Annotated in this window: 104 protein-coding genes, 2 tRNA genes and 2 pseudogenes (1 of these 108 cut by a window edge); 71 read left to right on the forward strand and 37 right to left on the reverse strand. The window is 70.8% G+C overall.

Annotation, left to right across the window (positions count from 1 at the left end; all coding sequences use genetic code 11):
- The 5 genes from ABZ845_RS16980 to ABZ845_RS17000 form a co-directional block, all read left to right on the forward strand.
- On the forward strand, positions 1–3649 hold a 3649-nt coding region (locus ABZ845_RS16980; RefSeq protein ID WP_360979581.1), incomplete at its 5' end, for an Rne/Rng family ribonuclease.
- Between the two features lie 240 nt (positions 3650–3889).
- Complete coding sequence (rplU, locus tag ABZ845_RS16985) at positions 3890–4210, forward strand: 50S ribosomal protein L21 (protein WP_004931419.1); 321 nt, start codon at positions 3890–3892, stop codon at positions 4208–4210.
- A gap of 14 nt (positions 4211–4224) precedes the next feature.
- A complete protein-coding gene (gene rpmA, locus ABZ845_RS16990) occupies positions 4225–4479 on the forward strand; it encodes a 50S ribosomal protein L27 (RefSeq protein ID WP_360979588.1) in 255 nt (84 codons plus the stop codon).
- 161 nt (positions 4480–4640) lie between these two features.
- Positions 4641–6086, forward strand: coding sequence for a GTPase ObgE (gene obgE / locus ABZ845_RS16995; protein WP_360979591.1), 1446 nt, complete (start codon positions 4641–4643; stop codon positions 6084–6086).
- Positions 6087–6329: 243 nt separating this feature from the next.
- Positions 6330–7208, forward strand: coding sequence for an MBL fold metallo-hydrolase (locus ABZ845_RS17000; protein ID WP_360979594.1), 879 nt, complete (start codon positions 6330–6332; stop codon positions 7206–7208).
- A 99-nt stretch (positions 7209–7307) separates the two neighbouring features.
- On the opposite strand, the gene ABZ845_RS17005 is transcribed toward ABZ845_RS17000, so the two are convergent.
- Complete coding sequence (locus ABZ845_RS17005; RefSeq protein ID WP_360979597.1) at positions 7308–9539, reverse strand: CDP-glycerol glycerophosphotransferase family protein; 2232 nt, start codon at positions 9537–9539, stop codon at positions 7308–7310.
- Positions 9540–9866: 327 nt separating this feature from the next.
- Between ABZ845_RS17005 and galE the strand changes: the two genes are divergently transcribed.
- The 6 genes from galE to ABZ845_RS17035 all read left to right on the forward strand — a co-directional run bounded on the left by galE (position 9867) and on the right by ABZ845_RS17035 (position 16316).
- Positions 9867–10838, forward strand: coding sequence for a UDP-glucose 4-epimerase GalE (gene galE / locus ABZ845_RS17010; protein WP_360979890.1), 972 nt, complete (start codon positions 9867–9869; stop codon positions 10836–10838).
- Positions 10839–10973: 135 nt separating this feature from the next.
- Positions 10974–12101, forward strand: coding sequence for a glutamate 5-kinase (gene proB, locus ABZ845_RS17015; protein WP_360979600.1), 1128 nt, complete (start codon positions 10974–10976; stop codon positions 12099–12101).
- A 307-nt stretch (positions 12102–12408) separates the two neighbouring features.
- Entirely contained in the window at positions 12409–12897 is a 489-nt protein-coding gene (locus ABZ845_RS17020) for a hypothetical protein (protein ID WP_360979603.1), read from the forward strand.
- Between the two features lie 110 nt (positions 12898–13007).
- Positions 13008–14294: a glutamate-5-semialdehyde dehydrogenase gene (locus tag ABZ845_RS17025; RefSeq protein ID WP_360979606.1), complete on the forward strand. Its 1287-nt coding sequence runs from the start codon at positions 13008–13010 to the stop codon at positions 14292–14294.
- A gap of 190 nt (positions 14295–14484) precedes the next feature.
- Entirely contained in the window at positions 14485–15132 is a 648-nt protein-coding gene (locus ABZ845_RS17030) for a hypothetical protein (protein ID WP_360979609.1), read from the forward strand.
- 122 nt (positions 15133–15254) lie between these two features.
- Positions 15255–16316, forward strand: a complete 1062-nt coding sequence (locus ABZ845_RS17035) for a hypothetical protein (RefSeq protein ID WP_360979612.1) — start codon at positions 15255–15257, stop codon at positions 16314–16316.
- 347 nt (positions 16317–16663) lie between these two features.
- Here ABZ845_RS17035 and ABZ845_RS17040 read toward each other — a convergent pair whose 3' ends face one another.
- From ABZ845_RS17040 to ABZ845_RS17050, 3 genes are read right to left on the reverse strand one after another with little or no spacing between them, the layout of a single operon-like run.
- Entirely contained in the window at positions 16664–16951 is a 288-nt protein-coding gene (locus tag ABZ845_RS17040) for a S24/S26 family peptidase (protein WP_360979615.1), read from the reverse strand.
- Positions 16948–17379, reverse strand: coding sequence for an ATP-binding cassette domain-containing protein (locus ABZ845_RS17045; RefSeq protein ID WP_360979893.1), 432 nt, complete (start codon positions 17377–17379; stop codon positions 16948–16950). Before ABZ845_RS17045 ends, ABZ845_RS17040 begins: the two co-directional genes overlap by 4 nt.
- Positions 17328–18449 (reverse strand): ATP-binding cassette domain-containing protein, encoded by a 1122-nt coding sequence (locus ABZ845_RS17050; RefSeq protein ID WP_360979617.1) that lies wholly within the window; start codon positions 18447–18449, stop codon positions 17328–17330. Before ABZ845_RS17050 ends, ABZ845_RS17045 begins: the two co-directional genes overlap by 52 nt.
- Here ABZ845_RS17050 and ABZ845_RS17055 point away from each other — a divergent pair.
- Complete coding sequence (locus ABZ845_RS17055) at positions 18448–18768, forward strand: hypothetical protein (protein ID WP_360979620.1); 321 nt, start codon at positions 18448–18450, stop codon at positions 18766–18768. The two genes, ABZ845_RS17050 and ABZ845_RS17055, sit on opposite strands and share 2 nt — an antisense overlap.
- A gap of 329 nt (positions 18769–19097) precedes the next feature.
- On the opposite strand, the gene ABZ845_RS17060 is transcribed toward ABZ845_RS17055, so the two are convergent.
- Positions 19098–20240 carry a M48 family metallopeptidase gene (locus ABZ845_RS17060; protein WP_360979623.1) on the reverse strand — a complete coding sequence of 381 codons (1143 nt, stop codon included), beginning with the start codon at positions 20238–20240 and terminating at the stop codon, positions 19098–19100.
- A 107-nt stretch (positions 20241–20347) separates the two neighbouring features.
- Between ABZ845_RS17060 and ABZ845_RS17065 the strand changes: the two genes are divergently transcribed.
- The 7 genes from ABZ845_RS17065 to ABZ845_RS17095 all read left to right on the forward strand — a co-directional run bounded on the left by ABZ845_RS17065 (position 20348) and on the right by ABZ845_RS17095 (position 24748).
- Positions 20348–20506, forward strand: coding sequence for a hypothetical protein (locus tag ABZ845_RS17065; protein ID WP_360979626.1), 159 nt, complete (start codon positions 20348–20350; stop codon positions 20504–20506).
- 136 nt (positions 20507–20642) lie between these two features.
- A complete protein-coding gene (locus ABZ845_RS17070) occupies positions 20643–20798 on the forward strand; it encodes a hypothetical protein (RefSeq protein WP_360979629.1) in 156 nt (51 codons plus the stop codon).
- A gap of 82 nt (positions 20799–20880) precedes the next feature.
- A complete protein-coding gene (nadD, locus tag ABZ845_RS17075) occupies positions 20881–21531 on the forward strand; it encodes a nicotinate-nucleotide adenylyltransferase (RefSeq protein ID WP_360979632.1) in 651 nt (216 codons plus the stop codon).
- A gap of 16 nt (positions 21532–21547) precedes the next feature.
- Positions 21548–23278, forward strand: a complete 1731-nt coding sequence (locus tag ABZ845_RS17080; RefSeq protein ID WP_360979635.1) for an LCP family protein — start codon at positions 21548–21550, stop codon at positions 23276–23278.
- Between the two features lie 151 nt (positions 23279–23429).
- Positions 23430–23888, forward strand: coding sequence for a ribosome silencing factor (gene rsfS, locus ABZ845_RS17085; protein ID WP_360979637.1), 459 nt, complete (start codon positions 23430–23432; stop codon positions 23886–23888).
- Positions 23885–24553: a histidine phosphatase family protein gene (locus ABZ845_RS17090; protein ID WP_360979640.1), complete on the forward strand. Its 669-nt coding sequence runs from the start codon at positions 23885–23887 to the stop codon at positions 24551–24553. Before rsfS ends, ABZ845_RS17090 begins: the two co-directional genes overlap by 4 nt.
- Positions 24554–24675: 122 nt before the next feature.
- Positions 24676–24748: transfer RNA gene (locus ABZ845_RS17095), tRNA-Ala, on the forward strand.
- A 77-nt stretch (positions 24749–24825) separates the two neighbouring features.
- Here the strand turns inward: ABZ845_RS17095 and ABZ845_RS17100 are convergent.
- Positions 24826–25722 (reverse strand): helix-turn-helix transcriptional regulator, encoded by an 897-nt coding sequence (locus tag ABZ845_RS17100; RefSeq protein ID WP_360979642.1) that lies wholly within the window; start codon positions 25720–25722, stop codon positions 24826–24828.
- A 212-nt stretch (positions 25723–25934) separates the two neighbouring features.
- On the opposite strand from ABZ845_RS17100, the gene ABZ845_RS17105 reads away from it, so the two are divergent.
- The 4 genes from ABZ845_RS17105 (at position 25935) to ABZ845_RS17120 (ending at position 28019) form a co-directional block, all read left to right on the forward strand.
- Entirely contained in the window at positions 25935–27311 is a 1377-nt protein-coding gene (locus ABZ845_RS17105; RefSeq protein ID WP_360979896.1) for an MFS transporter, read from the forward strand.
- Between the two features lie 69 nt (positions 27312–27380).
- Positions 27381–27554, forward strand: a complete 174-nt coding sequence (locus ABZ845_RS17110; protein WP_360979645.1) for a hypothetical protein — start codon at positions 27381–27383, stop codon at positions 27552–27554.
- A gap of 3 nt (positions 27555–27557) precedes the next feature.
- Positions 27558–27791 (forward strand): hypothetical protein, encoded by a 234-nt coding sequence (locus ABZ845_RS17115; protein ID WP_016643127.1) that lies wholly within the window; start codon positions 27558–27560, stop codon positions 27789–27791.
- A gap of 155 nt (positions 27792–27946) precedes the next feature.
- A tRNA-Ala gene (locus ABZ845_RS17120) sits at positions 27947–28019 on the forward strand.
- A gap of 122 nt (positions 28020–28141) precedes the next feature.
- Here ABZ845_RS17120 and ABZ845_RS17125 read toward each other — a convergent pair.
- Positions 28142–29755 (reverse strand): NADH-ubiquinone oxidoreductase-F iron-sulfur binding region domain-containing protein, encoded by a 1614-nt coding sequence (locus ABZ845_RS17125; RefSeq protein ID WP_360979649.1) that lies wholly within the window; start codon positions 29753–29755, stop codon positions 28142–28144.
- Entirely contained in the window at positions 29755–31134 is a 1380-nt protein-coding gene (locus ABZ845_RS17130; RefSeq protein ID WP_360979652.1) for a cytochrome b/b6 domain-containing protein, read from the reverse strand. Before ABZ845_RS17130 ends, ABZ845_RS17125 begins: the two co-directional genes overlap by 1 nt.
- Positions 31135–31623: 489 nt before the next feature.
- Between ABZ845_RS17130 and leuS the strand changes: the two genes are divergently transcribed.
- The 8 genes from leuS to holA all read left to right on the forward strand — a co-directional run bounded on the left by leuS (position 31624) and on the right by holA (position 42616).
- Positions 31624–34503, forward strand: a complete 2880-nt coding sequence (gene leuS, locus ABZ845_RS17135) for a leucine--tRNA ligase (RefSeq protein ID WP_360979655.1) — start codon at positions 31624–31626, stop codon at positions 34501–34503.
- Between the two features lie 206 nt (positions 34504–34709).
- Positions 34710–35453 carry a hypothetical protein gene (locus tag ABZ845_RS17140; RefSeq protein ID WP_360979658.1) on the forward strand — a complete coding sequence of 248 codons (744 nt, stop codon included), beginning with the start codon at positions 34710–34712 and terminating at the stop codon, positions 35451–35453.
- Between the two features lie 72 nt (positions 35454–35525).
- Positions 35526–36371, forward strand: coding sequence for a DegV family protein (locus ABZ845_RS17145; protein ID WP_360979661.1), 846 nt, complete (start codon positions 35526–35528; stop codon positions 36369–36371).
- A 178-nt stretch (positions 36372–36549) separates the two neighbouring features.
- Positions 36550–37794 (forward strand): ComEA family DNA-binding protein, encoded by a 1245-nt coding sequence (locus ABZ845_RS17150; RefSeq protein ID WP_360979664.1) that lies wholly within the window; start codon positions 36550–36552, stop codon positions 37792–37794.
- Positions 37795–37967: 173 nt separating this feature from the next.
- Positions 37968–40430, forward strand: a complete 2463-nt coding sequence (locus ABZ845_RS17155) for a ComEC/Rec2 family competence protein (RefSeq protein ID WP_360979667.1) — start codon at positions 37968–37970, stop codon at positions 40428–40430.
- Positions 40431–40434: 4 nt separating this feature from the next.
- Positions 40435–41274: an arylamine N-acetyltransferase gene (locus tag ABZ845_RS17160; protein ID WP_360979670.1), complete on the forward strand. Its 840-nt coding sequence runs from the start codon at positions 40435–40437 to the stop codon at positions 41272–41274.
- A 36-nt stretch (positions 41275–41310) separates the two neighbouring features.
- Positions 41311–41556: a hypothetical protein gene (locus ABZ845_RS17165; protein WP_360979673.1), complete on the forward strand. Its 246-nt coding sequence runs from the start codon at positions 41311–41313 to the stop codon at positions 41554–41556.
- Positions 41557–41626: 70 nt separating this feature from the next.
- Positions 41627–42616 carry a DNA polymerase III subunit delta gene (gene holA, locus ABZ845_RS17170; protein WP_360979676.1) on the forward strand — a complete coding sequence of 330 codons (990 nt, stop codon included), beginning with the start codon at positions 41627–41629 and terminating at the stop codon, positions 42614–42616.
- 206 nt (positions 42617–42822) lie between these two features.
- Here holA and rpsT read toward each other — a convergent pair whose 3' ends face one another.
- Positions 42823–43089, reverse strand: a complete 267-nt coding sequence (gene rpsT / locus ABZ845_RS17175) for a 30S ribosomal protein S20 (RefSeq protein ID WP_055515178.1) — start codon at positions 43087–43089, stop codon at positions 42823–42825.
- Between the two features lie 235 nt (positions 43090–43324).
- On the opposite strand from rpsT, the gene lepA reads away from it, so the two are divergent.
- The 5 genes from lepA to ABZ845_RS17200 all read left to right on the forward strand — a co-directional run bounded on the left by lepA (position 43325) and on the right by ABZ845_RS17200 (position 51496).
- Complete coding sequence (lepA, locus tag ABZ845_RS17180) at positions 43325–45193, forward strand: translation elongation factor 4 (protein WP_360979681.1); 1869 nt, start codon at positions 43325–43327, stop codon at positions 45191–45193.
- A gap of 459 nt (positions 45194–45652) precedes the next feature.
- The gene (locus tag ABZ845_RS17185) at positions 45653–47533 is read left to right on the forward strand and encodes an AMP-dependent synthetase/ligase (protein WP_360979684.1); all 1881 of its coding nucleotides are present in this window, start codon (positions 45653–45655) and stop codon (positions 47531–47533) included.
- A gap of 304 nt (positions 47534–47837) precedes the next feature.
- Positions 47838–49871, forward strand: a complete 2034-nt coding sequence (locus ABZ845_RS17190) for a SpoIIE family protein phosphatase (protein ID WP_360979687.1) — start codon at positions 47838–47840, stop codon at positions 49869–49871.
- 58 nt (positions 49872–49929) lie between these two features.
- Complete coding sequence (gene hemW, locus ABZ845_RS17195) at positions 49930–51162, forward strand: radical SAM family heme chaperone HemW (protein ID WP_360979690.1); 1233 nt, start codon at positions 49930–49932, stop codon at positions 51160–51162.
- Positions 51163–51268: 106 nt separating this feature from the next.
- Entirely contained in the window at positions 51269–51496 is a 228-nt protein-coding gene (locus tag ABZ845_RS17200; protein WP_360979692.1) for a hypothetical protein, read from the forward strand.
- Here the strand turns inward: ABZ845_RS17200 and ABZ845_RS17205 are convergent.
- Together ABZ845_RS17205 and ABZ845_RS17210 are read right to left on the reverse strand one after the other, a co-directional pair.
- On the reverse strand, positions 51474–52283 hold the full coding sequence (locus ABZ845_RS17205) for a DUF3097 domain-containing protein (RefSeq protein WP_360979695.1): 810 nt from the start codon (positions 52281–52283) through the stop codon (positions 51474–51476). The two genes, ABZ845_RS17200 and ABZ845_RS17205, sit on opposite strands and share 23 nt — an antisense overlap.
- A 34-nt stretch (positions 52284–52317) precedes the next feature.
- The gene (locus tag ABZ845_RS17210) at positions 52318–53061 is read right to left on the reverse strand and encodes an MBL fold metallo-hydrolase (RefSeq protein ID WP_360979698.1); all 744 of its coding nucleotides are present in this window, start codon (positions 53059–53061) and stop codon (positions 52318–52320) included.
- 204 nt (positions 53062–53265) lie between these two features.
- Here ABZ845_RS17210 and hrcA point away from each other — a divergent pair, with 204 nt between their 5' ends.
- The 10 genes from hrcA (at position 53266) to ABZ845_RS17260 (ending at position 64362) form a co-directional block, all read left to right on the forward strand.
- Positions 53266–54285 (forward strand): heat-inducible transcriptional repressor HrcA, encoded by a 1020-nt coding sequence (gene hrcA, locus ABZ845_RS17215; protein WP_360979701.1) that lies wholly within the window; start codon positions 53266–53268, stop codon positions 54283–54285.
- The gene (gene dnaJ / locus ABZ845_RS17220; protein ID WP_360979704.1) at positions 54286–55419 is read left to right on the forward strand and encodes a molecular chaperone DnaJ; all 1134 of its coding nucleotides are present in this window, start codon (positions 54286–54288) and stop codon (positions 55417–55419) included.
- Between the two features lie 213 nt (positions 55420–55632).
- Complete coding sequence (locus ABZ845_RS17225; RefSeq protein ID WP_360979707.1) at positions 55633–56709, forward strand: nitronate monooxygenase; 1077 nt, start codon at positions 55633–55635, stop codon at positions 56707–56709.
- Positions 56706–57446, forward strand: a complete 741-nt coding sequence (locus tag ABZ845_RS17230; protein ID WP_360979710.1) for a 16S rRNA (uracil(1498)-N(3))-methyltransferase — start codon at positions 56706–56708, stop codon at positions 57444–57446. Before ABZ845_RS17225 ends, ABZ845_RS17230 begins: the two co-directional genes overlap by 4 nt.
- 24 nt (positions 57447–57470) lie before the next feature.
- Positions 57471–57863, forward strand: a complete 393-nt coding sequence (locus ABZ845_RS17235; protein ID WP_360979713.1) for a VOC family protein — start codon at positions 57471–57473, stop codon at positions 57861–57863.
- Between the two features lie 115 nt (positions 57864–57978).
- Positions 57979–58539: a hypothetical protein gene (locus tag ABZ845_RS17240; RefSeq protein ID WP_360979716.1), complete on the forward strand. Its 561-nt coding sequence runs from the start codon at positions 57979–57981 to the stop codon at positions 58537–58539.
- Between the two features lie 71 nt (positions 58540–58610).
- A complete protein-coding gene (locus ABZ845_RS17245) occupies positions 58611–61847 on the forward strand; it encodes a S41 family peptidase (RefSeq protein WP_360979719.1) in 3237 nt (1078 codons plus the stop codon).
- 174 nt (positions 61848–62021) lie between these two features.
- Entirely contained in the window at positions 62022–62375 is a 354-nt protein-coding gene (locus ABZ845_RS17250; RefSeq protein ID WP_360979722.1) for a histidine triad nucleotide-binding protein, read from the forward strand.
- A 6-nt stretch (positions 62376–62381) separates the two neighbouring features.
- Complete coding sequence (locus ABZ845_RS17255; RefSeq protein ID WP_360979725.1) at positions 62382–63314, forward strand: ribonuclease Z; 933 nt, start codon at positions 62382–62384, stop codon at positions 63312–63314.
- A gap of 46 nt (positions 63315–63360) precedes the next feature.
- On the forward strand, positions 63361–64362 hold the full coding sequence (locus ABZ845_RS17260) for an adenosine deaminase (protein ID WP_360979727.1): 1002 nt from the start codon (positions 63361–63363) through the stop codon (positions 64360–64362).
- Positions 64363–64443: 81 nt separating this feature from the next.
- Here the strand turns inward: ABZ845_RS17260 and ABZ845_RS17265 are convergent, their stop codons facing one another.
- Positions 64444–65736, reverse strand: coding sequence for an MFS transporter (locus ABZ845_RS17265; RefSeq protein ID WP_360979730.1), 1293 nt, complete (start codon positions 65734–65736; stop codon positions 64444–64446).
- Positions 65737–66032: 296 nt separating this feature from the next.
- Between ABZ845_RS17265 and ABZ845_RS17270 the strand changes: the two genes are divergently transcribed.
- Complete coding sequence (locus ABZ845_RS17270) at positions 66033–67148, forward strand: PfkB family carbohydrate kinase (protein ID WP_360979733.1); 1116 nt, start codon at positions 66033–66035, stop codon at positions 67146–67148.
- A gap of 13 nt (positions 67149–67161) precedes the next feature.
- Here the strand turns inward: ABZ845_RS17270 and era are convergent, their stop codons facing one another.
- Positions 67162–68121, reverse strand: a complete 960-nt coding sequence (era, locus tag ABZ845_RS17275; protein ID WP_360979736.1) for a GTPase Era — start codon at positions 68119–68121, stop codon at positions 67162–67164.
- Between the two features lie 167 nt (positions 68122–68288).
- On the opposite strand from era, the gene ABZ845_RS17280 reads away from it, so the two are divergent.
- Together ABZ845_RS17280 and ABZ845_RS17285 are read left to right on the forward strand one after the other, a co-directional pair.
- Entirely contained in the window at positions 68289–69626 is a 1338-nt protein-coding gene (locus tag ABZ845_RS17280) for an ammonium transporter (RefSeq protein ID WP_360979739.1), read from the forward strand.
- Positions 69623–69961 (forward strand): P-II family nitrogen regulator, encoded by a 339-nt coding sequence (locus ABZ845_RS17285; protein WP_360979742.1) that lies wholly within the window; start codon positions 69623–69625, stop codon positions 69959–69961. Before ABZ845_RS17280 ends, ABZ845_RS17285 begins: the two co-directional genes overlap by 4 nt.
- Here the strand turns inward: ABZ845_RS17285 and ABZ845_RS17290 are convergent.
- The 11 genes and pseudogenes from ABZ845_RS17290 to ABZ845_RS17340 form a co-directional block, all read right to left on the reverse strand.
- Positions 69858–70880: pseudogene (locus tag ABZ845_RS17290) on the reverse strand (DUF916 domain-containing protein); the annotation flags it as partial. The gene ABZ845_RS17285 and the pseudogene ABZ845_RS17290 overlap by 104 nt on opposite strands.
- 102 nt (positions 70881–70982) lie before the next feature.
- Positions 70983–72302, reverse strand: coding sequence for a beta-xylosidase (locus ABZ845_RS17295; protein ID WP_360979745.1), 1320 nt, complete (start codon positions 72300–72302; stop codon positions 70983–70985).
- A 162-nt stretch (positions 72303–72464) separates the two neighbouring features.
- Complete coding sequence (locus ABZ845_RS17300; protein ID WP_360979748.1) at positions 72465–72818, reverse strand: cytidine deaminase; 354 nt, start codon at positions 72816–72818, stop codon at positions 72465–72467.
- 225 nt (positions 72819–73043) lie between these two features.
- Positions 73044–73403 (reverse strand): MmcQ/YjbR family DNA-binding protein, encoded by a 360-nt coding sequence (locus ABZ845_RS17305; RefSeq protein ID WP_360979751.1) that lies wholly within the window; start codon positions 73401–73403, stop codon positions 73044–73046.
- Positions 73400–74704 (reverse strand): hemolysin family protein, encoded by a 1305-nt coding sequence (locus ABZ845_RS17310; RefSeq protein ID WP_360979754.1) that lies wholly within the window; start codon positions 74702–74704, stop codon positions 73400–73402. The genes ABZ845_RS17305 and ABZ845_RS17310 overlap by 4 nt, the downstream gene beginning before the upstream one ends.
- Entirely contained in the window at positions 74701–75198 is a 498-nt protein-coding gene (gene ybeY, locus ABZ845_RS17315) for an rRNA maturation RNase YbeY (protein WP_360979757.1), read from the reverse strand. Before ybeY ends, ABZ845_RS17310 begins: the two co-directional genes overlap by 4 nt.
- 12 nt (positions 75199–75210) lie before the next feature.
- Positions 75211–76284, reverse strand: coding sequence for a PhoH family protein (locus ABZ845_RS17320; protein ID WP_360979760.1), 1074 nt, complete (start codon positions 76282–76284; stop codon positions 75211–75213).
- Positions 76285–76465: 181 nt separating this feature from the next.
- Positions 76466–77723 (reverse strand): annotated as a pseudogene (locus ABZ845_RS17325) (MFS transporter).
- Positions 77720–79039, reverse strand: a complete 1320-nt coding sequence (locus ABZ845_RS17330) for a GH1 family beta-glucosidase (protein ID WP_360979763.1) — start codon at positions 79037–79039, stop codon at positions 77720–77722. The pseudogene ABZ845_RS17325 and the gene ABZ845_RS17330 overlap by 4 nt, the downstream one beginning before the upstream one ends.
- A gap of 78 nt (positions 79040–79117) precedes the next feature.
- Positions 79118–79384 (reverse strand): protealysin inhibitor emfourin, encoded by a 267-nt coding sequence (locus ABZ845_RS17335; protein WP_360979766.1) that lies wholly within the window; start codon positions 79382–79384, stop codon positions 79118–79120.
- Positions 79385–79433: 49 nt separating this feature from the next.
- A complete protein-coding gene (locus ABZ845_RS17340; protein ID WP_360979769.1) occupies positions 79434–80501 on the reverse strand; it encodes a M4 family metallopeptidase in 1068 nt (355 codons plus the stop codon).
- Between the two features lie 347 nt (positions 80502–80848).
- Between ABZ845_RS17340 and leuA the strand changes: the two genes are divergently transcribed.
- From leuA to ABZ845_RS17355, 3 genes are all read left to right on the forward strand, one after another.
- Positions 80849–82570 carry a 2-isopropylmalate synthase gene (gene leuA, locus ABZ845_RS17345; protein ID WP_360979772.1) on the forward strand — a complete coding sequence of 574 codons (1722 nt, stop codon included), beginning with the start codon at positions 80849–80851 and terminating at the stop codon, positions 82568–82570.
- Positions 82571–82759: 189 nt separating this feature from the next.
- Entirely contained in the window at positions 82760–83464 is a 705-nt protein-coding gene (locus ABZ845_RS17350; RefSeq protein WP_360979775.1) for a TerB family tellurite resistance protein, read from the forward strand.
- A gap of 197 nt (positions 83465–83661) precedes the next feature.
- Complete coding sequence (locus ABZ845_RS17355) at positions 83662–84846, forward strand: sialidase family protein (RefSeq protein ID WP_360979778.1); 1185 nt, start codon at positions 83662–83664, stop codon at positions 84844–84846.
- Positions 84847–84849: 3 nt separating this feature from the next.
- On the opposite strand, the gene ABZ845_RS17360 is transcribed toward ABZ845_RS17355, so the two are convergent.
- Genes ABZ845_RS17360 through ABZ845_RS17380 form a run of 5 tightly spaced genes read right to left on the reverse strand, consistent with a single transcriptional unit; the run spans position 84850 to position 91436 of the window.
- Positions 84850–85785 (reverse strand): dihydrodipicolinate synthase family protein, encoded by a 936-nt coding sequence (locus ABZ845_RS17360; RefSeq protein WP_360979782.1) that lies wholly within the window; start codon positions 85783–85785, stop codon positions 84850–84852.
- Entirely contained in the window at positions 85785–86855 is a 1071-nt protein-coding gene (locus tag ABZ845_RS17365) for an ABC transporter ATP-binding protein (protein ID WP_360979785.1), read from the reverse strand. Before ABZ845_RS17365 ends, ABZ845_RS17360 begins: the two co-directional genes overlap by 1 nt.
- Positions 86852–88834 (reverse strand): dipeptide/oligopeptide/nickel ABC transporter permease/ATP-binding protein, encoded by a 1983-nt coding sequence (locus ABZ845_RS17370; protein WP_360979788.1) that lies wholly within the window; start codon positions 88832–88834, stop codon positions 86852–86854. The genes ABZ845_RS17365 and ABZ845_RS17370 overlap by 4 nt, the downstream gene beginning before the upstream one ends.
- A complete protein-coding gene (locus ABZ845_RS17375; RefSeq protein WP_360979791.1) occupies positions 88831–89793 on the reverse strand; it encodes an ABC transporter permease in 963 nt (320 codons plus the stop codon). Before ABZ845_RS17375 ends, ABZ845_RS17370 begins: the two co-directional genes overlap by 4 nt.
- On the reverse strand, positions 89790–91436 hold the full coding sequence (locus ABZ845_RS17380) for an ABC transporter substrate-binding protein (protein WP_360979794.1): 1647 nt from the start codon (positions 91434–91436) through the stop codon (positions 89790–89792). Before ABZ845_RS17380 ends, ABZ845_RS17375 begins: the two co-directional genes overlap by 4 nt.
- A 250-nt stretch (positions 91437–91686) precedes the next feature.
- On the opposite strand from ABZ845_RS17380, the gene ABZ845_RS17385 reads away from it, so the two are divergent.
- The 13 genes from ABZ845_RS17385 (at position 91687) to ABZ845_RS17445 (ending at position 102064) form a co-directional block, all read left to right on the forward strand.
- Positions 91687–92430 (forward strand): FadR/GntR family transcriptional regulator, encoded by a 744-nt coding sequence (locus tag ABZ845_RS17385; protein ID WP_360979797.1) that lies wholly within the window; start codon positions 91687–91689, stop codon positions 92428–92430.
- Positions 92427–92858, forward strand: a complete 432-nt coding sequence (locus tag ABZ845_RS17390; RefSeq protein WP_360979800.1) for a protein phosphatase — start codon at positions 92427–92429, stop codon at positions 92856–92858. Before ABZ845_RS17385 ends, ABZ845_RS17390 begins: the two co-directional genes overlap by 4 nt.
- A 371-nt stretch (positions 92859–93229) precedes the next feature.
- Complete coding sequence (locus tag ABZ845_RS17395; RefSeq protein WP_360979803.1) at positions 93230–93766, forward strand: GTP cyclohydrolase I; 537 nt, start codon at positions 93230–93232, stop codon at positions 93764–93766.
- Between the two features lie 113 nt (positions 93767–93879).
- The gene (locus tag ABZ845_RS17400) at positions 93880–94509 is read left to right on the forward strand and encodes an NUDIX hydrolase (protein WP_360979806.1); all 630 of its coding nucleotides are present in this window, start codon (positions 93880–93882) and stop codon (positions 94507–94509) included.
- 4 nt (positions 94510–94513) lie between these two features.
- Positions 94514–96145, forward strand: coding sequence for an MFS transporter (locus ABZ845_RS17405; protein WP_360979809.1), 1632 nt, complete (start codon positions 94514–94516; stop codon positions 96143–96145).
- 231 nt (positions 96146–96376) lie between these two features.
- Entirely contained in the window at positions 96377–97585 is a 1209-nt protein-coding gene (locus ABZ845_RS17410) for a sensor histidine kinase (RefSeq protein WP_360979812.1), read from the forward strand.
- Entirely contained in the window at positions 97582–98241 is a 660-nt protein-coding gene (locus tag ABZ845_RS17415) for a response regulator transcription factor (RefSeq protein WP_360979815.1), read from the forward strand. Before ABZ845_RS17410 ends, ABZ845_RS17415 begins: the two co-directional genes overlap by 4 nt.
- Before the next feature lie 97 nt (positions 98242–98338).
- Positions 98339–98788 carry an SRPBCC family protein gene (locus ABZ845_RS17420; protein WP_360979818.1) on the forward strand — a complete coding sequence of 150 codons (450 nt, stop codon included), beginning with the start codon at positions 98339–98341 and terminating at the stop codon, positions 98786–98788.
- The gene (locus ABZ845_RS17425; RefSeq protein WP_360979821.1) at positions 98785–99294 is read left to right on the forward strand and encodes a MarR family transcriptional regulator; all 510 of its coding nucleotides are present in this window, start codon (positions 98785–98787) and stop codon (positions 99292–99294) included. The genes ABZ845_RS17420 and ABZ845_RS17425 overlap by 4 nt, the downstream gene beginning before the upstream one ends.
- Positions 99295–99574: 280 nt before the next feature.
- A complete protein-coding gene (locus ABZ845_RS17430; protein WP_360979824.1) occupies positions 99575–99793 on the forward strand; it encodes a hypothetical protein in 219 nt (72 codons plus the stop codon).
- A gap of 45 nt (positions 99794–99838) precedes the next feature.
- Complete coding sequence (recO, locus tag ABZ845_RS17435) at positions 99839–100585, forward strand: DNA repair protein RecO (RefSeq protein ID WP_360979827.1); 747 nt, start codon at positions 99839–99841, stop codon at positions 100583–100585.
- A 48-nt stretch (positions 100586–100633) separates the two neighbouring features.
- The gene (locus tag ABZ845_RS17440; protein WP_360979830.1) at positions 100634–101491 is read left to right on the forward strand and encodes an isoprenyl transferase; all 858 of its coding nucleotides are present in this window, start codon (positions 100634–100636) and stop codon (positions 101489–101491) included.
- Positions 101492–101515: 24 nt separating this feature from the next.
- Positions 101516–102064 carry a YcxB family protein gene (locus ABZ845_RS17445; RefSeq protein WP_360979833.1) on the forward strand — a complete coding sequence of 183 codons (549 nt, stop codon included), beginning with the start codon at positions 101516–101518 and terminating at the stop codon, positions 102062–102064.
- A 4-nt stretch (positions 102065–102068) separates the two neighbouring features.
- On the opposite strand, the gene ABZ845_RS17450 is transcribed toward ABZ845_RS17445, so the two are convergent.
- The 4 genes from ABZ845_RS17450 to ABZ845_RS17465 all read right to left on the reverse strand — a co-directional run bounded on the left by ABZ845_RS17450 (position 102069) and on the right by ABZ845_RS17465 (position 105230).
- Positions 102069–102491 carry a transcriptional repressor gene (locus tag ABZ845_RS17450; protein ID WP_360979836.1) on the reverse strand — a complete coding sequence of 141 codons (423 nt, stop codon included), beginning with the start codon at positions 102489–102491 and terminating at the stop codon, positions 102069–102071.
- 95 nt (positions 102492–102586) lie between these two features.
- On the reverse strand, positions 102587–103501 hold the full coding sequence (locus tag ABZ845_RS17455) for a metal ABC transporter permease (RefSeq protein WP_360979839.1): 915 nt from the start codon (positions 103499–103501) through the stop codon (positions 102587–102589).
- Positions 103501–104259 (reverse strand): metal ABC transporter ATP-binding protein, encoded by a 759-nt coding sequence (locus tag ABZ845_RS17460; protein WP_360979842.1) that lies wholly within the window; start codon positions 104257–104259, stop codon positions 103501–103503. The genes ABZ845_RS17455 and ABZ845_RS17460 overlap by 1 nt, the downstream gene beginning before the upstream one ends.
- Positions 104256–105230 (reverse strand): metal ABC transporter substrate-binding protein, encoded by a 975-nt coding sequence (locus ABZ845_RS17465; RefSeq protein ID WP_360979845.1) that lies wholly within the window; start codon positions 105228–105230, stop codon positions 104256–104258. Before ABZ845_RS17465 ends, ABZ845_RS17460 begins: the two co-directional genes overlap by 4 nt.
- 298 nt (positions 105231–105528) lie before the next feature.
- On the opposite strand from ABZ845_RS17465, the gene ABZ845_RS17470 reads away from it, so the two are divergent.
- The 3 genes from ABZ845_RS17470 to ABZ845_RS17480 all read left to right on the forward strand — a co-directional run bounded on the left by ABZ845_RS17470 (position 105529) and on the right by ABZ845_RS17480 (position 108710).
- Entirely contained in the window at positions 105529–106911 is a 1383-nt protein-coding gene (locus ABZ845_RS17470) for a glycine--tRNA ligase (protein WP_360979848.1), read from the forward strand.
- Positions 106912–107080: 169 nt separating this feature from the next.
- Positions 107081–108085: an aldo/keto reductase gene (locus ABZ845_RS17475; protein WP_360979851.1), complete on the forward strand. Its 1005-nt coding sequence runs from the start codon at positions 107081–107083 to the stop codon at positions 108083–108085.
- Between the two features lie 25 nt (positions 108086–108110).
- Positions 108111–108710, forward strand: coding sequence for a TetR family transcriptional regulator (locus ABZ845_RS17480; RefSeq protein ID WP_360979854.1), 600 nt, complete (start codon positions 108111–108113; stop codon positions 108708–108710).
- Between the two features lie 40 nt (positions 108711–108750).
- Here the strand turns inward: ABZ845_RS17480 and ABZ845_RS17485 are convergent, their stop codons facing one another.
- On the reverse strand, positions 108751–109350 hold the full coding sequence (locus ABZ845_RS17485; protein WP_360979857.1) for a TetR/AcrR family transcriptional regulator: 600 nt from the start codon (positions 109348–109350) through the stop codon (positions 108751–108753).
- A gap of 204 nt (positions 109351–109554) precedes the next feature.
- Here ABZ845_RS17485 and ABZ845_RS17490 point away from each other — a divergent pair, with 204 nt between their 5' ends.
- On the forward strand, positions 109555–110574 hold the full coding sequence (locus ABZ845_RS17490; protein WP_360979860.1) for an aldo/keto reductase: 1020 nt from the start codon (positions 109555–109557) through the stop codon (positions 110572–110574).
- Between the two features lie 48 nt (positions 110575–110622).
- Here the strand turns inward: ABZ845_RS17490 and ABZ845_RS17495 are convergent, their stop codons facing one another.
- The gene (locus ABZ845_RS17495) at positions 110623–110853 is read right to left on the reverse strand and encodes a hypothetical protein (RefSeq protein WP_360979863.1); all 231 of its coding nucleotides are present in this window, start codon (positions 110851–110853) and stop codon (positions 110623–110625) included.
- Positions 110854–111023: 170 nt separating this feature from the next.
- Positions 111024–112451: an MFS transporter gene (locus tag ABZ845_RS17500; protein WP_360979866.1), complete on the reverse strand. Its 1428-nt coding sequence runs from the start codon at positions 112449–112451 to the stop codon at positions 111024–111026.
- Positions 112452–112552: 101 nt separating this feature from the next.
- Between ABZ845_RS17500 and ABZ845_RS17505 the strand changes: the two genes are divergently transcribed.
- A complete protein-coding gene (locus ABZ845_RS17505; RefSeq protein ID WP_360979869.1) occupies positions 112553–113497 on the forward strand; it encodes a helix-turn-helix transcriptional regulator in 945 nt (314 codons plus the stop codon).
- A 15-nt stretch (positions 113498–113512) separates the two neighbouring features.
- Here ABZ845_RS17505 and ABZ845_RS17510 read toward each other — a convergent pair whose 3' ends face one another.
- Positions 113513–114964, reverse strand: coding sequence for an MFS transporter (locus ABZ845_RS17510; RefSeq protein WP_360979872.1), 1452 nt, complete (start codon positions 114962–114964; stop codon positions 113513–113515).
- Between the two features lie 98 nt (positions 114965–115062).
- Between ABZ845_RS17510 and dusB the strand changes: the two genes are divergently transcribed.
- A protein-coding gene (gene dusB, locus ABZ845_RS17515; protein WP_360979875.1) for a tRNA dihydrouridine synthase DusB crosses the window boundary here: on the forward strand, positions 115063–115343 show its beginning. It continues 868 nt past the right edge of the window; only the first 281 of its 1149 coding nucleotides appear in the window; it begins with the start codon at positions 115063–115065; the stop codon falls past the right edge of the window.

The following is a 115343-nucleotide window of genomic DNA, read 5'->3' on the forward strand; positions in this document are numbered from 1 at the left end:
GGTGGCCGAGCCGGTTGCCGAGGAGGTCGCGCCGAAGGGTCGTACGCGGCGTCGTGCCACCCGTCGGGTGACCTCGCCCTCCGGTGCGCCCGAGGCTGTGGCGGAGGCTGCCGAGGTCGTGGTCCCGGTCGCTTCCGGTGAGCCGGAGGCCGGGCCCGAGGCGCCGGTGGCCGAGCCGGTTGCCGAGGAGGTCGCGCCGAAGGGTCGTACGCGGCGTCGTGCCACCCGTCGGGTGACCTCGCCCTCCGGTGCGCCCGAGGCCGCCGAGGCCCCGTCTGCCGCCACGCCCGCCGAGAGCCCGGTGAGCGCCGAGGCCGAGCCTGCCGCCGCCGAGCCCGCCGAGCCCGCCGAGCCCGCCGAGCCCGCCGAGCCCGCCGAGCCCGCCGAGGCCGGGCCTGCCGCGGCCGAGGAGGCGTCCGCCCCCCGCCGCTCCCGCCGCCGCGCCACCCGCCAGGTGACCGCGCCCGCCGCCGAGGCCGTGGCGGAGGAGCCCGTGGCCGCCGCCCCTCAGGCCGAGGAAGCCCCGGCACCGGACGCCCCGGCCGAGGAGCCGGTCGCCGAGGACTCCGGCGCACGCCGCACCCGCCGCCGCGCCGCCCGCAAGGCCGCCGTCGGCTTCTCCGAGCCCGCGCGCGCGGGCGCCGACGAGCCGGGCGAGGCCGCGCGCCGTCCCGGGCGGCCCAGCGTCCCCGTGTTCCAGGCGCCGGTGTTCACCGAGCCGATGTTCCAGACGCCCGAGCGGGCCGCCGCAGCCGCTGCCGCCGAGGCCGCGGAGCTGCGGGAGGAGACCCCGCAGGCCACGGAGGAGGAGGCCGCCGCGCCGCGCCGCCGCCGTCGCCGCAGGGCCGGTGACGAGGAGCCCGTGGCCGTGACGCCCGAGACCACCGACGAGGTGGAGGAGGCCGAGGAGCCGGAGGAGTCCGCCGAGGGCGAGGAGGGCGAGGAGCCGGGTTCGCGCCGTCGCCGTCGCCGCGGTGGCCGTCGCCGTCGCCGTGGTGAGTCCGCCGAGGGCGAGGAGGCCGACGAGCTCGCCGCTGAGCAGGCCGAGCAGGACGCCGAGGACACCGCCGAGCAGATCGAGGAGGACGCCGAGGACGCGTCCGCCGAGCACGACGAGGACGGCGGTTCCTCCAGCAGCCGTCGCCGTCGTCGCCGTCGCCGCCGGGCCGGTGAAGCCGCCGCCGACACCGAGCCGTCCTCGGACGACCCCGAGCGCACGGTCGTCAAGGTCCGCGAGCCCCGCAAGAAGGACGAGCGGTCCGGTGACGCCGCCGACGAGGTCCAGTCCATCAAGGGCTCGACCCGTCTGGAGGCCAAGAAGCAGCGCCGCCGCGAGGGGCGCGAGCAGGGCCGCCGCCGTGTTCCGATCATCACCGAGGCAGAGTTCCTCGCCCGGCGTGAGGCCGTCGAGCGGGTGATGGTCGTCCGCCAGAGCGGCGAGCGCACCCAGATCGGCGTCCTGGAGGACGGCGTGCTCGTCGAGCACTACGTCAACAAGGAGCAGGCGACCTCGTACGTCGGCAACGTCTACCTGGGCAAGGTGCAGAACGTCCTGCCGTCGATGGAGGCCGCCTTCATCGACATCGGCAAGGGCCGCAACGCGGTCCTGTACGCCGGTGAGGTCAACTTCGAGGCGCTGGGAATGGCCAACGGCCCGCGCCGCATCGAGTCCGCCCTGAAGTCCGGCCAGTCCGTCCTCGTCCAGGTGACGAAGGACCCGATCGGCCACAAGGGCGCGCGTCTGACCAGCCAGGTCTCCCTGCCCGGCCGTTACCTGGTCTATGTGCCCGAGGGCTCGATGACCGGTATCAGCCGTAAGCTGCCCGACACCGAGCGTGCCCGGCTGAAGACCATCCTCAAGAAGATCGTCCCCGAGGACGCGGGTGTCATCGTGCGTACCGCGGCGGAGGGCGCGAGCGAGGACGAGCTGCGCCGGGACGTCGAGCGGCTCCAGGCGCAGTGGGAGGACATCCAGAAGAAGTCGAAGAGCGGCAACGCGCCTGCGCTGCTCTACGGCGAGCCGGACATGACCGTCCGGGTCGTGCGCGACATCTTCAACGAGGACTTCTCCAAGGTCATCGTCAGCGGTGACGACGCATGGCAGACCATCCACGGATACGTCTCCCATGTCGCCCCGGACCTGGCCGAACGCCTCCAGCGGTGGACCAGCGAGGTCGACGTCTTCGCCACGTACCGGATCGACGAGCAGCTCGCCAAGGCGCTGGACCGCAAGGTCTGGCTGCCGAGCGGCGGTTCGCTGGTGATCGACCGCACCGAGGCGATGGTCGTCGTCGACGTCAACACCGGCAAGTTCACCGGTCAGGGCGGCAACCTCGAGGAGACCGTCACCAGGAACAACCTGGAGGCGGCCGAGGAGATCGTGCGCCAGCTGCGGCTGCGCGACCTCGGCGGCATCATCGTCATCGACTTCATCGACATGGTGCTGGAGTCCAACCGGGACCTGGTGCTGCGGCGCCTGCTGGAGTGCCTGGGCCGGGACCGTACGAAGCATCAGGTCGCCGAGGTGACGTCGCTGGGTCTCGTCCAGATGACCCGCAAGCGCGTCGGACAGGGCCTGCTGGAGTCGTTCTCCGAGACCTGCGTCCACTGCAACGGGCGCGGTGTGATCGTGCACATGGACCAGGCGTCCGTCTCCGCCGGTGGCGGCAAGCGCCGCAAGCGCGGCCGTGGTGGCGCCGAGCACGAGCACGAGGCGTACGAGGCCGTGGCCGCCGTGGCCGCCGAGGTCGAGGAGGCCGCAGAGGCCGCCCCCGCCGTCGCGGCGAGCGAGCCGGAGACCGTGGCCGAGGTCGCCGCCGAGGCCGCCGCACCCGTCGCGCTTCCCGAGCCGGCGTTCGAGCCCGACGAGGAGCTGTACAGCAGCGTCGCCGAGGCCGAGGCCGCCGCCTCCCGGGGCCGTTCGCGTCGCCGCGCCACCCGGAGGGCGTCGGCCCCCGCGGGTGCTCCGCGCACCGAGGAGCGCGCTCCGAAGTCCCGTACGGACGAGCGTGCCCCGAAGTCCCGTACGGAGGCGGAGGCCGAGCCGGTGGCCGCCGAGGACCCGGTCGTCGAGGCTCCGCCCGCGCGTGCCGAGGAGGACACCGCGCCCAAGGGCCGTACGCGCCGTCGTGCGACCCGCAAGGTGTCGGCGCCGGCCGGTTCGCCCGCCGAGGCCGTGGTGACGGTGTCCGAGGCCGCGCCCGAGCAGCCCGCCGAGCCCGAGCCTCAGGCCGAGGCCCCGGTGGAGCCCGTGGCGGAGCAGCCCGTGGAGGCACCGGCCCGTACGCGCCGCCGCGCCGTGCGCAAGGCCACCGCGCCGACCTCCTCCGAGGACGCGGCCATCACGGTCGTGCCGGCGGCCGAGGCCGAGCAGCCTGCCGAGGCCACGGCCGAAGCGACCGCTGAGACCGAGGCGCCGGGCGAGGCCGAGGCGTCGGCGCCCGCGAAGAAGGCGGCCCGTAAGACCGCCAAGAAGGCGACGGCGAAGAAGGCCGCCACCAAGAAGACCGCTGCCAAGAAGACGGCCGCGGCCAAGAAGACGACGGCCAAGAAGGCGGCGAAGACCGCCAAGACGGCCGCCGCCGCCAAGACGACGGCGAAGAAGGCAGCGGTCTCCGCGACCGCTGTGTCCGCCGCCGACGAGGCCTGATCGTCCTGATCGCACTGTGCGGCCGGTCCGAGTGACCGGCCGCACAGGCGCGGGGCCCGGTCCGGTTTGACCCTCTCGGCCACCGCCCCGTAACCTTGACCGTCGGCGTGTTCACACCTATTGGCACGCCGCATCCCCGTAAACCTCTTCCTTCGGAGCACAGGGTGTTCCGGAGAGGCCGCCCGCATGCCGGGTGGCTGGACTGCGGGGTTCCGTTCCGAGCGAGAGAGTGAGATCCGCGTGTACGCCATCGTGCGCAGCGGTGGTCGCCAGCACAAGGTTGCTGTCGGCGACATCGTTGAGGTTGACAAGATTTCCACCGCCAAGGTTGGCGACACGGTCGAGCTCTCGACCCTGCTCGTTGTCGACGGCGACGCCGTGACCAGCGACCCGTGGGTTCTGGCCGGCATCAAGGTCCAGGCCGAGGTCGTGGACCACCACAAGGGCCAGAAGATCGACATTCTGCGCTACAAGAACAAGACCGGTTACCGTCGTCGTCAGGGCCACCGCCAGCAGTACACGGCGATCAAGGTCACTGAGATCCCCGCGGCTGCGAAGTAAGGGACTGAGAACAGATGGCACACAAGAAGGGCGCATCGTCCACCCGGAACGGTCGCGACTCCAATGCCCAGCGGCTCGGCGTGAAGCGCTTCGGCGGTCAGGTCGTGAACGCGGGTGAGATCCTGGTCCGCCAGCGCGGTACCCACTTCCACCCGGGTTCGGGTGTCGGCCGCGGCGGCGACGACACGCTGTTCGCGCTGCAGGCCGGTGCGGTGGAGTTCGGCTCCCACCGTGGCCGCAAGGTCGTGAACATCGTTCCGGTCGCCTGACCCGAGCGTTTCACCGACTTCGCGAGCAATCGCGAGCATCTTCGCGCGAGGCGGACCTCACTTCCCGGTCGGGAAGGCGGGTCCGCCTTTCGCTTGTTGAACAGCATGAAATTCCCGTCCCCAGCCGCCCGGCCGGGGGGACCTGCAGGAGGCACTGAATCATGACCACCTTCGTGGACCGCGTCGAACTCCACGTCGCCGCGGGTAACGGAGGCCACGGCTGTGCCTCCGTCCATCGCGAGAAGTTCAAGCCGCTCGGCGGCCCCGACGGGGGCAACGGCGGACGCGGCGGCGATGTGATCCTGACCGTCGACCAGTCGGTCACCACGCTTCTCGAGTACCACCACTCCCCGCACCGCAAGGCCACCAACGGCAAGCCCGGCGAGGGCGGCTTCCGGGCCGGCAAGGAGGGCCAGGACCTGGTCCTGACGGTGCCGGACGGCACGGTCGTGCTCGACAAGGCGGGCAATGTGCTGGCCGACCTGGTCGGGCACGGGACGTCGTACATCGCCGCCCAGGGCGGCCGTGGGGGCCTCGGCAACGCGGCGCTGGCCTCCGCCCGCCGCAAGGCGCCCGGCTTCGCGCTGCTCGGCGAGCCCGGTGACCTCCAGGACATCGTGCTGGAGCTGAAGACGGTCGCGGACGTGGCCCTCGTCGGCTACCCGAGCGCGGGCAAGTCCTCCCTGATCTCCGTGCTGTCCGCCGCCAAGCCGAAGATCGCCGACTATCCGTTCACCACCCTCGTCCCCAACCTCGGCGTGGTCACCGCGGGCTCGACCGTGTTCACCATCGCCGACGTCCCCGGGCTCATCCCGGGCGCCAGCCAGGGCAAGGGGCTGGGCCTGGAGTTCCTGCGCCATGTCGAGCGGTGCAGCGTCCTCGTGCACGTACTGGACACGGCCACACTGGAGTCCGAGCGCGACCCCGTCTCCGACCTCGACATCATCGAGGAGGAGCTGCGGCAGTACGGCGGGCTCGACAACCGCCCGCGGATCGTCGTCCTCAACAAGATCGACGTACCGGACGGCAAGGACCTGGCCGAGATGGTGCGGCCCGACCTGGAGGCGCGCGGATATCGCGTCTTCGAGGTGTCCGCGGTGGCCCACCTCGGGCTGAAGGAACTGTCGTTCGCCCTCGCGGACCTGGTCGGCAGGGCGCGCGCCGCCAAGCCGCAGGAGGAGGCCACCCGGATCGTCATCAGGCCCAAGGCCGTGGACGACGCGGGCTTCACGGTCACCCGCGAGGAGGTCGGCGGCGAGCCGCTGTTCCGCGTGCGCGGCGAGAAGCCCGAGCGGTGGGTGCGCCAGACCGACTTCAACAACGACGAGGCCGTCGGCTACCTCGCCGACCGGCTGAACCGCCTCGGTGTCGAGCAGCAGCTGATGAAGGCGGGCGCCCGGTCCGGTGACGGCGTGGCCATCGGCCCCGAGGACAACGCCGTCGTCTTCGACTGGGAGCCGACGGCGACGGCGGGCGCGGAGATGCTCGGCCGCCGAGGCGAGGACCACCGCTTCGAGGGCGTACGCCCCGCCGCGCAGCGCCGGCGCGACCGGCAGGCGGAACGGGACGAGTCGGACGCGGACTTCGACGACTTCGAGCCGTTCTGATTTCCGAGCTCTGCTGAAGGAGTGAGGGGGTGCTGTTCCGCGGCGGCACCCCCGTTCTCCGGTGATCCGTGTTCCACGGGGAGAGTGCAGGGGGAGTCATAAGGGCTTCGCACGCACGTGACGGGGCCGTGGTGTGACGGCGGTGCCGTGGAGGCGCCGTCGCCACGGCGGCGCGCAGGCGGCCGCCCGGACGAGATGTGCGCCGTGCCCGGCCCGCCAGGACGACGCACACGAGGAGATGCCGTGGGCACCCACACCTCGCTGATCGACTTCACCGCAGCGGCTCCCCGGCCCCGTGCGCTCGATGTCCGGTGGATCCATGGCTCACCGTCGGCAAAGCACAACACCGACCCGGACATCCAGGTCCACACCTACGACGAGCACACGTTCATTCTCCGGCAGAACATGGCGATCGACTACGAGGCGCCTTTCCTGTTCCTGCTGTTCGGCAACGAACGGGCGGTGCTGATCGACACCGGGGCCACCGCGTCCGCCGAGTTCTTCCCGCTTCGCCGGGTGGTCGACCAGCTCATGGAGTCCTGGCTCGCCCGTCACCCCCGGCACGGGTACCACCTGCTGGTGCTCCACACGCACCCGCACGGTGACCACATCGCGGGCGACGGCCAGTTCACCGGCCGTGCCGAAACCACGGTGATCGGCGCGGATCTGGCCACGGCCTGGCCGTACTTCGGATTCGCCGACCACCCCGATGCCGTGGCGCGGGTCGACCTGGGAGGCAGGTCGCTGGAGTGTCTGGCCACTCCGGGCCACCACGAAGCGGCGGTCGCCTTCTACGATCCCTGGACCGGGTTCCTGCTCACCGGCGACACGGTCTACCCCGGGCGGCTCTACATTCAGGACTGGCGGGCATTCACCCGGACGATGGACCGCCTGATCGACTTCTGCGACCACCGGACGGTCACCCATGTGCTCGGCTGCCACATCGAAATGACCCGGCAGCCGGGCGTGGACTACCCGATCCGCACCGTGTACCAGCCCGACGAGACCCCATTGCAGATGACCACGGGCCACTTGCGCGAGATCCGTGCGGCGCTGGACGAGATCGGCGGCCGGCCCGTCCGCCGTGCCTTCCCGCTCTTCATCCTGTGCCCCAGCGAGTGAGCGGCACGAACAGTTGCACGGGCCCGGAGGCCGCGGCTTCCGGGCCCGTGACGTCGTAGCCGTCCATGAAGGTGAGGAATTCCGCCTCCCGGACCAGGGTCAGGCCCGCGCGGCCGGCGCGAGCGCCTGGGCGGGGCTCGGCGCGTGGGGGCGTTCGGTGAACGGGATGAACGGCAGCGCGGTCTTCTCGCCGAGGAAGACCTGCCGCACCACGCGCTCGGCCGCGCGTCCGTCGTCGAACTCGCAGAAGCGCCGACGGAACGCCTCCCGACGCGTCGCCGCGTCGAGGCCCTCGTACTCGTTCGATTCGAGCAGCCCGATCAGCTCGGTCTGCGTGGTCGCCACCGCGCCCGGCGCCTGCTGAAGCAGGTCGAAGTAGGTGCCGCGCACCGCCGAGTAGATGTCCCAGTCTGGGGCGTAGACGACGATCGGCCGGTCCAGGACCGCGTAGTCGAACATCGCGGAGGAGTAGTCCGTGATCAGCGCGTCCGCGGCGAGGTACAGCTCCTCCACGCGCGTGTGCCCCGAGACATCCACGATGCGGCCGCTGCGGCGCAGTTCGGCGACGTGTGGCGAGCTGCCGTAGAAGTAGTGGCCCCGGATCAGCAGGGTCACATCGGGCCCCAGATCGTCGGCGAGGCGGGCGAGGTCGAGCGCCGGGGTGAAGCCGGGCTGGTACTCGCGGTGGGTGGGCATGTAGAGGAAGGCCCGGGTGCCGTCGGCGAGCCCGAGCGCGGCGCGCGCCTGCCGCACGTCCTCGGAGGTGGCGTTCACGAGGATGTCGTTGCGCGGGTAGCCGCTCTCCAGGGAGGTGTACGAGCACGGGTAGACACGCTCCCACACGGCGGTGGAGAACCGGTTGGAGCTGAGGCTGTAGTCCCAGCGGTCGCAGCGCTCCAGGAGCTTGCCGAAGTCCATGTCCGTGGAGGCAGGGTACTTGCGCTGGTCCAGGCCCATGGTCTTCAGGGGCGTGCCGTGGTGGGTCTGGAGGTGGATCTGGCCTTCGCGCTTGACGACGGCGTCGGCGAAGTTGACGTTGTTCACGAGGTACTTGGCGCGCGCGAGGGCGGCCCAGTACTCGCGCGAGCCCACGCGGACGCACTCCACGCCCTTCGGCACGCTGTCCACCGCGTCCGCGCGCACGGCCCACACCCGGCGGATGTGCGGGGCCAGACGCGCGAGTTCGGCGTCGATGGCCGCCGGGTTGCAGGAGACGCTGCGGCTCCAGTACGCGGAGAACAGCACCAGGTTCTCGTCCAGCGGCAGCTTCAGCTGGGACTGGTAGAAGACGCCCATGGCGCTGCGCTTGGACCGGTTGATCGCGGTGCGTGTACGGGTCTTGACGGCCTTGCGCAGCCGCACCGCCGCCGTGGCGCCGGCCATCGCGGCGTACGCGTCCCGCTCGAGCAGGGCGTACTTGTGGCCGCGGCCCCCGGCCGGCCGCTGGAAGTCCTTGGGGAGACGGGCGCGGTAGTCCTGGGCGGCGCGGTGGAAGAATTCCGCCCGCGCGGCCTGCGGCAGGCGGTCGGGACGCTCCAGCACCGTCAGGTAGTGGTCGGTCATCTTGCGGAACAGCGGCCCCTGCCAGCGCGCCAGTTCGGGACGGGCGCCGACGTAGTCGAAGACGCGGCGGTACTGGTCGAAGACGTCGAAGTGCTTGCGGCTGACGGTCTTGAGGATGTTGCCGCCCTCGCGCCGCTGCCGGTACATCACGCAGACCCGGTCCAGCAGGGCGATGCGCTCCGCGCTGATCATGGAGCAGAACGTCCAGGGCGCGTCCTCGTAGTACCCCGGAGGGAAGGCGAGGCCGTGGCGGGCGATGAAGTCCCGGCGGTAGGCCTTGTTCCAGACGATCTGGAGCAGTTCGAGCAGCTGGGGCCGGTCGGCCAGCGCGAAGACGTCCGGTCCGTCGGTCCCGAGGAGGTCCGCCCGCTGGTTGGGGCGGATACGGCCGTCCCAGTAGCCGCGGGCGTAGTCGTAGACGAGTATCTCGGGATCCCCGGTGGCGTCGAGGCGGTCGGCTATCGCCTTGAGCGCACCGTCTGTCAGAGTGTCATCACTGTCCAGGAACAGCACATAGTCGCCCTGGGCCTTCTCCAGCCCGGTATTGCGCGCCCGTCCGAGTCCCACGTTCTCCGTGAGGTGGATCACGTGGACGCGCGGGTCACGCTCCGCGTACTCGTCGAAGATCGCGCCCGAGGCATCCGGCGAGCAGTCGTCGACCGCGATGACTTCGAAGTCCGCGTAGTCCTGCCCGAGGATCGAGTCGAGACACTCGGCGAGGTAGCCCTGCACCTTGTAGGCCGGGACGACGAGGGAGAGTCGGGGCATGCTTACAACCTGTTCCGGGGACTGACCACGCGGGCGTGAACGGGCCGGAGCGTGCTCGGCCGGGGGCGGCAAAGCGGCGCGCCGCCGGACAAGCGTAAGGGATTCACTAGAAGTTTCCCCGTGCGAGGTGTGAAGTTGGTCAAAGGGTCGCCATGGTCGCGAAGTTCCGATCGGGCCGCCTGTAGCCCTTTTCCGTGTGTCCGGAGAACTTCCTCACAGTCGGCCTCGCCCGCGCGTTTTGCGGGTGTGCCCCATATGCCGGACTCGATTTTCGGCAGCGCATGGCAGAGTCTGCTGTCCAGTGACGAAAACCTGGGAGGCATGAGGATGAGCTGGCTGGTCACGGGTGGCGCCGGGTACATCGGAGCGCATGTGGTGCGTGCCATGGTCGAGGGCGGTGAGCAGGTGGTCGTGTACGACGACCTCTCGACGGGCAACGCGGACCGGCTGCCCTCCTCGGTGCCGCTGATCGTGGGCAGCGTGCTGGACAGGCCCCTCCTGGAGCAGGCGCTGCGCGACCATGGCGTGACCGGCGTGGTGCACATCGCGGCCAAGAAGCAGGTTGGGGAGTCGGTGGAGCGCCCGCTCTACTACTACCGGGAGAACGTCACCGGACTGCAGACCCTCCTGGAGGCGATGGAGGCCACCGGCGTCGGCCGGATCGTCTTCTCCTCGTCGGCCGCCGTCTACGGCATGCCCGATGTGGACCTCGTCACAGAGGACACCCCCTGTGTACCGATGAGCCCCTACGGCGAGACCAAGCTGGTCGGGGAGTGGCTGATCAACGCCGCCGCCCGGGCCCACGGGGTACGGGCCGCCTCCCTGCGCTACTTCAACGTGGCGGGAGCCGCCGCCCCGGAACTGGCCGACACCGGCGTCTTCAACCTCATCCCGATGGTGTTCGAGCGGCTCGAGGCAGGACAGGCCCCCCGGATCTTCGGCGACGACTACACCACGCCGGACGGCACCTGCGTACGCGACTACATCCACGTCCAGGACATCGCCTCCGCCCACCTGGCCGCCGCGCGGCGTCTCGCCGAGGCCCCGGAGGGCACCGCCCTCACCCTCAACATCGGGCGCGGCGAGGGCAGTTCGGTGCGGCAGATGGTGGACCGCATCCTCAAGGTCACCGGCAACGAGCAGGCCGCCCCCGAGGTGACCGGACGCCGCCCCGGCGACCCGGCCCGTGTGGTCGCCTCGGCGGACCGCATCCGCGCGGAACTGGGCTGGTCCGCCCGCCACGACCTGGACGAGATGATCGAGTCGGCCTGGCAGGGGTGGCGCCACCACCACGCCTGAGGCTGAGATCGCATGGACATGAGCCGGGTCTTTAAGGCCATGTGACGCCGCGCCCCTTCGCGTAGATTGCGCACCAGGCAGCCCGGCTACCGGCTGTCTGCTGTTGGTGAGCGCACGCGAAGGGGACGACCGCAGGTGTCAGGGGCAAGGAAGAGCGTCACGAAGGCACGCAGGGTCGTCGTCAAGGTGGGGTCCTCGTCGCTGACGACCGCGGCGGGAGGACTCGACGCCGACCGCGTCGACGCGCTGGTCGACGTCCTCGCCAAGGCCCGCAGCGGGGGAGAGCGGGAGATCGTCCTCGTCTCCTCCGGCGCCATCGCCGCCGGTCTCGCCCCGCTGGGCCTGCGCCGCCGCCCCAAGGACCTCGCCCGGCAGCAGGCCGCCGCCAGCGTCGGCCAGGGCCTCCTCGTGGCCCGCTACACCGCGTCCTTCGCACGTTACGGCGTACGCGTCGGGCAGGTGCTCCTGACCTCGGACGACACCAGCCGCCGCGCCCACCACCGCAACGCCTCCCGCACCCTCGACAAGCTGCTCGCGATGGGTGCCTTCCCGATCGTCAACGAGAACGACACCGTCGCCACGGACGAGATCCGTTTCGGCGACAACGACCGTCTCGCCGCCCTCGTCGCTCATCTGGTCCACGCGGACCTGCTGGTCCTGCTCTCCGACGTGGACGGTGTCTACGACGGAGACCCGAGCAAGCCCGGAACCTCCCGGATAGCGGAGGTCCGGCAGCCCGAGGACCTCGCGCATGTCGAGATCGGCAGCGCGGGCAAGGCCGGCGTCGGCACCGGCGGCATGGTGACCAAGGTCGAGGCGGCCCGGATCGCGGCGGCCGCGGGCATCCCCGTGGTGCTCACCTCCGCCGTTCACGCCGCCGACGCCCTCGCGGGCCGTGACACCGGCACGTACTTCCACACCACCGGCAAGCGCTCCGCGGGCCGGCTGCTGTGGCTCCAGCACGCCTCGACCCCCCAGGGCGCGCTCACGCTCGACGACGGGGCCGTGCGCGCGGTCGTCGAACGCCGCACGTCGCTGCTGCCCGCCGGCATCGCGGCGGTCGAGGGCGACTTCACCGCGGGCGACCCGGTCGAACTGCGCGACGGCGCGGGGCGGGCGGTGGCGCGCGGGCTCGTCAACTTCGACGCCAAGGAGATCCCCCAGCTGATCGGCCGCTCGACACGGGAACTGGCACGCGATCTGGGGCCCGCCTACGAACGCGAGGTCGTCCACCGGGACGACCTGGTCATCCTGCATCCATGACGCGCGGAAAGGGCCGCCCAGGCCGCTTCGCGGGGCCGCCCTGCGGCCGTCCGGCGGGAGACCTTCCGTAAAACCGCCCCATGAAGCGCTGCGGCCTGCTCCACTTTCTCTAGGGGATGTGGACCGGGGGACGTGTCCTCGGAAGAACGGGTCTCGGGGACATGTCCCGCACGCATACGGGGAGACATCCCGCATACATACAGCCACAGAGTCATACGTACAGCTACAGAGCCATACACACAGCTACAGAGTCATAGATAAAGCCATACAGCGTTCTGCGTGAGCGTTCTGCGTGAAGGAGGCCGTCGTGAGACGAGTGCGCCCTGGGGCGGCGGCGTTCCGCGGTCGCGGCACCTCAGGTGCCTCCCGCGACGGCGGTCTGCCCCGCACGGCAGGGGAGGAGCGTGCCCTGACCAGCGTCAGGGAGGGGGACCGGTACGAGGAGCCCGGCGACATGCCCCGGCTGTGGCACGTCACGCTCAGCGTCTCCGGGCAGGAGGCCCCGGTGGAGGAGGTGCGGCGGGCGCTGGAGCAGCTCGCCCACGACCACCCCTTCCTGCTGACCAGCCGCTACGCCGGCGACCACGCGGAGATCCGCTACTGGGAGGAGGCCCGCGACCTGCACGACGCCGCCGCGGTCGCGCTGCGCCTGTGGGGCGAGCACCGGCACAGTGCGGGGCTGCCGCCCTGGGAGATCGTCGGCCTGGAGGTCATCGACCGCGAGACGTACCACCAGCGGGTGGCCGAGGGATACGGCCCGCCGCGAGCGACCCCGGTGGGGGTCCACCCCTTCTGAGAGCGCCTTGGTCCGCGTGTGCCGCCCGGCCGGGACTTGTCCCGGTCACGGATGTCTCGTTCCCTGGGACGCGCCATGGAGGGGCCTTCCCGGCGCACTACCCTTCCTGCATGACCACGCTCTCGCCGTACGACTCCATGTCCCCGGTCACCCGGGCCGCCTACCGCGCCCAGGCCGCTGCCGCCGACCTCGCGCCGCTGCCGCGGGCCGAGAAGGACGACGCGCTGCTCGCCGTCGCGGACGCGCTGGAGGTCCGGGCGAGCGAGATCGTGGAGGCCAACGCCAAGGACATCGCCAAGGCGCGTGAGGCCGGCACCAGCGAGGCGATCATCGACCGGCTCACCCTCACGCCCGAGCGGATCAGGGCCATCGCCTCCGACGTCCGGGACGTCGCGGCCCTGCCCGACCCGGTGGGGGAGGTCGTGCGCGGCTCTACCCTCCCCAACGGCATCGACCTGCGTCAGGTCCGCGTACCCCTCGGCGTCGTCGGCATCATCTACGAGGCCAGGCCGAACGTGACCGTCGACGCCGCCGCGCTGTGCCTGAAGTCGGGGAACGCGGTGCTGCTGCGCGGCTCGTCATCCGCCTACGAGTCCAACACCGCCCTTGTACGGGTCCTGCGCGATGCCGTGGGCGGGGCTGGGCTGCCGGCCGACGCGGTGCAGCTCGTGCCCGGAGAGAGCCGTGAGTCGGTGCGCGAGCTGATGCGGGCCCGCGGCCTGGTCGACGTGCTCATCCCGCGCGGCGGCGCCTCGTTGATCCGCACGGTCGTGGAGGAGTCCACGGTCCCGGTGATCGAGACGGGCACCGGCAACTGCCACGTCTACGTCGACGCCGAGGCCGACATCGACATGGCCGTCGAGATCCTGATCAACTCCAAGGCCCAGCGTGTGAGCGTGTGCAACGCGGCCGAGACGCTCCTGGTCCACCAGGACATCGCGGCCGAGTTCCTGCCGCGAGCCCTGGACGCCCTCGCGGACGCCGGCGTCACCGTGCACGCCGACGAACGGGTGATGGAGTACGCCAAGGGCTCCCGGGCGACGGTGGTGGAGGCCACGCCGGAGGACTGGGACACGGAGTACCTGTCGTACGACATCGCCGCGGCGGTAGTGGACTCCCTGGACCGGGCCGTGCAGCACATCCGGCTGTGGAGCTCCGGTCACACCGAGGCGATCGTCACCACCTCCCAGCAGGCGGCCCGTCTGTTCACCCGACTGGTCGATTCGACCACGGTCGCCGTGAACGCGTCGACGCGCTTCACGGACGGCAGCCAGTTCGGCTTCGGCGCCGAGATCGGCATCTCCACTCAGAAACTGCACGCCAGGGGCCCGATGGGCCTGCCGGAGCTGACCAGCACGAAGTACATCGTGACCGGCGACGGGCACGTACGACGCTGAGCGGGCGCCCAGCGGGCGCCGAGCGGCGGCCGTGCAGGGCGGCCGCGTCCGGTGGTGCCGGCCGTGCCGCCTCGGTGGGTCATTCGCGGGCCTTCGTGGGGCGCTTCGGCGGACATCTCGGACGACTTCTCGGCGGGCGTCTCGGAAGGCGTCTCGATGTGCGGATGAATTTCCGTACCGTCTGCCCAAATTGACCCCCCAGGTCTACTCTGGATCCGTGCCGGAGGACGTGGGGGGCACGCCGTTTCACGACGGCCAGGAGCCCGACGACGACCGCGACCGCGGAGGTATGGACGAAGAGTTCGCCTCCGTGGTCTTCGACGAGGCCTTCGTACGGGCCGCCGTGGTCCACGAGCCGACGGCGGTGGAGAGACTCGTCGCCGCCGCGCAGGCCCGCGCCGAAGCCCAGGAGGCCGAGGCACGCCGGGCGCACGCCAGGGGCGCGCGAGGTGACGACGAGCGCTACGAGGACGGATTCGAGCCCGACGGGGACGATGAATTCGGCCACAGGCTCGGCTTCGGCGACCCGGACGACCTGGACGACGCGGACTTCGCGGATGAGCAGTACGGCGGGCCCGGCATGTACCGGGGATACGGAAAGGGTGCCCGCTGGCACCGTCCGGTCGCCTGGATGCTCGCCCTTGTCATGGGCATAGGCATGGTCGCGCTGGCGTTCACGGCCGTGTACCGGGGTGCGTCCTCGGGCCGCCAGGAGCAGATCCCGCCGCCCGCGACGACCGGGCTGGAGCAGGGCCAGGAGACGGGTACGAGCACGGGCCCCTCCGCCTCGGTGGAGTCCTCGCCCCCCGCGTTCTCAGCGGTGCCGCGGACGCCTTGAGCCCCGTGAAAGGACCCGCGCGCGAGGGTGTTGGACATCCGTGCGAGGTGCGGTGAGAACCTGTCAGAACTTGTCGTGTACCAGGGCGTTTAGCCGAGCTCCCGGAGACCTACCCTGAAAGTATGGGCAGGCCTGGAGACCCACCTGAGGGGACGCCCGAGGGTGCTCCCGGTGGCGGCGAGGACGAGTACCGATCCGTCGTGTTCGATGAGTCGTTCGTCCGGGCTGCCCGCCTCAGGGAGTATTCCGCGCAGGAGCGGATGGCGGACCACGCCCCGGCCGTACGCCGGCGCCCGGCACTCCACGGGGCACTGTCCCGGCAGGCGCTGATCCTGGTCCTGCTGCTGGCCATAGCCTTCGGCACCGCGATCTACATGGGAGTGCGCCACCCCTACCAGGAGCCCAGGGCACAGCCCGTCGAGCCGGTGCACATGACGGTGATACCCCTCGTCCCGCAGTCCGCAGTACCGGGCTCCACCGACGCCGAGGCGCTGTACGCGCACAGCCCCGCAGCCCAGTTCCGTGTGGGCGCCGAGGGCATAACCATGCCCGCCGTCCGGCGCACCGCGCACTTCTCCGACGGCCAGGTCGTCGCCGCCCTGACCACCGCGAAGGACTACATCGTCGAATCCTCGCTCGACCCCGCCGTGCTCACCGGCGGCGCCATGCGCCCGGTCCGGGTCCTGCTCGACTCCGGGCAGCTCGACCAGTTCGACCAGAGCTTCCTGCACCCGGCCGCGGACGGGCGGCACGCGCCCACCGGCTGGCTGGTCCGCTTCGACCCGTCCCGCGCGCAGCTCGCCGACCGTGGCATCCGTGTGCAGGGCACGCTTCAGGTGGCGGAGACCGGCTCCGACACCCTGGAGGTCACGGCCGACCACACCCTGGTGTACGCGCTGAAGCCGACCGGCGCGGACGCGAGGGCACGGACCTCGCTGTTCACCGTCCGCCGCGACCTGACCTTCCGCTTCGACCAGGACGACCTGCGCCTGCACCAGGCGCAGCTGGTCACCTCCTACCTCCAGGCGGGCCCGCTCACCTGCGCCGAGGACTCCGCGAACCACCTGCACCCCTTGCTCGCAGGCCAGACCCCCAAGCCGGGAGGCCCAGCCGCGACCGACCCCTATGCGGCAAGCACGGCCACGGCACTGTGCGGCACGTTGTCGACGCCCACACAGCCGTAGACAGGGACGCGCGGACTGCACAAACCCCGCAACGCACCCTCAGCCGACGACGCACCGGCAGGCGCGAGACAGGGGCGCGGGGAACTGCGCAAACCCCCAGCGCACCCGCAGGGGACAACGCACTCCCAGGCCACACCCCCCAGCGCGGAGCGCCCGTCACCCAGCCCCGCCCCCCCGGCGCCTCCGCGTCCCCCGACCTCCTCCGGGTCACCACCACACCGAGCAGCGACGCCGCGGGCACATACCCGAAGTGACGGGAGTCCTGCGTACGAACGGCGTCCCCCCGCACGACCAGGGACCCGAGCGGTACCACCCCACCCTCCGGCGCCCCGACCACCCCGCGCACCTCAGCCTGCACGGCATCCCCCGGCAGCGCGGAGACCCGCTTGACCAGCCAGTCCAGCCGGGCGTCCGCCCTCGCCGTACACCAGGGGGTTGCGGAAGACCACCGGGTCACCGACCCGCACGTGCGTGGTGCGGCGGACCAGCAGCCGGTCGCCGTCCGCGAAGGTGGGCGCCATGCTCGACCCGGTGACCCTGATGAGCGCGAAGCGAGACCGCAGCGCGCGCACGGCGACGAACAGCGCCCCCGCACCCACGGCCAGCGCCACACCGCTCCGCCCGGCTCCTGTCATCCGACCGCCCTTTCTTCCGTGACTCCGGCCCGCGCACCGGAGTCGACGCCGTCCGCAGCAGCCGCAGCAGCCGCAGCAGCCGCAGCAGCCGCAGAATCCGCAGCGTCCGCATAGCCCTCCGCCTGCAGACTGAACAGCCGCGCGTAGTGTCCGCCCAGGCCCATCAGTTCGGCATGGGAGCCGAGTTCGGCGATCCGGCCGTCCACAAGCACGGCGATGGAGTCCGCCTCGCGCAGCGCGGCGAGCCGGTGCGAGACCAGCAGCGCGGTCCGTCCCCGGCGGTGGTGGCCGAGGGCACGGTGCACCGCGTGCTCGGCCTCCGGATCCAGGCCCGAGCTGGGTTCGTCCAGGATCAGCAGATCGGCGTCGCCGCGCATCAAGGACCGGGCCAGAGCGACCCGCTGCCACTGCCCGCCGGAGAGGGTGATCCCGGGCGTACCGTCGTCCTCGTCGAGGTGGACCCGGCTGAGCTGGGTCTCGTACCCGTCGGGGGGATGAGAGTGCTCTTCCCGGCCCCGTTGCGGCCCACAAGACCCAGCGCGGCACCCGCGGGAACGGTCAGGTTCACCCCGCGCAGCACCCAGGGTCCTGACGGGTCGTAGCGGAACCAGACGTCCCGCAGCTCGATGCGCCCGGTGAGCGCTGGTGCGGGGCCCTCGCCCGTGGGCAGGTCGTCGGGTTCGTCGAGCAGATCGAGGTAGTGGCCGAAGAGCCGGGCGCCCTCGGCGGCCATTCCGGCCTGGAGCACGTTCCCGGTGAACGCCCCCTGCACCCCTGTGGCGGCGGCGATGAACAGCGCCATGTCGCCGACCGTGAACCTGCCATGGGCCGCGCCCACGACCACCACGACCGTACCGAGCCCCGCTACCACGGCGTTGAGCGCGGCGAAGCCCGCCTGTACCAGGGCGCCGCGCCGGGCCATCGCGAGCTGGGCCTCGGTGGCGTCGCTCAGTGCGCGGACCAGCCGCCCGTTCAGGAAGCCGCCGAGATCGAACAGGCGGATCTCCTTGGCGGCTCGGGGGTCGGTCAGCAGCGAGCCGTAGAACAGATGACGGCGCAGCCGGGCCGAACTCAGCTCCCAGACCACCACCTGACGGCGGGCCAACGAGAGCCGGGCCAGCAGCGCGGCGGCCCCGACGAGGAACAGCAGGCCCACCATCGGCGGCCAGACCGAGAGCAGGGCTCCGGTGAAACCGCTGATCGCTGCCACCGCGCGCACGGCCTCCTGCGTGAACATGGTGACGTTGTGCGGCGCGTCCTCCGATGCCTGCTGGGAGAGCCGCAGCCGGTCGTGGAAGGCGGGGTCCTCGAACCGCCTCAGCCCGCGGAACCGGTCGACCTTGGCGAACAGGGTGCGTTCGACTTTGACGATAAGACGGCGGCGGACCAACTCGTCGAGATAGGCCGCCAGTTGCAGCAGGAGAGCCAAGAGCGCCGGCTTCTCCGCCGTCACCACCGCAGGAGAACGGGTCAGCCGCGACAGCCTCGGCGAAACCATGCTCGGCTTTTTCACGCCGGGGTGCCAGGCGTGCAAGGAGCGGTTGCCGCTCTTCGTGGACCAGGCCCGCACCGTCACCCGCGAGACCGGTCGCAGTGTCCTCGCCATCGTGCACGGCACCGAGGAGGAGACCCGTGAGCAGGTAGCGGCCCTGTCCGAGGTCGCGCATGTGGTGGTCGAGCAGGGAGACGGGCCTTTGGGCGAGGCCTTCGACATCACCGGATATCCGGTCTTCGGCCTGATCGCGGCCGACGGCACCCTGGCCGCCACCACATTCGATCCGGCCCGCTTGCCGGCGCCCTCGAAGGTCGCCGTCTGACGAGGCTGCCCGCTGCCGAAGACCGGGGTCCGGCGCGGAATGGACGCCTCCACGGAAGGCCCCTTTTCACCTCGGTTTCATCGGGGCTGAATTCCGGATCCGCGTTCCGGGAGCGGAATTCCGGGATCCGAATTCCAGCAGCCTGATCCGACCCCCTGAAACCCCTGATCCAACCCTTGATCCAGGAACCGGGTACCGAGATCAGTGGCGACCTCATCGGCACCTCATCGGCCGCATGCCTGTGCCCGAATCCAGGAACTCGCCAGAACGCCCGGCGGGGATTTTCCCCGCCGGGCGTTCCGCGTGGACAGCTGGTGTGAGCCGTGCCGTCAGCCCTCGCTGTCGGGTTTGCCCTCGTCCGGTCGGCTGTCGGGTTTGCCCTCGTCCGGTCGGCTGTCGCGCGGCTCGTCCCGTGCGTCCTCGGGAGCGCTGCCGGAGAAACCGGCGAAGCCGCGCCGTACCCGGCCGCCGATGTCGCTCGCGCCGCCGGCGAGGTCGTTGACCAGCTTCATCAACGGGTCCTTGGAGTCCTTCACGTCGCTCGCGTAACTGGCTGCCGACTCCCGGAACGAGTCGGAGACCGAGGCGTCCTTGTCCCCGTCGCGCCGCGGGTAGTGACCGTCCATGATCCGCTGGTAGTCGCGCGTGGCGGCCCACTTCTTCAGCTCGGCGGCGCGGACCGTGGTGAAGGGGTGGCTGCGCGGCAGCAGGTTGAGGATCTTGAGCACCGAGTCACGGAGATCGCCCCCGGACTCGTACTCCTCCGCCTGCTCCAGGAACGCGTCCACGTTCATCTCGTGCAGGTGGTTACCGCCCGCGATCTTCATCAGCGCCCGCATCGAGGCGTGGAGGTCCTGCCCCACCAGCAGCCCGGCCCGGTCGGCGGACAGCTCCGACTTGCGGAACCACTCCCGCAGCGCGGTCACGATCGCCATGACCGCGAGGTTGCCCAGCGGAATCCAGGACACTCGTATCGCCAGATTGGTGAGGAACAGCAGGACGGTGCGGTACACCGCGTGCCCGGACAGCGCGTGGCCGACCTCGTGCCCGACGACGGCCCGCATCTCCTCCTCGTCCAGGAGTTCCACGAGCCCGGTCGTCACGACGATGATCGGCTCGTCGAGGCCGATGCACATCGCGTTCGGCTGCGGGTCCTGGGTGACGTACATCGGCGGGACCTTCTCCAGGTCCAGGATGTAGCAGGCGTCCCGCAGCATCGCGTTGAGGTGGGCGAACTGCGCGTCCGAGACCCGTACCGAGTCGGAGAGGAACAGCAGCCTCAGGCTGCGCTCGGGCAGCAGACCGCTGAGCGCCTTGAAGACCACGTCGAAGCCGCTCAGCTTGCGCAGGGCGACGAGGGCCGACCGGTCCGCGGGATGTTCGTACGTCCTCGAGGAGATCCCCGGGAAACGCCTGCGCTGCCTGCTCGGCACGCGCTCGTGATCGTTCTGCTCGTGGCCTATGTCGGACATGTGTTCCCCCATGTATCTGGTAGCCCACTCGATGTGCCCCCGAAGCGGGGTCCAGCCTAGGCGGAGATACGGTGACAGGGCAGCACACCCCCCTAAGGAGCGATCCCATGGAGCACACGTCCGCCGCCTGGCTCACCGAAGCAGCGATGGCCGCCCATAGGCAGGGCTCCGGCGACCTGCTCCGCGTCGTGCTGATCGTCATGTTCTTCGGCTGCATCCTGACCGCCTGGTTCCTGCTGAGGGGCTACAAGCGCAAGGACGAGTGACGCAGAACGGACCATGGTGCTGTCCGCACCGTGGCAAGACGCGGAAACGGCGGAGTCGACGCGATCCCCGTGCGGCCGCCCGCTTACGATGAGCCGACATCTTTATCCCGCCCACACCGGATAGGTTCTGCCGAAGATGAGCTTCCACAGCACCGCTGCCCAGTTGGCCACCCTCGCCGAGGGTGAAGGCGAACAACACGCGAGTCTCAGCCCGTACCTGACCGGCGGGTCGGCCCTCTTCATCCTCCTGTTGCTGCTGTGGATCACCACCCGCTTCAACCGCGACCGCTGAGCCCGGCGCAATGCCTGGTCCCGGCCGCCCAGAGGGGCCTGTCGGCCGGAGCCCGGCGGCCGGGCCGGTAGGGTCTGCAGGCATGGGAGAGCAGCACATGCCCACGGGTCCGGCGAAGGGCCCGGGAACCGGCCCCTCCAACCCGGGCAAACGCCGCCTGGGCGTCATGGGCGGGACGTTTGACCCGATTCACCACGGGCACCTCGTCGCGGCCAGCGAGGTCGCCGCGCAGTTCCACCTGGACGAGGTGGTGTTCGTCCCCACCGGGCAGCCGTGGCAGAAGACCGACCGCAAGGTGGCCCCGGCCGAGGACCGCTATCTGATGACGGTCATCGCGACCGCGGAGAACCCCCAGTTCTCGGTCAGCCGCATCGACATCGACCGCGGCGGTCCCACCTACACCACGGACACCCTGCGCGACCTCAAGGCCCTCAACCCGGACACCGACCTCTTCTTCATCACCGGTGCCGACGCCCTGGGCCAGATCCTCACCTGGCGCTACACGGACGAGTTGTTCTCCCTCGCGCACTTCATCGGCGTCACCCGCCCGGGCCATGTCCTGACCGACCCGGGTCTTCCGGAAGGCGGGGTCTCGCTCATCGAAGTTCCCGCGCTCGCCATCTCGTCCACGGACTGCCGTGCGAGGGTCGCCCAGGGCGATCCCGTCTGGTACCTGGTCCCGGACGGTGTGGTGCGCTACATCGACAAGCGGCAGCTGTACCGCGGCGAGTGAGCCGAGAGGGGCACCGGTGAACGACCGATACGACGGATACGCGGGAGGCGACCAGTACGAGCTCGTCGGCTATGACGAGTTCGGCCAGCCTGTGTACCGGCAGGTCCCCCCGCAGCAGCAGTTCCCACAGCAGCCCCCGCAGGGCTATGACCCCTACGGAACCCAGCAGCACCAGCAGGGCTACGGCTACGACCCGTACGCAGCCGCCCCGCAGGGGCCCCGGACGCCGTACGACACCGGTGCGCAGCAGCCCGTCGCCCCGTACGACCCCTACGACCCGTACGGATCCGGAACCGCCACCGGCGGCGGATACGACCCCTACGGCAGGACCGCGACCAGCGGTCAGCAGCCGCGCGTCGCCGAACAGACGGCCCACATCCCGCAACAGGCGGGCGGCGGCAGGGACCGCACCGCCGCCGGTGAGGACGAGGGCGGGCGGCCGGACGCCTCCGGGGCCCGCCAGCCGCGCGGCGACGGCGAGCACGGCAGCGAGCAGTTCGCCTTCACCGAGGAGGCCGACGGCGAGTCCGAAGACGTCATCGACTGGCTGAACTTCACCGAGAACCGCACGGAGCGCCGCGAGGAGGCCAGGCGCCGCGCCCGCAGCCGGATCACGGCCCTCGTCGTGGTTCTCGTCCTGGTGGCGGTGGGCGGTGTCGGCTACCTCTGGTACGCGGGCAAGCTTCCCGGGACCTCCTCGGGCGGCAAATCCGCGACGACCACCGCCACAGGCGCCCAGAACCGCGACGTGATCGTCGTTCATCTGCACAACACCAACGGTGGCGGCACCTCCACCGCGCTGCTCGTCGACAACACCACCACCAAGCAGGGCGCCACCGTCCTGCTGCCCAACTCCCTCGCGCTGACCACCGACGACGGCGACACGACCACGCTCGCCAAGTCCGTCTCCGACGACGGCTCCTCCGGGACCGGCGACGCCATCGACTCGGCGCTGGGCACCAAGATCGAGGGCACCTGGCGCCTGGACACCCCGTACCTGGAGAACCTCGTAGAGCTCGTCGGCAACGTCGACGTCACGACCAACGCCGACATCCCCGACCCCGACGCCAAGAAGAAGGGCTCCGCCCCGCTCGTGCACAAGGGGCAGGACCAGACCCTCAGCGGCAGGATGGCGGTCGCCTACGCCACGTACCGGGCCGCCGGTGAGTCCCAGGACGTCCAGCTGGAGCGGTTCGGCCAGGTCATGCAGGGCGTCCTGCGCAAGATCTCGTCGGACCCGCAGGCCGCGACGGTCACCGTGCAGACGCTCGCCCAGATCCTCGACCCCTCCCTGACGGACAAGGACCTCGGCGCCTTCCTCGCCAAGCTGGCCGACCACGCCAAGGCCGGTGACTACAAGACGGAACTGCTGCCGGTCGAGTCCAACGGCGCCGTCGGCCAGAAGGCCACCGACACCGTGGTCAAGCCCCTGCTGGGCGGCACCGTGAAGAGCCCGCCGGCCGGCAGCGCCGTCCGGGTCGGTCTCGAGAACGCCACCGGCTCCAAGACGACCGCCGAGCAGGCCCGTGTCTCCCTCGTCAACGGCGGCTACACCTTTATCGACTCCGGGAGCGGGGCCTCCCAGGCCGTGTCCCAGGTCGTCTACGCCGACGACGGCGACAAGCAGAATGCCGTCGAGGTCGCCAAGACCCTGGGCCTGCCTTCCGGCTCCGTGAAGAAGGGCAAGGTCACGACCGGCGCCAATGTCTCGGTCGTCCTCGGGCAGGACTACAGGACGAGCCGGTGACGGCGAGCCGGTGACGGCGAACAAGTGACGCAGAGTGGTGACGTGGGCCACACCCGGGGATGCCGGGGCGTGGCCCGCTAATCGCATGGGGTGCTGTCGGCTGCACGTGAGACCCTTGAGGTATCACTGACCGCCGACGGAAAGCCCTGTAGTGACCGCCACGGACCGTTCTCTCGAGCTCATCAACGCCGCTGCCCAGGCGGCAGCCGACAAGCTCGCACACGACATCATCGCCTACGACGTCAGCGACGTGCTGTCCATCACGGACGCCTTCCTGCTGGCATCCGCGCCCAACGACCGCCAGGTCAAGTCGATCGTCGACGAGATCGAGGAGCGGCTGAACAAGGAACTCGGCGCCAAGCCGGTGCGCCGCGAGGGCGACCGCGAGGCCCGCTGGGTGCTCCTGGACTACGTGGACATCGTGGTGCACGTCCAGCACAGCGAGGAGCGCGTCTTCTACGCCCTGGAGCGGCTGTGGAAGGACTGCCCCGAGCTGGAGCTGCCGGAGGACGCGAAGGCGACCCGGGGCAAGGCCGCGGAGCACGCCCGGCTGATGGCCGCCGAGGACGCCGCCGAGCTGAGCGCCGACCTGGGTGGGGAACTGCGGTGACGACCCGGGGCACCGGCACACAGGAGAGGGGCCGGGGCCGCCGGCTCATCCTGTGGAGGCACGGCCAGACGTCGTGGAACATGGAGCGCCGCTTCCAGGGTTCCACGGACGTCGAGCTGACCGAGACAGGGGTCGGCCAGGCCCGCCGCTCGGCCCGGCTTCTCGCCTCCCTCAAGCCGGATGCCATCGTGGCCTCGGATCTCAGGCGCGCCTCCGCCACGGCCGCCGAGCTGGCCGCGCTCACGGGTCTGGAGGTCACCCTCGACGAGGCCCTGCGGGAGACCTACGCGGGCGTCTGGCAGGGACTGACCCACGAGGAGATCATCGGCCGTTACGGCGAGGAGTACGCCGCCTGGAAGCGTGGCGAGCCCGTCCGCCGCGGAGGCGGCGAACTGGAGACCGAGGTCGCCGACCGCGCCGCCCCCGTGGTGTTGCGGCACGCCGAGAAGCTGCCCGAGGACGGCACCCTCGTCGTGGTCAGCCACGGCGGCACGATCCGCACCACCATCGGCCGGCTGCTCGGCCTTCAGCCGAGTGACTGGGAGAGCCTGGGCGGCCTCTCCAACTGCTGCTGGTCCGTCCTCGGGGAAGGCGTACGCGGCTGGCGTCTTCTGGAGCACAACGCGGGCACGCTGCCGGAACCGGTCCTCGGCGACGACGACTGACATCTCCTCACCAGGCGCCGGGACACGGATTTCACTTTCCGGCAGGTCACAGGCTAAAGTTCTTCTTGTTCGCCCCGCCGAGCGGGGCGAAACACCATGTGGCTCCGGTCACATGGACGCGAGGGGCTATAGCTCAGTTGGTAGAGCGCCTGCATGGCATGCAGGAGGTCAGGAGTTCAATTCTCCTTAGCTCCACAGATCGACACACTCTTGAGTTGTCAAAGATCGGTGATGAGAGTCCCGTCCCGTCAAGGGGCGGGATTTTCTGCGTTCTACGCGCGGATGATGTCCTCGGCCGCCTCGTCCGACGACGGCCCCAACCGCTGCCTACGCTCCCTCAGCAGCGCCACCTTCTCCCGCGCCTCCTCACCCTCCGGCGTGTACACCACGATCCGGCACTCCGGCATTCCGTCGATCGACAGTGACAGCGTGGTCATGCGCAGCTCGTCCCCTGTCTGGTGGCGGAACGTCTTCACCCGGGGCCCTGGCGGAGTCACCTCGCCGCTCGCCCACAGCTCGGCGAACCGCTCACTGGCCGCCGACAGCCCACGTATGAAGTCCTCCCAGGCAGGCTCGCCCACATGTCTGCCGTACCAGGACCGCAGCGTCGCCACCATCGCAGGCAGCTCCCGTTCCCGGTGGACAAGGGTGAGCGGGCTCACCGCGTCCGACATGACGAACAGAGTCCACAGCACGTTGCTCATGCCGATCTCGAGCGTCTTCGGCACCGCCAGCAGGTCGCGGAAGGGGGCGTTGGTGGCCAGGACGTCGTACCGCGAGTTGTAGACCGCCGCCGGATGCGGATCGAGGGCGTCGAGGACGGTCTGGACCTCGGGTCCGACCGCCCGCACGTCCTGCGCCGGGCTGGGGTCGAAGGGCACTTCCGCCAGTCGGTACAGATGCTCGCGCTCGGGCGGGTCCAGCCGCAGGGTGCGTGCCACGGCGTCCAGGACCTGAGACGAGGCGTTGATGGGCCGTCCTTGTTCCAGCCAGGTGTACCAGGTGATCCCCACACCGGCGAGCTGCGCCACCTCCTCCCGCCGCAGGCCCGGCGTTCTGCGCCGGGGCCCCGGCGGCATGCCCACGTCGGCGGGTGTCACTCGCGCCCGCCTGCCGCGCAGGAATGCGGCGAGCTCCGGCCTGCGGCGCTGCGTCGTGGTCGTCCTCATCGTCGTCACCGTCCCCCGTGTCCATCGTCCCTGTCGCTGCGGGCCGCTGCCAGGTGCTGTCAGTACCAGCACCCGCGGGCTCTCGTTACCCGTATCCACTCGTCGCCAAGCTCGAAGGCATGACGACGACAACCGCTCAGAGTCCCGGAACCGGGCCGGGAATCCGTTCTCAGACCAGTAAAGACCCCGCCACTGACAATCGCCCCGGCCGACTGCTCGCGGTGGTCCTCACCGCCCAGTTCATGGCCCTGCTCGACGTCTTCATCGTCAACGTCGCCGTACCCACGATCGGTTCCCAGCTGCACGCGAGCGGCGCCGCGCTGCAACTCGTGGTCGCGGGGTACACCATCACCTACGCCGTCCTGCTGATCACCGGCGCCCGCCTCGGCGACCTGCTCGGGCATCGCCGCGTCCATCTGGTCGGGCTCGCCCTCTTCACGGCCGCCTCGCTGGCCTGCGGACTGGCCCAGAGCGCGGGCGAGTTGATCGCCTTCCGGCTGGTGCAGGGTGCCGGGTCGGCCGTGATGATCCCGCAGGTGCTGAGCCTGATCCAGCGTCATTTCACCGGCGAGGCAAGGGTGAAGGCGCTCGGCGTCTACTCCGCCGTTCTCGCCACCGGTGCCGCCGCAGGGCAGGTGCTGGGCGGCGTCCTAGTCAGCGCCGACCTGTTCGGCACCGGCTGGCGCCCGGTGTTCCTCGTGAACGTGCCCGTCGGCCTCGTCCTGCTGCTCGTCGGCCACCGGGTCCTGCCGAGGGACGACGCGCGGGCACGGGAGCGGGCGTACGGCCTCGATCTGCCCGGACTGCTGCTGCTCGGCTCCGCCGTCTCGCTGCTGACCGTCCCGCTCGTACTCGGCCAGGAGGAGGACTGGCCGCTGTGGGCGTGGCTCAGCCTCGCCGCCGCCGTAGTGATCTTCGTCGTCTTCTGCGCGTACGAGTCCCGGCTGTCCCGGCGCGGCGGGACGCCGCTGATCGCGCCCAGGGTGCTGCGCCACCCCGGCATCGGTCTGGCGGCCGTCCGGCTGCTGGCTGTGATGGCGGTCAACGCGGGGTACATGTTCACCCTCACCCTGCACATCCAGGGCGGCCTCGGCTACAGCGCTCTGCGGGCGGGACTCACCTTCGCGCCCACCGCCGCGGTGTTCGGCCTGGTCGGTCTGACCTGGCGGCGCCTGCCCGCCTCCTGGCAACGGCTGCTGATCCCCTCCGGGTTCCTGCTCACGGCGCTCGGCGTGGCCTGCGTGGGCTGGGCACTGCACGGCGGCGGCGACGGCGGACCGTGGCTGTACCTGGCCTTCGCCGGTGTCGGCGCGGGGCTCGCGCTCGGCTTCGGCCCCACGCTCACCGGTGCCCTCGCCACGGTGCGGCCCGAGGACGCCGCGGACGCCAGCGGACTGCTCGCGACCGTCACGCAGCTGGGCCAGCTGACCGGTGTCGCGGCGTTCGGCACACTCTTTCTGAACCGGCTTGAGTCACCAGGGGCCCCGGGGGCGTATACCTCTTCGGACGCGCTCCTCGCGTGCGTGTACGCGCTGGCCGCGACATCCATGCTGGGCGCCGTGTCCGGACTGGTACGAAGGCGTCGCTGACCGTATCGGCCCGGCCGTGGCAGAATCAAACGGCCGGAAGGGGGCGCGGCCCGACGGGAGGGAGTAGCGATGCCTGCGAGCATCCGCGGGGAGGTCCAGGGCCTCCTCGAAGTGGCGGTGAGACGTCAGAAGGCCACCCTCCTCGACTGCCCTTCCTGCGGTTCGTCCCATGTCGCCCAGGTCCTCGGTGACAATGGCGGCATCTCCTACGTGTGCACGGCCTGCGGCCACAGCTGGAGCTGATCGATGGGTGCACACAGGCGGAAGTGCGACTGGTGCGGCAGCGGCACGCCCATCGTCCGGGACATGGAACCCGTCAATCCCGACTACCAGTACTGGTGCGAGGAATGCGCGCGGGCACTGATCATAAAAGGCGACCCGATCGAGACGTACCGGGAACTGGAGGGGGAGCCGATCTACGGCCGCCTCCTGGATGAGCACTGCACGCTCAAACGCTTCTACTCGTTCGCCACGGCGTGAACCGGGCCGGCCCGCTCAGGACAAGCGGCGTCGGCCCAGGTCCGGGCGGGACGGAAACGATTTGGTGTTTCACCCGGTGGACCGTGTAATGTTGGCGTCGCCGCCGGGGAAACCGGGCGACACGGTGAAAACGCGGTTCGGCCGCGTGGCCACGAGGGGCTATAGCTCAGTTGGTAGAGCGCCTGCATGGCATGCAGGAGGTCAGGAGTTCAATTCTCCTTAGCTCCACAAGATTTGAAAGCGGTCCATCCCATGGGGTGGACCGCTTTCGTCGTATGCGCGAACGGCGTGCACGTGCCAGGAAGAACAGACGGGCCACCCCCGCCGGGGGTGGCCCGTGACACGTGTCGTCAGCGGCCGAGAGCGCGCCGGCCCCGCCCCTGCGACAGCACGGGCAGGTTGCGCGACGGCGCGGCGGACCGGGTGTCCTCCTCGATGCGCAGCGCGAGCGCCGGGCAGCGGCGCACCGCCCGCAGAGCCTTCGCCTCCGCGTACGGCGGCACCGACGCCTGCGCGACGGTCGGGAACCCGTCGGCGCCCAGTTCGAACACCTCCGGCAGGATGTCCGCGCACAGGCCGTGGCCGCGGCACAGAGTCCAGTCCACGAAGATCTTCTGGCGGCTGGCACCCTCCTCGGGCTCGGTCTGTCCGCCCCCGAGGATGGCCGTGAGCTCCCTGCCCCCCTCGAAGAGCGGCAGCACGCCCTCCACGGGCCTGCCGCAGCCGTTGCCGAGGACATGGGCCGCCAGGTCGTCGGTGAAGGCCTTGATGGTCGATTCCAGGAACATCGCGGAGCCGTCCGGGTGCGAGCACGCACCGCGCTTCTTCACGGCCTTGGCGACCTGCTTGAGGGCCTCCAGAGCGGCGGGACCGCCTCCGTTGAGGATGTCCTCCATGCCGCGTGCCGCGGCGGGCAGACCGAGATAGCAGGGGCCGCACTGGCCCGCGCTCTCCTCCGCCAGCCACTTGGCCACCTGGAGGGACTCGCCCAGCGGACAGGTCTCCTGGCTGATGGGCAGGATCGCGCCGGCGCCCAGCGAGCCGCCGACGGCGTCCAGGGAGTTGCGCGAGACGATCGCTTCGTCGATGGTCGCCGCGTCGATCCACTTGCCGTGGTAGCCGCCGGTCAGCACGCCCTGCGGAACCGGCGGGGCACCGGCCAGCTGGAGCACGTACCGCAGCGGCACGCCTGTGGGGACCTCGATCACCATGGGGCGGTTGACCGCGCCCGAGACGGTCAGCATCACGGTGCCGGGCTCGTCGTACAGACCGGTGTTGCAGTAGCGCTCGGCGCCGATGCGTGCGGCGATGGCCAGCTGGGCGAACGTCTCCGCGTTCGACAGCAGCGTGGGCGCGCCGCCCACACCGCTCTGCGAAGCACTGGTCTTGCGTCCCGGGGGGATGGCGGGACCGCCGTCGATGGAACGGACGAGCGACGCGGCGGCGCCGGTGACCATCCGCACCGGATTGCGCTGCACGCGCGCGCGGATGGGCGCCCCGCGCCGGTCGCTGAGGCCGCGCTCGGCCAGAGCCTGCTCTATCGACCGCTCGGTGGAGGCCCGGGTCACGCCGACCACGAGCGTCCGCGCGCCGAGGGCCTCGGCGACCAGCAGGGCGCCGTCCAGGATGAGGTGCGGGGCACGGTTGATCAGCACCGTGTCCTTACGGCAGGCCGGTTCGTCCTCGCTGCCGTTGACGACGACCACCGGCCGGATCCCGCGGCGGATCGCCGACTCGGCGACCGAACGCAGCTTCTTGTGGAAGGGGAAGCCGGCACCGCCGCGTCCCTTCAGGGAGATCTGCTCGGCCAGTTGAGCGAGCTGTTCGCCGCCCATCGGCTCCAGCGGGCCGTGCACCTTGAGGTGCATGGGCAGGTCGAGTCGCTCGACAAGGTCAAAGCCCGACGTGAGCTGCGGAAGTCCGACCACGCGGACTTCTGGGACGTCGGGCAGGGCCTCGTTCACTAAAAGCCTCCGGAAGGCGCGTTCCAGGATTCGCCGGCTCCCGGCGTGTCGTAGGCGCCGGGCAGCGTTTCAGTCGCGGGACCGCTGTTGTACGTGTTGGTGGAGTTGTACGCGCCGTAGGGGGCGTTCGTCTCACCTGTGTCGTACATGTCACTCCCCCCGTACTCGTTGTATCCGGTGTATCCCGAATTGGTGTAAGGCGGGATGTTGTATCCGGTGTCCTGGAGCGGGTCATACGCCGACGGGGGTGCCTCGCCGACGGGCGGAGGGGACGGGACGGGCCAGTTGCCCGGGCCGCCGCCCTGTGCGTCGCCCCTCGGCATCGCCCCTGTGTACCGGGCGTCCAGTGGGTCCATGCGCTGGGTCGCGTCGGGCGTCGCTTGCCCCTGCGTGCCTGTGGTGGTCCCCACGGCCCGGTAGGCCGCCGCGAAGCCGCCCGTGGTCTCCGGGGTCATGGTGCGGGCCGCGGGAGCCTCGTAGGCCGAGGACGAGGGCTGTGGCGGGATGAACCCTCCGCCCGTGGCGGACCACCTCCCGCCGGCCGCGTACCCGCCGGCGGTCGCGAATCCCTCGGCGGTGGCGCCGAGGCCGGCGGCCTGGCGCGCTCCCAGGCCTCCAAGGCCCCCGAGACCCGCCGCGGCCTCCGCGTTGCGGGCGCGGCTGGCGTCCAGCTCGTCGCGCCCGGTCCGTTCGGTGGTCCCGATGATCGCGAAGACCTTGTCGGCCACCTTGCGCTTGAACGGGCGCGGAGCCGCGCGCAGGACCAGGGCGGCCATTACCCCGAGCAGGCAGAGCTCGTACGACACCATGAAGAACGGTTTCGCCGCCCGTCCGGCGTACAGGCCGTGGATCAGTGCGGCGCACCAGGACGGGTAGGCCAGCATGTGCATCGCCCGCCAGCGCGCCGCGACCGGGGCCGGGGAGGCGAAGTTGCTGCGCAGCGCGCCGGTGACGCCTACGAAGATCATGAGCAGGCCGGCCAGGGAGCCGAGCCCGATGAGTCCGGCCGAGCCGGTCACGCCGAGGCTGAAGGGGATCAGCGCGGCGATCAGAACGGTGTGGTCGAGGGCCAGCTTGACCGTGATGTGCACCAGGAGGAACGCGATCGAGGCGACCGCGGTCGTCCGGTGCACGGCCTGCGCCACGATCCGCTGGCGGATGTTGAGGAAGATCCGGTCCTGGGCGATCAGCCCCCAGATCACCGAGCAGCTGAGGGAGACGAGTGAGAGGACACCCGCTCCGAAGTTGAGGAAGTCCCGTACCGCGTTGCCGCCGGCGAGCACGAGGACGGGTATCAGCAGCAGTACCGCAGCCGACGCCACGCCGTATGCCGAGCGGCCCGGCTTGGGTAGCGAGCTGTTACTACGTGGTGAGTTCATGGGGGCAACTCCGAACAGTTTCGGGAAGGCGGTCCCGCTGCCGCACTCTAAGGGGCTCCAAACCGAGCGGTACGAGGTTTGAGTTATTGCGTTGTTATCAAAGGGCAACGGGGTGGTTGTGATGTCCGATTAGCTGCTGTTACGCGAAGTAACATTTGAACGCTGTTCAGCTTTTCGCAGTCTTCACAACTGGACCGTCAACGTCTGAGTACGTTCGCGCCGCGCGTTGGGTTCAGACTTCCGCCCGGTTCACTCTGCCTCACTCAGAGTGCGGCATCGTAAGCCCGTCGCGGCACGCTCGGGCCCTGCGGTACCCTGGTGCCATGCGTGCCGTACGCCTTCTGCTTAGCGGGCCGCGCTGATCAGTCCCGACCCCCGGGTGCACCGGGTGGTCGGCATCGGCGCGGCGTCCCCTCCTGCGTGAGGGGATTTTTCATTTCCTGAGGGTCACAACCGCCGGCAGAGACGATCGATGGAGCTTTGAGGATCATGAGCGAGACGAACCCCGCCTCCGCCGCGGCAGCGGCTGAGGCCGCGCCGCACCGCTACACGGCCGCCATGGCGGCCGAGATCGAGGCACGCTGGCAGGACTTCTGGGACGCCGAGGGCACCTACTCCGCACCGAACCCGAGCGGCGACCTGGCGGGCGACCCGGAGTTGGTCGCCAAGCCCAAGAAGTTCATCATGGACATGTTCCCGTACCCCTCGGGTGCGGGCCTGCACGTCGGTCACCCCCTGGGGTACATCGCCACCGACGTCTTCGCCCGCTTCCAGCGCATGACCGGTCACAACGTCCTGCACACCCTGGGCTTCGACGCCTTCGGCCTGCCGGCCGAGCAGTACGCCGTGCAGACCGGCACGCATCCGCGCGTGTCCACCGAGGCCAACATGGAGAACATGAAGGCCCAGCTGCGCCGGCTGGGCCTGGGCCACGACAAGCGCCGGTCGTTCGCCACGATCGACCCGGACTATTACAAGTGGACCCAGTGGATCTTCCTGCAGATCTTCAACTCCTGGTACGACGACGAGGCGCGCAAGGCCCGCCCGATCTCCGAGCTGATCGCGCAGTTCGAGTCCGGTGAGCGTGCGGTCCCGGACACCACGCGCGCGTGGAACGAGCTGAGCGCCGCCGAGCGCGCCGAGGTCCTGGGCGAGTTCCGCCTGGCCTACGCCTCCGACGCGCCCGTCAACTGGTGCCCCGGCCTGGGCACCGTCCTGGCGAACGAAGAGGTCACCGCCGACGGCCGTTCCGAGCGCGGCAACTACCCGGTCTTCAAGGCCAAGCTGCGCCAGTGGAACATGCGCATCACCGCCTACGCCGACCGGCTGCTGGACGACCTGGAGGGCCTGGACTGGCCCGAGGCCATCAAGCTGCAGCAGCGCAACTGGATCGGCCGCTCCGAGGGCGCCCGCGTCGACTTCCCGATCGACGGCGAGTCGGTCACCATCTTCACCACGCGCCCGGACACCCTGTTCGGAGCCACCTACATGGTGCTGGCGCCCGAGCACCCGCTGGTCGACAAGTTCACACCCGGGGCCTGGCCCGAGGGCACCCATGAGGTATGGACCGGCGGCCATGCCACCCCGGCCGAGGCGGTCGCCGCCTACCGCGCACAGGCCGCCTCGAAGTCCGACGTCGAACGACAGGCCGAGGCCAAGGACAAGACCGGCGTCTTCACGGGCGCGTTCGCTGTGAACCCCGTCAACGGCAAGAACGTCCCCGTCTTCATCGCCGACTACGTCCTGATGGGCTACGGCACCGGCGCGATCATGGCCGTCCCGGGGCACGACAGCAGGGACTTCGCCTTCGCGCGCGCCTTCGAACTGCCGGTCCACTGTGTGGTCGAACCCACCGACGGCCGCGGCACCGACACGGCCACCTGGGACGACGCCTTCGTCTCGTACGACGCGAAGATCGTCAACTCCACCGGTGACACGGTGTCCCTGGACGGCCTGAACGTCGTCGACGCGAAGGCGCGCATCACCGAGTGGCTGGCGCGCAAGGGCATCGGCGAGGGCACGGTCAACTTCCGTCTGCGTGACTGGCTGTTCAGCCGCCAGCGCTACTGGGGCGAGCCCTTCCCGATCGTCTACGACGAGGACGGTGTCGCCCACGCGCTGCCCGAGTCGATGCTGCCGCTGGAGCTGCCGGAGGTCGAGGACTACTCGCCACGCACCTTCGACCCGGACGACGCCGACACCGAGCCCGAGACCCCGCTGTCCCGCAACGCGGAGTGGGTCAACGTCACCCTGGACCTGGGCGACGGGCCGAAGAAGTACCGCCGTGAGACCAACACGATGCCCAACTGGGCCGGTTCGTGCTGGTACGAGCTGCGCTACCTGGACCCGCACAACGACGCGAAGCTGGTCGACCCGGACATCGAGCGCTACTGGATGGGCCCGCGCGAAGGCATGCCGCACGGCGGCGTCGACCTGTACGTCGGCGGCGCCGAGCACGCCGTGCTGCACCTGCTGTACGCGCGCTTCTGGTCCAAGGTCCTGTACGACCTGGGGTTCGTCTCCTCCGCGGAGCCGTTCCACAAGCTGTTCAACCAGGGCATGATCCAGGCGTACGTCTACCGCGACAGCCGCGGCATCGCGGTACCGGCGGCCGAGGTGGAGGAACGCGACGGCGCGTACTACTACCAGGGCGAGAAGGTCAGCCGCCTGCTGGGCAAGATGGGCAAGTCCCTGAAGAACGCGGTCACTCCGGACGAGATCTGCGCCGAGTACGGGGCGGACACCCTGCGCCTGTACGAGATGGCGATGGGACCGCTGGACGTGTCGCGGCCGTGGGACACGCGCGCGGTGGTGGGCCAGTTCCGGCTGCTGCAGCGGCTGTGGCGCAACGTCGTGGACGAGACGACCGGTGAGATCACGGTGGTCGACGCCCAGCCCGACGAGGACACGCTGCGTGCCCTGCACAAGGCGACCGACGGAGTGCGCCAGGATCTGGAAGGCCTGCGGTTCAACACCGCCATCGCCAAGATCACCGAGCTGAACAACCACCTGACCAAGGCGGGCGGCAGCGTGCCGCGCCCGGTCGCCGAGGCACTGGTGCTGCTGATCGCGCCGCTGGCCCCGCACATCTCGGAGGAGCTGTGGCGCCGGCTGGGCCACACCGGCTCGGTCGTCCACCAGGACCTGCCGGCCGCCGACCCGGCCTACGTGGTGGACGAGACCGTGACCTGCGTCGTCCAGATCAAGGGCAAGGTCAAGGCGCGTCTGGAGGTCTCCCCCTCGATCTCCGACGAGGAGCTGGAGAAGACGGCGCTGGAGGACGAGAAGGTGGTCGCGGCACTGGACGGCGCCGGGATCCGCAAGGTGATCGTGCGCGCGCCGAAGCTGGTCAACATCGTCACGGCGTGATCGGTCCGCATCGCCGCGGTGTGACCGCCGCGGCGCAGTTGCCAGGGCCTGACCGTCAGGACGCGGTGTGCGCCGCCCGCTGGGCGATGTCGGGGTAGTTCCCTACGGGCAGGTTCGGGGTTCTTCCGGAACCCTGGGCCTGCCCTTTGCGTTTACCGTGGAGGGGAGGCGCAGCAGCCGATGTCGCCGGGCCGAGGAGGAGCGTCGTGGAAGCCCTGTTGACCGTCATCGCGCTCCTGTTCGTGCTGTGTGTCGCGCTCGGGGCGTATGCGGTGGTGAAGGCGGTCGGCGCGGCCAAGCGCGGCGTGGACCGCACGATCGCCCAGGCCCGCCGCACGGTGGAGGACACGGGCCTGCGTGCCAAGTCCCTCGCCCAGCCGGGCCCGGCGGGCGAGATCGCAGGCCTGCGGCTGACACTGCGCACGTCGATGCGCGCCACGCTGGACGCCCTGCACGCCGGTGTCGCCGAGGACGAGTCGCTGAAGGAGTCACTCGGCCTGTTCCACCGCCTCAGTGCCCATGGACGCGAACTGGACGCCGAGCTCAAGCGCCTGGAGACGGAGCCGGACCGTGCGACGCTGGCCCGCCGCCTGCCCGGGCTGCGCGAGCGCACCGATCGGATCACGAGCTCGGCGGACGCACTGCGCTGGGCGGCGCACGACCGGGCGCGCCGCTTCGCGGACGACGACCTGGACTCGCTGAGCGCGCAGATCGACGTGGAGGCGGGCGCATTGCGCCACTGGACCAGGGACCGGCCGGAGCCGTCCGTGCCGCCCTGGCCGCAGGCGTCGGCCCCGGAGTCCGAGTCCGAGGCCACAGACGGCGGGATCCGGCCGGATGCGCCCGGGGCCCGTACGAAGCATGAGCCGGACCGGCCCGCCCTCGGGCCCCGGGGACAGCGGCCCTCGTACCTGTGGCAGAAGGAGCCGCGACCCGAGAACGCCCCATGATCCGGCCAAGATGAACCCAGGTAGGAAGGGCCGGGCTGCCGCCCGTGCCGAGTGACGGGTAACCTCCAGCCCATGTCCCGCCATGTCGCTATCGTCACCGATTCAACGGCCTACCTGCCGCCGCGGACGATGGAGCGCCACGGCATCACCGCGGTGCCGCTGACCGTGGTCCTGGGCGACCAGGCCCTCGAGGAGGGCTCCGAGATCTCGGCCCGCTCCCTGGCACAGGCCCTGCAGAAGCGACGGCCCGTCACCACGTCCCGGCCCAGTCCCGAACTCTTCGCCGAGACCTACCGCAGGGTCGCCGAGGCGGGCGCGACCGACATCGTCTCGCTCCATCTGTCCTCCGAACTCTCCGGCACGTACGACGCCGCGGTGCTGGCCGGACGCGAGGCCCCCGTGCCGGTACGTGTCGTCGACACCGGCATGATCGCGATGGCACTCGGCTTCTGCGCACTGGCCGCGGCTCAGGCCGCGGAGGCGGGCGGGACGGCCGACGAGGCCGTCGCGGCGGCGGAGAAGCGGGCCGCGGGCACCTCCGCGTACTTCTACGTCGACACCCTCGACTATCTGCGGCGGGGCGGCCGGATCGGCACCGCCCAGGCGTTGCTCGGCTCAGCGCTCGCGGTGAAGCCCCTGCTCCAGCTCGCCGACGGCCGCATCGAGTTGCTGGAGAAGGTGCGGACGGCGTCCAAGGCGATCGCCCGGCTCGAGGAGATCGCGGCCGAGCGCGCGGGCAGCGCGCGGGTCGACATAGCGGTCCACCATCTCGCCGCCCCCGAACGGGCGTCGGCGCTCGCGGACCGCCTGCGGGAACGGGTGCCCGGGCTGGCCGACCTGCATGTGAGCGAGGTCGGTGCGGTGATCGGGGCGCATACGGGGCCGGGGCTGCTGGGGGCGGTGGTGTCGCCGCGGTGAGGTGCGTGGCGCGGGGCGGCGTGGTGCTGTGCGGCGGGGCGTTGTGCGGGGTGGTGCTGTGCGGGGTGGTGCTGTGCGGCGGCGAGTGAGGGTGACGGAGTTATCCACAACCGGGAAGTAATCCCCGGGAATTGAACAAGATCATCGCGAGTGGGGTGAACTGCCCCATTCTCGGCGCATGGCACTTCGATCACGTCCCCGCACAGTGCATCCCACAAGCGGTCCGGGCCGGGGCCCGGGCTCCGACAGCCGCACGCGCGACCGCCCGCGGCGCTCAGGGGAGCACACCCGACGGCACCGACGGAGCACTGCGGCCCCCACGCTGCGGCTGCGCGCCGAGAACCTCTTCGCGGAAGCGGCCGAGGTGCGGCGCGAGTTGGGGAGTGTGCCGCCGGGAGAGAGCTCGGGCACGGTCCGGCCGCCGGCGGGTACTACGACGGGCACCGGGTCGGGCGGCCCGCACGCACCGGCCCCCGTGGCCCCGCACCCGCCGCCCCCGGTAGCAGCCCCGCACCCCTCGGCCCCGGTGGAAGCATTCCGGGCAAACCAGTCCTCAGCGGCTGCCCCCGCCCACCCGCCGCGAGACGCCGATGTCCTCGTAGCCCCCGTGCCCCGGGCGACGAGCGGTACCGCGACGAGTGGTATCTGGCGGGAGCGGATCGGGCCGGCCGTGCGTGGGCGGCTGCCGCTGTGGCTGCAGTCGCGGTGCGGGCTGGAACGCAGGAGCGTGGCCGCGTTGAGTGTGCTGCTCGTGATGGCGGTCGTCCTGGCCGTGCAGCACTTCTGGACCGGCCGGACGCAGCCGGTGCGGCCACCCGAGGCGATGCGGGCGTCCGCGCCCTACGCGGCGGCGGGCGCGCGGCATGCCGACCGGCCCAGGGAGCCCGGGGTTTCGAGCGAACCGGAGCCGACGGGGACCGGAGGCATCGGCGCGAAGGACGGCACCGGCGGGACGGACAGGAATGGTGAGACGAACGGTGCGACGGTCGTCGTGGACGTCGGTGGCAAGGTACGCGAGCCAGGGCTGCAAAGGCTCCCGGCCGGATCCCGTGTCGCGGACGCGCTGCTGGCGGCGGGCGGGGTCCGCCCGGGCACGAACACCGACGCCCTCAACCGCGCCCGCCTCCTGGTGGACGGCGAGCAGATCGTGGTGGGCGGTCCGGCACCGGCACCGGGCGTGGCGCCCGCGGGAGGCATCACCGGCGGATCCGCGGCCGGAGCGGCACCCACCACCCCGGTCTCCCTCAGTACGGCGACCGTGGACCAGCTGGACGCGCTGCCCGGGGTCGGCCCGGTCCTGGCCCAGCACATCGTCGACTACCGCGCGCAGCACGGCGGGTTCCGCTCGGTCGATGAACTGCGCGAGGTCAACGGCATCGGCGAGCGCCGATTCGCCGACCTGCGGAAGCTGGTGCGGCCATGAGCCCGGGCGGCCCCGAGTGCACGAGCGTGCGGGGCGGGGCGAGGGGACGGCTCAGGAATCCGCGTGCCCCTGCCCCTGCCCCTGCCCCTGCCGGCCCGGATACGCATGCCACCGCGCCTAGCGGGCCGGGGGACCCGCATCCCCGGCAGGAGGGCCCCGCGGATCTACGGCTGGTGGCGCCCGCACTGGCCGCCTGGGGCGCGGCAGCCTGGGCTCTGGACGCTCCGGCCGAGTGGGTCACCGGTGCGGTGGCCGGTTGCCTGGTGGCGGCCGGTGCGCTCCTCGCGGTGCGCCCGGTGGGGGCGCGGGCGGCCCCTGGACACCGGCCATGGGGCTCGTGGTCCACGGTGTCCGTAGCCGCGGTGCTGCTCTGCCTCGCCGCCGCGGCGGCCTCCGCGGGGCTCCAGGGCGCGGACCTGCGACGGGGACCGGTCCCGGCGCTCGCACGGGAGCACGCCGGGGTGATCGCGGAGGTCCAGATCACCTCGGATCCGCGGCTCACCCGCCCAAGGATCACGGGAGATCACGCGACGCCGACCGCCGTGCTGTTCGAGGGCGAGGTCCGGCGCCTGCTCAGGGCGGACGGGAGTGAGGAGGCGACCAGAGCCCCGGTGCTGGTGCTGGTCGATGCGAGCCGTCACCCGATGACCGGCGCCCCCGGAGACAACGGGGCGCGGCCCGACCGGCTCGACCAGTCCGACCGGCCCGGCTGGACGGCCCTGCTGCCCTCCACGCGGGTGCGGGTGACCGCACGCCTGGCACCCCCGCTGACCGGTGGCGATCACGTCGCCGCGGTGCTGCGGGTACGGGGCGCGGGCCCGCCGGACGTGGTGGGCGAGCCGTCTCGGGCGCAGCGCTGGGCGGGGCGGTTGCGTGCCGCGCTGCGGGAGGCGACCGAGGGGCTGGACCCGGACGCGAGGGCCCTGCTGCCGGGACTGGTCGTCGGGGACACCTCGCGGGTCACTGCCGAGCTGGACGACGCCTTCAAACAGACCGATCTCGCGCATCTGCTGGCGGTCAGCGGGGGCAACTTCACTCTTCTGCTGGCCGTGTTCGCCGGACCTGCCGGTCTGGCGCGGCGCGCGGAGCGCCGGGGGCTGGCACCGAGGCTCGGCATCTCGCTGCGGGGGACGGCGCTGCTCGGTGGAGCGCTCACGCTCGGGTTCGTGGTCGTGTGCCGCCCCGATCCCAGTGTGCTGCGCGCCGCGGTCTGTGGAGCCGTCGCACTGCTGGCCCTGGCGACCGGGCGCCGCAGATCCCTCATCCCGGCGCTGGCCACGGCGGTCCTGCTGCTGGTGTCGTACGACCCCTGGCTCGCGCGGAGCTACGGCTTCCTGCTGTCCGTGCTGGCCACGGCCGCCCTGCTCACCGTCGCCCCGCGGTGGAGCGAGGCGCTGCGACGGCGCCGGGTGCCCGGGCGACTGGCCGAGGCGCTGGCCGCCGCGGCCGCGGCCCAGGCGCTGTGTGCGCCGGTGGTCGCGGTGCTGTCGGCGCGGGTGAGCCTGGTCGCCGTCCCGTGCAACCTGCTCGCCGAGTTCGCCGTGGCACCGGCCACCGTGCTGGGGTTCGCCGCGCTGGCGGCGGCGCCCGTGGCCATACCGGTCGCCACGGGCCTGGCTTGGTGCGCGAGTTGGCCTGCCGAGTGGATCGCCGGTGTCGCGCGTACGGGGGCGTCGCTGCCGGGGAGCGGTGTGGACTGGCCGGGTACGTGGACGGGGGCGCTGCTGCTGGCGGCGGCGACCGCTGCCGTGGTTTTGCTCGGCCGCCGCCTGCTGAGGAGCCCCTGGTCGGCCGGTGGCTGCGTCCTGCTCCTGCTGCTGGTGGTGGTGCGGCCGCCGCCGCTGCTCCGGGTGATCACGGGGTGGCCGCCGCCGGGCTGGCGGTTCGCGATGTGCGATGTGGGACAGGGGGACGCGACCGTGCTCGCGGCGGGCGAGGGCACGGCGGTGGTCGTGGACGCGGGTCCCGATCCGGTGCTGGTCGACCGGTGCCTGACTCGGCTAGGCGTCTCCCGCATCCCGCTCCTCGTGCTGACCCACTTCCACGCCGATCATGTGGCGGGGCTCCCGGGAGTGCTCAGCGGGCGTGAGGTGGGGGCGATCGAGACGACCGGGTTCCAGGAGCCGCCGGAGCAGGCCGCCTTTGTGCGCGTCCAGGCTGCGGCCCGGCACATTCCGGTGACGCGAGCCGTGGCCGGGGAGAGCCGCCGTACCGGAGCGCTCGACTGGCGGGTGCTGTGGCCGCTGCCGGACCCGGTTCCGTCCCCGGACGGCCCGAACGATGCGAGCGTGGCCCTGTCCGTGCGGTCGGCGGGCCTGACCCTGCTCCTGCTCGGCGATCTCGAACCCCCGGCTCAGGAGGCGCTGTTGAGAACGCCGGCCGGTGCCGCGCTGGGCCCCGTGGACGTCCTGAAAGTCGCCCACCACGGCTCGGCCTACCAGGATCCGGACCTGCTGCGGAAGGTGGTGCCGAGACTCGCGCTCATCTCTTGCGGGAGGGGCAATCCGTATGGCCACCCGGCTGCCACCACGGTCGCGGCCCTGCGCGCGGAGGGTGCGCTCGTGCTGCGTACGGACGAGGACGGGGCGATCGCCGTGGTCGGTGCGGGCGAGGGGCTTGGCGTGGCGAGAGACTGAGGTCATGAATTCCGCACAGGTTGACGCCTACCTCCGCAGGATCGGCGCGGAGCATCCCGCCTGGCCCACCGTCGATGTGCTGCGCGAGCTGCATCTGCGGCATCTGCAGGCCGTGCCGTTCGAGAACCTCTCGATCCACCTCGGTGAGGAGATCGTGCTGGAGGAGAAGCCGCTGCTCGACAAGATCGTGAGGAGGCGCAGGGGCGGCTTCTGCTACGAACTCAACGGGGCGTTCGCACTGTTGCTCAAGGCGCTCGGCTTCGACGTCACCCTGCTGGCCGCGCGCGTGTACGGGAAGGAGGGGCGGCTCGGGGTGCCGTACGACCATCTCGCACTGCTGGTGCGGACGGTGGACGGAGGCGACTGGCTGACGGATGTCGGGTTCGGCGCGCACAGCCACTTTCCGCTGGCGCTGGGGGAGCGGGGCGAGCAGCGGGATCCGGCCGGTGTCTTCCGCGTGGTCGAGGCCGGGGCGGACGCCGCCGGGGTGCACGGCGGCGGCGGGTCGGCCGAGGTCGAGGACCTGGACGTGCTGATGGAGGGCAAGCCGCAGTACCGGCTGGAGCTGCGGCCGAGGGTGCTCGGTGACTTCAGGATCGGGGCCTGGTGGAACAGCACATCGCCGGTCTCCCACTTCGTGCGGTCCCTGGTGTGCTCCCGGGTCACCGAGGGCGGGGGACGGGTCACGCTCAGCGGCAGCCGGCTCACGGTGACGCCCCGCGGCGGGGAGAAGGAGGTGTCGGAGCTGGCGGACGACAAGGAGGTGCTGGAGGCCTACCGGGAGAGGTTCGGCATCGAGCTGGACCGGGTGCCCGCGGTCCGCGGCGGCGGTGCGGAAGTCTGAGCGCGGGGCGTGTCGCGCGTATCGGACAATGACGTCGTGAACGATGTGAGACATGTGCTGGTACTGCCCGACCGCGGAGCCGCGGAAGAGGCGGCGGAGGCACTGGGGGAGCGGTTCGAGCTCGATGAGGAACCGCGGATCGTGAGGGACGCGCTGGCCGGGGAGGACGACGCGGAGGACGCGCAGTGGCTGGTGGTGCTGCGGGACGAGGAGGAGCTTCTCGACGCGCGGGAGCTGGACTCGTTCGCGGAGGAGTGGGACGGCTGGCGGGAGGAGCCGTGATCCGGCGGGGCGGCCGTGGGGGTCCCACGGCACGGCCTCGTTGTCAGTGCAGCGTGGGATGCTTTGCGTGATGGCCAAGAATTCCACGAACGACGACATCCTCGCTCCCGTCACCCTTGCCGTGGGCCAGGAGGACCTCCTGCTCGACCGCGCCGTGCAGGAGGTGGTGGCCGCCGCCCGGGCCGCCGACGCCGACACGGACGTACGGGACCTGACCTCGGATCAGCTGCAGCCGGGCACGCTCGCGGAGCTGACCAGTCCGTCGCTCTTCGCCGAGCGCAAGGTCGTGGTCGTGCGCAACGCTCAGGACCTGTCGGCGGACACCGTCAAGGAACTGAAGGGGTACTTCGCCTCACCCGCGGAGGAGATCACCCTCGTGCTGCTGCACGCGGGCGGCGCCAAGGGCAAGGGGCTGCTCGATGCCGCGCGCAAGGCGGGGGCGCGGGAGGTGGCCTGCCCGAAGATGACCAAGCCGGCGGACCGGCTGGCTTTCGTGCGCGCGGAGTTCCGGACTCGGGGCCGTTCGGCGACGCCCGAGGCGTGCCAGGCGCTGGTCGACGCGATCGGCAGCGATCTGCGAGAGCTGGCCTCGGCGGTGTCGCAGCTCATCGCGGACGTCGAGAAGACGATCGACGAGGCGGTCGTCGGGCGGTATTACACCGGGCGGGCCGAGGCGTCGAGCTTCACGGTGGCGGACCGCGCGGTCGAAGGACGCGCGGCGGAGGCACTGGAGGCGCTGCGCTGGTCCCTGGCGACGGGCGTGGCCCCGGTGCTGATCACGAGCGCGCTCGCACAGGGCGTACGGGCGATCGGCAAGCTGTCCTCGGCCCGCGGCGGACGCCCGGCGGACCTGGCCAGGGAGCTGGGCATGCCGCCGTGGAAGATCGACCGGGTGCGCCAGCAGATGCGGGGCTGGACCCCGGAAGGTGTGGCCGTGGCCCTGCGAGCGGTGGCCGAGGCCGACGCGGGCGTGAAGGGCGGTGGGGACGACCCCGGGTACGCCCTGGAAAAGGCGGTGGTGACCATCGCCCGAGCGGCACGTTCGAGAGGCCGGGGCTGAGGGTCGCCCCGTGGGTGGCGCTGAGCTCCGGCAGACACACCGAAGGCCCCGTCGCCCGTCCTGGGGAAGGACAGGCACCGGGGCCTTCGGTTCAAGCTCTTGGGTCCGTGCCCGCGTGGCGAACGCAGGCCGCGCACGGACCCGGGTGCCGGGTGGGAGCGGATGAGAGAGGGCCCGCTCGGTTCCTCCCGGCGTCAAATCAAGTGTCAGCCCTTGAGGGACGCGACCTTCGAAGCAAGCGCCGACTTCTTGTTGGCGGCCTGGTTCTTGTGGATGACGCCCTTCGAGACGGCCTTGTCGAGCTGACGCGCGGCGGCGCGCTGGTACTCGGTGGCCTTCTCGGCGTCACCCGCGGCAGCGGCCTCGCGAGCCTTGCGGATCGCGGTCTTGAGCGAGGACTTGACGGCCTTGTTGCGAAGGCGCGCCTTCTCGTTCGTCTTGTTCCGCTTGATCTGGGACTTGATGTTCGCCACGAATGAGCCTTTACAGGTTCAGGCACGCAGGACGACGGGACGTCCCACGCGCCGGTGATTTCTTGAAGACGTACCTCGCGCCGAGAGGGCATGAAGCACAGCCACCCAGGCTACCAGTCACTCTGGGGCCCGCCCAAACCCGTCGCAGCCTCCCGCCCGTGGGACCATGGAGGCTACGTATAGATCCGACCCGAGACCGCAGACAGTGCGGACGCCTCAAGAATCAGGACCCTGCGTGCCCGCGATCCCTAGCCATGTGCCCGAACCGAGCCGTACCGACCCGGCTCTGATCCGCAATTTCTGCATCATCGCGCACATCGACCACGGCAAGTCCACGCTCGCCGACCGCATGCTTCAGCTGACCGGCGTCGTCGAGCAGCGACAGATGCGCGCTCAGTACCTCGACCGCATGGACATCGAGCGCGAGCGCGGCATCACGATCAAGTCTCAGGCGGTGCGTCTGCCGTGGGCTCCCACCCATGATCCGGGCAACACGCACATCCTCAATATGATCGACACCCCGGGGCACGTCGACTTCACGTACGAGGTCTCGCGGTCGCTCGCCGCCTGCGAGGGGACGGTCCTCCTCGTGGACGCCGCCCAGGGCATCGAGGCCCAGACCCTCGCGAACCTCTACCTCGCGATGGAGAACGACCTCACGATCATCCCCGTGCTCAACAAGATCGACCTGCCGGCCGCGCAGCCCGAGAAGTTCGCCGAGGAGCTGGCCAACCTCGTCGGGTGCGAGCCCGGCGACGTCCTCAGGGTCTCCGCCAAGACGGGCCTGGGCGTCGAGGCGCTGCTCGACAAGGTCGTGGAGCAGTTCCCGGCGCCGGTCGGCGTCGCGGACGCACCCGCCCGCGCGATGATCTTCGACTCCGTGTACGACTCCTACCGGGGCGTGGTCACGTACGTCCGTGTCGTGGACGGCCAGCTCAACAAGCGCGAGCGCATCAAGATGATGTCCACCGGCGCCACCCATGAGTTGCTGGAGATCGGCGTCAGTTCGCCCGAGATGCTCCCGGCCGACGGGCTCGGCGTCGGCGAGGTGGGCTACCTCATCACCGGCGTGAAGGACGTCCGTCAGTCCAAGGTCGGTGACACGATCACCAGCCAGGTCAAGGGCGCCACCGAGGCCCTCGGCGGTTACAAGGACCCGAAGCCGATGGTGTTCTCGGGCCTCTACCCGCTCGACGGCTCCGACTACCCCGACCTGCGCGAGGCCCTCGACAAGCTCCAGCTCAACGACGCCGCGCTCGTATACGAGCCGGAGACGTCCGCCGCCCTCGGCTTCGGCTTCCGTGTCGGCTTCCTCGGCCTGCTCCACCTGGACGTGGTCCGCGAGCGGCTGGAGCGCGAGTTCGGGCTCGACCTGATCGCCACCGCCCCCAACGTGGTCTATCGCGTGATCATGGAGGACGGCGAGGAGTGCACGGTCACCAACCCGAGCGAGTTCCCCGAGGGCAAGCTCGCCGAGGTGTACGAGCCGGTGGTGCGGGCCACCATCCTCGCGCCCACCGAGTTCATCGGCGCGATCATGGAGCTGTGCCAGACCCGTCGCGGCACCCTGCTCGGCATGGACTATCTGTCCGAGGACCGGGTCGAGATCCGTTACACCCTGCCCCTCGCGGAGATCGTCTTCGACTTCTTCGACCAGCTGAAGTCCAAGACCCGCGGCTACGCCTCGCTCGACTACGAGCCCACCGGCGAGCAGAGCAGCTCCCTGGTCAAGGTGGACATCCTGCTCCACGGCGACAAGGTGGACGCGTTCTCCGCGATCACCCACAAGGACCAGGCGTACGCGTACGGCGTCCGGCTCGTCGCCAAGCTGAAGGAACTCATCCCGCGGCAGAGCTTCGAGGTGCCGGTGCAGGCCGCCGTCGGCTCCCGTGTGATCGCCCGCGAGACCATCCGCGCCATCCGCAAGGACGTCCTCGCCAAGTGCTACGGCGGTGACATCTCCCGTAAGCGGAAGCTGCTGGAGAAGCAGAAGGAAGGCAAGAAGCGGATGAAGATGGTGGGTTCCGTGGAGGTTCCCCAGGAAGCGTTCATCGCGGTGCTGTCCAGTGATGACAGTGCGGGGTCGGCCAAGGGCAAGAAGTAACCGCCGTTGCGCGGATCGCCCAGGAAAACCGGGCGGAACGGGGGCTCGTCGTGCGAAAGCGCGACGGGCCCCCGTGCGCAAGGCGGTCGCTTTGTGTGAGAAGTGACAGGCCATGGCCCCTTACGTACCGGCCGGTCGGGCTCTACTCTGATCCCGGCTCTGTGGTTACTCGTGAGTTAAACAAACGCTCGCGGGTGCCACCAGTTGCATTGGTCCTGCAGTCGGCCGTAGGCAGTCGGCAGTCAGTGGTCAACAGCCGGCGGGCAGGCAGTCGGCCGGCAGTCAGCCGGTCGGCAGCACCGAGCCGTCGCAGGAAGCGCAACCGGAGCCACACGAGTCAGGCACCGCAAGAAGCACCGTAAGAACCACCGCAGAATCACCGCACAGCCATCGCAAGAGCCACCGCATTGAGCCAGCAGCCATGAGCCAGCCGCACCGTCGCGGGCCACGGAGGATGTCGTGAGCGACACACAGACCTTGATCGAGAACCGTCCGCCGTCCGTTGCGGCCCTCTTTCTGGAGCGCGTGGCGGCCACGCCGGACGGCGAGGCCTATCGGTACCCCGTGCCTCCCGCCTCCGGTCAGGGCCCCGACGAGTGGAAGTCGCTGAGCTGGGGCCAGGCCGCTACGAGGGTCTTCGCCATCGCGGCCGGGCTGATCGAGCTCGGAATCCGGCCGGAGCAGCGGGTGGCGCTCTCCTCCTCGACGCGGGTCGAATGGATCCTCGCCGACCTCGGCATCATGTGCGCCGGTGCGGCCAACACGACGATCTACCCGCAGACGAACGCCGACGAGTCGGCCTTCATCCTCTCCGACTCCGAGAGCCGGGTACTCATCGCGGAGAACGCCGCGCAACTGGCCAAGGCGCGGGAGAAGCGCGCCGAGCTGCCCGAGCTGGCCCATGTCGTGGTGATCGACCCCGAAGGCGCGGAGACCGGCGACGACGGCTGGGTGCTGACCCTCGCCGAACTGGAGGCCCGCGGCGCCGCCTACCTGGAGAAGCACTCCGGTGCCGTGAAGGAACGCGTCGCGGCGCTCACCAAGGACCAGCTCGCCACCCTCATCTACACCTCCGGCACCACCGGCCGCCCCAAGGGAGTGCGCCTGCCGCACGACAACTGGGCGTACATGGCGAAGGCGATCGCCGCCACCGGGATGGTCGGCAGCGACGACGTGCAGTACCTGTGGCTGCCGCTCGCGCACGTCTTCGGCAAGGTGCTCACCTCCGGCCAGATCGAGGTGGGTCACGTCACCGCCGTGGACGGCCGCGTCGACAAGATCATCGAGAACCTTCCGGTCGTCCAGCCGACGTACATGGCGTCCGTGCCGCGCATCTTCGAGAAGGTCTACAACGGGGTCGCGGCCAAGGCCCGGGCCGGCGGTGGGGCCAAGTACAAGATCTTCCAGTGGGCGGCCGAGGTCGCACGCGAGTACGCGAAGGTCTCGCAGGACAACTTCCGCCGCACCGGCACCGCCGCCGTGCCCTTCGGCCTCGCCGCCAAGCACAAGGTGGCGGACGCGCTCGTCTACGCCAAGATCCGTGAGGCGTTCGGCGGCAACCTGCGCGCCTGTGTCTCCGGCTCCGCCGCCCTCGCCCCCGAGATCGGATACTTCTTCGCGGGTGCCGGCATCCACATCCTGGAGGGCTACGGCCTCACCGAGTCCTCCGCGGCCTCCTTCGTGAACCCGGGCGAGGCGTACCGCACGGGCACGGTCGGCAAGCCGCTGCCCGGCACCGAGGTGCGCATCGCGGACGACGGCGAGATCCTGCTGCGCGGCCCCGGCATCATGGAGGGCTACCACGGGCTGCCGGACAAGACCGCCGAGGTGCTGGAGGCGGACGGCTGGTTCCACACCGGTGACATCGGCGAGCTGTCGCCCGACGGGTACCTGCGCATCACCGACCGCAAGAAGGACCTCATCAAGACCTCCGGCGGCAAGTACGTCTCGCCCGCCGAGGTCGAGGGCCAGTTCAAGGCGATCTGCCCGTACGTCTCCAACATCCTCGTGCACGGCGCCGACCGGAACTTCTGCAGCGCGCTCATCGCGCTGGACGAGGTGTCCATCCTGGAGTGGGCGCAGGAGAACGGTCTCGGCGGCAAGCCGTACGCAGATGTCGTCGCCGCTCCCGCCACGGTCGAGCTGATCGAGGGCTATGTGAAGAAGCTCAACGAGGGCCTCCAGCGCTGGCAGACCATCAAGAAGTTCCGGCTGCTCCCGCGCGACCTGGATGTGGAGCACGGGGAGATCACGCCGAGCCTGAAGCTGAAGCGGCCGGTCGTCGAGCGGGCGTACAAGCACCTGATCGACGAGATGTACGAAGGTGCGCTCGAAGCCTGAGATGCCGGGCAAGCCTGCGAGGCGGGCAAAGGCAGGTAAAGACAAGTAAGGGCGAGTGAAAATCGCGACCGGAGCCGCGGGGCCTTGCGAGGCGTCCCGCGGCTTTCCGGTGTCCGGGCGGTCATCGAACCCGGCGGCCATTGGACCGGGTCCGGTCGAAACCGTCCGTCTTCGAACACTTCCGTAGCACTGTTCCCGCCCATGACCGCCCACTTCGGTAACTCGGCGCTTATAGGCGTGCCCGGTCTGTCACTCTGTCGGCAACGCGAGAGGTGCATCCGTCCGAGCTGTCCGGGAGCTGTCCATGGGGGCCATTCCTACGCAACGGGAGACCGGCTCCCCTGCCCCCGACCCGTCCGGGCGGGACGGCACCGGCCTGACGCCGCCCGGGGACGCCGGTCTGCGCACCGCGGTCCGCACGACGCTGCCCTCGGGCCCGCTCGCGGCCGGCGCCGCCCGCCGGTTCGTGCAGGCGGCGCTCACCGAGTGGGCCCGGATGGCCGAGCCCGACACCTTCACGGAGCGCCTGGCCGACGACGCCCTGGTGGTCGTCAGCGAACTCGTCACCAACGCCGTCGTGCACGCGGGCACCGACATCGAGCTGGCCTGCCGCCTCAAGGACGCGGAGGACGATCCGCCCGGACTCGTCGTGGAGGTCTGCGACCACCACCCCTCCCGCGCGGTGCGCGACGACGGCGCCGAGCACCCCGAACGCCCCTACGGCTATGGCATGCCCGAGTACGGGCGCGGACTGCGGCTCGTCTCCTCGCTCGTCACCACCTGGGGGATCACCTACCGCACCGGCACCAAGACCGTCTGGGCGCGGCTGCCGCTCGACGGTGCCTTCGACGACACCCCCCGCCACGCCACCCGCCACGATGCCCGTCACGATGCCTTCCACGACGGCTTCGACGGCGAGGGCGGACTGCTCGACGGCGAGGACGGAGTGGAGGCGTCGGGCGCCGCCGACGGCGTCGTGGGGGCCGGTCCGGGCGCGGCCGCACAGGCGGCCCGCGGACCACGCGACCAGGACTGGCGGGGCCGCGGCGCCCTCTCCTTCCTCGCCGAGGCCTCCGACCTGCTCGCCGGACAGCTGGACGAGGACCTGGTGGCCGCCCTCACCGGACAGCTCCTCGTGCCGCGCCTCGCCGACTGGTGCGCGGTCTGGCTGGAGGACGAGGCGAGCGGCTGGCGCGGCCCCGAGGCGGCGTTCGCCCCCGGACCCAGGCTCGCCCGGGTCTGGCACGGCAGCGAGAACCGCATCGAGGAACTGCGCCGAGCACTGGAGAAGGACCCGCCCCGGCTGCCCGAGTCGGTGCGTTCCAGGCCCGTGCCCCTGCCCTGGCCCGGCGAGGCCCTGGGGCCCAGGGGCGCGACCGGCACGGCGCTCGCGTACCGGCTCATCGCCGGGGGCCGGCCGCTGGGCACGCTGGTCATCGGGCGCGCCGGGCTGCAGTGCTTCCCCGATGAGGTCACCGGACTCGTCGAGGACCTCAGCCGCCGGGTGGCGCTGGCCATCGGGGCGGCCCGGCAGTACGGGCGCCAGGCCACCATCAGCCGTGTGCTCCAGAGGGGGCTGCTGCCCGGCGCGGTCGCCGAGATCCCGGGGGTGAGCAGCGCACTTGTGTACGAGCCCTGCGACAAGGGCGGTCCGAGCGGCGACTTCTACGACATCTTCCCGGCCGGCCCCGGGCGCTGGTGCTTCGCGCTGGGCGACGTGCAGGGCAAGGGGCCGGAGGCGGCGGTCGTGATCGGACTGGCCCGGCCCTGGCTGCGGCTGCTTGCCCGTGAGGGCTACGCGGTCCCCGAGGTACTGGACCGCCTCAACCAGCTCCTGCTGGACGACGCCACGGAAGCCTCGGACGCGGCGGCGCGGGCGCTGGTCTCGGCGGGCGCGCCGGTGCCGGTCGCCGACGAAGGCCCGCAGGCCCGCTTCCTCTCCCTCCTCTACGGAGAACTGGTCCCCTTCGAGGGCGGAGCCCGCTGCACGCTCGCTTCCGCCGGGCATCCGCTGCCGCTGTTACTGGGCCCGGACGGGGGCGTACGCGCCGTCGTCCGGTCGCAGACGCTCCTCGGGGTCATCGAGGACGTGGCCTACACCAGTGAGACGTTCGACCTCCACCTCGGCGACACGCTGCTGTGCGTCACGGACGGCGTGACCGAGCGGCGCTGCGGCTCGCGCCAGTTCGACGACGGCGACGGGCTCGCGGTGGCCCTTTCCGACTGCGCCGGGCTGAACGCGCAGCTGATCGCGGAGCGGATCAGGGGACTGGTGCACGGCTTCGGGGCGAAGCCGCCGGAGGACGACCTGGCGCTGCTGGTGCTCCAGGCGGAGTGAGCTAGGCGACCGCGGCGGGCAAGGTGAGCAGTCCCGGCGGTACGGGACAATGGAGGACATGCCTTCCGCACTCCCCGACGGCGAACCCGTCCCCCACGACGGAGCGCTGCCGGCGCACGCCCTGGCCGGGGCCGCCGAGCGCCCTCTCGGCTTCTACCTCCACGTGCCGTACTGCGCCACGCGCTGCGGCTACTGCGACTTCAACACCTACACGGCGACGGAGCTGCGTGGGACGGGCGGGGTGCTGGCGTCCCGGGACAACTACGCGGGGACCCTGACCGACGAGGTCCGGCTGGCCCGCAAGGTACTGGGCGACGACCCGCGCGAGGTGCGCACGGTGTTCGTCGGCGGCGGTACGCCCACCCTGCTGGCCGCCGACGATCTCGTACGGATGCTGGGAGCCGTCCGCGACGAGTTCGGCCTCGCCGCGGACGCGGAGGTCACGACCGAGGCGAACCCGGAGTCGGTGGACGAGCGCTATCTGGCCGCACTCCGGGAGGGCGGCTTCAACCGGATCTCCTTCGGTATGCAGAGCGCGCGCCCGCACGTCCTGAAGATCCTGGACCGCACCCACACCCCGGGCCGCCCCGAGGCCTGCGTGGCCGAGGCGCGTGCGGCGGGCTTCGAGCACGTGAACCTGGACCTGATCTACGGCACCCCGGGGGAGTCGGACGACGACTGGCGGGCCTCGCTCGAGGCGGCGCTCGGTGCGGGTCCTGACCACATCTCGGCGTACGCGCTGATCGTGGAGGAGGGCACGCAGCTCGCCCGCCGTATCCGCCGGGGCGAGATACCGATGACGGACGACGACGTCCACGCGGACCGCTATCTGATCGCCGACGAGGTGCTGGGCGCGGCGGGCTACGACTGGTACGAGGTCTCCAACTGGTCCACGTCCGAGCCGGCGCGCTGCCTGCACAACGAGCTGTACTGGCGCGGCGCCGACTGGTGGGGCGCGGGCCCCGGCGCCCACAGCCATGTGGGCGGGGTCCGCTGGTGGAACGTGAAGCACCCTGGCGCGTACGCGGCGGCCCTGGCGGAGGGCCGCTCCCCGGGCGCGGGACGCGAGCTTCTCTCGGCGGAGGACCGCCGGGTGGAACGCGTCCTGCTGGAGCTGCGGCTGAGGGAGGGCGCGCCCCTGTCCCTGCTGAAGGAGCGGGGGCTCGCGGCATCCCGGCGGGCACTGTCGGAGGGCCTGCTCGAGCAGGGACCGTACGAGGAGGGACGTGCGGTGCTGACGCTGCGCGGGCGGCTGCTGGCGGACGCCGTGGTGCGGGACCTGGTGGATTGATTCACTGCGGTGAGTGAATCGATGCGGAAGGCCGGTTCGGTACCTAACCTGATTCGTAGGCTGCCGCCGTAATTGCACGGTGGCGGCAAACCGGAGGGCTGCGGAGATGACCGCTGTGGACGACCGACCGATGACCACCGGCATGGCGAAGATCTTCGAGGAGCTCGAGCCTCCAGAGGGCGTCAAGATGGAGCTTCTCCGGGGGGTAATCGGCTACCGCAGCCAGGAGATCATCCCGTTCGGAGACCCGTTGCCGTTGAAGGCTCTGGGACTCGAACTCGACACCAGCGAGTTCGGGACTCTGCCCGGCGTCAAACCCCACCGCTACCCGTGACGAAGTCGATCAGTTCCTCCACTCTCCCCAGCAGCGCCGGTTCCAGGTCCTTGTAGGACCCCACCCGGGACAGGATCCGCTGCCACGCCTCGCCCGTGTTCTCCGGCCAGCCCAGTGCGCGGCACACGCCCTTCTTCCAGTCCTCGCCGTGCGGGACGCGCGGCCACCCGCCGATGCCGAGGGACGACGGCTTCACGGCCTCCCAGATGTCGATGTACGGGTGGCCCACCACCAGAGCGTGCTCGCTCGTCACCGACTGCGCGATCCTCCACTCCTTGGTGCCGGGGACCAGATGGTCCACCAGGACGCCGAGGCGGGCGTCGGGGCCGGGGGAGAAGGACTCCACGATCGAGGGCAGGTCGTCCACGCCCTCCAGGTACTCGACCACCACTCCCTCGATGCGCAGGTCGTCGCCCCACACCCGCTCGACCAGTTCCGCGTCGTGGCGTCCCTCGACATAGATACGGCCCGCACGGGCCACCCGCGCCCGCGCGCCCGGGACGGCCACCGAACCCGACGCCGTGCGCGTGGGACGGGCCGGGGCGGCCGAGGGGCGGACCAGGGTCACCACCCTGCCCTCGAGCAGGAAACCCCGTGGCTGAAGCGGGAAGACGCGGTGCTTGCCGAAGCGGTCCTCCAGCGTCACCGTGCCCGCCTCGCAGCGGATCACCGCGCCGCAGAAGCCGGTCCCCGGCTCCTCCACCACCAGACCGGGCTCCGCCGGGACCTCCGGCACGGGCTGGGGCTTCTTCCACGGAGGGGTCAGATCCGGCGAGTACTGGCGCATTCGGATGACGATAGGAGAAGGCGTTCGCCCGGTTCTACGACACGCCGAAACGCGCGGCCAGTTCATCGCGCTGTGCACGCACGAACGCGGCGTCCACGACCGCACCGTGACCGGGCACGTACAGCGCGTCCTCCCCGCCCAGTTCCAGCAGCCGGTCCAGCGCCGCCGGCCACTGCGCGGGCACCGCGTCCGGGCCCGCCTGCGGCTCCCCGGACTCCTCCACCAGGTCCCCGCAGAACACCACCTCCCGCTCCCCTGGGACGAGGACCACCAGATCGTGGGCCGTATGACCGGGGCCCACGTTCGCCAGCAGCACCCGCACCCCGCCCAGGTCCAGCGTCCACTCGCCCGAGACCAGATGGTCCGGAGCGGACAGCGCGCCCGCGGCGTCGGTCGCCTCCCGCGGGTCCAGGCCGTACCGCACCCCGTCCGCGGCCAGTTCGGCACGCTCATGGGCGAACACCGTCTCGACGCCCACCGCGCCGAACACCTCCGCGCCCGGGAACGAGGCCGCCCCGAAGACATGGTCGAAGTGCGGGTGCGTGAGCGCGAGATGCGTCACATCCCGGTCCCCGCCCAGGGGAGCGAGCAGCAGGCGCGCCTCGGCACGCAGCCGCGCGCCCTCGCCGAGGCTCGACCCCGCGTCGACCAGAAGCGCCGAGTGCTCACCCGCGACCAGCCCCGCCGTGCAGTCCCAGACCGGGAGCCGCCTGCGCCCCGCCCGCGGTCCGAGCGCCTCCCAGCCGGTCCCTTCCCACAACTGTCCCGACTCCGTCATGCCCCGACGCTATCGGCAGTCGCCCGGCCGCCGGGCCTGGAAGGACACGCCGGGACAGGTCGGTACACGTCGGTACGGCGCAGTCGCCCGCCCTTGCCGGGGGCGTACCCGCCCGCCGTACACTGACTCCGGGATTGCTGGCACTCGGATGCGCGGAGTGCCAGGGGAAACGCCAACGGGGACGCAACGCTGGAGGTGCGCGCGATGCTCAGTGAACGCAGGCTCGAAGTGCTGCGCGCCATCGTCCAGGACTACGTCGGCACCGAGGAGCCGGTCGGCTCCAAGGCACTGACCGAGCGCCACAACCTCGGCGTCTCCCCCGCCACCGTCCGCAACGACATGGCCGTGCTGGAGGACGAGGGCTATATCGCCCAGCCGCACACCAGCGCCGGACGTATCCCCACGGACAAGGGCTACCGTCTCTTCGTGGACAAGCTCGCGGCCGTCAAGCCCATGAGCCCGCCCGAGCGACGCGCGATCCAGAACTTCCTGGAGGGCGCCGTCGACCTGGACGACGTCGTGGCGCGTACGGTGCGGCTGCTCGCGCAGCTCACCCGGCAGGTCGCCGTCGTGCAGTACCCGTCGCTGACCCGCTCGACGGTGCGGCACGTGGAGCTGCTGTCCATGGCGCCCGCGAGGGTGATGCTCGTGCTGATCACGGACACGGGACGGGTCGAGCAGCGCATGATCGACTGCCCGGCGCCGTTCGGAGAAACGTCTCTCGCGGATCTGCGCGCACGGCTCAACAGCCGTGTCGCGGGCCGCCGCTTCGCGGACGTTCCTCAGCTTGTGCAGGACCTTCCCGAGGCCTTCGAGGAGCCGGAGGACCGCGGCACGGTCGCGGTGGTGCTCTCCACCCTCCTGGAGACGCTCGTGGAGGAGACCGAGGAGCGGCTGATGATCGGCGGCACCGCCAATCTCACCCGTTTCGGACATGACTTCCCTCTCACGATCCGCCCCGTGCTGGAGGCACTTGAGGAGCAGGTCGTGCTCCTCAAGCTGCTGGGCGAGGCAAAGGATCCGGCCATGCGGGTGCGTATCGGCCATGAGAACGCGCATGAGGGACTCAACTCCACGTCCGTGGTCTCCGTGGGCTACGGTTCGGGCGGCGAAGCAGTAGCGAAACTCGGCGTGGTCGGACCGACCCGCATGGATTACCCGGGAACGATGGGAGCGGTACGAGCGGTGGCACGGTACGTCGGACAGATCCTGGCGGAGTCGTAAGTGGCCACGGACTACTACGCCGTGCTCGGCGTGCGCCGCGACGCGTCGCAGGAAGAGATCAAGAAGGCGTTCCGCCGGCTCGCGCGCGAGCTGCACCCGGACGTCAATCCCGATCCGAAGACGCAGGAGCGGTTCAAGGAGATCAACGCCGCGTACGAGGTGCTCTCGGACCCGCAGAAGAAGCAGGTCTACGACCTCGGCGGCGACCCGCTGTCCCAGGCGGGCGGCGGTGCGGGCGGCTTCGGCGCGGGCGGCTTCGGGAACTTCTCCGACATCATGGACGCGTTCTTCGGCACGGCGTCGCAGCGCGGACCGCGCTCGCGCACCCGCCGGGGCCAGGACGCCATGATCCGGCTGGAGATCGAGCTCGACGAGGCGGCCTTCGGTACGACGAAGGACATCCAGGTCGACACGGCCGTCGTCTGCAACACCTGCAACGGAGAGGGCGCCGCGCCCGGCACCTCCGCGCAGACCTGTGACATGTGCCGTGGCCGTGGTGAGGTGTCGCAGGTCACGCGGTCCTTCCTGGGCCAGGTCATGACGTCGCGGCCGTGTCCGCAGTGCCAGGGCTTCGGCACGATCGTCCCCAACCCGTGCCCGGAGTGCGCGGGCGACGGGCGCGTACGGTCCCGCCGTACGCTCACGGTCAAGATCCCGGCGGGTGTCGACAACGGCACGCGGATCCAGCTCGCGGGCGAGGGCGAGGTCGGCCCCGGCGGCGGCCCCGCCGGAGACCTGTACGTCGAGATCCACGAACTGCCGCACTCGATGTTCCAGCGCCGCGGCGACGACCTGCACTGCACGGTCACCATCCCCATGACGGCGGCGGCCCTCGGCACGAAGGTCCCGCTGGAGACGCTGGACGGCCTGGAGGAGGTCGACATCCGCCCCGGTACGCAGTCCGGGCAGTCGATCCCGATGCACGGCCGCGGTGTCACGCATCTGCGCGGCGGCGGCCGGGGCGACCTGATCGTGCATGTCGAGGTCCAGACCCCGACGAAGCTGGACCCCGAGCAGGAGCGCCTGCTCAGGGAACTGGCTGCACTGCGCGGCGAGGAACGGCCCCAGGGCCAGTTCCAGCCAGGGCAGCAGGGGTTGTTCTCGCGGTTGAAGGATGCGTTCAACGGGCGCTGATCGCGCTGGTGAGGGCGCGGTGGGCCCGGCCGGGGGTCCGGGGGTTGTCCCCCGGGCAGGCACAGTCAGCCAGGGCAGCAGGGGTTGTTCTCGCGGTTGAAGGATGCGTTCAACGGGCGCTGACGGAGCCCCTCACCCGTGAGGCCGTCCCCTGGAATAGGCCGGGGGACGGCTGGATTCGGACTTGTGCCGAGTACGTGACACGATGCGGTCATGTCCTCCGCACTGACCGATCTCCTCAGACATCCGATCGTGCAGGCCCCCATGGCGGGCGGCATCGCCGTGCCGCAGCTGGCCGCCGCCGTGTCCGAGGCCGGGGGACTGGGGTTTCTCGCCGCCGGTTACAAGACCGCCGACGGTATGTACCAGGAGATCAAGCAGGTGCGCGGACTCACGAGCCGCCCCTTCGGCGTGAACGTGTTCCTGCCGCAGCCGGAGTCCGCCGACCCGGCCGCCGTCGAGGTCTACGCCAACCAGCTGGCCGGCGAGGCCACCTGGTACGACACCGAACTGGGCGACCCGGACAGCGGGCGCGACGACGGCTACGACGTCAAGCTGGCCGTCCTGCTCGACAACCCGGTGCCGGCCGTCTCCTTCCACTTCGGGGTCCCCGCCCCGGAGATCCTGGAGTCCCTGCGGCGCGCGGGCACCGTCACCCTCGTCACGGCGACCACGGCCGACGAGGCGCTCGCGGTGCAGAACGCGGGTGCCGACGCCGTGATCGCGCAGGGCATCGAGGCCGGCGGCCACCAGGGCACCCACCGGGACATCCAGGAGAACGACGGGTCCGGTATCGGCCTGCTCACCCTCCTCGCCCAGATGCGCGAGACCGTGGAGATCCCGGTCGTGGCGGCGGGCGGCCTCATGCGCGGCAGCCAGATCGCCGCCGCACTCGCGGCGGGCGCGAGCGCGGCGCAGCTCGGCACCGCGTTCATCCCGACCCCCGAGTCCGGAGCCGCTCCCGTGTACAAGCGGGCACTGACCGACCCCTTGTTCGTCCGCACGGGCCTGACCCGTGCGTTCTCCGGGCGCCCGGCGCGCGCTCTGGTCAACCGGTTCATCCGGGAGCACGGACCCTACGCGCCCGCCGCGTACCCCGAGATCAACCACCTCACCTCGCCGGTGCGCAAGGCGGCGGCGAAGGCGGGCGACGCGCAGGGCATGGCGCTGTTCGCCGGGCAGGGGCACCGCCTGGTCCGTGAACTGCCGGCCGGACAGCTGGTGCAGGTGCTGGCGGCGGAACTGAAGGCCGCCACGACAGCGTTGTCGGCGGGAGGTGCCGGGCGATGACGGCTCCAGTGTTCATCGTGGACCGACTCGACGCCGTGGGGCCGGAGTTCGTGCTCGACGGACCCGAGGGGCGCCACGCCGTCTCCGTGAAGCGACTGCGGCCCGGCGAGGACGTGGTCCTGACCGATGGTCAGGGGCACTGGGCCGAGGGCGTGGTGAAGGCCGCCGAGGGCAAGGACCGGCTGGTGGTCATGGACCTGGAGGCCGTCCACGAGGAGCCGCCCGCGCCGGTGCGCATCACCGTCGTCCAGGCCCTGCCCAAGGGTGACCGGGGCGAACTCGCCGTGGAGACCATGACCGAGGTGGGCGTCGACGCGATAGTCCCCTGGGCGGCCTCCCGGTGCATCACCCAGTGGAAGGGCGACCGGGGGCTGAAGTCGCTGGGCAAGTGGCGGGCCACCGCCCGCGAGGCGGGCAAGCAGTCCCGCCGGGTGCGCTTCCCGGAGGTCGCGGACGCCGCGACGACCAAGCAGGTCGCAGCACTTGTGGCCGAGGCCGACTTCGCGGCCGTGCTGCACGAGAGCGGCGACGAACCGCTCGCGACCGTCGAACTCCCCGCCCAGGGCGAGATCGTGCTGATCGTCGGACCCGAGGGAGGCGTGTCCCCCGAGGAGCTGGCGCTGTTCGGGGAGGCGGGCGCGAGGCCGTTCCGCCTGGGGCGTACTGTCCTGCGTACATCGACCGCCGGCACCGCGGCGGCAGCGCTGCTGCTCGGCCGCACGGGCCGATGGTCCTGACCCACTGACCCACGAGGGGACGCCGTGGAACTCGCACAGATACGGCTGCTGGTCTCGGACTTCGCCGCGTGCTACCGCTTCTATGCCGAAGTCCTCGGTCTCAAGCCCCAGTCGGGGGCGGAGAACGGCCCGTACGAGAAGTTCAGTCCCAGCACCGGCTCGGCGGGTATCGCGCTCCAGGACCGGGCCATGATGGCCGGGATGCTCGGCGAACTGGGCGAGGCGGCGACGGGCCACCGCTCGATGGTGGTGCTGCGCCTGGACGATCTGGACGCGTACTGCGAGGAGATAGTGTCCCGGGGCGCGACGCTGCTGCACGGACCGGCCCCCATGACCGACCGTATGCGCGTCGCCCACCTCAAGGACCCGGAGGGCAACCTGGTGGAACTCCAGGAGTGGCTTCTGCTCCGCCCCTGACGGTCCGGGCGTCTGATACGACGTTCGCCGCGCATGCGTTTGATGGTGCACGCGAGCGCCCGGATGGCCGTATGCACTCTACCGTCATCGGCGAAGCGGTGGCACGATGCCCTCCATGGGGGCATTGAGGCGGATTTGGCGGAGGCCGAGAGTCCCGCGGCTCGCGGCGGTGACCGGGCTCGTGGCGGTCGGCGTCGGCGGAGCTGTCGCATGCCGGCCCGGTGACCTGAGTTCCGCGTCGGTGGCGTACACCACCGACCAGACGGCCACCCGGCAGCTCCAGCGGCAGCATGTGACGGTACGTTGGCTGAGCTGCACCGGCGAGTACGGCGACCAGCACTCCACGGCGGGACGGACGCCCGCCCCCGCCGTGAGCACCATCGTCACCGTCGACTGCCAGGGACAGACCGACGACGGCAAGGCCATCACCGTCAAGGGCCGGGTCACCCGGGCCGTCGACGGCAAATGCGTGCGCGGCGACGTCAGGGCCACCGTGGGCGGCAGACAGCTGTTCCACCTCAGCGGTCTGGGCGACTGCGGCGCCGGCACCCCGGTGCCGCCGGTGTCGTACCACTCGGTGAACCCGGGACAGCCGAATCCCACCGTCACGGTGACGGTCACCAGGACGATCTGGTGCCAGGGCGACCCCACCTGCTGGCCGGTCCAGGGCAAGTGACGCACGTGCCTCAGGCGTGGATATGGAGAAAAGCCCTGCCAGGGGCGGGGATCGCTGCTTAGGGTGATCTGGTGACTCAGTCCGTATCGAACGCGTACCTGAGGTTTCCGCACCCGCACGGCGAGTTGGTCGCCTTCACCGCCGAGGACGACGTCTGGGTCGCCCCGATCGACGGCGGCCGTGCCTGGCGGGTCAGCGCCGACAACGTTCCGGTGAACCATCCCCGCATCTCCCCGGACGGGACCACCGTAGCCTGGACCTCCACCCGCGACGGCGCACCCGAAGTGCATGTCGCCCCGATCGACGGCGGACCCGCCAAGCGCCTGACGTATTGGGGAAGTTGGAAGACCCAGGTACGCGGCTGGACCCCCGGTGGCGAGGTGCTCGCCCTCAGTACGGCCGGCCAGGCATCGCTGCGCCGCACCTGGGCCCGCGCCGTACCGCTCGACGGCGGACCGGCCACCACGCTGCCCTACGGGCCCGTCGGCGAGGTCGCCCACGGTCCGATGACGGTGCTGCTGTCCGCGACCATGGGCCGCGAGGCCGCCTCGTGGAAGCGCTACCGCGGCGGCACGGCGGGCAAGCTGTGGATCGACCGGGAGGGCGACGGGGAGTTCGTACGGCTGCACGAGGACTTGGACGGCAACATCGAGTACCCGGTGTGGGTCGGAACGGGGGAGGGGGGAGAGGAGCCGCGAACTCGGGGGCGCATCGCGTTCCTCTCCGACCACGAGGGCGTCGGGGCGCTGTACTCGTCGCTCGCCGACGGGTCCGACCTGCGGCGTCACACCCCGCTCGAGGAAGGCTTCTACGCCCGGCACGCCGCCACCGACGGCGCCCGGGTCGTGTACTCCCGCGCCGGTGAACTCTGGCTCCTCGACGACCTGGAGGGTGCGGAACCCCGGCGGCTGGACATCCGGCTCGGCGGGCAGCGCACCGACCTCCAGCCGTACCCCGTCAGCGCCTCCCGCTGGTTCGGCGCCGCCTCGCCCGACCACACCGGGCGCGGTAGCGCCGTCAGCGTGCGCGGAGCCGTCCACTGGGTCACGCATCGCTCGGGCCCCACCCGCGCGCTCGCCGCCGAGCAGGGCGTACGCGGCCGGCTGCCGCGCACCTTCCGCGCCGAGGGCGAGGAGTGGGTGGTGTGGGTGACGGACGCCGAGGGCGAGGACGCGCTCGAACTCGCGCCCGCCACCGGTCTGCTGCCCGGCTCCATTCCGCGACGACTGGCCGTGGGTCAGCTCGGTCGTGTGCTGGGCATGGCAGTGGCGCCCGACGGCGGCCGGATCGCGGTCGCCTCGCACGACGGGCGGGTGCTGCTGATCGAGCGGGACAGCGGTGAGGTGCGCGAGGTCGACCGCAGCGAGGACGGTGAGATCGGCGGACTGGTCTTCTCGCCGGACTCGGCGTGGCTGGCCTGGTCGCACCCGGGTCCGCGCCCGCTGGCCCAGCTCAAGCTCGCCAACACCACCGACCTGTCGGTGACGGAGGCGACCCCGCTCCGCTTCCGCGACTACTCGCCCGCGTTCACCCTGGACGGCAAGCACCTGGCGTTCCTCTCCGCCCGCTCCTTCGACCCCGTCTACGACGAACACGTCTTCGACCTGGCCTTCGTGGGCGGCGCGCGGCCGTACCTGATCACCCTCGCCGCCACGACCCCCTCGCCCTTCGGACCGCAGCGCCACGGCCGCCTCTTCGAGGCGCCTGAGAAGGACGAGACACCCGACAGCGAGGGCGTGCCCTCGACCCGGATCGACCTGGACGGGCTCGCCGACCGGATCGTGCCCTTCCCGGTCGAGGCCGCGCGCTACTCCGGGCTGCGCGCCGCCAAGGACGGGTTGCTGTGGCTGCGCCACCCGGTGCAGGGCGTGCTCGGCACGTCGCGCGCCACGCCCGACGACCCCGAGCCCAAGACCGAGCTGGAGCGCTACGACCTCGTCCAGCGACGCCTCGAACACCTCGCCGCCGACGCCGACCACTTCGCGGTCACCGGGGACGGCAAGCGGGCCCTGCTGTGGACCGACGGCAAGCTCAAGGTGGTGCCGAGCGACCGGCGCGCCCCGAACGACGACGACAGCGACGCGAACATCACCGTCGACCTGTCGCGGGTGCGGCAGACCGTCGATCCCGCGGCCGAGTGGCGGCAGATGTTCGACGAGACCGGCCGCATCATGCGGGACAACTTCTGGCGCCCGGACATGGGCGGGGTCGACTGGGACGGAGTCCTGGACCGGTACCGGCCGGTGCTCGAACGGGTGGCCACCCATGACGACCTCGTGGACCTCCTGTGGGAGGTGCACGGCGAGCTGGGCACCTCGCACGCGTACGTCACGCCGGGCGGCCACGGATCCGGCGCGGACCGGCGCCAGGGCCTGCTCGGCGCCGACATCTCCCGCCATGCCGACGGAAGTTGGCGCATCGACCGGGTGCTGCCCTCCGAGACGTCCGACCCCGACGCACGGGCGCCGCTGGCCGCGCCCGGCGTCGCCGTACGGGCAGGGGACGCGATCGTCGCGGTCGGTGGGCGGCCGGTGGACCCGGTAATGGGGCCCGCGCCGCTGCTGGTCGGCACGGCGGGTACACCGGTCGAGCTCACGGTCTCCCCGGCGGGCGGCGGCGAGCCGAGACACACCGTCGTCGTACCGATCGCGGACGAGGAGCCGCTCAGGTACCACGCGTGGGTGGCCGACCGGCGGGCCTATGTGCACGAGCGGTCCGGCGGGCGGCTCGGGTATGTGCATGTGCCGGACATGGTGGGCTCCGGCTGGGCGCAGCTCCACCGCGATCTGCGCGTCGAGGTCGCCCGGGACGGGCTGGTCGTGGACGTCCGGGAGAATCGCGGCGGGCACACCTCCCAGCTCGTCGTGGAGAAGCTGGCGCGGCGGATCGTGGGCTGGGACCTGCCGCGCGGTATGCGCGCGTACAGCTACCCCGAGGACGCGCCGCGCGGTCCCGTCGTCGCCGTGGCCAACGAGTTCTCCGGTTCGGACGGGGACATCGTGAACGCGGCGGTGAAGGCGCTCGGCATCGGACCGGTGGTCGGCACGCGGACCTGGGGCGGAGTCGTCGGCATCGACAGCAAGTACCACCTCGTGGACGGAACGCTGGTGACGCAGCCGAAGTACGCCTTCTGGCTGGAGGGTTACGGCTGGGACGTGGAGAACCACGGGGTCGATCCGGACGTGGAGGTCATCCAGCGGCCCCAGGACCACGCCGCCGGACGCGACGCCCAGCTCGACGAGGCGATCCGGCTGGCACTGGAGGCGCTCGAGGCGACACCGGCGAAACGCCCGCCCGGGCTGCCGTAGTCCCTGGTGCCGTGGCCGGAAAGGTTTGCCGGAAGGCTCGAGGCGCCGTGCCGGGCGTCGCGAGCCGGTGAACCTTTCCGGTCGCAGCACTGGCTGCCGTAGTGGTGACCGGTGGCGGTGGCCGGACCGATACGATGCCGTGGTCGTGATCAGTCGGTGTGAGGAGGCACGCACATGGCGGGAGAACCGCAGGACGACTGTCTGTTCTGCAAGATCGTCGCCGGGCAGATCCCGGCCACGCTCGTCCGGGAGACCGAGACGACGGTGGCCTTCCGGGACATCAACCCCCAGGCGCCGACCCATGTGCTGGTCATCCCCCGGGTCCACCACCCGGACATCGCCGCCCTCGCCGCCGCCGAACCGGCCATCACCGCCGACCTGTTGAAGGAGGCGGCCGAGGTCGCCGCGCAGGAAAAGCTCGACAGCTACCGCCTCGTCTTCAACACCGGCAGTGGCGCCGGGCAGACCGTCTGGCACGCCCACGGCCATGTCCTGGGCGGCCGTGGCATGCAGTGGCCCCCCGGGTGAGCGACCGTGTCCGTACGTGAACTGGTGGTCCTCGGCACCGCCAGCCAGGTCCCCACCCGGCACCGCAACCACAACGGCTATCTGCTGCGCTGGGACGGTGAGGGAATCCTCTTCGACCCCGGAGAGGGCACCCAGCGGCAGATGCTGCGCGCCGGGGTCGCCGCCCATGACATCGACCGGCTCTGCGTCACGCACTTCCACGGGGACCACTCCCTCGGCCTCGCCGGGGTCATCCAGCGGATCAACCTCGACCAGGTGCCGCACGAGGTCACCGCGCACTACCCGAAGTCGGGGCAGCGGTTCTTCGAGAGGCTGCGGTACGCGACGGCGTACCGCGAGACCGTCGCGCTGACCGAGGCGCCGGCCGCCGCCGACGGCCCCTTGGCGGTCACCCCCGCCTACACGCTGGAGGCCCGCAAGCTGTCCCACCCCGTGGAGTCCTACGGCTACCGGCTGACCGAACCCGACGGTCGCCGCATACTGCCCGAGCTGCTCGCCGCGCACGGCATCAAGGGCCCCGACGTCGGACGGCTCCAGCGAGAGGGTTCCCTGCGCGGGGTGTCCCTGGACGAGGTCAGCGAGGTGCGGCGCGGACAGCGGTTCGCCTTCGTCATGGACACCCGGCTGTGCGAGGGCGTGCACGCCCTCGCCGAGGGCTGCGACATGCTGGTCATCGAGTCGACCTTCCTGGACGAGGACGCCCCGCTCGCCGCCGACCACGGCCATCTGACGGCCGGCCAGGCCGGACGCGTCGCCGCCGAGGCCGGGGTGCGCCATCTCGTCCTCACCCACTTCAGCCAGCGGTACACGGACCCCGAGGGCACACCGCGCGCCGAGGCGGGGGCGGAGTTCGGACGGCAGGCGCGAGCCGCCGGGTTCGAGGGGGAGCTGACGGTGGCACACGACCTGATGCGGGTACCGCTGCCGAAGCGGCGTTGAGGCCGGGCAGCGCGGAATCGGAACAAATCGCCCGTACGATGGCCCGATGCCCCTCCCCAAAGCCGAACTGCACCTCCACATCGAAGGCACGCTCGAACCGGAGCTGGCCTTCGCCCTCGCCAAGCGCAACGACGTCGAACTGCCGTACGCCGACACCGAGCGGTTGCGAGCGGCGTACGCCTTCGAGGACCTCCAGTCCTTTCTGAACCTGTACTACGAACTGATGGCCGTCCTGCGGACCGAGCAGGACTTCGAGGACCTCGCCATCGCCTACCTGGAACGCGCCGCCGCCCAGGGCGTACGGCATGCCGAGATCTTCTTCGACCCGCAGGCCCATATCGCGCGGGGTGTCGACATGGGCACGGTGGTCGAAGGTCTGTGGCGTGCGCTGGGCAGCAGCGAGGAGAACCACGGGGTCTCCACCCACCTGATCATGTGCTTCCTGCGGGACGATACCGCCGAGTCCGCGCTGCGGACGCTGGAGGCCGCGAAGCCGTATCTCGACCGGATCATCGGCGTCGGTCTGGACTCCGCCGAGGTCGGCCATCCGCCGTCGAAGTTCCGCGAGGTGTACGAGACCGCCGCCGCTCTGGGCCTGCGACGGGTCGCCCACGCCGCGGAGGAGGGGCCGCCCGAGTACATCACCGAGGCGCTGGACGTCCTGGGCGCCGAGCGGATCGACCACGGGGTGCGCTGCATGGAGGATCCGGCACTGGTCGAACGACTGGCACGGGAACGAGTACCGCTGACGGTGTGCCCGCTGTCGAACGTACGGCTGCGGGCCGTGCGCCGGCTGGAGGAGCATCCACTGGCCGCGATGCTCGAGGCGGGGCTGGTGTGCACCGTCAACTCCGATGATCCCGCGTACTTCGGGGGCTATGTGGGGGACAACTTCCACGCCGTGAGGGCGGCTCTGCCGCAGCTGGGCGAGGAACATATGCGGCAACTGGCCCGGAACTCGTTCACGGCGGCGTTCCTGGAGGGCGATGAGGCGCGCAGGGAGCGGTACCTCTCCGAGGTGGAGGCGTATCGGTTCACCGGGCGTTAGCGCCTTCGTCCGGGTCGGCGGGCGGACCCGGAACCCCGGCCCGGCCGTTCATGTGCGCAGGACGGGACCGAAGGCTTCGGCTCAGCGCTCCGCCGCGTGCTGAGGGCCCGCCGTGTCGTACGCCGCCCGGGGCGTGGGCGGGGTGTCCAGGGGGATTTCCACTATCTGCGGGTCGGGGGTGGCCGTTGCCGCGGCCACCACCGTGGTCGATGTGGCGCCCCGGCGGCGTACCGCGACCGGCAGGATGGGGTGGCCGGAGGTGTGGCGGGCGACCGCGGTCAGGGGGAGGGTGATCGCCAGGAGGCTCGCGGCGAGGATCGTCCCCATCGTCGGGAAGCCCGCCCACGCCGCCAGCAGGCTGCCCGCCAGGGGGCCCGCCGCCGTGCCGAGCGAGGAGGCCGAGCCGACCAGCACCGCCCAGCGTCCGCTCCGGTCCAGCGAGGCGGAGAGGCCGAGCAGGTAGGACAGGACGATCGGGTACAGCACGTTCCAGGCGATCTCGCCGGTCGCGAAGGTGCCCAGGCCGCTCGCGGAGGCGCTGAGCACGATGCATCCGGCGATGAGGGCGGTTCCGCCGCCGATGGGCAGCGCGCGGCCGAGGCGCGCGCCTAGCACGCTCGCTCCCATCACGCCGAGCAGTCCGGCGCCGAGCGCGATGGCGAAGACGGCGCCGACCGTCACCTCGGTCAGATGCGCCTGGCCGAGGCCGATGCGCCCGCTGACGCCCCACAGGGCGTTCTGGGCGAGGGACCAGAGCAGGATGCCGACCGCGAGGACGAGGCCCGAGCGCGCGTGCGGCAGACGGCCGGTGCCGCCGGTCTGCTGGGGCCCGCTCGACCCGGGGGCGGTGAGGCGGCCGGCCAGTGGCCACACGAGCAGCGCGGTGAGCGCGAGGGCCCCGAGCGGCTGGCCATGGCCCGGGCCGAGGTGAGGAACCGTCAGGTAGACCGCCCCGGCGAGCGCCGAGACTCCGAGCAGGCCCATGGTGGAGACGCGGTGCGGGTCGCGCTCGGCGGCGATGCCGGTCGCGGCGACCGTGGTGGCCGTACCGGAGCCGAAGCCGCCGACGACCGCCCCCGCCACGACCACGGGGATGCTGTGGCTGAGCGCGGCCGTGCCGTATCCGGCGGCACAGAGCAGCAGCCCGGCGCGTGCGAGCCGGCGGGGGCCGACACGGTGGACATGGGAGGCGAGCAGGAAGCCCGCCGCGGCCGAACTCAGCAGCAGGGCGGTGCCGATGGAGCCCGCCGCGGTGGCCGACAGCGCGAGCCCGGAGTCGAGTCTGTCGACGGTGGTGGGCAGCATGTACGCGGCCAGGTACCCGACCGTGAAAAGGGCGACGAGGGGCCAGGGCTGAGCGGGGCGCGAGGGCACGGGCGTTCCAGGGCAGGCGGAAGGGGCGGCTCAAGGGAAGGGGGCGCCGTCCGTCGACCGACAGGAACGCGCGGGCAATTTGTATCAAGCACGCGGTTCGAGAAAAAAGCTGAGAGTGTGTGATCTGGGTCACTGATTGGTTTGGGGCTGGTGGGTGCGGGTAGAAGTGGCAATTTTTTGCTGACCGGTGAGTGGCAGGGGTTGTGCGTTCCCGCGCCCCTACCGGGCTTTCGCGCCTCGCTCCAGGGCCGGTTTGGTGCACACTGGCTGGATCCGCACCATGCCAGGGAGCCACCGTGACCGGGATCTTCGGAGAGGAACACCATCACCACCCGTCCCACACCGACCCGCTCGCCGCCCTGCGCGCGCCCGGAGATCCGCCGTGGGACGTCTACCTCACGGGCACGGTCTTCCTCGACATCGTCTTCACCGGCCTCGACTCCGCCCCGGTCCGCGGCACCGAGTCCTGGGCGCGCGGCATGGGCTCCAGCCCCGGTGGTGTCGCCAACATGGCCACCGCGCTGGCCCGGCTCGGCCTGAAGACCTGCCTCGCGGCGGCCTTCGGCGACGACCACTACGGCGAGTACTGCTGGGACGAGATGGAGCAGGGCGAGGGCATCGACCTCTCGACCTCGAGGCGCGTCGCCGGCTGGCACTCGCCGGTCACCGTCTCCATGGCGTACGAGGGGGAGCGCACCATGGTCTCCCACGGCCACGAGCCGCCACCGGAGGCACCCGGCCCCCTCTGCCCGCCCCGCGCCCGCGCCGCCGTCGCCTCACTGACCCCCGGCCGCCGCGCCCCCTGGATCGGCAAGGCCGCGCACCACGGCACCCGTGTCTTCGCCGACGTCGGCTGGGACGAGACCGGTGCCTGGGACCCGGCGGGCCTCGCGGACCTCGAACACTGCGAGGCGTTCCTGCCGAACGCGGAGGAAGCCATGCGGTACACGGGCACGGACTGCCCGCGCGCCGCCGCCCACGCGCTGACCGAATACGTACCCCTGGCCGTCGTCACCCTCGGCGCCGAGGGCGCGTACGCCGTCGACCGGCGTACCGGGGAGAGCGCCGGGGTGCCCGCGATCGCCGTCGAGGCGCTGGACCCTACGGGAGCGGGAGATGTCTTCGTGGCGGGCTTCGTCACCGGCACGCTGGCCGACTGGCCGCTCGCCGACCGCCTCGCCTTCGCCGGACTGACCGCCGCCCTGTCCGTACAGGAGTTCGGCGGCTCGCTCTCGGCACCCGGATGGTCCGAGATCGCGGCATGGTGGCGCAGGGTCCAGTCCTACGAGGACCAGGACCCTGCCGCGCTCGGCCGGTACGCGTTCCTGGAGGGGCTCATTCCGGAGGCACCGGCCGAGCCCTGGCCGCGCCGCAGGGCCGTGCCGACGATCGGGTTCCGCGGCTCTCCCTGAAGACCGGAAAGACTCAGAAGCCCAGGCGGCGCAGCTGCTTCGGGTCCCGCTGCCAGTCCTTCGCCACCTTCACATGGAGGTCCAGGAACACCGGCGTCCCGAGCAGCGCCTCGATGTGCTTGCGGGACTTGATGCCGACTTCCTTGAGGCGCTTGCCCTTCGGGCCGATGATGATGCCCTTCTGGCTGGGCCGCTCGATGTAGACGTTCGCGTGGATGTCCAGGAGCGGCTTGTCCGCGGGGCGGTCCTCGCGCGGCAGCATCTCCTCCACCACCACCGCGATGGAGTGCGGAAGCTCGTCGCGCACGCCCTCCAGCGCCGCCTCACGGATCAGCTCCGCCACCATGACCTGCTCCGGCTCGTCCGTCAGGTCGCCCTCGGGGTAGAGCGTCGGGCCCTCGGGCAGCAGCGGGATCAGCAGATCGGCCAGCAGTTCCACCTGCTTGTCCCCGACCGCGGACACGGGCACGATCTCGGCCCACTCGATCCCCAGCTCCTTGCCGAGCTGGTCGATCGCGATCAGCTGCTCGGCCAGCGCCTTGGGGTCCACGAGGTCGGTCTTCGTGACGATCGCGACCTTCGGGGTCTTCTTGATCCCCGCCAGTTCCTTGGCGATGAAACGGTCACCCGGGCCGAGCTTCTGGTCGGCGGGCAGACAGAAGCCGATCACGTCGACCTCGGCCCAGGTCGTCCGCACGACGTCGTTGAGCCGCTCGCCGAGCAGCGTGCGAGGTTTGTGCAGACCGGGGGTGTCGACCAGGATCAGCTGGGCGTCCGGCCGGTGCACGATGCCCCGTACCGTGTGCCGCGTCGTCTGCGGCCGGTTCGAGGTGATCGCCACCTTCTGCCCGACCAGAGCGTTCGTGAGGGTGGACTTGCCCGCGTTGGGGCGGCCGACGAAACAGGCGAAACCCGCCCGGTGGGCGGCCTCGGTCGGCTCGGGGGACTGGGTGCGAACGCTCATGGCGCCCATTCTCCCTGATCCACGGACCCCCGCCGCACCCCCCGGCGCCGCGGCACGGCACCGTGAGGTTCCGGAAACCCCCGCGCAACACGAAACGTCATCGAAACATCCCCGTACGCGACCGGAAACGCGTGACCATGACGCTCGGACGAGCCCCGATCCCGAGGAGACCGTCCGTGGAGACCGCGACCGCGTTCCTGGCCGCCAAGACACCCGCCCTCGACACCGGTGACACCGCCTGGCTGCTCGCCGCCACCGCCCTCGTCCTGCTGATGACCCCGGGCCTGGCCCTCTTCTACGGCGGCATGGTGCGCGCGAAGAGCGTCCTCAACATGCTGATGATGAGCTTCGTGTCGATCGCCCTGGTGACGGTGGTGTGGCTGGCCGTGGGCTACTCGCTCGCCTTCGGGAACGACAGCGCGGGCGGGCTGATCGGCGGTCTCAAGAACGCCGGCATGGCGGGGATCGGCCCCGGCAGCCTCCACGGCAGCGTGCCCACCGTCCTGTTCGCGACCTTCCAGCTCACCTTCGCGATCATCACGGCCGCCCTGATCAGCGGCGCCGTCGCGGACCGGGCGAAGTTCGGGGCGTGGCTCGTCTTCGTACCCGTGTGGGCGCTGCTCGTATACGTTCCGGTCACCCACTGGGTGTGGGGGCCGGGCGGCTGGATCGTCGACCGTCTCGGCGCGCTGGACTTCGCGGGCGGTCTGCCCGTCGAGATCACCTCCGGTGCCTCCGGGCTCGCGCTGTGCCTGGTCCTCGGGCCGCGCCTCGGCTTCAAGAAGGACGCCATGCGCCCGCACAACCTGCCGATGGTGATGCTCGGGGCGGGACTGCTGTGGTTCGGCTGGTTCGGGTTCAACGCCGGATCGGCCCTCGGCGCGAACGGGCTGGCCGCCTCCGCGTTCCTCAACACCCTCGCCGCCGGCTGCACCGGTCTGCTCGGCTGGCTCTTCGTCGAGCAGAAGCGCGACGGCCACCCCACCACGCTCGGCGCGGCCTCGGGCGCGGTCGCGGGACTGGTCGCCATCACCCCGTCCTGCGGCACCGTGTCCCTGCTCGGAGCGCTGGTCGTGGGCCTGGCCGCCGGAGTCGTCTGCTCGTACGCCGTGAGCTGGAAGTTCCGTCTGAACTACGACGACTCCCTCGACGTCGTCGGCGTCCACCTGGTCGGCGGGATCATCGGCACGCTGCTGATCGGCGTCTTCGCGGTCAAGGAGATGACCGGCGGGAGCGAGGGACTGCTGTACGGCGGCGGCCTCGCCCAGCTGGGCAAGCAGGCGCTGGCCGTGGCGGCCGTCGCGGTGTACGCCTTCGCCGTGACCTACGGCGTCGGCAAGCTGATCGACAAGGTGATGGGCCTGCGCGCGAGCGAGGAGGAGGAGCACACCGGCCTCGACCTGACGGTGCACGCCGAAACGGCCTACGATCACGGGGTCCTGGGCCATGGCGCCCCGGTCGGCCACTCCGTCACCTCCCACCCCGCCGCGCAGAAGGTCACGTCCCAGACATGAAGCTGATCACCGCGATCGTCAAGCCGTTCCGCCTCGACGGCGTGAAGACGGCGCTCCAGGAGCTCGGCGTGCACGGCCTGACCGTGACCGAGGCGAGCGGCTTTGGCCGCCAGCGCGGCCACACCGAGGTCTACCGGGGCGCCGAGTACCGGGTCGACCTCGTGCCGAAGGCCAGGATCGAGGTCGTGGTGGAGGACGCGGACGCCGAAGCCGTCATCGACGCGATCGTGAGGGCCGCGCAGACAGGAAAGATCGGGGACGGGAAGGTGTGGGCCGTACCGGTGGAGACGCTGGTACGGGTACGGACGGGCGAACGCGGCCCCGACGCGCTCTGACCACGAGCCCTCCCGCCACGGCGCCGGCGGCCGCCGCCAGGGACACCACCAGCCACGGCAGCGCGAGGAACGACGTGCCCGCCGACTCGCGGGTGTCCTTCGCGCTCGCCGTCAGGGTGACATCGGCCCAGTCGAACTGCGGTGCGCCGCGCCACGGTTCGGTGAGCCGCACGCGCTGGCCGGGCAGCAGCTCGGAGGGGACGTTCGCCACGTCGCGTGTGAGCAGCGTACGGCCGAACAGGCCCTTCGCCCGCAGCTGCACCTTCGGGTCGAGGGTGACGTTGCCGGTGTTGTGCAGCGTGTAGGAGACGGTCGCGGTGCTCTCGCCCAGGCCCGGAATCAGGGGCTGGTGGTGGGTGACGCGGACGTTCTCGACGGCGACGGCGGGAACCGTGGGCCCGCCGACGCGGAGGTAGACCCGGGCGCCGACGGCCCGTTGCACACCGAGCGCCACTGAGCCGGTGCCCTTGTCGATCTGCTCGTCCAGGGCCACCAGCGCACCCGGATGGTCGCCGGGCTCGGCGCCCTCGGGCACCTGGAGAGTGAACGGAACGGTGACCGAGCCGTGCGCGGGCACCGTCACCCGGCTCTTCGCGGGCTTCGCCCAGGCCCCCACGCCGCGCTGTTTCTCCGTGACCGTCCGCACGGCGAATCCGCCGTCGCGCGCAGTGTTGTAGGCGTCGGCCGCGTAGAGCCGGAAGGTGAGCGGCTTCCCGGTCTTGTTGGCGACGACGACCTCGTCCCTCAGGGTCGTGCCGGGATCGGCGGAGAGATAGAAGTACGGTCGGGAGCCGAGCTGCGAGGCGGCGGGATACACCGACCAGCTGCCGTTGTCGGCCGCGTACGCGGACGCGGCCGGGAAGGCGAGGTACAGCAGCGGCAGCAGGAGGCTCAGGAGGAGGACGGACGGCTTGCGCATGGGTGCGGACTCCCCGGGGCTCTGGGGCGGACGGGCGGGCGCGGAACCCCGGTGCGTGGGCCGCCCGGCCGCCTGGTGAGGTGATGAACCGGACCTGTCCGGTCAGGTGAGCGTGAGCGTCAGCACGCCCGAGTACGAACCGGGGGGCGTGTATGCCGGAACGTTCAGCGACAGACCGGCGTCGACGGTGAACTCACCGCCGGTGAGCGTGCCGTCGGGGGTGGAGGCCAGGGTCGCCCCCGAAAGACCGACCGTGCCCGTCGAGCCCGCCTGACAGGTGCTCGGGCTGCCCGCCTTGGTGGCGCACGCGGGCGTCCAGCTCAGCTTTCCGGCGTCGATCTTCCCGCCCGGAGCCGTGAAGTCGGTGACCTTGCCGGTCAGGGACCAGCCCGCGGGCCCGCCGCGGAAGTCCTGGACCGTCACCGTCTGCAGGGCCCCCTGGGAGGTCCCGCCCTTGCCGAAGTCCACGGCCGACAGCTGGACGGCGTCCCCTGCCTGTGTCATCGAGAGGGTTCCCGCCTTCACCGTGGTGGTGAGCTTCTGGCTGCCCGGAGGCACCGGCGAGTTGTCGATCACCGTGTACGCCGCCGGACCGGCCCCCTTGTCCGTGCTGTAGGCGGCGCCCTCGTAGGCCACGACACCGGACGTCGTCTTGTCGTTCACGACGAGCGAGCCGCTGAACGCGCCCTGGGCGTCGGCCGTGACGGTGGCGGTGTCCGCGGTCTGCGTGGCACCGGACCGTCCCGCCAGCGTGACGGACGCACCCGGAGTGAAGTTGCTGCCCTGGACGGTGACACTGTCACCGGGCTTCCCGGAGGCCGAACCGAGCGTGATGGCACGGGTGTTGACCGGGGTGGAGTCCGCCGCGGTGACCGTCTCGGAGACGGGCGCGGGCTGGTTGGTGACCGTACAGGGGGTGTCCAGTTCGAGAATGTAGCTGGTGTGGATGTTGTAGTCGCCCGGCGAGAGCGTGATGGCGCCGGGAGAGGTGACGGTGAAGGTGCCCGTCATGCTGAACGACGGGAAAGGCGCCTTCCCCGCGACGGGGTCGTTCTTCTTGGGCCCGGTGACCGTGACGCTGCCGCTCTGGGCGCCGCCCAGGGTGACCTTGCCGGAAGGCGTCATGATGTCGGCGGGCAGGGCGATGTCGGTGGGGTTGCTCGCGGCGGGGGTGACCACCGTGTAGGTGACGGTGACCGTGTCGCCGACCTTGGGACTTTCGTTGCTCACCGTGATCTTCGCGGCGGTCGTGCCGTCGATCGGAGGTATGCCCGCGACCGCGGGCGGGATGCAGTGGGTGGGGAAGCTCACCTGCTGTGAGGCCGCGCTCGCCGGAGCGGCCAGCGCACCGCCCCCGGCGACCGCCAGAGCGGTCACCGCGAGCACCGAGGCCCAGCGGTGTCTTCGGGTTCCCGAGGCCATGAATGCCCCCTTGTGATGGATTTGGGCGCAGCGGCTCTTCTGCGCCGACAGGGGGCCATTGACGTGGGGGTCGTGTGAGAAGTCAATGGGGATGCGGCAAATGGGCTGACGGCCCGTCAGTTCCGGGTGTCCGAGGGGGCGGTGGCCCGCCCCCGTGGGATCTCAGCTCGCAGGAACCGTCAGCCGTACCGTGCCGTCGGGCGACGCCACGAGCACGGGCGTCCCCGTCCCGCCGAGGTCGCGTACGGCCGCCAGGTCCTCCCCGGACGCGGACACCGCCTCGGTCACGACCGCCGCCGCCTCCAGGGACTTCGCCCCGGACGCCACCGCCATCGCCACCGCGGTCCGCAGTGCGCTCAGCTTCAGGGAGTCGAGGGACACGGTCCCGGCCACATACGTCCGCCCGGTCTCGTCCCGTACCGCCGCCCCCTCGGGCACACCGTTACGGGCCCGCGCGGAACGGGCCAGAGTGACGATCTTGCGGTCCTCGGGATCGAGTGCGTTGCTGTCGGTCATGACCAGAGCATACGAAGCCCAAGACGCCCCTCGGCCCAGGGCACGGCGAACAGCGCAATCACCACGACGCACCCGCAGTTCGAAACGCGCGGGGCGGCCCCACGACAGGGGCGCGGGGAACTGCGCAAACCCACGACGCACCAGCAGGCGGAAACGCGCGGGGCACCCCACCGACGGGGCGCGGGGAACTGCGCAAACCCCCACAGCGGACCGCAGGTCACCGGGTCAGGGCCGGTCCAGCCCCAGCCGAACCCCCCGCGGCAGACCGGCGACGACAAGGTCGTACGAATCCTCGACCAGCTCCCGCACCAGCCGCCCCGGCAACCCCCCGTCCACGACTACCGTGTTCCAGTGGCGCTTGTTCATGTGCCAGCCCGGCATGATCAGCCCCTCGTACTGCTCGCGCAGCCGGACCGCGTCCTCCGGGTCACACTTGAGGTTGACCTTCAGGGGCCGGGCGTCCAGGTTCGTCAGTGCGAACAGCTTGCCGTGGACCTTGAAGACCGACGTCTCGGGGTTGAAGGGGAAGTCCTCCACCACCGCGTTGAACGACAGGCACAGGGCGCGCAACTCCTGAGGGGTCATTCCGGCTCTTCCCGCGAAGGCTCGGCGGCCGGTCCCACCGGCTCCACCAACACGGTCACGATCTTGTTCCGGCGCCCGGCGGCGGACTCCGCGGTCAGCCGCAGCTCGCGCCCGTCCGGCAGCTCCACGACCGAAGAGGCACCCGCGATGGGCACCCGGCCCAGCGCCTTGGCGAGGAGGCCGCCGACGGTCTCCACGTCCTCGTCGTCGTACGCCTCGAGCCCGTACAGCTCGCCGAGGTCGCCGATGTCGAGGCGGGCGGTGACCCGGTAGCGGTCCCCGCCCAGCTCCTCCACCGGGGGAAGCTCGCGGTCGTACTCGTCGGTGATCTCACCGACGATCTCCTCCAGGATGTCCTCGATGGTGACGATCCCGGCCGTGCCGCCGTACTCGTCGATGACGACGGCGACGTGGTTGCGCTCCTTCTGCATCTCGCGCAGCAGATCGCCCGCGTTCTTGGTGTCGGGCACGAACGTGGCCGGCCGCATGGCGGTGGACACCAGCTCGGACTCGGCGTCCCGGCTGATGTGCGTCTTGCGGGCCAGGTCCTTGAGGTACACGATCCCCACGATGTCGTCCTCGCTCTCCCCGGTGACCGGTATGCGCGAGAAGCCGGACCTCAGGGCCAGGGTCAGCGCCTGGCGGATGGTCTTGTAACGCTCGATGACCACCAGGTCCGTCCTCGGGACCATTACCTCCCGCACCAGGGTGTCGCCCAGCTCGAAGACCGAGTGCACCATGCGGCGCTCCTCGGCCTCGATGAGGGACTCCTTCTCGGCGAGGTCGACCAGCGCGCGCAGCTCCGCCTCGGAGGCGAAGGGACCGCGGCGGAAGCCCTTGCCGGGGGTGAGGGCGTTGCCGAGGAGGATCAGCAGGGACGGGATCGGGCCCATGATCCGGGCCAGTGGCAGCAGGACATACGCCGCGGCCGTCGCCGTGTTCAGCGGGTGCTGGCGGCCGATGGTGCGCGGGGAGACGCCTACGGCGACGTACGACACGAGCACCATGACCGCGATGGCGACCAGCAGCGCCTCGGCGGTGCTGGACATCTCCTGGAGGCAGGCGTAGGTGACGAGCGAGGCCGCGGCCATCTCGCAGGCGACACGCACCAGCAGCGCCACATTGAGATAGCGGGTCGGGTCCGCGGCGATCTGGGCGAGCTTGGCGCTGCCGCGCCGGCCGCTGCGCACGGCCTCCTCGGCGCGGAAGCTGGAGACGCGCGCCAGGCCCGCCTCCGCGCAGGCGGCGAGCCAGGCGACGACGACCAGGGCGATCGCGCCGATGATCAGTTCGCGGGTCATGACACGGTCGGGGCCGGGGACGGCCCCGTCATGCCCTTCTCCGCACGCCAGCCGTCCACGATGGCGGCCTGGAGCCCGAACATCTCCGCCTTCTCGTCGGGCTCCTCATGGTCGTAGCCGAGCAGGTGCAGCACCCCGTGGACGGTCAGGAGCTGGAGCTCCTCGTCCATGGAGTGCTGCGTCGGCGCCTCGGCGCCCTGCTTGGTGGCGACCTCCGGGCACAGCACGATGTCGCCGAGCAGTCCCTGCGGCGGCTCCTCGTCGTCCTTGGACGGCGGGCGCAGCTCGTCCATCGGGAAGGACATGACATCCGTGGGGCCCGGCAGGTCCATCCACTGGACGTGCAGCTGCTCCATGGCGTCGGCGTCCACGACGATCACCGAGAGCTCGGAGAGCGGGTGGATGCGCATCCGCGCGAGCGCGTAGCGGGCGATGTCGAGGATCGCCTGCTCATCGACCTCGGTGCCGGACTCGTTGTTGACGTCGATCGACATGGTGCTGCTGGTCTACTTCCCCTTGTGCGCGTGCCCGGCTTTGCCGTGAGCCGGCTTGTGCGCGCCGTTCTCGGTGCCGAACTTGCTGTCGTACTTCTCGTAGGCGTCGACAATACGGCCGACGAGCTTGTGCCGTACGACATCGTGGGACGTCAGGCGGGAGAAGTGGACGTCCTCCACGCCTTCCAGGATCTCCTGCACCTGCCGCAGACCGCTCTTGGTCCCGTTGGGCAGGTCGACCTGGGTGACGTCACCCGTGATCACGATCTTCGAGTCGAAGCCGAGGCGGGTGAGGAACATCTTCATCTGCTCGGGGCTCGTGTTCTGGGCCTCGTCCAGGATGATGAAGGCGTCGTTGAGCGTACGGCCACGCATGTAGGCCAGCGGAGCGACCTCGATCGTCCCGGCGGCCATGAGGCGTGGGATGGAGTCGGGGTCGAGCATGTCGTGCAGCGCGTCGTAGAGCGGGCGCAGATACGGGTCGATCTTCTCGTACAGCGTGCCGGGCAGGAAGCCGAGGCGCTCGCCGGCCTCGACGGCAGGGCGGGTCAGGATGATCCGGTTGACCTGCTTGGACTGCAGGGACTGGACCGCCTTGGCCATGGCGAGATAGGTCTTGCCGGTGCCCGCGGGACCGATGCCGAAGACGATCGTGTGCTTGTCGATCGCGTCCACGTACCGCTTCTGGTTGAGCGTCTTGGGGCGGATCGTGCGGCCACGCGAGGACAGGATGTTCTGGGTGAGCACCTCGGCCGGCGTCTCCGCGGGCCCCTCCCCGTCCGCGCCCGCGCGGAGCATGGCGATCGAGCGTTCCACTGCGTCCTCCGTCATCGGCTGTCCGGTGCGGAGCACCAGCATCATCTCGTCGAACAGGCGCTGGATCAGCGCGACTTCCCGTGGGTCGCCCACGGCACTGATCTCGTTGCCCCGGACATGGATGTCGGCCGCCGGGAAAGCCGATTCGATCACACGCAGGAGGGAGTCTCCGGACCCCAGCACGGTCACCATGGGGTGCTGGGCGGGGACGGTGAAGCGCGCTCGGGCCTGCCCCTCCGCGGGGTCGTGCGCTGTGGGTGTCTGAGTCATGGGCCGGCTCTGTGGCCTGCGATTCCTCCTCCGTACGGCCGCACAGCTGACGGCGGCCTCGCGGTTTCCAGGGTACGACGCGGCACTGACAGAGCCGTAGGGCTTTTCTGTGCGCTTGTATGACGTGTATACCCCCGTGTGGCGGGCCCGGCCTCCGGCCGGCCGGAGGCCGACGGTGCTTTCAGTCCACTCCCCGGATCCGCACCACCAGCAGCGCCCCCGCCAGCCCCACCCCGGCCGACACCAGGTAGAGCATCCGGTAGCCGCCCAGATACATCACGATCGGCGCGGCCAGGACCGGGGCCGCGACCTGGGGCAGGGCGTTGGCGACGTTGATGACGCCCAGGTCCTTGGCACGGTCCTGGGCCTTCGGCAGCACGTCCGTCATCAGGGCGAAGTCGACCGAGGTGAAGACCCCGAAGCCGATGCCCAGGACCGCCGCCGCGACGACGGTGCCCGGCCAGGTCCCCCAGCCGGACAGGACCGCCGTCGCGAGCGCCATCAGCACTCCTGACCAGAGCACATACGGCTTGCGGCGGCCCGACCGGTCCGACAGGACCCCGCCCACGACGACCGTGGCGAGGAGCGTCACTCCGTTGACCGCGGTGAGGACCAGGACGCCCTGGTCGGGGTCGTGGTACCGGATGCGGTCCCGCAGGTAGTAGAGGAGGTAGAGCAGCACCAGTGAATTGCTGAGGTTGATCAGGAAGCGGGTCAGCCATGCCCAGCCCAGGTCGGGATGGCGGCGCGGGCTGAGCCAGAAACCGGTCAGGAAGCCCCGCCAGGACCACGGGGGCCGGTCCGCGGGCGCCAGTCGCAGGTCCCGGTGGCCCAGGATGTACGGCAGCACGCCCGCCACCGTGAACAGCGCGCAGGCCGCATAGCCCGCGCCGATGCCCCCGGCCGCCGTCGCCAGGCCGGTGCCGCCGACCACGCCGAGGATCTGCGGCCCCCAGCCAGCCGCCCACCGAGCCCCGCTGAAGACGCGGCACACGGTCCGGTACCGCCGCCGTCACCGCGGCGAAGGCCGCGTTCAGCGTCAGCTGCGCCAGGCACCAGCCCAGCGCCATGGTCCACGGTCCGCCCGCCCCGGCCAGCAGCAGGAGCGAGGCCGCCCCGCCCGCCGTCCCGGCCGCGATCCACGGTGTGCGCCGGCCCCGGCGGGCGGTGGTCCGGTCCGACAGCGCGCCGAAGAGCGGGTTCGCGACGAGAGACACCACCGCGCCCGCGCCCGTCACCCAGGCCAGCATCGTCTCCTTGGACATGCCGGACCCGGCGGCGAAGTCCTTCGCCTGGGAGGCGAGCAGGATCTGCAGCGGGCCGTACCAGCCCACCCAGATCGCCCCGTTGGCCAGCGACAGGGCGAAGATCCACCCCCTGCCCACTCGTTCGACGGGCTCGGCGAGGGCGGTGACCTCGGGCCGCTCCGCCGTCGTCATCCCCGCGCCGACCGCAAGAGGTCGCGCAGCCAGTTGTACGACGACTTGGGGGTGCGCTCCAGCGTGTCGTAGTCCACGTGCACCAGCCCGAAGCGCCGCGCGTATCCCTCGGCCCACTCGAAGTTGTCCAGCAGCGACCACACGAAGTAGCCGCGTACGTCGACGCCCGCCTCCACCGCCCGCAGCAGCGCCCGGATGTGGCCGTCCAGATAGGCGATGCGCTCCTGGTCGTCCACGCCCTCGTACGAGCATCCGTTCTCGGTGATGACGATGGGCGGGAGCCGGTCGCCGTAGCGTGCGCGCAGACCGGTCAGCAGCTCGGTCAGCCCCTCCGGTACGACCGGCCAGCCGAAGTCCGTGACCGGTCGTCCCTCGATCTCCCGTACGGTGAAGGGGAGTTCGGCGGGGAACGTAAGGCCGCCGAACTCGGTCTCAGTGCCCTGCGGGGCGCCCACCTCGGCGGGCGCGTAGTAGTTGATCCCGTACCAGTCGAGCGGCTGAGAGATCACCTCGAGGTCGGCCTCGACGTCGCCCGGCATGAGCTCGCCGATGCCCTCCGGGTAGTGGCCGAGCAGCAGGGGGTCGGAGAACAGCCGGTTGAGCAGCACGTCGTAGAACTCCGCGGCCTCGATGTCCTCCTGTTTGCCGGACGCGGGCCAGGTCGGGCCGTGCGAGTTGGCGATCCCGATGTCGTCCGCCCCGGCCGCGCGCAGGGCCCGTACCGCCAGACCGTGGGCCAGGAGCTGATGGTGCGCCACGGGCAGGGCGTCGAACATCAGCCGCCGGCCCGGCGCGTGCACACCGAGGGCATGGCCCAGGAGCGTGTGCTCGGCGGGCTCGTTGAGCGTGATCCACTTCTTCACCCGGTCTCCGAGGCGCCCGGCGACGACCGACACATACTGCGCGAACCGCTCGGCGGTGTCCCGCTCCAGCCAGTCCAGCGCCACGGGCAGGTCCCAGTGGAAGAGAGTCGGGACCGGGCGCACGCCCGCCGCGCACAGTTCGTCCACCAGGCGGTCGTAGAAGTCGAGGCCGCCTGGGGAGTTCACCCGGGGCCAGGAGACCGAGAAGCGGTACGCGTCCACGCCGAGACGGGCCAGCAGTGCCACGTCCTCGCGGTAGCGGTGGTAGTGGTCGCAGGCCACCGCCGCGGTCGAGCCGTCCTTCACCCGCCCCGGCTCGGCGGTGAACGCGTCCCACACGGAGGGCTCGCGCTCGTTCACCGCCCCCTCGATCTGGTGGGCCGAGGTCGACACGCCCCACAGGAATCCGGCCGGGAGATGGGATATCGGGTTCGTCGCCATGCGCCGGATCATCCGTACCGGCGGTAACCGAAGTCAACGGGCCTGCGCCAACTGTCAGTCGGCGCAGGGCACCCCGGCAGCGGGCGCCGGTCAGGCTCCTTCCTTCAGGACCCGGGACACCAGCGTCCGCTGCTCCTCGGTCAGCAGGGGATCCGCGCAGTACACGGTCCTGCCGTCCACGGTGATCTCGTAGCTGAACCCGTCCGGTACGCCGGCCGGCGGCGCGTCCTGACCGGCGGCCAGGGCCCGCTCGGCCAGATCGCACCACTCCTCGGCATCGGGCCGCCCCGAGGTGTCCACCTCAGCCAGGCGCTCGATGCCCGCGAATCCTCCCGTACGCCTCACCTGAATACGCATGGGACCTGTCTAGTACGAGTCGGGCGGCCGGGGCTACGGGACTATGAGACTACGAGGCCGGTACCCCGACCCCCTCCCAGGCCTTGAGGACGGCGTCGTGCTCCGCGCCCTCCTGGTAGCGGGCCTTGGCCGCCGCGACGGTCAGCTTCGCGAAGTCGGTGAAGTCGGCCTCCGACTGCAACTGGCCGCCGGTCAGCACGTCGTACCAGATCTGCCCGGCCCGTTCCCAGGCGTTCCCGCCGAGTTCGGTGGCGACCAGGTAGAACGCGTGGTTGGGGATGCCGGAGTTGATGTGTACCCCGCCGTTGTCCTGGCTGGTGTGCACATAGCCGTCCATCGTCCCCGGCTGGGGGTCCTTGCCGAGGACGTCGTCGTCGTACGCGGTGCCCGGATCCTTCATCGAGCGCAGTGCCTTGCCGGTGACGCGGGGGGCCAGCAGCCCGGCGCCGATCAGCCAGTCGGCGTCGGCCGCGGACTGGCCGAGACTGTACTGCTTGATCAGCGAGCCGAACACGTCCGAGAGCGACTCGTTGAGAGCGCCGGACTGGCCGTAGTAGGCCAGGTTCGCCGTGTACTGGGTGACGCCGTGGGTGAGTTCGTGGCCGATGACGTCGACCGGGATGGTGAAGTCGAGGAAGATCTCGTTGTCACCGTCGCCGAACACCATCTGCTCGCCGTTCCAGAAGGCGTTGTCGTAGTTCTCGTCGAAGTGGACGCTCGCGTTGAGCGGCAGCCCGCTGCCGTCGATGGAATTGCGTCCGTATGCCTTCTGGTACAGCTCGAAGGTGGCGCCGAGGCCCGCGTACGCCCGGTTGACCGAGGCGTCCTGGCCGGGCTGGTCGCCCTCGCCGCGGACCTTCTTTCCGGGCAGGTCCTGCCGGTGCCCGGCGTCGTAGATGGTGCGGTGCGGACCGTCGGCGGTGTCCTCGGGCGGGGTCGCGGCGGGCGCGCCGATGACCGTGGTCAGGCGGCGACGGGTGCGCTCCAGGGCGTCGCGTTCGAGGGTGCGGCGCGCGGGAGTGGCGAGTGCGGGGTCGTCGTGCCGTGCGAGCTTGTCGAGGACATGCGGCGGCACGATGCTGCAGAAGACGGGCTCAAAGCCCCCGTTGCTGGTCATACCCTGAACCATTGCACTCGGTAATAACTCTGTCACTACCTGCAACCATGATTGGTGAAAAGTCCGGGCAAGGGTTCACGATCACCGGAAGAACTGCTACAGAACCCCCCATAACGGCAGCTGTGACCTGACACACTTTTTGTCCGAATTATCCCCACGGTCCCGCATACTGATACGGGCCTTCGTGCCGGGCGTGGCTCGGCTACGATGCGGAGCATCATGCGATTTGGGCTGCTCCTCCTTAGCTGCCGCGGCGAGGGCCTGTAGTCGAGGCCGACCCCCTCCCCGCGGAGTTTGGCGCTGCGCCGTCGGCCGTCCAGCCGGACATCCTGAGGAGCCCTCGCATCATGGCCAACCGCCAGCAGTCCACGTCCATGCCGATCCACAAGTACCGTCCGTACGACCAGGTCGACATCCCCGACCGCACCTGGCCGAACCAGCGGATCACCAAGGCCCCGCGCTGGCTCTCCACGGATCTGCGGGACGGCAACCAGGCACTGATCGACCCGATGTCGCCGGCGCGCAAGCGCGCGATGTTCGATCTGCTGGTGAAGCTGGGCTACAAGGAGATCGAGGTCGGATTCCCGGCCTCGGGCCAGACCGACTTCGACTTCGTACGCTCGATCATCGAGGACGAGGGTGCGATCCCCGACGATGTGACGATCTCGGTGCTGACCCAGGCCCGCGAGGACCTGATCGAGCGCACAGTCGAGTCGCTGAAGGGCGCCAAGCGCGCCAACGTCCACCTCTACAACGCGACGGCCCCGGTCTTCCGCAGGGTCGTCTTCCGTGGCTCCAAGGACGACATCAAGCAGATCGCCGTGGACGGCACGCGGCTGGTCATGGAGTACGCGGAGAAGCTGCTGGACCCCGAGACCGAGTTCGGCTACCAGTACAGCCCCGAGATCTTCACCGACACCGAGCTGGACTTCGCCCTGGAGGTCTGCGAGGCGGTCATGGACGTCTGGCAGCCCGGTCCGGGCCGCGAGATCATCCTCAATCTGCCCGCCACCGTGGAGCGCTCCACGCCGTCCACGCACGCGGACCGCTTCGAGTGGATGCACCGCAATCTCTCGCGCCGTGAGCACGTGTGCCTGTCCGTCCACCCGCACAACGACCGCGGGACGGCGGTCGCGGCGGCCGAGCTGGCCCTGATGGCCGGCGCCGACCGCGTCGAGGGCTGTCTGTTCGGACAGGGCGAGCGCACCGGCAACGTCGACCTGGTCACGCTGGGCATGAACCTGTTCTCGCAGGGTGTCGACCCGCAGATCGACTTCTCCGGCATCGACGAGATCCGCCGTACGTGGGAGTACTGCAACCAGATGGAGGTCCACCCCCGCCACCCGTACATCGGGGACCTCGTCTACACCTCCTTCTCCGGCTCCCACCAGGACGCCATCAAGAAGGGCTTCGACGCGATGGAGGCCGAGGCCGCGGCCCGGGGGAAGACCGTCGACGACATCGAGTGGGCGGTGCCGTACCTGCCCATCGACCCCAAGGACGTCGGCCGCTCCTACGAGGCGGTCATTCGCGTCAACTCGCAGTCCGGCAAGGGCGGTATCGCCTATGTCCTGAAGAACGACCACAAGCTGGACCTGCCGCGCCGTATGCAGATCGAGTTCTCCAGGATCATCCAGGCGAAGACGGACGCCGAGGGCGGCGAGGTCACGCCGAAGGACATCTGGTCGGTCTTCCAGGACGAGTACCTGCCCAACCCGGACAACCCCTGGGGCCGTATCCAGGTGCGGACGGGCCAGTCCACGACGGACACGGACGGGGTGGACACCCTCATGGTGGAGGCCACCGTCGACGGCCAGGACACGGTTCTGACCGGTACCGGCAACGGCCCGATCTCGTCCTTCTTCGACGCCCTCCAGTCGATCGGCATCGACGTACGCCTGCTGGACTACCAGGAGCACACGATGAGCGAGGGCGCCTCCGCCCAGGCCGCCTCCTACATCGAGTGCGCGATCGACGGCAAGGTTCTGTGGGGCATCGGCATCGACGCGAACACGACACGTGCATCGCTGAAGGCGGTCGTCTCCGCCGTCAACCGCTCCGCCCGCTGACGCCCGCCGGACCTCTGACCGGCACGTTCACGGCCCCGCCTGCCCTCAGGGGCGGGCGGGGCCGCGTCGTGGACCGGCCATTTCGGCCAAAGATCACGGAGCGGTCTCGTCCGGGGTGCTGACTTCGCATCACCAATGTGGCTAACATCACGCCAGCGCGGCGATGGTGCCGCGGGACGGAGGTGCGACGTGCTGCCAGGACGGGGACGTAACGGCCATGGAGCCCGTGAGGGCCGTGTCGCGCACGTCCTTGGTGTCCGCGTCGCGTGGACCGCCGTGGGCGACGGCGAGTTCTTCTGTCCCGGCTGCGGGGGCGACCGCAACTACCAGCGGCTCACCGGACGCCGGCGCTTCACGCTGGTGGGCGTACCGCTCCTGCCGCGCGGCGAGACGGGCCCGGTCGTGGAGTGCGCGGCCTGCCGCCGGCACTACGGCATGGACGTCCTGGACCACCCCACCACGACCCGCTTCTCGGCGATGCTCCGCGACGCCGTGCACACCGTGGCCCTCGCGGTCCTCGCCGCGGGCGGCACCTGCTCCCGTACGCCACTGGAGACGGCCGCCGTCGCGGTGCGCTCCGCGGGCATCGACGACTGCACGGCGGACCGGCTCGGCGCCCTGGTGGAGGCCCTGGCCGCCGACACCGGCCGCGTGTGCGGTGAGCCCGGCGGCGCGAGCCTGGCCATAGAGCTCCACGAGGCCCTGGACCCCCTGGCCCCGCATCTCGCCCCCACCGGCCGTGAGTCACTTCTCCTCCAGGCGGCCCGCATCGCTCTGGCGGACGGTCCGTACACCCCGGCGGAGCGCGATGTCCTGGCGACGGTGGGTACGGCTCTGACCATCCACCCGGATGACGTCCCCCGGGTTCTGGCTGCCGCCCGTACGCCGTTCTGAGCCGTTCGCTCCGCGGGTGGGGCGGGGTTTTTGCGCAGTTCCCCGCGCCCCTGAGGGGGGCTTCTGTGCGTTGTACTGTGCGGGTGGGTTGGGGGTTTTGGGCAGTTCCCCGCGCCCCTGGTGGGGGCTGTCACTCGGCATGGTGACAATTCCTTGCTGAAGGGATCAGTATCTTCCGCGGGGGGACCATCTGATGCATGGCCTCCCTCAGCTGCACCCTCCTGGTCACCGCCGCCGCCCTCCTCACCCCGCTCACGGCGCCCGCCCCCGCAGCCCCTGGCTGCACCACGTCCACCCCCTACACCGGGGGCAAGGTCGGCTACGCCACCTACCGCATCCCCGCGGTCGTCACGACCGGCAAGGGCACCGTGCTCGCCTTCGCCGAGGGCAGACACCGCGTCGAGAGCGACACCGGTGCCATTGACGTCGTGCTCAGGCGCTCCCTCGACGGCGGCTGCACCTGGGGGCCCCTCGCGGTCGTCGCCGCGGGCAAGGGGGACACCCGGGGCAACCCGGCACCCGTCGTGGACCCCCGCACCGGCCATGTCGTCCTCGTCACCTCGTACAACAGCGGCACCGTGACCGAGGCGCAGATCATGCGCGGCGAAGCGGCGCCGAGCCGTACCCGCCGCGTCTTCGTGCAGACCAGCACCGACGACGGCCGCCACTTCACCGCCCCGCACGAGATCACGGCACAGGTGAAGCGCCCCGGCTGGCGCTGGTACGCGACCGGGCCGGGGCACGCGCTCGCCCTCACCCGGGGCCCGCACACCGGCCGGCTCGTCGTCCCCGCCGACCACTCCGCCGCCCCGCCTCCCGGATCGTCCGACACCGGGCGGGAGTTCAGGTACTACGGCGCGCACGCCCTCTACAGTGACGACGGCGGACGCACCTGGCACATCGGCTACAGCGACGACTCCTACGACGGGCACGACAACTCCAACGAGAGCGGCGCAGCCCAACTCCCGGACGGGAGGATCTACTTCACCGCCCGCGACCAGAACGGCAAGAGCGCCGGACACCGCCTGGACGCCCGCTCCCAGGACGGCGGCGCGACCCTCCAGCGCCCGTACGCCGTACAGCACACCCTGGACGACGTCCCCGTGGTCCAGGGCAGCGTGCTCCAGCTCCACGGGCAAGCCGCGCCGCTGCTTTTCTCCGCCCCCTCCGACCCCGCCGCACGCCGGGCGATGGCGATCTGGCGCAGCACCGACGGCGGCGCGACCTTCACCAAGGCCCTGACGCTGTCACGGAAACCGGCGGCCTACAGCGATCTGGTGCAGCTGAGCGGCGGACGGCTCGGCATCCTGTACGAGACGGGGGCGAAGGGCCCGTACGACACGATCGTGTTCCGGCGCGTCCCGCTCACCGACGTGGAGTGAGCGTCACAGCAGGCCCGCCGCCGCCAGGAACTTCCCCACCCGTGCGGTCTCCTCCTCCGACAGCGGCACCTGAGGCTCGACGGTCGCCGGGCACGCGATCACGCCGCGCAGGTGCAGCGCCGCCTTGAACGCCCCGAGTCCCGACGAACTCCCGCCCATCCGGGCCGGGTTCCCGGCGCCGACCATGCCGTACAGCGCGCACAGCCGCTCCTGTTCCGTCCGTGCCGCGTCCCAGTCGCCCGCCCGGCACAGCCGGTCCAGCCGGACGTACGCCGCCGGGTCCACGTTGGCCAGCCCGGGCACCGCTCCGTCCGCGCCCAGTGCCAGCGCCGAGTCCACGACCAGTTCCGAACCCGTCAGCACGCTGAAGCCCGTGATCCCGGTGCCGGTGCGGGCGCCCGTGACGACCGCGCGGAAGGCGGCCAGATCCCCGCTGGAGTCCTTCAGCCCGGCCAGGGTCCCCTCCGCCGCCAGTTCCAGGACCAGGTCGGGGTTCAGCTTGGTGTGGACCGCCACCGGGATGTCGTAGGCGAGGACCGGTACGGGGGAGCGGTCCGCCAACACGCGGAAGTGGCGGGCGATCTCGGCGGGGTGCGTACGGGTGTAGAAGGGCGCCGTCACCACCACGGCGTCCGCGCCCGCCCGTGCCGCGTACGCCACATGGTCGAGGACGCGCGGCGTCGTCATGTCGATGGCCCCGGCGAGCACGGGCATCCGGCCCGCCACGTGGGAGACCACCGTCTCCACCACCAGCCGTCGCTGGGCGTCGGTCAGGTACGCGGCCTCGGAGGACGATCCGAGCACGAACAGGGCGTCCACCCCGCCGTCCACCAGATGGTCCACGAGACCGATGAGCGAGGGCACGTCCACCTCGCGGTCCGGTGTCAGGGGCGTGCAGACGGGCGGTACGACACCGGTCAGCGGGGCGGGCAGGGTCATCAGGGCTCCCGGGGGTGTTTCTGTTCCGGCACTGTGTCAGCCATGGCGGTGGCCGGGGAGGAGATCCGGGCCGCCTGCCGTACGAGGTCGCCGGTCCGCTCCCCCTCCTCCACAGGATGGTGGCAGCGGAAGCGGTGTCCGTCGGCCGACGCGCCCGAGAATCCCGGCATCGACGCGGCGCACGCCTCGTCGGCCTTCCAGCAGCGGGTGCGGAAAGGGCATCCGCTCGGCGGCCGGGTGGCCGACGGCACCGGTCCGGCCAGCGGGATCGGGTCGATCGGGTCGAGCAGCCCGGGGGTGGCGGAGAAGAGGGCCCGGGTGTACGGGTGGCGTCCATGGCCGGTGACGCGGCCGGCCGGGGCCTCCTCGACGATCCGGCCGAGATACATCGTGACCACGCGGTCGCTCATCCGCCGTACCGTCTGGATGTCGTGCGAGACGAAGACGAGTGCCAGGCCGAGGCGTTCCCTCAGGTCCAGCAGGAGGTTGAGGATCTGAGCGCGGACCGACACGTCCAGGGCGCTGGTCGGTTCGTCCGCGACCACCAGCTCCGGTTCGAGCGCGAGCGCCCGGGCGATGGCGACGCGCTGCCGCTGACCCCCGGAGAGCTGCCCGGGCAGTGCGTCGGCGAGGGTGCGGGGCAGGCCTACCAGGGCCATCAACTCCCGTACGCGTTCCTCGCGCCGGGCCCTGGTACCCCGGTGGTGGACGTCCAGTGGGTCCCGCAGAATCCCGTGGACGGTCAGCCTGCGGTTCAGAGCGGTGGAGGGGTCCTGGAAGACCATGCCGATACCGGCGCCGACGGCGGAGCGGCGTTCGGCGGGCGGCATCGTCCACAGGTCGCGGCCCCGCAACAGCACCGTCCCCGTTGTCGGCCGCTCCACCCCCACCAGAGCCTTCGCCAGCGTCGACTTGCCGCAGCCCGACTCACCGACCACTCCCACCGTCTCCCCGGGTGCGACGCGGAAGTCCGCGCCGGTCAGCGCGTACACCCTGTCCCGGGCGAACAGGCCACCGCTGCGGGCCCTGTGCACGACACCGGCGCCGCGCAACTCCACGACGGCGTTCACTTGACCGCCTCGCTCTCCGTGGACACCAGCTCGACCGCCGGGTGATGGCAGGCCGCCGTATGCGTCCGAGTCCCGGCCGGAGCGGGTGCCGTCGTACGGCACACCTCGCTCGCCAGTGGGCAGCGGTCCGCGAAGCGGCAGCCCGCCGGGAAGTCGGCCGGGGCGGGGACGACGCCCTTGATCTGCGTCATGCGCTCGGCCGCCGACTCGAGTGACAGCACGCTTCCCAGCAGCCCGCGTGTGTAGTGGTGGGCGGGGGCTTCCACCAGGTCAGCGGTCACCCCGCTCTCCACGATCTGCCCGCCGTACATCACCACCACCCGGTCCGTGACATCCGCGATCAGCGCCAGGTCATGGGAGACGAGCACCAGCGCGAAGCCCAGCTCCTCCCGCAGTCCGAGCAGCAGCTCGATGATCTGAGCCTGCACGGTGACATCGAGCGCGGTCGTCGGCTCGTCGGCGACGATCAGCTTCGGGCCGCGGGAGAGCGCCATGGCGATCAGGACGCGCTGGCGCTGTCCTCCGGACAGTTCGTGCGGGTAGCTGCGCAGGGTGCGTTCGGGGTCCAGCCCGACCATGGTCAGCAGCTCGGCCGCCGTCCGTCTTCCCCCGCGCCGCACGACCTGCCCCAGCTGCGCGCGGATCGCCATCGCCGGGTTCAGCGAGGACAGGGCGTCCTGGTAGACCATCGCCATCCCGTGACCCAGCAGCCCGCGCCGCACCCGCACAGGCTCGACCGCCAACTGCCGGCCGCCGAACCGCACCTGCCCCCGCACCCGGGCCCCCTTCGGCTCCAGGCCCATCACCGCGAGCGCGGTCAGCGACTTGCCGCAGCCCGACTCACCGACCAGCCCGAGGACTTCGCCCTCGCGCACCTCGAAGCTGATGCCGTCCACGATGTCCACGCCCCGATGACGTCCGGGGAAGCCGATGGCGAGGTCCTCCACCGCGAGCACGGGCAGCCCGCCGGGTAGCGGGCGCGCACGGGACCGCAGCCGCCGTGCCGCCTCGGCGAGACCCGGGAGCGGCACCACCGCGCCCCCGCCCGGCTCAGGTGACCGGAGGCTGTCCTCGCGCACGTCCGCGTCCACGTCCCGGGCGGAGGGTGCCGCCCACGCGTCCGAGACGCCCTCGGACAGGATGTTGAGGGACAGGACCGTGACCAGCATCAGCAGGCCGGGGAAGACGGTCGCCCACCAGCCGCCGGTCAGCACCATGTTCTTGCCGTCGGCGATGACACCGCCCCAGGACGGGTCGGGCGGGCGCACGCCCGCGCCGATGAACGACAGCGACGCCTCGAACACGATGGCCTCGGCGACCTGCACCGTGCAGAACACGAGGACGGGAGCGGCGCAGTTGACGGCCACGTGCCGCAGGACGATATGGGGGGTGCGGGAGCCGATGACGCGTTCCGCCACCACGTAGTCCTCGCCGTACTGGTCGAGGATGTTCGCCCGTACGACCCTGGCCACCGGCGGGGTGAACAGGAAGGCGATGGCGCAGATCAGGACCGTGATCCCGCCGCCGAACACGGACACGAGAACGGCGGCGAGCGCGATGCCGGGGAACGCCATGACGATGTCCAGGCAGCGCATCAGCGTCTCGTCCACGCCCTTGCGGGAGGTGGCCGCGACCGCGCCGAGCAGCGAACCCAGCACGAGCGCGAGGGCGGTCGCCCCGAGGCCGATGGCGAGGGACCAGCGGGCGCCGTACATCAGCCGGCTGAGGATGTCCCGGCCGAGACTGTCCTGGCCCATCCAGTGCGCGGCGGACGGATGCCCGCTGCCGTCGACCGGCTCCTGCTGGTCGAGCGGATCGTGCGGGGCGATGAGCGGGGCCAGCAGCGCCACCAGCGCCACCACGGCGAGCAGGCAGACGGCGGCCTTCGACAGCGGCGGCAGCCGGCGCCGGCCGCGCAGCCGGAGGCCGGGACGGGACAGGGACCGGGCGAGTTCCTTGCGCCTCTTGTGCGTGATCACCGGACCGCATCCCTCAGCCGCGGGTTGACCAGCAGATACAGGATGTCGATGACGAGGTTGACGACCACGAACCCGGTCGCCGTGGTCAGGACGACGCCCTGGACGACGGCCGGGTCGCCGTTCTGCACGGCGTCGATCATCAGTTTGCCCATGCCGGGCAGGGAGAAGACGGTCTCGATGACGACCGCACCGCCGAGCAGGTAGCCGACGCGCAGACCGAGCACGGTCAGCGGATTGACGAGCGCGTTGCGCAGCACGTTGCGACCGACGACCACCCGGGGCGGCAGTCCGCTGCCGATGGCCGTACGCACATAGTCCTTGTCGAGTTCCTCCACGACGGACGTACGCACGATCCGGGTCAGCTGCGCCGCCACGGGCAGCGACAGCGCGAAGGCGGGCAGCGCCATCGTCTTCAGCCAGCCGGTGAAGGAGTCGGCGGGGTTGACGTAGCCGCCCGCCGGAAACCACCCCTGGCCGACGGCCAGATACTGGATCATCAGCAGGGCCAGCCAGAAACCCGGGGCGGCGACCCCGGTCAGGGACAGCACCCGGATGATCTGGTCCGGCAGCCGGTCCCGGTGGACCGCGGCGGTGACCCCGCCGAGCAGCGCCAGCACCACCGCGATGCCGAGCCCCAGGAAGGTCAGCTGGAGTGTGAGCGGCAGCGCGGTGGTGACCTGCTCCACCACCGGGGCCCGGGTCAGTGCGCTGGTACCCATGTCACCGTGGAGCAGGGCGCCGACGAAACGGACGTAGCGCACCGGCAGCGGGTCCAGCAGCCCACTGCGTTCCCTGAAGTCGTGGAGCTGCCGCGGTGTGGGGCTGGTGCCCTGGAAGAACGCGGACGCCGGGTCGACGTCCGAGAAGCGCATCACCAGGAACACGAACAGCACGATGCCGAGCATCAGCGGTACGAGCAGGGCGGTACGGCGGGCCAGGATCCTGAGGACGGCGATCACGACCCGGCTCCCTGCCGCTGGACCCACGTGGCCTGGAGGAGGTCGATGCCCGGATAGGGCTGCGCCCTGATCCCCGTGAGCTTCTTCGGGTCCCAGGCCGTCATCAGCTCGTTGTGGACGACCGGGTAGAGCACGGCCTGTTCGGCGACGATGTCGATGTAGTCCTGGACCATCGCCTTCTTCCGGTCCGGGTCGGGCTCCATGGTCGCCCGGTCCATGTCCGTGAAGAGTTTCCTGGCGACGGGGTGGTCCGCCCAACGGGCGTAGCCCATCCACAGGTTCTGCGGGCCGTAGTTGTAGCGCATGATCAGGTCGGCGTCGAGGCCGAACTGGTTGGGATTCGAGGCGGCGGCGACGACCTGGTAGTCCTGCTTCTGGTCCATCTTCGTGAAGACGGCGGTCGTCTCCTGCGGCGCCAGTGCGGTCTCCACGCCGATCGCGTCCCAGGACGCCTTGACGGTCGGGAGGCAGTCCACGATCCAGCTGACGTTCACGGCGAGGACGTTGATCTTCAGACCCTCGGCCCCGGCCTCCTTCAGCAGTCGCTTCGCCTTCTCGGGATCGTGGTCGTAGACGGTCTTCGCCCGGCGGTAGCCGGGGTTGCCCTCGTCGAGGAAGGAACTCGACGGCCTCCCGTGTCCCTTGAGCGCCACCTCGATCATCTTCTCGGTGTCGATGGCGTAGTGCAGTGCCTGGCGCACGCGTACGTCGTCGAACGGCTTGTGCTCGGTGTTGAACATCAGGAACAGATTGTTCATCCCGGCCGCGCCCTCGACCGTCAGCCCGCCTCTTGTGAGCTGCCCGATGTTGGCGTACGGGATGTTCTCCGCGATCTGCGCGCCCGCGCCGGTGCCCGAGATCCTGGCGACGCGTGACGCGGCGTCCACGATCGTCAGCCAGTTCATCCGCTTGAAGGCGGCCCTGCGCGGGCCGTTGTAGCCGGCGAACGCCTCGAAGACCGTGTTCGACTTGGGGTGGTGCGCGGTCTGCCGGTACGGTCCCGAGCCGATGGCCTTCCCCTTGATCGCGTCGTCGAAGGCGCCCGGCAGGGAGAAGACGTGCTTCGGCATGATCTTCGCCAGCGTGAGCCGTGAAACGCCCTCCGGGAAAGGGAACTTGAGTGCCAGTTCGACGTTCCGCGCGTCGATCTCGCGGACCTCCTTCAGCCAGCTCGCGAAGAAGCCCTTGGCGAGGGTGCGGGTGTCCGGATCCAGGATCCGCTCGAAGACGAACACGACGTCGTCGGCCGTGACGGGCCGCCCGTCGTGGAACGTTGCACCCGGCCGCAGCGTGAACTTCCAGGAGGTGCCGCTGAGATCCTTCGGGACCTCCGTCGCGAGCGCCGCGTAGGGCTCGCGCGAGATGGGGTCCGTGTCGAGCAGGCCCTCGTAGATGTGGTTGTTGGCGGCCATGCAGAAGGCGGAGGCGGTCTGGGCGGGATCCCAGCTGCCGTCGTTGCCGTAGCCGATGACCGCGGTCAGCGTCCGGTCGCCGCCTTCCCCGCCGTCGGTGTCGTTGGTGGACCGGGGGCCGGAGCAGGCGGTCAGGGGAGAGGAGAGGGCCGCCGCCGCGCCCAGCACTCCGGAGTACTTCAGGAACGCCCGGCGGTTCGGCGCCGGCACGTCAGGGGTCACGTCGCGCACGGTTCCTCCAGCAAAGAGGGTCTCGGTGGGGGGCTGGCGACAGGGCTCGAGGTCGGTGGAGAGAGGGCAGAGATACGACGTCCTACGTCATGGGCGGCAGCGTGAACATAGGAGGGGGTGCGGGGGCGGTCAAGGGATTGCACACGAATGGCGTAGCCGCCAAAGGTTCGAACCAATGGCGGCGTGAAATCCGGGTAGTTGGTGTTTTATCCCTTCCGGGTTGGGGGCAGAGATCCCCTGCGCGCGTACGATGCGGCGCATGTCTCAGGAGCCCGGTAACCGGCGCTGGACCGAGCGACGCATCAGCAGCCGGATCCAGCGCGAGGTCATGCAGCTCATCCTCGATCGCAAACTCCGGCCCGGTGACCCGCTGCCCACGGAGTCGGAACTGATGGAGGACCTGGGCGTCAGCCGCAACTCCGTACGGGAAGCCCTCAAGGCCCTTCAGGCCCTCGACATAGTGGAGATCAGACACGGCTTCGGGACGTACGTGGGGCAGGCGTCGCTGACCCCTTTCGTGGACGGGCTCACCTTCCGCACGCTCGCCCGGCCCGACGACCAGATGGACGCCCTGAACGAGATACTCCAGGTGCGCGAGGTGTTGGAGGAGGGACTGATCGGGCGGGCCGCCGTGACGCTCACCGAGCCGGAGCTCGACCGTCTGGAGGCGGTGGTCACCCGGATGGAAGCGGAGGGTCTCGAGGGGCGCCCCTTCCCCGAACTCGACCGTCAGTTCCATGAGTTGCTCTACGACTCCTTGGGCAACGCGCTGGTGCCGCAACTGCTGGGCGCCTTCTGGGCGGTGTTCCGGCGGGTCGCCCAGGCCCGCGACTGGCCCGATGGCACGGCACCCCGCGTGACGGCCCGCCGCCACCGCGCCATCGTCACCGCCCTGCGGTCCCGGGACGTGGAGAGCGCGGAACGTGCGATGGCGGATCACTTCCGGGGGATCGAGGCACAAGCGGCGGGGGAGCCGGAAGAGGGGGAGTCGTGACGGGCGGCTGGGACCCGGACGCGCCCGGCGTGCTGCGGCTGCCGTCCGGGCGGCTGGTGCGCGGTCGTGCCCTGCGCCGCCCGCTGCCGGACGGGCCGCTACCGCAGTTCGCCATGTACCTCCTCGGGAAGCCGCCGCCCCAGGTGCCCTGGGAAGCCGAGTGGCTGCGATGGCCGGACTTCCGCCTGCCGAGCAGCGGCGGCGAGGCCCGGCGCCTGCTCGCGCGGGCATGGGACCGCGCCACGACCGAACGCGTCGAACTCGCGTGCGGCGGGGGACGCGGACGCACCGGCACGGCGCTGGCCTGCCTCGCCGTGCTGGACGGTGTGGCGCCGGGGGAGGCCGTGGAGTTCGTACGCGCCCACTACGACCGGCACGCCGTGGAGACCCCCTGGCAGGCCCGCTGGGTACGCCGCTTCACGGTGTGAAGGACGGCCGTTCGGGCCGAGCCGGGAGCCGTCTCCGGGGGCGGCGAGAGCCCAAAAGAGTGCCGCGTCACCCGGACACTCGCTGATGAGTTGCCGGGTGTTGCCGCCCCGGGCAGCATGACACCGTCAGCGCGAAGCTGCTGTTCGAAGCACGTGCGAACGCGCTCACGGTTCCTCGGACGGAACACCGTACGGGCCCCGCGAGCGGCACGAGCACCCAGGGACACGCCGTGCATCATCGCCGGTCCCGGCCAGGTGCGGCCCGAGTACGAGGACGGAGAAATCGGGCAGCCGCTCCCGCGGGGCCTGCTGCGGGCCGACCTGGAACAGCAGCCTGGAACAGGCTCAACTCCGTCCATCAGGAGGTGTCTATGAGCAGCATCGCCGAATGGCTCGAAGAAAACGTAACAACCGACAAACGGGCGCTCGACTGGTACCGGGAACCCGAGTGCGAACCACGGATCGTCCGTGCCTACCGTCAACTGCTGAGTGGCTACGAGATCGACACCTCGACGATTCTCAAGACCACCGTCGAGGTCGAGGGTGAGCACGCCGGCGTGGTCCGCGTGCACGACATCAACTACTACTCGATCTGCGCACACCACTTCCTGCCGTTCTACGGCAAGGTGGCGATCTCGTACGTGCCCGGCGACCGCATCCTCGGTCTGGGCAAGTTCCCCCGCCTGGTGCAGGCGTTCAGCCGCAGGTTCCAGATCCAGGAGCATCTCGTCAAGGACATCGCCGAGGAGGTCATGAACTCGGGCGGAGCACGCGCCGTGCGGGTCGTCTCCACCGGCCGGCACATGTGCATGTGCAGCCGGGGGCCGAACGACCAGACAGCGCTCACCGACACCTCCTTCGTCGCGGGCGACAGGGAACTGTTCACCCGCTTCGGCCTGGACGACTGACTGAGGGTCGGCTGGGCCTGACGCACGGGTTTCGCGCGGTGGACCTCCGGGTCGTCCGCCGCGCGAAACCGTGCGCACATCTGTATGGGGGGCTGACCGGAAGCGAACGGGACATGAGACTCGACTTCGTCGCGCCGCACGCGCTGCGTGACGGCTCCGTGCACCACTACTGCCTGCGCTGCCACGGCGATGCGGTGGAGTGGCGCACCGAGGGCGGCCGGCGGACGTGCGTGTGCCACGCGTGCGGTGAGGTCGCCGAGCGGGCGCTGGTGCTCGACCCGGCGGTGCGCTGGTGGACCGACAGCGCGGGCGAGTACTGGCACGAGACGGCGGGCGTGTTCGTCCGGGACAGCCAGGGCCGCCTCCTCTTCTTCGACCGCACGGCCTACCCGTTCGGCCTCACGATCCCCGCCGGGCACGTCGAGTGCCGCGAGAACCCCGACGGGGCGGCGGTACGGGAACTGCGGGAGGAGACCGGCATCGCGACGGAACGGCTGGAACGCCTGACCCGAGTCCCGGTACCCGGCGACGGCTGCCGCCGAGGCGCCGACGCCCATCTGTGGCACGTGTTCCGGACGGCCGCCCCGGTGGAGGCGGACCTCCCCGTGGAACTCGGCCCGGAGGGCACCACCGCCGTGTGGCTGACGCCCGACGAGGCACTGGACCACCCGGTCATCCCCGCGGTACGCCAACTCCTTCACACCTGCCGGGACGATCTCGCGTTCTCCCGCACGGCCGGCTGACCCCGTGGCCCTGGCCGGTATCGGTATCCCCGCACGGGCCGGGCGGCGGGAATGGACCGGTCTCGCCGTCCTGGCGCTGCCGACGATGCTCATCGGCCTCGACATGACCGTGCTGCACCTGGCCGTGCCGTATCTCAGCCGGCGGCTGCACCCGAGCGGTACGGAACTCCTGTGGATCGTCGACATCTACGGCTTCATGGTCGCGGGCTTCCTCGTCATGATGGGCACGCTCGGCGACCGCATCGGGCGCCGCAGACTGCTCCTGACGGGCGGCGTGGCCTTCGCCGCCGCGTCCACGCTCGCCGCCTTCTCCTCCTCGTCGGGAACGCTCATCGCCTCACGTGCCCTGCTGGGCGTGGCCGGGGCGACCCTGATGCCGTCGACCCTCTCCCTGATCAGCAACATGTTCCGCGACCCGCGGCAGCGGCGGATCGCGGTCGCGGTGTGGATGACCAACTTCAGCATCGGCGGGATGATCGGACCGCTGGTCGGCGGGGTGTTCCTGGAGCACTTCTGGTACGGGTCGGTGTTCCTGCTCGGCGTCCCGGTGGGCGTCGTCCTGCTGATCGCCGGTCCGCTGCTGCTGCCCGAGTACCACGATCCGGCGGCGGGCAGACTGGACCCCCTGAGCGCCGCGCTGTCCGTCGTCACCGTGCTCCTTGTGGTCTACGGCTTCAAGGAGATCGCCCAGCAGGGTGTGCGGACCCTGTCGCTGCTGAGCCTCGTCGCCGGGCTGTGCCTGGGCGTGGTCTTCGTACGACGGCAGCTCGGGCTCGGTGACCCGATGCTCGATCTGCGGCTCTTCCGCCGCCCGGAGTTCGGGGTGTCGCTGGCCGGTCTGACCTTGGGGCTCTTCGCCGTGACGGGCATGCAGTTCCTGCTTCTCCAGTACTTCCAGCTGGTCCTGGGCATGTCCCCACTGGTGACGGGTCTGTGGACACTGCCCGCGGTGGGGGCGGGCGTGGTGAGCGCGCTGCTGGCGCCCTTCGTGGCGCACCGGACAAGCCCGGGCCGGGTCATGGCGTCCGGCTTCCTGCTGGGCGTGCCGGGCCTGGCGCTGCTGACGCGAGCGGGCCCGGCGTCCGGCCCGCTCCTGGGCGTCGTCGGCTTCGCCGTCACCTCGTTCGGCGTACAGGCGGCGCTGGCCCTCACGAACGAGGCGATCCTCAGCAGCGCCCCGCCCGAACGCGCGGGCAACGCCTCCGGTATCGGCGAGACCGGCGCCAACCTGGGCGAGGCCCTGGGCGTGGCGGTCGCCGGGTCCGTCGCCGCCGCCGTCTACCGGGCGAACCTGAGCACCGGTGTCCTGCCGGGTGGCATCGGACCTGACGCCGCCCGGGCCGCCCGCGCGACCCTCGGCGGCGCCACCGAGGCCGCGGCCCGCCTGTCCGGCCACCTCGGCGACGACCTCCTGGCCCTTGCCAGAGCGGCCTTCACGGACGGCATGCACGTCGCCGCGCTGGTCAACATCGGCCTCCTCGTGGCCCTCACCGCCGCGCACGTGACCCTGCTGCGCACACCTGTCACACCGGCCCACGGCGACTGCCGCCCGCACCCCGCGCGCGACCAGGACGTACGACTCGTACCGGCAGCCGACGTGGACGAGGCGGATCCGGGAGTGGAGAGGGACGGGTGATCCGGACCCAGTCGTCGGTACCTCCCGGGATCTCCGTCAGGCACAGCCCCGGCACCTTGCCCAGCTTCCCCGACCAGACGATCGACTTCCGGTACCCGGCCGATTCCCTTCGCGTGCGGCCATGGTGCCCTGTCCCCGTTCGCCCGGACCCATGAACCCGGCCGATGCCGACCGTGGTTGTACGTCCACGGTCCGATGACCGGTCCCCTGCCGCGTGTCTACGATCTCGGCATGCCCGTCACCCTTCCGCTACCCCTGCTCAAACGCGTCCCGCCCCGCGCCTGGATCGTGCTCGTCTGGTGTGTGAGCACGCTCTTCACGCTTCTGACGACGTTCAGGCTGCCCGGAGAGACGGAGCCGCAGCAGTCGCCTGCGGCCCAGCTCTACCGCTGGGACGGGCTGACGTTTCACGCGGTGTCCACCGTGCTGGTGCTGTACGGCGTCAGACTGCTGGAGCGCCGTCCGCTGGGCGCCCTCACCTGGCTGATCTTCGCCTCGATCACCGAGGCGTCGACCCTCGGGGTGGCCGAACTGCCGATGGCGCAGTACCTGGCGCCCGTCCTCGCCCTGTACTTCATCGCGGCGGCATGCCCGCGCCGTACCGCTGTGATCGCCCTGGCCATGGGCATCGGCACGCTCGTCGCCTACATCACCGTCCGGCTGCTGCGCGGCTGGGACGTCGGTGTGTCGGCGGAACTGGCCGTGGCCCTGGTGGCGTTGGTCGGCTGGCTGCTCGGCAACTCCGCGCACGAGGCACGTGAACACGCGCGGGAGATGAGCGACCGGGCGGCGGCCCAGGCGGTGACGGACGAACGGCTGCGCATAGCCCGCGAGATGCACGACACGGTGGCCCACAGCATCGGCATCATCGCCCTCCAGGCGGGCGCGGCGGCCCGTGTGGCGGCCACCCGGCCCCAGGAGTCGCTCGAGGCGATGCGTGCGGTGGAGACGACGGGGCGGGAGACGCTGGCGGGGCTGCGGCGGATGCTGGTGGTGTTGCGGGCCGCGGAGGGCGACGGGCACGCGGAGGGCGAGAACAGCGCGGCGCAGCCCGCCGGGCTGGCCGACGTGGACCGGCTGGCCGCCGCGACCACCGCGGCGGGCGTGCGCGTCGAGGTACGCCGTGTGGGCGAGTCACGCCACCTTCCCCCGGAGATCGACCTGTCGGCGTTCCGGATCATCCAGGAGTCGGTCACGAACGTCGTACGGCATTCGGGTGCGGACGCCTGCCGAGTGACCGTGGACTACAAGGACGAGGAACTGGCGCTGGAGGTGACGGACGACGGCCGGGGCCACGGCACGTCGACCGACACCGGCTTCGGACTTGTGGGCATGCGCGAGCGGGTCGCGCTTCTGCACGGCGAGTTCAGCGCCGCACCGTGCCCCGGGGGCGGCTTCCGGGTCGTCGCCCGGCTGCCCGTACCGGGGGACGTCCGATGACGGTACGCGTGGTCCTCGCCGACGACCAGCAACTGATCCGTACGGCGCTGCGCATGGTGATGGCGGACCTCGAGGACATCGAGGTGGTCGGGGAGGCGGCCAACGGGGCCGAGGCGGTGGCCCTTGCGGGGGAACTCGGCCCGGACGTCGTCGTCATGGACCTCCGCATGCCGGAGATGGACGGCATCGAGGCGACCCGCCGTATCACCTCGGGATCGCAGGACACGCGGGTCGTGGTCCTCACGACCTTCGACGACGACGATCACGTGTACGGGGCGCTGCGCGCGGGCGCGTCCGGGTTCCTGGTCAAGGACATGGGACTGGACGACATCATCGGCGCGGTACGGGTGGTGGCGGCGGGCGACGCGCTGATCGCACCCGGTGTGACCCGCCGCCTGATCCAGGACTTCGCGGCCCGCCGCCCGGAACAGGCCCGCTCGCGCCGAGAGCTGACGGCCGTCACCGAGCGCGAGAGGGAAGTCCTGACCCTGGTCGGCAGGGGCCTGACGAACACGGAGATAGCCGCCGAGCTGTACATCAGCGTGGCGACGGCGAAGACGTACCTGACCCGCCTGCTGACCAAGCTGGACGCCCGGGACCGGGTCCAGCTGGTGATCATCGCGTACGAGGCGGGGCTGGTGTCGGTCACAGGGTGACGCGGCCATGTGGTGACACGATGACGTGGTGACGCGGCGTCAAGCCGCCGTCCCGCCTGTTTGCACTCGCCCCAGGCGCTATGCACACTTACCGTAAGTGCGCATATTTTCTGGAGGCGGTATGTGGGAGTTCGAGCACACCATCGATGCCGACGTCACCCCGGCCCAGGTCTGGGCGCGGTACGCGGACACCGCGACCTGGCCCGAGTGGGACGAGGGGATCCTGGCGGTGACGCTGGACGGGCCTTTCGAGGCGGGCACGACGGGGACGATGACGCCGGAGGGGCAGGGCCCGCTGCCGTTCACCCTCACGGCGGCCGTGCCGGAGAAGGGATTCACCGATGAGACGGTGATCCCGGACACGGTCACGCTGCGGTTCGTCCACCGGCTGGCCGCTCTGCCGGGCGGCGGTACGCGGATCACGCACCGGCTGGAGATCGAGGGGCCGGCCGCCGACGCGATGGGGCCCGGACTCGGGCCGCAGATCACCGCGGACTTCCCCGACGCCATGGAGGCTCTGGCCAAGGCCGCCGGGCAGCGCGGATGACCGACCATCAGCGGCGTGAGCAAGGGCCCTGGAGCAATCCGGGGTTCTTGCTCTGGCGTGTCACGCTCCAGTGGCAGCGGGCCGTCGGGGGTGTGCTGCGGCCCCTCGGGCTCACTCATCCGCAGTTCGTCGTGCTGGCCGGCGCCTGGTGGCTCGGCCGTCATGGGCAGCCGCCCAGCCAGCGCGAGCTCGCCGAGCACACCGGCATGGACGCCATGACCGCGTCCCAGGTGGCCCGCGCCCTGGAGGCGAAGCGGCTCATCAGGCGCGAGCAGGACCAGCACGACACCCGGATCAAACGACTGCTCGTCACGTGGGAGGGGCTGGCGCTCGCCGAACGGGCCGTCGAGGCCGTCGAGTCCGTCGACCGGGACTACTTCGGGTCCGTGCCGGACGGGACCTCCTTCGTCGACGCGCTGCTGGTCCTCGCGCCGCCGCCCGGCTCACGCCCGGTCGTCCGCGACCCGGGAGACGGGCCCCGCCCCGACGGTTTCTCCGCGCGCTGATGCCGCGCCCCCTCGGGTGAACCGCTGACCTTGGCTCAACGCCCCTGTGCCGCCGCGCACTTGCTCGCACCCGCGCGGCACGGGCAGGTGCCAAGTGTAGATGCAGAGCGTCACCATGGGGATGCGAAGGGTAAAAGTCGACAGGGAGGGGGAGTTCGATGGCTGCAGTGCACGTATCACTCGGGGGACGAGATTCGGCGCCACGCGTCGAAGAGGCGGAGGAGACCGTGACGGAATTGCTCACCGAAGCCCTGCCTCCGCGGCCGGCCGCGGAGGCGTGATGCAGGAGCCTCCGATCGGCTCGTGCGCCGTCGACATCCGCACCGGGAGGGTGGGCGTGGTGATGGGGCACGAGGGGCCGTACGTACAGCTGAGACCGTATGGCGGGGGCAGGGAGTGGGACGTGGAGCCGGAGGCCGTGCGCGTCGCGACCCCCGCGGAGCGCCTTCGCGCGGCGACCGCGTACGCCAACGCGCGCAGCCGCGGCGAGGTTCCTTGACGGCCAAGGCCTGGAGCGCGCCCGCCGTAGGCGAGAATGGGGCCCATGAGTCTGTTCCGCGACGACGGCATCGTGCTGCGCACCCAGAAGCTGGGTGAGGCGGACCGGATCATCACCCTGCTCACGCGGGGTCACGGACGCGTACGCGCCGTGGCCCGCGGGGTGCGGCGGACCAAGTCGAAGTTCGGCGCCAGGCTGGAGCCGTTCTCCCACGTCGATGTGCAGTTCTTCGCGCGCGGGAGCGAGCTTGTGGGGCGTGGTCTGCCGTTGTGCACGCAGAGCGAGACCATCGCTCCGTACGGCGGCGGCATCGTGACGGACTACGCCCGCTACACCGCCGGTACCGCCATGCTGGAGACCGCCGAGCGGTTCACCGACCACGAGGGGGAGCCCGCCGTCCAGCAGTATCTGCTGCTCGTCGGGGGACTGCGGACCCTCGCCCGGGGGGAACACGCGCCCCACCTCGTGCTCGACGCGTTCCTGCTGCGCTCCCTCGCCGTCAACGGCTACGCGCCCAGCTTCGGCGACTGCGCGAAGTGCGGCATGCCCGGCCCCAACCGCTTCTTCTCGTTGGCCTCGGGCGGGGCTGTCTGCGCCGACTGCCGGGTGCCCGGCAGTGTCGTACCCTCGCCGCAGGCTCTCGAACTGCTCGGCGCGCTGCTCACGGGAGACTGGGACACCGCCGACGCGTGCGAGCCCCGGTACGTCCGGGAGGGCAGTGGACTGGTGTCGGCGTATCTGCACTGGCACCTGGAGCGCGGACTGCGCTCGCTCAGGTACGTGGAACAGTAGAGCCATCCGAGCGAGCGACCAGAGAAAGATCGAGGAGACGAGAAGCACATGGCCGTACGCGGGTTCCTGGGGCGCCAGCGCCGCGAGTACAAGACGCCGGAGCCGCACCCGTCCGGGGCCCGCGCGCCCAAGCTCCCCGGCGAGCTGGTGCCCAGGCACGTGGCGATCGTCATGGACGGAAACGGCCGCTGGGCCAAGGAACGCGGGCTGCCGCGCACCGAGGGCCACAAGGTCGGCGCAGAGCGGGTGCTCGACGTGCTCCAGGGGTCCATCGAGATGGGCGTGCAGAACATCTCGCTGTACGCGTTCTCCACCGAGAACTGGAAGCGCTCGCCCGACGAGGTGCGCTTCCTGATGAACTTCAACCGCGACTTCATCCGCAAGACCCGGGACCAGCTCGACGACCTCGGCATCCGGGTGCGCTGGGTGGGCCGTATGCCCAAGCTGTGGAAGTCCGTGGCCAAGGAGCTCCAGATCGCCCAGGAGCAGACCAAGGGCAACGACCGGCTCACGCTGTACTTCTGCATGAACTACGGCGGCCGTGCCGAGATCGCCGACGCGGCGCAGGCCCTGGCCGAGGACGTGAAGGCGGGCAGGCTCGACCCGTCGAAGGTCACCGAGAAGACCCTGGCCAAGTACCTCTACTACCCGGACATGCCGGACGTGGACCTGTTCCTGCGGCCGAGCGGCGAGCAGCGCACTTCCAACTACCTCCTGTGGCAGAGCGCTTACGCCGAGATGGTCTTCCAGGACGTGCTGTGGCCGGACTTCGACCGCCGCGACCTGTGGCGGGCGTGCGTGGAGTTCGCCTCCCGCGACCGCCGCTTCGGCGGGGCCATCCCGAACGAGGACCTGCAGGCCATGGAAGGGCACGAGGGGCACGAGGGGCGCTCCGCGACCCCCTGACGGCAGTCGTTACGATCCCGCCTCATGAACAACATGGGGTGGGACACGGCGCAGTCCAGTGGCGCCGCGCAGGAATCGGTGGAGCTGCTGTACCAGCCGACCGTCAAGGACTTCACGTCGGCGCTCAGAGCGCGCAGAAGCGTCAGCCGGGCGGGGCGCAGGCAGAAGTGGGTGCTGTGCGGCGTGTTCGTCGCCCTCGTGCTGGAAGTCGTGGCGGTGCTGAACGGAGCCCATCCGCCGGTCTTCTTCTTCATCTGGGTGGTCCTGATGGGCGTCCTGATCCCGCTGACGCCCTGGCTGCAGGCACGCCAGTTCCAGCGCCTGGCCGAGCCGAAGGGCACCTTCCGCATCACCGTGACGGACACCGGGCTGGTCCTGGCCAACGACAACACGACCACGGCGGTCAACTGGGCGGCGCAGCCGCGCTACAAGGAGACGAACAGTGAGTTCGTCATGGTCAGCGCGGACAAGAACGCCCTCAGCTTCACGATCCTGCCCAAGCGCGGTGCCCAGAGCCCCGCGGACGTGGACCGGCTGCGGGCGATCCTCGACCGCAACCTGACCCGGCTGTAGCGCCTCAGCCCCCGCCGGAGGCCGCCGCGCAGTCCGCGCAGGTGCCGAAGATTTCCACCGTGTGGGCGACGTTGACGTAGCCGTGCTCCGCCGCGATCGCCTCGGCCCACTTCTCCACCGCCGGGCCCTCGACCTCGACGGCCTTGCCGCAGATACGGCAGACCAGGTGGTGGTGGTGCTCGCCGGTCGAGCAGCGGCGGTAGACGGACTCGCCGTCGGAGGTGCGCAGGACGTCGACCTCGCCCGCGTCGGCGAGGGACTGCAGCGTGCGGTAGACCGTCGTCAGGCCCACCGAGTCGCCCTTGTGCTTGAGCATGTCGTGGAGCTCCTGCGCGCTGCGGAACTCCTCGACCTCGTCGAGCGCCGCCGCCACGGCGGCACGCTGGCGGGTGGAACGTCCCCGTACGGGCGGGCCGGCGGTCGTCACGGCTGCCTCCTTCGCGATGGCTCGCTCGCCTCGGCTGTCTCGCAGCTCACGTCTGCTTCCTGCCGGGCCATTGTGCCAGTCCAGGCGGCACACAGTCAGATTCCGACTTCGCCCGGCGCCTCCCGCGCGGCCGGAACCGCACGCGCCGGCGGGTCACCGCCGGGGTTTCCCACGGGGTCCGCGGCGGCGGCCGTACGGGCCCGTCGGCGGGACAGCGGAGCGGCCAGGGCCGTCAGCGCGAGGAACGCGGCGATCGTCAGCAGCACGATCGTGGCGCCGGGCGGCACGTCCTGGTAGTACGACGTGATCGTGCCGCCGAGGGCCACGGTCACCCCGATGACGACCGCGATCACGGATGTCGCCGCGAAGCCGCGGCCCAGCTGCTGCGCCGCGGCGACGGGCACGACCATCAGGGCGGAGACGAGGAGCAGGCCCACCACCCGCATCGCGACCGTCACCGTCACCGCGGCGGTGACCGCCGTCAGCAGGTTCAGCGCGCGCACCGGAAGCCCCGTCACCCGTGCGAACTCCTCGTCCTGGCCGACCGCGAACAGCTGGCGGCGCAGGCCCGTGGTGACCAGCACGACGAACGCGGCCAGCACGCAGATCGCCGTGATGTCCGCTTGCGAGACGGTGGAGAGCGAACCGAACAGGTAGGAGGTGAGGTTGGCGTTGGAGCCGCCCGGGGCGAGGTTGATGAACATCACGCCGCCCGCCATCCCTCCGTAGAACAGCATGGCCAGCGCGATGTCGCCGCGCGTCCTGCCGTACCAGCGGATCAGCTCCATCAGCACCGCGCCGAGCACGGAGACGGCCGTCGCCATCCACACCGGGGAGGCGGAGAGCAGGAAGCCGAGGCCGACGCCCGTCATGGCGACATGGCCGACGCCGTCGCCCATCAGGGCCTGGCGGCGCTGGACGAGGTGGATGCCGACGGCGGGAGCGGTGATGCCGACCAGCACGGCGGCGAGCAGGGCCCGCTGCATGAAGGCGTAGTCCAGGAAGTCCATCAGCTCGGCCGTTCTCCCGTCGGGGTGGGTACATGGAGTGCGTGATGCACGAGGCCGACGCCCTCCGTGGGCGGTCCGTCGTGCAGGACGCGGCCCTCGCGCAGGACGACCGCCCGGTCGATGAGCGGCTCAAGGGGGCCCAGCTCGTGCAGGACGAGCAGTGCGGTAGCGCCGGACGCCACCTGGTCCCGAAGCGTCCGCGCGAGCACCTTCTGGCTCACCAGGTCGACGCCCGCCATCGGCTCGTCCATGATCAGCAGCTCCGGTCGCGAGGCGAGCGCGCGGGCGATCAGGACGCGCTGGTGCTGGCCTCCGGAGAGCGCGTCCACGCGGTCCCCGGCCCGGTCCGCCATGCCGACGAGCTCCAGGGCGTGTCGTACGGCGTCGTGGTCGGCCTTGCGCAGAAGGCCGAAGCGGGTCCGGGACAGCCGCCCGGAGGAGACCACCTCGTTCACCGTGGCGGGCACGCCGCCCGCGGCCGTGGTGCGCTGGGGCACGTATCCGACGCGCCGCCATGTGCGGAACCGGTCGCGCGGGGCGCCGAACAGTTCGATCTGTCCGGCGGTCACCGGCACCTGCCCGATGGCGCAGCGCACGGCGGTGGACTTGCCCGAGCCGTTCGCGCCGAGCAGCGCCACGACCTCGCCGCGCCGCACATGGAGGTCGATGCCGCGCAGGACGGGCCGCGAGCCCAGGTCGGCGTGGACGCCGCGCAGGGAAAGGACGGCCTCGCGCGTGGTGCTCTGCGTGACGGTCACCTGGCCCCCAGCGCCTTCCTCAGCGTCGTCAGGTTGGACTCCATGACCTGGAAGTAGTCGCTGCCGCGGGACTTGGCGGTGATGCCCTCGATCGGGTCGAGCACATCGGTCCTCAGCTCGGTGTCCTTGGCGATGGTCTTCGCGGTGCTGTCGCTGACGAGCGTCTCGTAGAAGACGGTGGACACCCCGTCGGCGCGCGCCATCGACTCCAGGCCCCGCACCCGGGCGGCGCTGGGCTCGGAGTCCGGGTCCAGGCCGTTGATGGCCTCCTCGGTCAGTCCGTAGCGCTCGGCGAGGTAACCGAAGGCGGCGTGGGTGGTGATGAAGACCTTGCTCTTGGTGTTCCGCAGCCCGTTCGCGTACTGGGTGTTGAGCGCGTCGAGCTTCTTCACGAGCACGGAGGTGTTCTTGCGGTAGGCGTCCGCGTGGGCCGGGTCCGCCTTCTCGAAGGCCTTGCCGACGCCGTCCGCGACCTGGGCGTAGCGCACCGGGTCGAGCCAGATGTGGGGGTCCTTGCCCGCGCCCTCGCCGGGGTGGCTGTCGTGGGCCGCCGCGTGCCCGCCGACCTCGTTGCCGTGTTGCTCCAGGGTGGTCAGGAAGGCCGCGTCGATCTTCGTCTGCACCTCGGACTGGGCCACCGCGTCATCGACGGAGGGCTGCAGGCCCCGCAGGTACAGGATGGCGTCGGACTCCTGGAGCCGCGCGGTCTGCCGGGCGCTGATCTCCAGGTCGTGCGGCTCCTGGCCGGGCTGCGTGAGACTGGTGACATGAACGTATTTCCCGCCGATCTGCTCGGCGAGGAAGGCCAGTGGATAGAAGGAGGCCACGACGTCGAACCTGCCGCTGTCTTTGGCCGCGGCCCGGGAAGAACAGGCGGAGGTCGCCGCGAGGGTGACAGCGGTGACCCCGGTCAGGGCGACCATGGGTATGAGACGCCGGGGCGGGCGTCGACGTGATTTCATGACATTCATTTTCAACAAACATGGAAACCATTGTCAATAAACCTCCTGGGGGCTCGCGGAGGCGCACGGGGGCTCATGGCGGGTCCGGCGGGCGCTGGTCCCGGCGGGCCCGACGAGCCGGATGAGCCCGTCGGGCAGCAGCGGCCTCGGAAGGGGGACCCGCTTCAGGCCCGCTACCCCCATACCGATTTGATTGGAGGGGAGCCCCCGCCGGTAACCTGAAGCATTCGCTCTGAAGCAATGCTGAAGCAGTGCAGTGCCCTGAAGCAGCAGCTTCGTCGCCCGTCGTCGTAATGAAGAGAGCACCGTGGCCGCCGACAAGATCGACACCATCGTCAGCCTGAGCAAGCGCCGTGGCTTCGTATTCCCCTGCAGCGAGATCTACGGCGGTCAGCGGGCCGCCTGGGACTACGGACCGCTGGGTGTCGAGCTCAAGGAGAACATCAAGCGCCAGTGGTGGCGCTACATGGTCACGTCCCGCGAGGACGTCGTCGGTATCGACTCCTCGGTGATCCTGGCGACGGAGGTCTGGGTGGCCTCCGGTCACGTCGCCACCTTCACCGACCCGCTCACCGAGTGCACCTCCTGCCACAAGCGCTACCGCGCGGACCACCTGGAGGAGGCGTACGAGGCCAAGCACGGCCGTATGCCGGAGCACGGCCTCGCGGACATCAACTGCCCCAACTGCGGCAACAAGGGACAGTTCACCGAGCCCAAGCAGTTCTCGGGCCTGCTGTCCACGCACCTCGGCCCGACGCAGGACAGCGGCTCGATCGCCTACCTGCGCCCCGAGACCGCGCAGGGCATCTTCACCAACTTCAGCCTGGTCCAGCAGACCTCCCGCCGGAAGCCGCCCTTCGGCATCGCGCAGATGGGCAAGTCGTTCCGCAACGAGATCACGCCGGGCAACTTCATCTTCCGCACCCGTGAGTTCGAGCAGATGGAGATGGAGTTCTTCGTCAAGCCGGGCGAGGACGAGAAGTGGCAGGAGTACTGGATGCAGGAGCGCTGGAACTGGTACACCGGCCTCGGCCTGCGCGAGGAGAACATGCGCTGGTACGACCACCCGCAGGAGAAGCTCTCCCACTACTCCAAGCGCACGGCCGACATCGAGTACCGCTTCCAGTTCGGTGGCTCGGAGTGGGGTGAGCTGGAGGGCGTCGCCAACCGCACGGACTACGACCTGACCGCGCACTCCAAGGCCTCCGGCCAGGACCTCTTCTACTTCGACCAGGAGGCCGGCGAGCGCTGGACTCCGTACGTCATCGAGCCCGCGGCCGGTGTCGGCCGCACGATGCTGGCCTTCCTCCTCGACGCCTACGTCGAGGACGAGGCGCCCAACGCCAAGGGCAAGATGGAGAAGCGCACGGTGCTGCGCCTCGACCCGCGCCTCGCGCCGGTGAAGGTCGCGGTCCTGCCGCTGTCCCGCAACCCGGAGCTGTCCCCGAAGGCCAAGGGCCTCGCCCAGGCGCTGCGCGGCCACTGGAACATCGAGTTCGACGACGCGGGCGCCATCGGCCGCCGCTACCGCCGTCAGGACGAGATCGGCACGCCGTTCTGTGTGACGGTCGACTTCGACACGCTCGAGGACAACGCCGTGACGGTGCGTGAGCGCGACTCGATGAAGCAGGAGCGCGTGTCGCTGGACCAGATCGAGGGTTACCTGGCCGCACGGCTGATCGGCTGCTAGCCAGGACCTGAACCTCCCGTACGACGCCGGGTGGGCTGCTCGAGGCAGCCCACCCGGCGTTCGTCGTTTCCGGGCGGAGACACCGGATGTGTGACAGATGACAAATATTGAAATCTGTCATCTGTCATGCGATGGTGGAGTCACCTTCAGGGAAACCCAAGGAGTTCTCATGCGTACCCGCACCCTCGGAACCACCGGCCCCCGGACCGCAGCGCTCGGCCTCGGCTGCATGGGCATGTCCGCGCTCTACGGCGACGCGGACCGGACCGAATCCATCGCCACCGTGCACGCCGCCCTCGACGCGGGCGTGACCCTGCTCGACACCGGCGACTTCTACGCCATGGGCCACAACGAGATGCTGGTCGGCGAGGCACTGCGCACCGCCCCCGCGGCCCAGCGCGAACAGGCCGTCGTCAGCGTCAAGTTCGGCGCCCTGCGCGACCCGGACGGCGGCTGGTCCGGACACGACGGCCGGCCCGCCGCCGTGAAGAACTTCGCCGCGTATTCGCTCCAGCGCCTCGGCGTCGACCACATCGACGTCTACCGGATCGCGCGCCTCGACCCCGACGTGCCCATCGAGGAGACGGTGGGCGCCATCGCCGAACTGGTGGAGAAGGGATACGTCCGGCACATCGGCCTCAGCGAGGTCGGCGCGGACACCATCCGCCGGGCCGCCGCCACCGCCCCCATCGCGGACCTCCAGATCGAGTACTCGCTCATCTCGCGCGGCATCGAGGACCGCATCCTGCCCACCACCCGCGAACTGGGCATCGGGATCACCGCGTACGGCGTGCTCTCCCGGGGGCTGATCTCGGGCCACTTCACCCGCGACCGGCAGCTCGCCGCGAACGACTTCCGCGCCCACTCGCCCCGCTTCCAGGGCACGAACCTCGACCACAACCTCGGCCTGGTCGAGCAGCTCCGGAAGATCGCCGAGCAGAAGGGTGTCAGCGTCGCGCAGCTCGCCATCGCCTGGGTGCTCTCGCGCGGCGAGGACATCGTCCCGCTGATCGGCGCCCGCACCCGCGATCGCCTGTCGGAGGCGCTCGGCGCGCTGGACGTGACCCTGGACGAGGCCGACCTCGCGGCGATCGAGGCGGCCGTGCCCGCGGACGCGGCGGCCGGCGACCGCTACCCGGGGTCGCAGATGGCCCACCTCGACAGCGAGCACTGATCCCGCCGCCGGGTACCGTCGGACCATGGCACCGACCACCGAGACCCTGACCGCCGAGCGCATCCTCGAAGCGACCGAGGAGGTGCTGCGCCGCCACGGCCCCGCCAAGGCCACCGTGGTGGACGTGGCCCGCGCGCTCGGCGTCAGTCACGGCAGCGTGTACCGCCACTTCCGGACGAAGGCGGCGCTGCGGGAGGCGGTCACCAAGCGATGGCTGGACCGTACGTCCGACGCGCTCTCCGAGATCGTCGGTGAGGACCGGGACCCCGAGGCGCGGCTGAGGGACTGGCTGACGGTCCTGTTCGCGGCCAAGCGCCGCAAGGCGGGGGACGACCCCGAACTGTTCGCGACCTACATGGTGCTGACCGGGGAGGCCGGTACGGCGGTCGGCGAGCACGTCGACGATCTGACCGGACAGCTCGCCGAGATCATCCGCGCCGGCACGGAGTCCGGCGCCTTCACCGTCGCCGACCCGGCGACCACGGCCGCCGCCGTCTTCCACGCGACGGGCCGCTTCCACGACCCGTGCTACCACCGGGAGTGGGAACGGCCCGGCGTCGACGCCGAGTTCGAGGCGGTGCTCGACCTGCTGCTGCGCGGCCTGCGGGCCGCACCGGCCGGCTGACGCGGCCTTCGGTCACGCGGGCCGAGGGCACTCGTGCGGCTCAGCCGGACTGCGGTCGCCTCAGTCCCTGGAGGAGCAGTTCGATCAGTCGGCGGGGGTCGTAGCGGGGATCGCCGTCGCGTCCGATGCAGAGGTTGCCGATGCCGCGCATCAGCTCGTAGGCGTGTGTGCCGGGCTTGATCTCTCCGGCGTCGACCGCGGCGTCGAGCAGCTGTGAGCAGACGGGCACCAGGCGGTCCAGGAAGTAGGTGTGCAGCGCGTCGAAACCGCTGTCCGACTGCAGCGCGCCTGCGAGTCCGTGCTTGGTGACCAGGAAGTCGACGAAGAGGCCGACCCACCGGCGGAGTGCCACGAAGGGGGAGTCGGCGTCGGCCAGCAGGGTCGGGCCGGCCTCGGCGCAGGCTTCGACCTGGTGGCGGTAGACCGCGACGACAAGATCCGCCCGGGTCGGGAAGTGGCGGTAGATCGTTCCGAGGCCGACTCCTGCTTTGGCCGCGATCTCGCGCATCGGCGCGTCGACGCCGGAGGTGACGAACACCTCGGCCGCGGCGGCGAGGAGCGTCCGCTGATTGCGCAGGGCGTCGGCCCGCTTGCTCCGGCCCGGCGTTCCCGTTTTCCCGGAGTGGCCTTCAGCGGACACCGAGCTCTCCTTCGGACGATGCGTTGACTAAGCGGAACGCTGTTCCGTATCATATATGGAACAAGGTTCCGCTTCGAGGATAGCCGAGGCGGGCGCCCTTTCGTATCCGACCGCTCGGGCGGGGCGCATCCGGGCGAGCCCTCCCACGGTCATCGCGCCTCGATCCGCTCGATCCGCCGAATCCGTCATGGAGGAAGCCCATTCATGCAGTACCGCACCTTGGGCCGCACCGGTGTGCAGGTCAGCTCCCTCGCGCTCGGCGCGATGAACTTCGGCAGGATCGGGCACACCACCCAGGAGGAGGCCACCGCCCTCGTCGACGCCGCTCTCGAGGCCGGGATCAACCTCATCGACACCGCCGACGTGTACAGCGGGGGTGAGTCGGAGGAGATGGTCGGCAAGGCCATCGCCGGCCGCCGCGACGACATCGTGCTGGCCACGAAGGCCGGCCTGCCGATGGGCGAGGAGCGCAACCACCGGGGCGGCTCGCGCCGCTGGCTGGTCACCGAGCTGGACAACAGCCTGCGCCGCCTCGGTGTCGACCACGTCGATCTCTATCAGATCCACCGGTGGGACCCGGGCGCCAGTGACGAGGAAACCCTGTCCGCCCTCACCGACCTGCAACGCGCCGGGAAGATCCGCCACTTCGGCTCCTCGACCTTCCCGGCCTACCGAATCGTGCAGGCCCAGTGGGCCGCGCGCGAACACCGTCTGAGCCGTTACGTCACGGAACAGCCCAGCTACTCGATCCTGCAACGCGGAATCGAGACCCACGTTCTGCCCGTGACCGAGGAGTACGGCCTCGGTGTGCTGGTGTGGAGCCCGCTGGCCTCGGGCTGGCTGTCCGGCGCGGTCCGCGAGGGCCGGGAGATCGCCACCAGCCGCTCGGCGATCATGCCGGAGCGCTTCGACACCGGCATTCCCTCCAACCGGGCCAGGCTCGATGCGGTCGAGCGGCTGGCCGAGGTCGCCGACGAGGCCGGACTGACGCTGATCCAGCTCGCGCTCGGCTTCGTGACCGCGCACCCCGCCGTGACCAGTGCGCTCATCGGCCCCCGCACGCCGGACCACCTGCGTGCGCAACTCGCCGCCGCCGACACCGTTCTCTCCGCGGACGTGCTGGACGCGATCGACGCGATCGTCGCGCCCGGTGTCGACCTCGCCGCACACGAGAAGCACGACACCCCGCCCGCACTGCTCGACCCGTCACTGCGCCGCCGCTGAACGCACTGCCGGGGGCAGGATTGCGCGGTCGTCCCGGTGCGCGTGCCGTCAGGAACTGCCGGGCGGTTCCTGACCTGCTTGCTCAGGGTCCGCCGTCGCCTGATGTGCCTGCGCGAGGTGTTCCTCGGCCTTGAGCCACGGCAGGAACTGCGCGTTCTGGTTCCAGCCGCACGTGTCGCAGCCGATGGTGCGCCGCACCCCGGCCCCCTGGACCCGCACGGTGTGCTCACGCCCGTGTGGGTCCCGGCGGCTCACCCTGCTCGTGTCGATCTGCGGCATCACGCCTCCAGGGGTGTGCCTAGGGAGTACCTGTCCGCTTGCGCAGCAAGGAGTGTGCAGCACCATGTAGATCAACAGGGGGTCATCGGTGATGCGTTGACGTATCGCTTCGGTTGCCGTCGCACCGCTGTCCACCGGTATGGGGACAAAAGGAGTCGGCCGACTCCTTGTCAGCTGATCGTGCGGGGCAGCCGCAGGCTCAGCGCGATGGTGAGGGCGATACCGGCCAACTGCACCAGGAGCGTGATCACCAGCGCGTCCCGCATGCCCATCCCGGGAACCAGGGCCAGGAAGAGGGAGCCGAGCGTCGCCACGCCCAGCGCCAGTGCGGACTGCTGGGCGGTGACCATGACGCCGCCGCCGACGCCCGCACGGGCGGGCGGCACCTCGGACAGGATGATCCGCATCACGATCGGCAGCTGAAGTGACTGACCCGCGCCGGCCACCGCAGCCCCGGGCAGCAGCTCCAGCACGCCCAGATGCGGCCAGGAGTTCCACGCGGCGAGTGCCATCAGCGCGACACCGACCCCCTGGATCAGCCCACCGGCGCTCACCACCCGGGTGCCGAAGCGGGACACCAGACGCGGGCCGCACAGCGACACGAGGAAGAACGCCACCGCCATGGGCGTGAGCGCGAGCCCCGCCGACACCGGCCCGAGTCCGGCACCCTGCTGGAGCGCCACCGCGATGACGAACATGAACCCGCTGAAGCCCATCGAGAACGGCACGAGCATGACCAGCCCGCGGCGCAGCGGCACCAGGGCGAACAGGCTCGGCGGCACGAGCGGCGTACGGCCCCGCCGGTCCGCCCCCCGCTCCACCGCGTAGAACGCCCACGCCGCGAACGGGAACACGGCCAGCGTCAGCCACGTCCACAGCGGCCAGCCCGCCGCGCGGCCCTCGGTGAGCGGCGCGAGCAGGGTCACCAGGGAGACGGCGAGCAGTACGGTGCCGGGGCCGTCCACCGGCTCCGGGTGCTGGGAGCGGGTCTCGGGGACGGCGCGCGCGGCCAGGAAGAGGCCGACGACCACCGCGGGCACATTGACGAGGAACACCGAGCGCCAGCCGCTGCCCGCGATGTCCGCGGCCACCAGCACACCGCCGAGGATCTGCCCGGCCACCATGGACAGTCCGGCCGTCGCGCCGTACAGGCTCATCGCCTTGGCGCGGCGCCGGCCGCTGGTCGCCGCCTGGATCGTGGCGAGCACCTGGGGCAGCATCGCAGCCGCCGCCGCGCCCTGCGCGACGCGCGCCGCGACCAGCGTCCAGGCGTTCGGGGCGAGACCGCACGCGAGCGAGGTCACGCCGAAGGCGGCCATCCCGCCGAGGAAGAACTCGCGCCGCCCGAACAGGTCGCCGAGCCGGCCGCCGAGGACGAGCAGAACGGCGTACGAGAGCCCGTAGCCCGACACCACGAGTTCGAGCACGGACTCGCTCGCGTGCAGGTCCTTGCCGATGGTCGGCAGGGCGACGTTGACGATGAAGAAGTCGATGAGGGGGAGTGCCGCGCCCAGCAGCACCGTGAACAGTCCGAGCCCGCTCAGCCGGGGTGTCTCCACCGGGGAGCGGACCGTACGCGCAGTGAGAGTTTCGGTCACGCCATTGAGCTTCCGCCGACTCTCAGGGTGGTACCAGAGTGTCTTTATCCTGGTACAAGCACTACCTGGCAACAGGGTCAGGCAGGCGGCAGGCTGGGAATATGACGACCATGGTGCAGCAGACGACGGCCGTGCGGGATACCCCGCCCGTGTCCGACATCCGGCGCAATGAGCTGGCGGCTTTCCTGCGGCACCGCCGCGAGCACATCACCCCCGAGCAGGTCGGACTGCCCCGCGGCAGACGCCGGCGCACACCGGGGCTGCGGCGCGAAGAGGTCGCGCAGCTGTCGGCGGTCGGGGTCACCTGGTACACGTGGCTGGAGCAGGCCCGCGACATCCAGGTCTCCGGCCAGGTCCTCGACGCCCTCGCGCGCACCCTGCTGCTCGACGCAGGTGAGCGCGCCCATCTGTTCAACCTGGCGGGGGCCGTGGACCCAGCGCCCGGCGCGAGCTGCGCGCCGGTCACCGACGCCCAGCGCATCCTGCTGGAACAGCTGGAGCCGCTGCCCGCCTGCATCACCAACAGCCGGTACGACATCCTCGCCTACAACCGCACCTACGGGCTGTTGCTGTGCGACCTCGACGCCGTCCCGGCGGCGGACCTCAACTGCATGGTGCTTTGCTTCACCCACCCCGACTGGCGGGCGGCGAGCGTCGAACTGGAGACGGCGATGCGGCTGATGGCGGCCAAGTTCCGCGCCAATATGGCCGGTCACCTAGGCGAGCCCGCGTGGAAGATGCTGCTCAAGCGGCTGACGGCGGAGTCCGCCGAGTTCCGCGAGGTATGGGAGCGGCACGAGGTGGTCGGTGCCGTCAGCAAGCGCAAGAAGTTCCTCAACGCCCATGTGGGCCTGCTCAACTTGGACCACACGGATCTGTGGCTCACCCCGCACAACGGGCCGCGGATGGTGACGTACGCTCCGGCCGACGGCGAGTCGCGTGAGCGACTTGAGCGGCTCCACGAGATCGCGCTGAAGCGGGAGCGGGAGCAGCGGGAACGGGAGCAGGCTGAGCGGCGACACGGGCGGGGGCGCGTGGCGGCCTGATCCAAACGAAAGACCCTAGGCGCCCACACCCGTCGGGTTCTGCTGCCGTATCTCCTCCGTCTGCAGCCGGTCCGCCGTGCGCTCGGCCGTCGCGAGGGCCCAGCGGCCCGTCGTCAGGGCGCCCAGCAGCAGGACCAGGAGACCGCAGGCGGTGAGGATCCACCAGCCGGGCCGTGCGGCGGAGACGAAGACATCCCGGTACGGGCCCGTGTGCACGCCCGCGGCCAGGACCGAGCCGACCACCGCGACTCCCAGCGTGCCGCCGATCTGCCGGCTGGTGGAGGCGATGGCAGCCGCGACGCCCGCCTGCGCGCGGGGCATGCCCGAGACGGCCGTGTTGGTGATGGGCGCGTTCACGAAGCCGAAGCCCAGGCCGAAGAGGACATAGCCGATCACCAGGGTGACGTTCGAGGTCTCGGCGTGGAAGGCCGCGAACAGCAAACCGCTCGCCGTCATGGCGGTCCCCGCCGTCAGAAGCGGAAGGCGCGGGCCGCGGCTGCCGACCAGCCGGCCCGAGAGCGGCGCGCACACGAAGCACATGACCGCCATGGGCAGCATCCACAGGCCCGCGTGCAGCGCGTCCAGACCGCGTACGTTCTGCAGGTACAGCGTCGACAGGAACAGGAAGCCGCTGAGCGCCGCGAACGAGCTCACCGCGACCCCCGTCGCCCCGCTGAACGGTGCTGAGCGGAAGAAGCGCAGGTCGATGAGGGGTTCGCCGCGACGAGGCTCGTACCAGAGCAGGGCGAGCAGCGCGGCCAGCGCCAACGCGCCGAAGGCCAGGGTGTGGGCGGCGGACGAGTTCGGCGACTCGATGATCGCGTAGGTCAGGGAAGCCAGCAGGGCGATCACCAGGAGCTGGCCCACCGGGTCGGGGTGCCGGGCCTTGGCGGCGCGGGACTCAGGGACGTACACCATGGTGAGCAGCAGTGCGGCGATGCCCACCGGCAGGTTGATCCAGAAGATCGAGCGCCAGCCGACCGAGTCGACCAGCAGTCCGCCGATGACGGGGCCCGCCGCCATGGATATGCCGACCACACCGCCCCACATCCCGATCGCGCGGGCGCGCTCGCGCGCATCGGTGAAGGTGTTGGTGATGATCGACATCGCGACCGGGTTGAGCATGGATCCGCCCACGGCCTGCACCGTACGGAAGACGATCAGCGAGTCCAGATTCGGGGCGACGGAGCAGAGCGCCGAGCCGACCGTGAAGACGAAGAGCCCTGCCTGGAAGATCCTGCGGCGGCCCACACGGTCCGCCGTCGAGCCCGCGAACATCAGCAGCGAGGCCAGGACCAGGGTGTACGCGTCGATCGTCCACTGAAGGCCCGACACGCTCGCGTGCAGTTCCCTCTGCATGGTGGGGAGCGCGACATTCAGGACGGTGTTGTCGAGGCTCACGATCAGCACGCTCAGACAGCAGATCGCGAGGACGACGAGACGTCGGCGGTGGCTCAGCTCGTGCATGACATCCATCGTACGCCGATATCGATAGTGCGTCTAACTAATGACTAGTACACGATCATGAGGACCGGGTACCCCTCGGCGTGCGTGACAATGGGGGAATGCCCACGCCCACGATGACCCCGACCTTGCAGATCGGCCCGCACGCCGTCCAGCCCCCCGTCGTCCTCGCGCCCATGGCCGGGATCACGAACGCGCCGTTCCGGACCCTGTGCAGGGAGTTCAGCGGTGGCAAGGGGTTGTTCGTGAGCGAGATGATCACGACCCGGGCGCTGGTCGAGCGCAACGAGAAGACCATGCAGCTGATCACGTTCGATCCGAGCGAGCAGCCGCGCTCGATCCAGCTGTACGGCGTGGACCCGGCCACCGTCGGCAAGGCCGT

This window comes from Streptomyces sp. NPDC047022 (assembly GCF_040644155.1).
Classification (GTDB): domain Bacteria; phylum Actinomycetota; class Actinomycetes; order Streptomycetales; family Streptomycetaceae; genus Streptomyces.

Coding starts and splice junctions, on each gene's coding strand:
- ABZ845_RS17305 (WP_360979751.1), bottom strand. CDS start 73,403: ATGACCCCTCAGGAGTTGCGCGCCCTGTGCCTGTCGTTCAACGCGGTG.
- ABZ845_RS17400 (WP_360979806.1), top strand. CDS start 93,880: ATGAGACTCGACTTCGTCGCGCCGCACGCGCTGCGTGACGGCTCCGTG.
- ABZ845_RS17505 (WP_360979869.1), top strand. CDS start 112,553: ATGACGACCATGGTGCAGCAGACGACGGCCGTGCGGGATACCCCGCCC.
- ABZ845_RS17205 (WP_360979695.1), bottom strand. CDS start 52,283: ATGCGCCAGTACTCGCCGGATCTGACCCCTCCGTGGAAGAAGCCCCAG.
- nadD (WP_360979632.1), top strand. CDS start 20,881: ATGGGAGAGCAGCACATGCCCACGGGTCCGGCGAAGGGCCCGGGAACC.
- ABZ845_RS17360 (WP_360979782.1), bottom strand. CDS start 85,785: ATGACCCTGCCCGCCCCGCTGACCGGTGTCGTACCGCCCGTCTGCACG.
- ABZ845_RS17430 (WP_360979824.1), top strand. CDS start 99,575: ATGCAGGAGCCTCCGATCGGCTCGTGCGCCGTCGACATCCGCACCGGG.
- ABZ845_RS17510 (WP_360979872.1), bottom strand. CDS start 114,964: ATGCACGAGCTGAGCCACCGCCGACGTCTCGTCGTCCTCGCGATCTGC.
- ABZ845_RS17475 (WP_360979851.1), top strand. CDS start 107,081: ATGCGTACCCGCACCCTCGGAACCACCGGCCCCCGGACCGCAGCGCTC.
- ABZ845_RS17455 (WP_360979839.1), bottom strand. CDS start 103,501: ATGGACTTCCTGGACTACGCCTTCATGCAGCGGGCCCTGCTCGCCGCC.
- ABZ845_RS17495 (WP_360979863.1), bottom strand. CDS start 110,853: ATGCCGCAGATCGACACGAGCAGGGTGAGCCGCCGGGACCCACACGGG.
- ABZ845_RS17295 (WP_360979745.1), bottom strand. CDS start 72,302: ATGGCCTCGGGAACCCGAAGACACCGCTGGGCCTCGGTGCTCGCGGTG.
- ABZ845_RS17050 (WP_360979617.1), bottom strand. CDS start 18,449: ATGGTTTCGCCGAGGCTGTCGCGGCTGACCCGTTCTCCTGCGGTGGTG.
- hemW (WP_360979690.1), top strand. CDS start 49,930: ATGCCTTCCGCACTCCCCGACGGCGAACCCGTCCCCCACGACGGAGCG.
- ABZ845_RS17145 (WP_360979661.1), top strand. CDS start 35,526: ATGTCCCGCCATGTCGCTATCGTCACCGATTCAACGGCCTACCTGCCG.
- ABZ845_RS17355 (WP_360979778.1), top strand. CDS start 83,662: ATGGCCTCCCTCAGCTGCACCCTCCTGGTCACCGCCGCCGCCCTCCTC.
- ABZ845_RS17410 (WP_360979812.1), top strand. CDS start 96,377: ATGCCCGTCACCCTTCCGCTACCCCTGCTCAAACGCGTCCCGCCCCGC.
- ABZ845_RS17415 (WP_360979815.1), top strand. CDS start 97,582: ATGACGGTACGCGTGGTCCTCGCCGACGACCAGCAACTGATCCGTACG.
- ABZ845_RS17320 (WP_360979760.1), bottom strand. CDS start 76,284: ATGACTCAGACACCCACAGCGCACGACCCCGCGGAGGGGCAGGCCCGA.
- ABZ845_RS17445 (WP_360979833.1), top strand. CDS start 101,516: ATGAACAACATGGGGTGGGACACGGCGCAGTCCAGTGGCGCCGCGCAG.
- ABZ845_RS17250 (WP_360979722.1), top strand. CDS start 62,022: ATGGCGGGAGAACCGCAGGACGACTGTCTGTTCTGCAAGATCGTCGCC.
- ABZ845_RS17395 (WP_360979803.1), top strand. CDS start 93,230: ATGAGCAGCATCGCCGAATGGCTCGAAGAAAACGTAACAACCGACAAA.
- ABZ845_RS17150 (WP_360979664.1), top strand. CDS start 36,550: ATGGCACTTCGATCACGTCCCCGCACAGTGCATCCCACAAGCGGTCCG.
- ABZ845_RS17465 (WP_360979845.1), bottom strand. CDS start 105,230: ATGAATGTCATGAAATCACGTCGACGCCCGCCCCGGCGTCTCATACCC.
- recO (WP_360979827.1), top strand. CDS start 99,839: ATGAGTCTGTTCCGCGACGACGGCATCGTGCTGCGCACCCAGAAGCTG.
- hrcA (WP_360979701.1), top strand. CDS start 53,266: ATGCTCAGTGAACGCAGGCTCGAAGTGCTGCGCGCCATCGTCCAGGAC.
- ABZ845_RS17440 (WP_360979830.1), top strand. CDS start 100,634: ATGGCCGTACGCGGGTTCCTGGGGCGCCAGCGCCGCGAGTACAAGACG.
- ABZ845_RS17115 (WP_016643127.1), top strand. CDS start 27,558: ATGGGTGCACACAGGCGGAAGTGCGACTGGTGCGGCAGCGGCACGCCC.
- ABZ845_RS17005 (WP_360979597.1), bottom strand. CDS start 9,539: ATGCCCCGACTCTCCCTCGTCGTCCCGGCCTACAAGGTGCAGGGCTAC.
- ABZ845_RS17300 (WP_360979748.1), bottom strand. CDS start 72,818: ATGACCGACAGCAACGCACTCGATCCCGAGGACCGCAAGATCGTCACT.
- ABZ845_RS17160 (WP_360979670.1), top strand. CDS start 40,435: ATGAATTCCGCACAGGTTGACGCCTACCTCCGCAGGATCGGCGCGGAG.
- ABZ845_RS17100 (WP_360979642.1), bottom strand. CDS start 25,722: ATGAGGACGACCACGACGCAGCGCCGCAGGCCGGAGCTCGCCGCATTC.
- ABZ845_RS17065 (WP_360979626.1), top strand. CDS start 20,348: ATGGAGCACACGTCCGCCGCCTGGCTCACCGAAGCAGCGATGGCCGCC.
- galE (WP_360979890.1), top strand. CDS start 9,867: ATGAGCTGGCTGGTCACGGGTGGCGCCGGGTACATCGGAGCGCATGTG.
- ABZ845_RS17055 (WP_360979620.1), top strand. CDS start 18,448: ATGCTCGGCTTTTTCACGCCGGGGTGCCAGGCGTGCAAGGAGCGGTTG.
- ABZ845_RS17040 (WP_360979615.1), bottom strand. CDS start 16,951: ATGACAGGAGCCGGGCGGAGCGGTGTGGCGCTGGCCGTGGGTGCGGGG.
- leuA (WP_360979772.1), top strand. CDS start 80,849: ATGGCCAACCGCCAGCAGTCCACGTCCATGCCGATCCACAAGTACCGT.
- ybeY (WP_360979757.1), bottom strand. CDS start 75,198: ATGTCGATCGACGTCAACAACGAGTCCGGCACCGAGGTCGATGAGCAG.
- ABZ845_RS17260 (WP_360979727.1), top strand. CDS start 63,361: ATGCCCCTCCCCAAAGCCGAACTGCACCTCCACATCGAAGGCACGCTC.
- holA (WP_360979676.1), top strand. CDS start 41,627: ATGGCCAAGAATTCCACGAACGACGACATCCTCGCTCCCGTCACCCTT.
- ABZ845_RS17200 (WP_360979692.1), top strand. CDS start 51,269: ATGACCGCTGTGGACGACCGACCGATGACCACCGGCATGGCGAAGATC.
- ABZ845_RS17225 (WP_360979707.1), top strand. CDS start 55,633: ATGTCCTCCGCACTGACCGATCTCCTCAGACATCCGATCGTGCAGGCC.
- rpmA (WP_360979588.1), top strand. CDS start 4,225: ATGGCACACAAGAAGGGCGCATCGTCCACCCGGAACGGTCGCGACTCC.
- ABZ845_RS17480 (WP_360979854.1), top strand. CDS start 108,111: ATGGCACCGACCACCGAGACCCTGACCGCCGAGCGCATCCTCGAAGCG.
- ABZ845_RS17340 (WP_360979769.1), bottom strand. CDS start 80,501: ATGACCAGCAACGGGGGCTTTGAGCCCGTCTTCTGCAGCATCGTGCCG.
- ABZ845_RS17490 (WP_360979860.1), top strand. CDS start 109,555: ATGCAGTACCGCACCTTGGGCCGCACCGGTGTGCAGGTCAGCTCCCTC.
- ABZ845_RS17310 (WP_360979754.1), bottom strand. CDS start 74,704: ATGACCCGCGAACTGATCATCGGCGCGATCGCCCTGGTCGTCGTCGCC.
- ABZ845_RS17060 (WP_360979623.1), bottom strand. CDS start 20,240: ATGTCCGACATAGGCCACGAGCAGAACGATCACGAGCGCGTGCCGAGC.
- obgE (WP_360979591.1), top strand. CDS start 4,641: ATGACCACCTTCGTGGACCGCGTCGAACTCCACGTCGCCGCGGGTAAC.
- ABZ845_RS17210 (WP_360979698.1), bottom strand. CDS start 53,061: ATGACGGAGTCGGGACAGTTGTGGGAAGGGACCGGCTGGGAGGCGCTC.
- ABZ845_RS17335 (WP_360979766.1), bottom strand. CDS start 79,384: ATGCGTATTCAGGTGAGGCGTACGGGAGGATTCGCGGGCATCGAGCGC.
- leuS (WP_360979655.1), top strand. CDS start 31,624: ATGAGCGAGACGAACCCCGCCTCCGCCGCGGCAGCGGCTGAGGCCGCG.
- ABZ845_RS17385 (WP_360979797.1), top strand. CDS start 91,687: ATGCGGCGCATGTCTCAGGAGCCCGGTAACCGGCGCTGGACCGAGCGA.
- ABZ845_RS17070 (WP_360979629.1), top strand. CDS start 20,643: ATGAGCTTCCACAGCACCGCTGCCCAGTTGGCCACCCTCGCCGAGGGT.
- ABZ845_RS17025 (WP_360979606.1), top strand. CDS start 13,008: ATGACCACGCTCTCGCCGTACGACTCCATGTCCCCGGTCACCCGGGCC.
- ABZ845_RS17110 (WP_360979645.1), top strand. CDS start 27,381: ATGCCTGCGAGCATCCGCGGGGAGGTCCAGGGCCTCCTCGAAGTGGCG.
- ABZ845_RS17035 (WP_360979612.1), top strand. CDS start 15,255: ATGGGCAGGCCTGGAGACCCACCTGAGGGGACGCCCGAGGGTGCTCCC.
- ABZ845_RS17190 (WP_360979687.1), top strand. CDS start 47,838: ATGGGGGCCATTCCTACGCAACGGGAGACCGGCTCCCCTGCCCCCGAC.
- ABZ845_RS17130 (WP_360979652.1), bottom strand. CDS start 31,134: ATGAACTCACCACGTAGTAACAGCTCGCTACCCAAGCCGGGCCGCTCG.
- era (WP_360979736.1), bottom strand. CDS start 68,121: ATGGGCGCCATGAGCGTTCGCACCCAGTCCCCCGAGCCGACCGAGGCC.
- ABZ845_RS17230 (WP_360979710.1), top strand. CDS start 56,706: ATGACGGCTCCAGTGTTCATCGTGGACCGACTCGACGCCGTGGGGCCG.
- ABZ845_RS17285 (WP_360979742.1), top strand. CDS start 69,623: ATGAAGCTGATCACCGCGATCGTCAAGCCGTTCCGCCTCGACGGCGTG.
- ABZ845_RS17330 (WP_360979763.1), bottom strand. CDS start 79,039: ATGATCCGGCGCATGGCGACGAACCCGATATCCCATCTCCCGGCCGGA.
- ABZ845_RS17240 (WP_360979716.1), top strand. CDS start 57,979: ATGGGGGCATTGAGGCGGATTTGGCGGAGGCCGAGAGTCCCGCGGCTC.
- ABZ845_RS17425 (WP_360979821.1), top strand. CDS start 98,785: ATGACCGACCATCAGCGGCGTGAGCAAGGGCCCTGGAGCAATCCGGGG.